Source organism: Sorangium sp. So ce1014, assembly GCF_051521505.1.
Classification (GTDB): Bacteria; Myxococcota_A; Polyangia; order Polyangiales; family Polyangiaceae; genus Sorangium.
The window spans coordinates 9263320-9378662 of the sequence record NZ_CP150356.1 but is presented as its reverse complement, the minus strand read 5'-3'; the positions used below and the strand labels follow the sequence as shown (position 1 = coordinate 9378662).

The window sequence follows — 115343 nt, the reverse complement described above, 5'->3', positions numbered from 1 at the left end:
CTGCACTCCCGGCCCGTAGGCGGCCCCGCGCCTCGCCTTCTGTCCGGCTCTCAGGTTGAGCGCCGCGGCCTCGTTGCGCTGCTGCCTGCCTTCGATGAGCTCGGCGCCCAGGTTGAGGTGCGTCACGATCTCGTGGATCCGCTCGTCGATCGACTCGGGCGAGGTCTCTCGCAGCATCAGCCGCCCGAGATCGAGGTGGATCCTCTTCCGCTCGTCCTCCGGGAGCAGCTTGTAGGCCGCCTGCTGCACGCGGTCGTGCAGGAACCTGAACTCGGCCGAGCTCCCGTCGCCGCTCTCGTCGAGGAAGCGCGCGATCTTGTAATCGCTGTCGACCGGCAAGATCAGCCCTGCCTCGAGCGCCGGCCAGAGGTCCTCGTCGGTCGCCCGCACGTCCTTCTGATGAATGCGGGCGAGGAGCCTCAGATCGAACCGGCTCCCGATGCACGCGGCCAGCATCGCGACCCGCTGCGTCGCCCCGGCCAGGCTGCGGACCCGGAGGATCATCAGATCCACGACGTTCTCCGCGGCGCTCATCGCCGCGATGTCCGCCGTGCTCCACCGCCAGGCGCCCTGCTCCGGATCGAAGGTCAGGTGACCGTCGCGGTGGATGCTCGTCATGTGCTGGATGACGAACAGCGGGTTTCCCTCCGTCCTCGAGAAGAGGATGTTCGACAGGGGGCGGCAGTCGTCGCGGGGCGAGCCCAGCGTGTCGGACACGAGCTCTTCGACGTGCTCCCGGTCGAGCGGCCTCAGCGCGATCGTGCGCACGCGCGCCTGGCCCTTCCGCAGCGCGCTCAGCATCATCATGAGCGGATGGGCGTCCTCCACCTCGCTGTCCCGGTAGGCGCCGATCAGCAGCAGGCGGCGAATATCGGGGTCCTCCATGAGAACGCCGATCAGGTGCAGCGAGCCCGTGTCGGCCCACTGGAGGTCGTCGAGGAAGAGGACGAGCGCGCGCCCCCGCGAGGTGATCGCGCCGATGAAGCTCCGGAACGTGAAATTGAACCGGTTGCGCGTCTCCATCGGGCCCAGCGCAGGGACAGGCGGCTGCTTGCCGAGGAGGAGCGCGATCTCGGGGATCACATCGGCGATCACCTGCCCGTTCGGCGAGATCGCGGCGAAGATCCTCGTCTTCCAGGCGGCGAGCTCTTCCTTGCTCTCCGTGAGGAGCTGCCGCACGAGCTCCCGGAGCGCCGCGATGAGGGAGGCATACGGGATGTTGCGCGAGAGCTGATCGAACTTGCCGGCGGCGAAATAGCCTCCCTCCTCGGCGATGGGCTTGTGGATCTCGCTCACGACCGACGATTTGCCGACGCCCGGGTAGCCAGCCACGAGGAGGAGCTCCGACGCGCCGCCGGCGCCGGACCGGCGGCCGCTGACGTCCTTGAACGCGCTCATCAGCGTGGCGACCTCCGCCTGCCGGCCGTAGAGCTTCTGCGACACCTGGAGCCGGTTCGGCCTGTCCTTCTGCCCGACCACGAAGCCCGAAGCCGGCCTGCCGCCCTCCAGCACCTCGAGGCACGCCAGGAGGTCTGCCCGCAGCCCGAAGGCGCTCTGATACCGCGCCTCGGCCGTCTTCGACAGGAGCTTCATGATCACCGCGGAGAGCGCCTCCGGCACGGAAGGCCGCGCCTGATGCGGGAGGATCGGCGTCCTCGCGATATGGGCGTGAACGAGCTCCATCGGATCCGTCGTCTCGAAGGGGAGGCTCCCGGTCGTGAGCTCGTAGAGCGTGACCCCGAGAGAATAGTAGTCAGAACGGAAGTCGACCGCCCGGTTCATGCGACCGGTCTGCTCGGGAGACATGTAGTGCAGCATGCCTCCGCCGGACGACCACGGGTCGCACACCGCCGCCCGCTCCGCCGGCAGGAGAGAAGCGATGGCGAAGGCCGTGAGCTTGCACGCGCCGAGCCCGGGATCCACGAGGAGGTTGCTCGGCTGGATGTCGTTGTGGATGATGTTCCGGTCGTGGATGGCGCCGAGCGTCTCTGCGAGCTGCAGCGCCACCCTGATCGCCGCCGCCGGTCCGATGTCGCGCCCGTGATCGTCGATGATCGCGCGGAGGGAGCGGCCCTCGAAGTGCTCCAGGACGAGCGCGGCCTGGTCGACCCGGACCTCCAGATCGCGGGCCCTGACGATCCCATCCAGGTCGAGCTTGCTGGTGATCTCGTGCTCGCGCTTGAGCATCGCGATCTCGCGGGGGCCGTGGAGATCTCGTCGCGCCACCTTGAGGGTGCACAGCGCTCCTGTGCTCCTCGTCCGGCCGAGATAGACGCTGTGACGAGGCCCGTGATGCAACGCGTCGATGACCTCGTGACGGATGAGCTCGACCATGTGATTCCCTCTGGATCGGATGCCCGTTCAGCTGCCACGAGGTGCGCCGGCCCCATGACGGTGGCGGTCGCGTGGCAGCACCCTCCGACAGGAGTATCACAAGCGGCAGGAGGCCCCCCGGGCGCCGCGCAGGGTCGAGCCCCGGTCACCCGCGCGACGAACTCCCCTCGTTGTCGTACCCGAGCGGCTCCGGCGGGCGCATCCCGGAGCGCCGCACCGCCTGGCAGCGCTCAGCCTGCGAGAGGACCCCCTCTGCGCTCCCTGGTCCGCAGCGCATAATCGATGCCGCCGCGCAGCGTGGCCTCCGTGACGAGGCCCTGCCAGTCCACACCGAGGTCGACGAGCATCCGTGCGATGGCCGGTTGAATGCCCGTGAGCACGACCCTCGCTCCGAGCAGCCTCACCGCACGAGCGGCTTGCAACAGCACCTCCGCCACCTGGGCGTCGACCGATCTCACCCCCGTGATATCGATGATGGCGATGGTCGCCTGGTGCGCGCTGACCCCCTCGAGCAACGCCTCGATGATCCGGCTCGCCCGCTCGGGATCGAGCGTGCCGATGAGCGGCATGACGAGCACCCCGTCGGCGATCGGCAAGAGCGGCGTCGCGAGCTCCCGGATGGTCGCCTGCTGCGCCGTGATGATCGCCAGCTGGGCCTCCTGGCGCTCGGCCTCCGCCTGCTTGAGGGCCGTGATGTCGATGGCCGCGCCCCCGACCGTCCCCTCCGGGATGCCGGGACCGTGAACGGGAAACTTGACGGAATAGAACATCCTTACCCCTTCTGTAGGGTGAGGGACGATCTCCTCGAATCCCGTCGCGAGCCCGGTATTCCTCACCTGGTCGTCCGCGGCCTTCACCTGCGCGACGATGTCCTCGGACAGGATGTCGTGGTCTCGCTTGCCAGGGACGCTGCGCGGCGCAAGGCCCAGGAACCGCTCGAACTGAGCGTTGGCCACGATGTACCTGCTGTCGCGATCCTTGGCGAACATCATGGCAGGCATGTGCTCGAGGAACGCCTGTAGCAGCGCTTCGTTCTTTTGCAGCTCGACCTCGCGCCGCCCTCGCTCGGTGATGTCCTCGGCCGAGACGAGGACCTGATGCGCCTCACCGTCGTCGCCACGCGCGAGGACCACGCAGCGCACGGCAAAGACGCGCCCGCCTCCTCCAGCGCCTTGCGCGCGCAGCGAGCACCCGATGGGCTCGCCGTCTCGCGCCGCCCTGAGCTGCTCCACGTAGACCGCTGACGCGCCGAGATCCTCGGGGTGGATGCGAGAGAGCAGGGGTTCCCAGCCGAGCTCTTCCGTCGCATCATCGCCGATCCCGAGCGCGCGGACGAACGCGCGATTGCAGGCGACGATTCGCCTGTCCCTGAGATCGAGGACACAGAGGGGGGTCGGCGCCACATCAAATATCCGCTCCACAAGCGCGCCCTCCGGCCCCTTTGCTCGCGCAGCCCTCGAGCTGCTCGAGACAGGCGTATCCTTCATGTGTCCGCTCCCTCCTCGTCCACATCTATCCGATCTTTGCGCTCGTGTGGCACGAGGATTCGGTGCCGCCCTGCGGGATCGGTGGAGCGGCGAGCGAGCTCGTGGCTGGCATCGCGGGCCACACGGCGGGGTGTTCCACCTCACCTGACGGCTCGTTCCGACGCACGCGACGGCCGGTCCGAGGGACATGACGCACGGTTCCGACGGGGGCGACGGTCCGTACGCGGCGCTCGCGGTACCGGACGACGTCCTGGATCTTTCGAGGTCCGGTGCGATTCGAGCGAAGGACGACCGACCTCGCGAGCATTCACCAGGTAACAGCCGAGCCGTGGCGCAGGATCGCGCCGGGCCTCGGGATCCAGACGGCTGGAGTTGTCGGGGAAGCGTCGTTTTCCAGTCCTCAGGGGCCTTCAGGGGCTGCTGGGCCCTACGTCGTGCGACCCGGTAGGCTCCGAGCGCGGCTGTTCATCCTCGAGATGCTTCGTGTCTCGCACGCAGGGAGAGCCGATCCATGAGACAGTCGTATCTTGCTTTGACAAATTTCGCTTGTGTCGCGGCCGTGGCCCTCGCCTCCGCGGCCTGCGGCAGCGGCGACGGCGGCGGCGCCCACCCCGATCCGGATCTCGACATCGACAGCTCCGACAAGGGGGCCCTGCTGCACCACGCGGACGCCGAGGCGAACGGGAGCTGCCAGCTGCCCGACGGTCCACGCACGGTGCATCAGATGAAGGGGCCGCCCGGGAGCTTGCAAGGCGGCTGCGCCCCCACGTGGACCCAGGAGCAGCTGAACGACGGGTTCGCCGAGATCCGCGACCGGCGGATGATCACCTTGCCAGAGGACCCCGATTTCGATCCCTCCGGCATTTCAGGACGGACCGGCTGGAGAGCTTGGTCTTCTCCCCCATCTACGTCATCGGGGACAACTTCGTCGAAGGCGTGACGACCGTGCGCGTCACCGGAAACGGCGTCGACGAGAGCGTCCCTATCGAATCCTACACCCTGCGCAGCCTCTTGCTCGAATACGGGTATGACCCCGGCGAGTATCAGGTGACGGCGGCCAACGGAGCGCACGTCAGCCAGCCCGTGGTCCTGACGATCTCCGAGTTCTGACCCGGCACGTGCACGCGTGGGGTCGAGATCCCGGCGTCGCGGTGCGCAGACAGCAGCATCGTGACGGTCGCGCCAGGGCAGAAGTGACGGCGGCCCTGCGTAGGGAAGGGTGGCTCTGCCGGTGGGCGGAGCTCAATCCTTGTTCCTTCGAAGGGAGGGCGTGAGAATGCGATCGACGTTCTGGGCTTGTGTGGTGGGGATGTGCCTTTCATGCGGTCTCTCGGGGCTGGGCTGCGGCGGCGACGACGAAGGGGCGACGCCGGGCGGCCCGGCGGGGCCGGAGGCGGGCGGGGGAGATGGCGAGGCGTCCTGCTCCGGACTCGACACGTCGGCCCTCGTCAGCGAGCTCTCGCCGGGGGAGGTCGAGCAGGCGTGCAGGGGATATCGCCGCTGCAGCGCCGAGAGGCTGACCCCGGAGCACCTGTGTCGCATGATGGGCGTGCTCGGCGCGATGTACGGGGACGAGCCCGGGGCGGACGACGCCGGGCTGCAGGCGCGCTGTTCCGAGCACTTCGAGGAGTGCATGGCCGATACGGATCAGGTGGAATCGATGATCGAGCAGGTCATCGCGACGGTCGAGGCGGCGCCCTGCGGGGCGCCGACGCAGTGCACGGCCACGATCGCCGAGATCGACGCGTGTGCCGCCGAATTTCGCGCGTACTCGTTCAACGTGCTCCCCGAGTGCAGCGCGCTCACCATGGACTACTACGAGCAGACCGACCGGGGTGCCGACTTGCTCGAGGGGCCCTGCGGCAAGCTCAGCATTGGCTGCTTCCCGCTCTTCACGACGCCGAGGGAGGAGCTCGAGTGACCGGCAGCCCCGCGTCTGACCCCCTCACCCCGTGAGCGCGTCGAGGGCCGAGAGCAGGGGCGCGGCCCTCTCGCGGTCGATCATCTGCACGTACGCGATCCTGCCCCGCACGTGCGCCTCGAAGTCCGGCACGCCGCGCCGGTTCTGGGCGGCGAGGCCGGTCTTCTTCGCCCCGTGGAGGATCGCGCGCAGGCGGCGCACCTCCTCGCGCGGCGCAGAGGGCTTGTCGTTGACCACGACGCCCGTCACCACCTGCCGCCCGCCCGCGCGCTGGATCCGGCCCTTCTCCGGGTGGATGGCGAAGCCCTCCTCCTCGACGATATGACGGACGCGGGCGAGCAGCATCGCGATGTCGCCGCGCTTGCCCGGGGGCGCCGAGAAGGTGAGGTCGTCCGCGTAACGCGTGTAGGTGAAGCCCGCGCGGGCGCACATGCCGGCGAGGCGCCGATCGAGCTTCCGCGCGACCTGGTTCGAGAGGGCCGGGCTCGTGCAGGCGCCCTGCGGCAGCGCGCGATCGCCGACCGCGACCCAGAAGCGCTGGCCGTCGTACTCGACCGGGCGCCGCGGCGGCTCGGTGCAGAACAGGGCGAGGAGCGTGGCCACCGCCGGGGAGTAGCCGAGCCGATGGAAGACGCCGCGCACCCGCGGGAACGTGATGGTCGGGAAGAACTCGGACAGGTCGAGGTTGACGACCACGTCACGACGCGTGTGCGGGCGCGCGTTGGTGACCGTGGAGCGCCCCTTCACGAAGCCGTGCGCGGGCTCCTCGACGGGCAGCTTCTCCAGGATCTCGCGCAGGACCCACGCCTGCGCAGCCGCCAGAGAGGCGTGGGGCGCCGCGAGCTGCCTCGTCCCGCCCGAGCGCTTCGGGACGTCGAAGTACACGTAGTGAGGGCGCTCGACGGCCTCGCCATGAAAGGAGAGCCAGCGCAGGCGGGGGACGGCGACGCCGAGGGCGCGGGCGAGGTCGGCCGGGGTGGACAGCACGGGCAAACCGCGCTCGACGAGCGATTCGACGAGCGAGCGCCGGTCGGCCAGGCCCGCCGAGACGTCGGGGCCGAGATAAATGATGTCCTCGGCCCGGCGTCGCGCCACCGCCTCGGCGCGCTGCCGCTTGCGCTCGGCGCTCTGGCGCCGCTTCTCCTCCCTGCGGGCGAGCTTCTCGCGCTTGAGCCGCTCGATCGCCTCGTCGGCCGAGCGCGCCGCGGCGGCGCCGGCGAGCCGCGCGGCGTCCTGGTGCGTGAGCCACAGATCGCCGACGCGGTGGATCTCGGCGATCTGCGCCTCGGTGAGCAGGCCGCGCAGGATGAGGCCCCGATCGATGAGCGCGGTGCGCTCGTCGCTCTGCGGCGGGATCGTGTCCACGCGGCCGATCCAGGCCGTCCTGTACGGGTTGATCTCGAGCGCGCGCCTGCGCAGCTCGTCTGCGGAGAGGCCGAGGATCCCGCGGGCGTCGTACGGATCCGCGGGGCGCGGCGTCGCGCCCGCCGCCGCGGCGCGAGGCTTCCCGGCGCGGGCGGCCGGCCGCACGGCGGCCGCGGGCCCGGCCGGCGCTTGCTCGCCCGGCTCGGCCCCGCCCAGGCCGAGCATCGTCTTCAGCTTGTCCCAGAAGCCCATTCGACCGTTCCGCTGGCCAGCCCCCGGTCCAGCCCTCCAAGGAAGCCCGCCCGCCCGACTACTTGCTCGTGACCACGCCCGATCACCCAGGCGCCGAGCACCTGTGCGGTTCCAGGACCGTCAGGTCCCTCTGGGTGGAACCGCACAGGTGCTAAAGGCGCCCAAAGAACATCGGGTGTGGGGATGCATGGAAGAACAACCTCCACCACGGCGGAGCGCCGCAGCATGTTGGGCTCGAGCGGACGGACCTCCTTGCAGGACTGGACACGCAGGTCTGGGGTGCACCTCACTTCGTCGCTCGCCTGGCGACGAGCCACGCGAGGCCCACCACCGCGGCGGGGCTCGCCTTGAACTGAGCGGCGACGCGCCGGATCTCGGCCAGCACGGCCGCGTGGACCGCCAGCGTCCTCACGACCGGCGCGTGGAGCTCGCGCGCGCGGAGCGCCCGCTCCGCCTCCGGCCCGCCGAGCGCGAGGGCCTCGGCCCAGGAGCGGCAGCCCTGGATGCGCTCGAACGCGAGGTCCCACGACGCCTCGACGACCTCCGCGAGGCCCGCCTGCCGGGCGGCCGCGGCGCGCTCGATCTCACCGAGGAGCTCCGCGGGGAACGGCACCGCCTCGCCGCGCGGGGCGGCCGTCGTCGCCCGCGGGCCGCCCGGCGCGGCCTCCGCCGGCTCCGGCGAGGGCCCCGCGTCACCGCGGCCGGACAGGTGGAGCTTGACCGCGAGCAGGTGCCGGCACGGGCCGGCGCGCAGCCGGTTCTTGTAGAAGTACGAGCAGCTGCACTTCGCCTTCTTGATCGCGCCGTCGGTGTCGAGGAGCAGCTCGCAGCTCGTCGCCTTGGCCCTCGCCACGACGACGCGGCGGCCGCCGGAGAGGGCCTCGTCCCGCGCGATCTCCACGCCGCCCCGGGCGATGCGGCGGCCCTCCGCGAGCTCCGGGGGCTCGGGGCCGAGGAGCGCGTCGGAGAGGGCGACCGGCATCACCGGGCGGCAGCGATAACACTCCGCGGCGTGGTCGTAAACCACCTGCCCCTGCTTCGCGGCGAGGTGCAGCGCGCCGCGAAGCGCGTCGTCCGGCGCGCCCAGCGACACGGCGAGCTCGCCGTGGGACGCGCGCCGCACGCTCTCCAGGTGGCGCACGACCCGGTCCGCCAGCTGCGCGTCCGGGGTGAAGGCGTCCGCCATGACGTCGAGGTGCGAGCCCGAGGTCCAGTCGTTCGCCGTCCAGCCCGAGAGCGCGAGGGTGAAGCGCATCTCGCCCATGGTGACGATCCACAGGCTCGGCAGCCCGGAGCCGAGCAGCCGCACCTCGATGCGGTCGGCGAGCGGCAGGAGCCGCGCGAGCGCGGAGAGGCGGCGCCTCCCCCACACCTTGATCTCCTCGGTCGCCCCCGCGCCCCTCGGCGCACCGGAGCGGTACGGGCCGGACCCCCCCGCGCCCAGCCGGGGCCCTGCGGCCGCGGGAACGTCGTCGCAGGTGACGCCGCGGCACGGGATGGAGACGCCCCAGGGGTCGAGCACGAGGATCGGCGCCTGGCCCGGCGTGAGCTGGAAGCGCAGGCTGCGCGGGCCCGTGCGCTCGCGGTGCCGATCGAGGTGCGCGAGGAGCGAGTAGGCCGCCTCCACGGGGACGTCGACCTTGCGGCTCGGGAGGCACATCGCCGCCTGGAGCTGGCCGAAGCCGCGCAACCACGAGGGCGGGAGGTCGATCTTCTCCTCGCGGTAGTCGCCGCGGCCGTCGACCGCGATCTCGAAGCCGGTCGGATCGACGAGGAGCCGCGTCGGCCGGTAGCTGCGGAGCGTCTGGAAGTGATCGTAGAGCGCGAGCGAGTAGTCGACGTTCGTCGTGCCGAGGCCGGCGTCCTGCGCGCCCCGGAAGGCGTCGCGATCGACCGAGAGGCAGCCGTAGCTCGACTCGTCCTTGGAGAAACACTCGAAGAAGACGACATCGGGCGCGACGGTCACGACCGGATCGCAGGGGACGAGGTGGCGGAAGAGCTCCGGGTCGTTCCGCGCGAGCTCCGTCGCCCAGCGGACGCGCGCGCCCCAGTAGACCTTGTGCATGGCCCGGAAGTCGGCCTCGAGGTTCGGCGGCAGCGGCACCTTCGCGAGGCGCGCGAGCTCGGCCTTCATGGCCTCGCCGTGGATCTCCTGGCGGAGCCGGGCCTCGCGCTCGGCCTCCTGCTGCTTCCACGCCTCGTGGGCGGAGCGATCCTTCGGCCGGCGCCGCAGATCGCCCACGACGACGTCGTGGAGCGCGCTGATCGCCTCGCGGAAGCGCACCGGCCGCGCGAGCTCGCCGTCGAAGAAGACCCTGGGGCGCGCGAGGTTGGGCGCGAAGCTGAGGGCGGCGCCGCCGCCGAGCTCCTTGACGCCGCTCTTGCCGAGGTAGCGGAGATCGAAGCTCACGCCGCGTCCTCCCCCGCGAACAGCCGGAGCTCGGGGAGCCTGCGTGCGATGGCGTCGCGGAGCGCGGGGGCGCGGAACGCGGCGCGGGCGAGGGCGCCGAGGGCGGCGCGCCGCTCGGGCGGGCGCACGCTGCGGAGCGCGACGCCGAGCAGCGGCAAGAGCGCGTCGGCCTCGCCAGGCCGGGCGACCACGCGGTCCGCGATCTGCCTGACGACCGCGCGCTTGTCGCGCGCGCCGCCGTGGACGGCGAGCAGCGCGGCCGCCCACACGTGCCGCAGCGCCTCGGGCGCGAGGGCCGCCTTGCGCGCGGTGAGGTGCCGGATCAGGAAGGCGCGGGCGTCGGCGTGGGGCGTCTCGGCCAGCGCGGCCCACAGGCCGGTGTCGTCGCGGAAGCGGGGGTCGGCCTCGAGGAGCTCGAGCGCGCGGGCGCGGACGTCCTCGTGGCGGGAGTCCAGGAGATCGCGCACGAGCTCGGCCTGGCCGTGGGGCGAGCGCCCGAGCACCTCGATGAGCCACGCGACCGCTTCCTCCCGGACGCGGGGGGCGCCCGCGGTCGCGAGGCGCGCGATCGTGTCGAGATCGGCGGCGGTCTCGACGGGCTTCGTCCTCGCCCAGCGGAGGCCGAGCTCCGCGACCGGCGCGGCGCGCGCGCGGGCGAGGTCCACGCACTCGGCGAGCGAGAGCCGCGCCGGCGAGACGTGCTCGACCACCGCCTCGCAAATGAAGGCGAGCGCCGCGGCGTTCTCGGTCTGGAGCAGCGAGAGCCAGTCCGCGATTGGCAGGCTCCCGAGGCCCGGGATCTGCCGGAGCAGGCTGGCGGCGAGCGTCTGGACCTCGTCGTGCGGGCTCTCGAGGAGCGCGCGCACGCGAGCGAGGGGCAGGCCGCGGAGCTCGGCGGCGTAGGCGCGGCCGAGGAGCCCGACGGCGAACGCCCGGACCGTGCGGCTCCTCGCGGCCGTGACCAGGCCGAGCACCTCTTCGAAGGCGCCCTGCCACGCCTCGGGGTAGAGCGGCGCGGGCTCGAGATCGGCGAGGGCGGCGCCCTCGGCGAGGCGAACGCCGCGCGGGAGGCGATCGAGGACGGGCGAGCCCCAGTAGAGCGCGTGGAGCAACCCCCAGGCGTCGAGCAGGCGCTCGGGCCTGTCGAGGTGCTCGTCGCGGTAGAGCGCGAGCGCAGCGCGGACCGCGCGGCCGTAGCGGGCGGGGTCGCGCCGGCCGAGCCGCCTGAAGTAGCGGAACGCGCGGCGCCGCAGGTAGTGGCGCGTCCGCACCGAGAAGCGCGGCGACTCGACGTCGCCCGGGGGGAGGCGGCCGGGCGCGAGGGTATCGTTCACGAGGCAGGGCTCGTCGCGGGACGTCCTTGTCTGCCAGTCGTAGCGGGGCACCTTGACCAGCTTGCGGCGAACGAGGCGGTCGAAGGCGACCATGAAGTGGCCGACGACCTCGTCGTCTCCTGCCTGCTCGGCGAGTTTGTAAAGGACCTTGACGAGCGCGCGGTGGTGCGGTCGGTCGCAGCCGTCGTCGATGTAGCGGAGCAGCGTGCGCCGCGCGAACGGGCGCTGGTCCGCGTACCAGCGCGGGGCGAGCGCCTTCAGCTTGCGGCCCGCCTCCGAAACGAGCACCTCGTCGACGAACCGGTCGTCGCCTGCCTCGAAGTGCTCGTCGAGGAGGAGCGTCGACGCTGCCGGAGATCGCGCGGCGCTCATGCGGGGCGGATGCTACGAAACGGGCGCCGGGCCGGTCAAGCGGGGCGCCGCCACAACGCCGGCCGGCTGCGGCTGCGGCTACGCCGGCCTGCTGCGGCTCTCCGTAGGCCGCGCCAGCCCTTCGGCGAACGCCCGCGCGGAGATGCAGGGCACACACACCCGGCCGGCCCAAGAGAGGGTGTCCCAGATGTCACGACCAACGCCGGCGCTCGTGACGAGGTAATGGTCAGTTTTGACCCGAAGTGGTCAAAATAGCCTGATTCGCGTGGCGACTGTGGATCTCGCCGCGTAGGTTCGGCCGTAAGCAAGTGCAGCCCGCGGGTGTCTCACCACCCCGGGCTGCGTGGCCGAACCCCGCGCTAACGAGGTCCGACAGTGCAGCTATACCTGATCCCGCCAGACGGTGGGCAAGGCGAACGTGCGCCCGCGCGCCGTCGCCGCTCCGCCTCCTGTCTCTCCCTTACACCTACCCAGCGCAAGCGGCTGCGTGCCGCATTGCACAACCTCAGGTCCGCATACGGCGACTGGGATTGCTTGGCCTCGGTCATGGGCATGTCCGTCGTGAGCCTCCAGGGCATCGCCCGAGGCCGAGACAACGGCTCCCCTGCGACCGCACAGCGCGCCGCGAAGGCGGCCGGCGTCACCGTTGAGCAGCTGCTCGGCGGGCTCGTCGCGGCTGACCGCTGCCCAAGCTGCGGGAGATCCGGGTGAGGCGCCCGCGGAAGGGGGCGCAGAGCCCGCCTGCCGCACGACATCCCCGGAAGCGCCCGACGATGCAGGCGATCCTTGCAGAGCGCGGCATCGTGCGCGCGACGCTCGCCGGCATCCCGAAGCGCGACCGCGCGGACGTGGAGCAGGCGGCGCTCATGGGCGCTTGGATGGCTGTGAAGGGTGGGCGCTACCGACCGGACCCCCGGGTCGAGCCGCGCGTAGCGATGCGCGCCTGGCTGCACGGAATCGCTTGGCGGCAGGCCGCGAAGTACTTCGCGAGCGCGTGGGTTCGTCACACGGTCCTCCATGCGCAGCCGCTCGGGTTGCTCCGCGAGCCCATGGGACCGAGCTTGGAAGCGCAGCTCCAGGCTCGCGAGGTGCTGGCGGCGCTTGCAGAGCTGCCGTCGTGGCAGGTCGAGGCGTTGCTCATCGTCGACGCGCCCGAGACGCTGGCGGAGTACGCCCGGCAGCACGGGCTCAACCCGCACACGGCGGCCAGCCGCTTGCGCATCGCGCGCGAAGCGCTCGCTCTTCGGATCCGGAGGTGGCGCCGATGAGCGGCCCCGACTTCAAGAAGCGCGTGCTGAGCGACGAGGACCTCTCCCTCATCGCCAGCGAGGTGCCCGCGCTCGCCGATCTTCGCGGCGTGCGTCCCTGGAACCGCGACAAACTCGGGGCCGCCGTGCTCGGCGCCCTCATCGCGGCCAGAACCAAGTCCGAGCGCGCAGCGGCCCAGCAGGCACTCGGTGCCATCCAGGCGCTCGACGCCATCGACCGGCTCTTTGTGCGCCACGACAGGTAGACACCTGCGGCTCGCGCGGGCTCGCCTCGCTCGGAAGCTTAGACGGCGGCGGTGAGCGACGAACGGGGGCCTTCGTCATTCCAGTTGTTTAGGCTCTTCGCCTTTGGGAAGAGCCTTGCTTTTCCAGCGATCGATCGCTCGATCTACAACGTAGATACCCCCGAGGACGGCAACAAGTGCCGCAACGGACGCGCCGGAATTCTCACGCAATGCAACAACACCCAGGCCAGCGATCACGGCGGCGAATACGAAGATGTGTCGGAAGGTCTGGTGCTTCGCTAGCGTCTCCTCGCGCTTTGTTACCTCTGCTTCGCGCTTGGTTTCCTCCGCGGCGCGCTTGGTCTCTTCCGCAGCCTGCTTTGTCCTTTCCTCCGCAGGCACAGCATACTGGAATCGCGCGGATTCAACGAACGCATTGGCGGCCGTCGGCGTCATGTCGGTAACGCTCGTCGTCGTAATGTCCCAGTCATACTGCGCTTTGGTGAAGCGCAGTACCGGGACGACGCCTCCGGTGCCCTGGCGCTGAATGGACTTGACCATTTCCGTGACTGCGGTGGCGGGATTTGTACTATCAGGCATTGCCGGTCACCCGCTCGATGGCGCCCAGCGAGAACTGCATCACGTAGCAGCAGCGTTCGCACATGAAAGTCAGCGCTGGCATCCCAGTGTTCCCGAGGCGGGACGTTGGCGGCCGCTGACCATCCTTGGCCGTGTGGGCCACTACGCGCATTACGGCGTATACTCCCATATATGCCCATCTTTCGTTGGAGCATATTGGGCAGTTCGGAATAGTCACATCCAGGGCCTTCAGATGCTTTTCGAACATCTGGATGCGCTGATCGTCCACACCGTCTTCGGGGTCCGCCATGCGGCCTGGCACGATACTTGATGTGCCTGCAAGGGGCAAGGTTCTCGTCGGAGACGAGACTGTCGGCCGCAGATTTGCGGGTTCGGCATGCCACCGGGTGGCTTTCGAGTCGCTCCTGGGGGCGAAGCGCTAGGTCGCGTAACATCTCCTAGTATGGATCGCTGCCGATCCACAAACAAGCCGCGATTACTCGGGCTCGTCGAACAAACTCAACTGCCTCATCGGCCTAGGCTCCGGAGCGGGCGGAGGCGCCGCAGGCGCAGCCGGCGCACTCCCAACCAGCCGGAGCCACCCCTTCCCGTTCGGCAGCGCCCGTGCTGGCGCCGCAGGCGTCCCAGCGGGCGGCTCCGGCAGCTTCAGCGTCTTCGGCTTCGGGGGCTCCGTGGGCGCCTCGGAGAGCGCCGCCGCGACGAGCTCCTCGATACTCCACACGTGATCGGTCAGCCCGGCCTCCATGGCGGGCGTCACGCGCAGCGCCTCGTGCGGGCGGCAGAAGTTGTAGAACGCCATGTGCAACGCGACGGCCGCCTTGTGGTGCGGCAGGCGCTTGCTGAACCCGTTGCAGAGCCGGGTGAACCGGCGGATGTGCATCCGGATCGTGAGGTTCTGGCGCTCGACGTGGCTCGTGCTGGCGCGCTTCATGTCGGGCACGCCGAACACCGGCGTCTTCGTGATGAACGGCTCGCGCGGCGGCTCGTAGCGGTGATCGTCGTCCCTGCGGGCCTTCCGGTTGTAGCGCTTGATGACCTGGGCGTAGTCGACCGAGCCCGCGAGCGCGAACGCGCCGCCGACGGCAGCGACGTAGGGCGCCCAGCCGTCGCTGTAGAGCTGCGGGATGGTCACCAGCCGGGCCCGCAGATCCTTGATGAACGCAGCAGTGTTCTCCTCGTCCCGCTTCCCGACGCGGTAGCTGATGACCAGCTTCGACGCGCTCGCCATGCCGACGAAGGTGTACGCCTCGCCGACGTCGGGTGAGTCGCCCGGCTGCACGCGCGCCTGCTTCTTCTGCACGTAGCTCCAGATCTCGTCCACCTGGACCGTCAGGCAGTCGACGTCGCGCACGAGCCGGTTGTGCAGCTGCTCGCAGCCTTCGCCGACGCGCAGCAGCAGCGCCAGGATCGCAGGCTTGCTCACATCGGTGAGCCGCGTCGTGGGCCGGATGCCGGCTCCCTCGACAAGATGCGCGACGACCTCGACGCGCTTCGCCATGGGCAGCACGTGTGCCATGCAGGGGCTTGCCTCTCTCCATTGGCCGGCCCATGCTGCGCCTTGCGACGAGCGCTCTGTGGGCCACCACAGGGTGTGTTGCAGCCCTGTCTCCGGGGACCAGCCGGGGACAGGGCGCTTTGCTAAGTACCCTGGAAAGATAGCACCGAGCGCCTATGTTTCTCGGCGTTTCCGTGTGGCTCGGACGCGCGATGTCCTAGCCCGCGTGCGCGATTACAGCCTGTTTGACGGCTCTTTCGCGCTGTCGGTTGCTGGCGCACGCGGGCCTCGATGGGCTCGTGGTAGGGTCGCAGCATGCGCGTGCGGCTCATGCTGGAGAACGGCGGCCACGCCATCACCAAGCGGCCGCACCTCTCGGAGGTGCCCGCCGTGGGCTCTTTCGTCCTTGCGGAGCGCGCGCGGATGGTGGTGAGCGTGGAGCTCCGTGCGGAGCGCGGAGAGGCGGACGTCTACCTGCGCGAGGACGCCGACGACCTCATGATGCAGGTGATCCCGGAGGCGCACCTAGCCCACATCGAGCTCATGAAGCGGTACGGGTGGGACGTGGAGGAGGAGGTCGCGCTGATGACGTGGCTTCGACATCGGATCGAGCGTCACGACGACGAGCCGGTTGGTCAAAATTGAGCCTATGCCACCGCTGCGTCAGATGTTCTCGGTTTAAGCCTGCTCGAAAGGCACCATCGGCTGCGCTCGGAGCCACGACACTACATCATCGAATGATGCAGCATCATCGATGTCGTTTTGCATGCGTCGCACTTCTTCGGGGTCCGGGCTTGCGAACCTCAAGCCATCGATGGAAAGCTGGTAAACCAGAGCCATGCTAGGAAATTGCACGCACGCGTCTCCGAGACTGACCACGTTCTTGCTGAGCGAGTAGAAGATGGCCGCAGCCCCGGATATGGCGCTTGGGTAAGGTCCTGCAAGGTCCTTGGCCTCTCGCCAGCAGAGAAATAGCGCGTGTTCGCTAGGACTCTCATCCCAGCTAGATGAGAGTCCCAGGCTGGTGCATAAATCTATGAGCTCGCGGCACCCGATGAGCATTACCGTCGAGGCTGCCCCTTCGGATCCATGAGCTTCAGGTCAGCGTAAAACTTAGCCAGCGGCGGGGGGAGACTATTCAACCAAGCCGTCATCCTGGCTACCCCATCCCCATTGTGAGCCGCCTGCGGGATAGAGGACGACCTATCGGGCGCCTCTGCCGCGCGAGCTGCCGATCCTGTGTTTCCGTCCATGATCTACCTCTTGCCTAGTGTCTACAGATGCATATACGCCATGGCGTATCAAAATTCCACTTCCACTTGCGCTAGTGCCATCGGGCGAACCCAAGCAGGTGGGCCTCTTGGCACGGGTCGTGCTCAATCTACGCGCTCGCGTACACTACTACTGTACGGTTTGTCGTAAGGCAGTCGGGCGGACCGCGCCGGTCGGACGACGCCACGCGGCACCAGGTATGACATACCTGCCATGGATCAGCGCCTGACCATCCCGTCGGCGCCCAGTCCAGTCGTCAAGGCTGCGGCTGGTCGGTTGGTCAAAATTGACCAGTACCCGTGACGAGGCCGCGGAGAGGTCACGACCCATCACGGAGGATCTTTTCGGGCCGGGAACAGGTCCCGATCAAAAAAAATGGATCATTTCATACAAATGAGTTGGTCTCGACCAGGCCATCGGCTCAAGCGGAGCCTTCGCGCCTGGTCGAGACCACGCGGGAGCATCGAAACGAGCGCCCGGCAGGGCCGAGACCCCTCGGCGGCGTCGCGCCAGCCGCTCTAGCCGTTGCTGCGCCTGTCCGGCGTGCTCGCGCCGCGCTCGTCGTGGCGCGCCGCAGTGGTGTCGCGTGTGCCAGCGGCGAGCGCGACGAGGTCATGGCCGAAACCTCCGAAGAGCAAGCCGACGAAGCCGGGGTCCGGCGCTGCGGTAGCCGTGAGCGTGGAGCGCGACGGCGCGCCGCCCGCGCCGGCCGACGACCGGCAGCAGGTGCTCGTACAGCCGCAGGCCGACCCCTCGTTCGCCCCGCTGGAAGGCGAGCAGGATCTCCTCGTCGCTGGCGGGCGCGCGAGGGGCCTGCTCTCCTCTCGCTCCATTCGCCCCATCCGGGTCGCCCCATCCGGGCGAGCTGGCGCGAGCGACGAACAGCTGTTCGCGCGAAGCGCCTTGAACTCCCCCGGATCCTTGATGGCTGCTGGATTGTTCTCGTCGGCGAAGCGGACGCGATAGCCCCGCGGGCGTCAGGGGGTGTAGATCTCGACGCTCCCGTCGTCATTGCCCACGTTGATCACCCTGCCGTCTGCGAGCAGGAGGATCATGCTGCTATACAGCGTATAGGGCTGGTCCATCGGCCCCGTCGTGGTCCAGGTGTTCGATACCGGGCTGTAGACCTGGGTGCTCCGGAGCATGCCGGTGCCGTTTTGCCCCCCCGCGATGAGCACCCTGCCGTCGTTGAGCGGCGTCGCGCCGTGGCTGGAGCGGGCGATGATCGCAGGACCGGCTGACCAGGCGTTCGACGCCGGATGATATATCTCGGTGGTCGACAGGTGATTCGAGGCATCGCGCCCTCCGACGACCAGCACGTCACCGCTGGCGAGCCGCGTGGCGCTATGTTGTCCGCGAGCGGCAATCATCTCGCCCGCAGCCGTCCACGTGTCGGTCGTCGGATCGTAAATATCGGCGGTCTTGGTATAGATAGCGTTGCTATTGCGCCGGCCTCCGGCGACCAGCACCTTGCCGTTCTGGAGCAGCGTCGCGGTGTGAACCCAACGGGGAACGACCATGGGCGCGGCCGTCGACCAGATGTTGGTCGACGGGTTGAAGAGCGCGGTGACCGCGGTGGGCGTCTGATCGACGACAGCGTTGGGCCGTCCCCCGGCGACCAGCACCTTGCCGTTCTGAAGCAACGTCGCGGTATGGTTGTTCCGGACGAGATCGATGCCCGTGGGTCCCACCGACGACCACGTGTTGGTGGTGGGGGTGTAGAGCGCGGCGGTCTCCTCCCACGCGACGTAATCAAAGGCCCCCACGACCAGCACCTTGCCGTTCCCGAGCAGCGTCATCGTGTGCAATGTTCGGTCCACTGGCATGTCGGGCGCGGACGTCCAGGTGTTGGTCGTCGGGTTGTACAGCTCGGCGGTCAGCTCGGGGTCATCGTCGCCATCGTCGTTCCATCCGCCCGTCACGAGCACCCTGCCGTCCTGGAGCCGCACCGCGGCACCGTGGGGGTGGGCCATGGCCATCGGCGCGACGAGCTTCCATGTCTCGGCGTCAAGGTCGTAGAGCTCGGCGCTCGCCAGGTACCCGGTCGTGAGGCCGTCGTGCCTGAAGCCGCCCGTGATGAGCACCTTACTGAAGCCCAGCAGCGTCGCGGTGTGCTGGGTGCGCTTGCTGCCCATTGGCTTGATGGCGATCCAGGTGTTGGTCGCCGGGTCGTACATCTGCGCGCTGTCGGTCTCCGTGCTAGCCGCGGTGGTTCCGCCCGTGACGAGCACCTTGCCGTTCAGGAATCGAGTCGCCGTGTGGGACATGCGGGGGGTGGCCATCGACGCGGCCGGGGTCCAGACGGGCGGCGTCCCCGGGGTGTAGATCTCGGCGCTCGAGAGCTCGTGAACGTTCGAGTCGGCGCCGCCCACCATCAGCACCCTGCCGTCCGGAAGCAGCGTCGCCGTGTGCTTGTTGCGGGCAACGCCCATCGATCCCGCCGCCGACCATGTGTTGTTGCTCGGGTCGTAGAGCGCCGCGCTCGTCAGGTAGGCGCCATTGCGCCCGCCCGCGACGAGCACCTTGCCGTCGAGGAGCCGCGTCGCCGCGTGCCCGCTGCGGCTCGTGGTCATGGGCGCGGCCGACGACCAGCTATTGGACCCGGGAGTGTAGAGCTCGGTGCTCGCCAAGTAGGTGGAGCTGTCACTCTGGCCGCCGGTCACGAGCACGTTGCCGTTGCCGTTGTCGAGCGTCGTCGCGGTGTGCCCGGAGCGCGCCACGGTCAGGCTCCCGGCCGGCGACCAGCTGTTCGTGTTCGGGTCATAGAGCTCCGCGCTCGCGAGGGACACGTTGGAGGCGTTGCTGCCGCCCGCGATGAGCACCCGGCCGTTGCTCAGCCGCGTCGCCGTGTGGTAGCGGCGGGCGGTGGTCAGCGACCCGGCCGGCGACCAGCTGTTCGTGTTCGGGTCATAGAGCTCCGCGCTCGCAACCACAGCGCCGTTGTAGCCGCCCACGATGAGCACGTTGTGGCTCGAGAGCACCGTCGCGGTATGCCCGCTGCGCGCCGTGCTCATCGCGGGCGCCCACGTCCAGACCGGGTCGACCAGCGCCGGCTCTCCACCCGCGTCGGCCCACAGCTCGATCGTCGCCCCGCGCACCGCGAGGCGCACGGCGATCGGCCGCCCGCCGCGCGCGTACGCCGCCGGCGCCGTCACGCGCAGCCGCGCCGCGCCGGTCTCGTCGACCACCTCGACCGCGTCGCGCTGCTGCCGGAGCGTCGCGCCCTCGACCTGCCACACCGCCGCGGGCGCATCCGCGCGCGCCACGCCCGCGTCGAGCAGCAGCCACTCCTCGTAGCCCGCGTCGATCGCCGACCAGAACGACGTGCCGCCCTTGCGCGGATACGCCACCGCGCGCTCGGCGAGCTCGCCCTCGCCCTCGGCGTCGAGCTCGCGCACGCGCGCCTCGAACCCGCCGGGCAGATGAAACCGGATCTCGCCCTCGCCGCGGGCCGGCAGGACGGCGTGCAGCCCGCCGCGGCGCAGCAACGCTGCCTCGATGTCGAGCTCGCGGCTCGGATCGCTGAGCGAGGCGAGCGAGAAACCGCCGTTGACCGCGACGAACGCCTCGCTGGCCTCGAGGACCTGCGCTGCCTGATCGGGGAACTGCTGCCGCAGCTTGACGCCTGCGGGCGCTTCGGGGCCGCAGCCGGCGCCGCCGGCCAGCAGCGCCCCACCGAACAGCCATGTCGATAAGATGAATAGCCACCGTTGAAATGGTGATTGAAAATGCATCGCGGATCTCCTCTTGAACCACCGGCGCCTAGAGACGGCACGCCCCCATGTGCGCGTACGCGCATGCAGAAGGCGTACCAGCCGATGCACGTGGAGAGGCGCGCCGCTCTCTCGCCATCCCGCTCTACAATGCTCGTCGGCGCGGTCGCGTGGCCCGTTGCAGGCTGCTGCCCGTTGCCGTCACGTGGCTGGCGCGCGCCCGCGCGCAGCGCCGCCCCGTCGGGCCGGCGCTGCCGCCTCCAAGGCCTCCACGTGACATGTCACGCTGCGATCGTGACATGTCACGTGACATGTCACGTGACATGTCACGCTGCCCTAGCGGTCGGTGAAGCATCTCGCTCGCAGGCTGTCGAGCGAACACGGCCCCTTCGAGCCATGGATAAGTCGTTGATGCAGCGAGATTGCTGACGGGCGGAACTAGCGCAGGCGCAGCTGGCGGGCGGCGGAGGCTCGTGGCTGAGCAGCGCCCCGGATGACGCGGGCTGCGATGGCGCGCTTTGCGCCGGCACGACTGGCCGGGCAACGTCCGCGAGCTCCGGAGCGTCATCGAGCTGCTCACGCTCCTGCGAGCGGGCAAGCAGGTCCGGGTGCGCGATCTTCCAAGGCCCATCCGGGAGCTGGCTCCTGCCTTCGAGGCCCCCCCACATCGGAGGGTCACGAGCCGGATGAATCCTCCTCGGGCCCTCGGCGCGCGACCTCGTCGAGGATCTCGTCGGCGAGGAGCGACTCGCACACGGGAAACAAGTCCCGCTCTTCGAAGCGCACGTGCTCGGCGAGCTCTGCTCCGAACGCCCGGGCGGCGCTCGCGTCGCCCGCCGACGCCGACGTGGCCGCGCGTCGCAGGCGGGCGTGGTCGCGTTCAACGCGTTCGCAGAGGTCGAGCCGGCCCGCGGCGCGCAGCGCGGGCAGGAGGACCTGCTCCTCCACGAGAAAGTGAGGCTCGAGCTGCCGATCGAACTGCTCGCGGAGGCGTGCGCCGTCCGACGTCGACCAGGCGTCGATCTGCCGCTCGATGACGCGGGCCAGGACGAGGGCGTGGTGATGCTCGGAGGACAGACCGCGGAGCCGCCGATCGCGCTTCATGACGGCTCCGGTCCCCGCAGCGCGCCGCCGTCCATTCCGGAGCAGGGCCCGTATTCATCGAGGAGGCGCTGGCTCTGCTCGACGACGTCGAGCGGGACCGCGTAGGTCTCCGGGCACGCGGGACACGACACCTCGAACGACAGGTGGTGGGCAAACTGGGTCGAGAGCACAGGCGACTCCTTTCACGGGACGCTTTCACGGGATGCTTTCACGGGACGCTTTCACGAGACGCTTTCACGGGCTGCTGAAGCAGGAGACGCGCCATCAGCTCGCGCTGTACTCGCGCAGCTTGCGCCAGAGCGTGTTGCGCCCGACCCCCAGCACGCGCGCGGCTTCCGCTTGGGAGCCGCCACAAGCATCGAGGACGCGGAGGATGTGCTCTCGCTCGACCTCCGCGAGCGACTGAAGCGCGACGGGCGCGCGAGGTGGGGGCGGCGCCGTGAGCAGCTCCTCCGGGAGGTCCTCGGCGTCGATCGACGCGCCGGTCGCGAGCGCCGCGCCGTGCTTCACGGCGTTCTGCAGCTCGCGCACGTTGCCCGGCCAGGGGTGGCGAAGGAGCACGGCTTTCGCGGCGTCGGTGAAGCCACGCGCCCTTGTGCGCTCCTCGCCCAGCATGCGGCGCGCGAGCGGGAGGATGTCGTCTCGCCGCTCACGGAGGGGCGGAACCTGCACGGAGAGGACCTTGAGGCGGTAGTAGAGATCTTCCCGGAAGGCACCCCCTCGCACGCGCTGCAGGAGATCTCGGTGCGTCGCGCAGACGATGCGGACGTCGCTCTCGAAGGCCTGGTTCTCGCCGACGCGCCGGATCTCGCCGTCCTGCAGAGCGCGCAGCAGCTTCGCCTGCTGCGGCAGAGGCAGCTCGGCCACCTCGTCGAGGAAGAGCGTTCCCTTGCTCGCCGCCTCGAACAGCCCGCGCCGAATTTGCGTGGCGCCGGTGAAGGCTCCCTTGCCGTGCCCGAAGAGCTCGGACTCGAGGAGCTCGGCGGGCAAGGCCGCGACGTTGACCGGAACGAAGGGGCCGGACGCGCGCGGTGAGTTCGCGTGCAGCATCCGCGCGACGACCTCCTTGCCGGTACCCGTCTCGCCCAGGATAGCGACCGGCGCCTCGCTCGTCGCGAAGCGCGCCACCCGTCGAAACACGGTCTGCATCGCGGCGCTACGGGCGACAACGTCGGTCGCGCCGGTCAGGCGCGGTGCGAGCGGGATCAGGCCGCAAACCTCGCAGCTCTGCGGGCACGGGTGTTCCATATGTTCCATTCTGGAACGCACCACGGCAAGAGGCAAGCCAGCCGGCGATTTCGAGCGCGAAATCACGCGGATTCGCGCGCGATGGATCGCCGGCACGCGCCCTGCTTGTACGGACGACAGGAGGTCCACCATGCTGAGCCCCACCCAACCCGTCGCCAACATCGTCCTTGATCACTCCGAGTGCGCCCAGGTCTTCCAGCAGCACCGCATCGACTTCTGCTGCCGTGGAGAGCTCAGCCTCGAGCAAGCCGCCAAGGAGCGCGGAGTCGAGCTCACCGCGCTCCTGGGGCAGCTCGAGCGAGCCATCGCGGAACGGCGAGGCGACGCGCCGGGCCCGATGCGCGACGTCTCGACGCCCGCTCTCATCGATCACATCGTGGGCAAGCACCACGCGTATCTGCGAGAGGCGCTGCCCTTCGTGCGACCGCTCGCGGCGAAGGTCGCGCGGGTTCACGGGGAGCACAACCCGAAGTTGCGCGCCCTCGACGGCGCCGTGGGCGAGCTCTCGGAGACCCTGCTCGCGCACCTCGACGACGAGGAGGCGAACCTGTTTCCGGCGCTCCGTTCGGCGGGCGCCAGCGTCGACCCGGAGACGACACGGGCCCTCGCGGCGATGCGCGACGAGCACCTCGGGGTGGCGACGCTCCTCGGGACCATCCGTGATGCGAGCGACGACTTCGCGCTCCCCGACTGGGCCTGTGGCAGTTATCGCGCGCTGTTCGGCGAGCTCGAGGCGATCGAGCGGGACGTCTTTCAGCACGTTCACCTCGAGAACCACCTCCTCGCGCCGCGCTTCGGTCACGGTCAGGACGCTGTTGACGCTCAGGCTGGCTGAGGGGCCGCCGCGCAGGCCCACGGGTCGAGTGGACGAGGCCCTCCGCCACGAGGCGCGCGGCGGCTGAGCCTCACTCGATGGTTCGGACGAGACGGAAGCCGACGCCTCGGGCCACCGCACCCGCCGCGGGGTAATTCTGGCTGGCCGCTCGCAGCTGAAAACGCGAGCCCGCGGCGTTGCTGCCTCGGGTCACGCGGAGATCTGTCGCGTCGGTCCTCAGGGCGATCTCCGTGGCAGGGTTCGTCACTGGACCCTCGACCTCGCGAAAGACGGGTCGATCGCTGGTCCACTCGACGACGTTGCCGAGCATGTCGAACAAGAGCCAGCGATTGGGCCGCTTCGTCCCCACGGGGTGCGTACGCCCTCCCGAATTCACGTCATACCATGCGATGGGCTCGAGGCTCGGCTCGGCGTCGTAGCGCGCGTCTGGATTCGTTCCGGTGATGTCACCTCCGTAGTAGGCCGTTCTTGTCCCCGCGCGCGCGGCGTACTCCCATTCTGCCTCCGTTGGCAGGCGATAGCCCTCGCACTCGTAGACGCTCGCCGCATCGCCCGCGAGGTCCACGCGGCCGCAAATCACGCCACGGCCCAGCTCGCCTTGACATTCGGAGAGCTCGAAGCAGGGCGCGAGGGGCGGTTCGTGACGTGCGGAGAGCAGGTTCGCGAAGAGGAGGGCTTCGAACCACGTCGCATAGCGGAGCGGACACGCGTCGTCCTCGCAGGTCACCGTACCATCCTGGACCTTCTCCGGCTTCTCCGGCATGATGCTGACGAGCTCCGACCACTGCTTGCGCGTCAGCTCGAACTGCCCGATCTCGAACCCGCGCTCGAGCGTGACCGGCCTTGGAATCTCGGTGTACTCACCACGCCAGAGCTCGCTCTCCGGCGATCCCATGATGAAGCAGCCCGGCGGAATGCGACACAAACCCTTCGCGCACTCGGCCACGACCGCCGGGTGCCGACACACGGATCCATCGGCGGAGGCTACTTCCCAGCCAGCCACCTCCGGACCGACCGGATCCGTGTTGCTGGCCGGCACGACGGAGGGCTCCTGGCGCTCCGCCTCGGGCTGGCAGCCGAGGGGTACGATCAGGAGAGCCCAGAGAGCGACACCGATCGCGCACGTCATCGAACCGCTTGTATTCATGGCTCGTCGCTTACCACGAAGTCCAGCGTCGGGCCGAGCATGCCGAGGGCCACGGTGGTCTTGCGTGTCATATAACTCTATCTAATCGTTTTATACACCCGTCTAATCCGCAGGACCAGCGGCCCGCGATCGCCTGGATTTCGAGTGGCACGCGCCGTGCGATACGCAGCAACGACGGACCGACGGAAACGACGGAGACCGACAGAGACCGACGGACCCCACCGTGAACGAGCGTCGCGGCGCGGGCCGGACGGCTCGACCCCTCACCGGAGATCGTGCCATGGAGCGAAGCTACAACGTCATCCCCACGGACTCGGGCGTGCCCATCAAGGCGTGGACGGTCGGCGTGCCGTTCGAGTCCGCCGCGGAGGCGCAGCTCAAGAACCTCGCGGCGCTGCCGTTCATCCACAAGTGGATCGCCGTGATGCCCGACGCGCACCAGGGCATCGGCGCGACCGTGGGGAGCGTGGTCGCGACGAGCGGCGCGGTCATCCCGGCGGCGGTGGGCGTCGACATCGGCTGCGGGATGATGGCGGCGCGCACGAGCCTCTCCGCGTCGCGGCTGCCGGACGCGCTGCGCGGGCTCCGGACGGCCATCGAGGGCGCCGTGCCGCACGGCCGCACCGACAACGGCGGGAAGAACGACCGCGGCGCGTGGCGCTCGCCGCCCGCCGCCCAGGTCGCGGCGTGGGCCGAGCTCGAGCCGCGGTACCGGCAGATCGTCGAGAAGCACCCGCGCATCGGGCGCGGCTATGCCATCGAGCACCTCGGCACGCTCGGGACCGGCAACCACTTCATCGAGCTCTGCCTCGACGAGGAGGACCGCGTCTGGGTCATGCTGCACAGCGGGTCGCGCGGCGTCGGCAACCGGGTCGGGAGCTACTTCATCGAGCTCGCCAGGCAGGAGATGAGGCGCTTCTTCATCCACCTGCCCGACGACGACCTCGCGTACCTGCCGGACGGGACGAGGCACTTCCACGACTACATGCAGGCCGTGTCGTGGGCGCAGGACTTCGCGGCGGTGAACCGCCAGCTGATGATGGCGCAGGTGATCGAGGCGCTCCGTGGCTCGGGCGAGCTGCCGCCCTTCGACGCGACCGTGGAGGCGGTGAACTGCCACCACAACTACGTGGCGCGCGAGCACCACTACGGGAAGGACGTGCTCGTGACCCGCAAGGGCGCCGTCCGCGCGCAGGCGGGCGATCTCGGGATCATCCCGGGCAGCATGGGCGCGCGCTCGTTCATCGTCCGCGGGCTCGGCAACCCGGAGAGCTTCTGCAGCTCGAGCCACGGCGCGGGCCGCGTCATGTCGCGGGGCGAGGCGCGCCGCCGCTTCTCGGTGGCGGACCACGAGGCCGCGACCGCAGGCGTCGAGTGCCGCAAGGACGAGGACGTGATCGACGAGACGCCGGCGGCTTACAAGCCGATCGACGACGTGATGCGGGCGCAGAAGGATCTCGTCGAGATCGTCCACACCCTGCGGCAGGTCGTCTGCGTGAAGGGGTGAGCCGCGTGCCCCGGCGCCGCGAGTTCGCGGATCCAGGGGAGAGCCATCGGACCGCGCCCTGCGAAGCCGGCGCCCGTCGGGTCCGAGCCGCCGGTACCCGACGCGCTCGTCGACGAACCGCCCGTTCCCGAGGTCACGCCGCCGGTGCTGCCGCCGGTGGTGGTGCCGGACGCGGACGACGCCCATTCCCAGCGGACGGCGGTTCGAACACGCTCATCGCTGGGAATGGCATCGCTGGAGTGGGATCACTACTGCAGCACTGTCTCCATATCCCAGTCAATCCACATGTCTTTCCACTCGCTGACCGGCTGTTGAACGCCATCGTTCAGGATGTTCATCACGTCCGTGTTTGCGCTGGCATTGCCGTCGAATGCTCGCTTGAACATCTCGCCTGCAAGGGCGGTTTGAGTGCCCGATGCGCTGCAGTGGTTTGCGCTGTACATCTGAAAACCCATGCGCTCCGGAACACCGAGCGCTTTCCATACCGGTTTTGCGGCCCATGCGGAGAGCGCCTCACAGGTTCCCCCCAGGTGACACCATGCGTCCTTGCCATTGGCATTCGTGAAGTGCACCAGATGCCGTGGAGCGATAGTCGCCAGGAGCATATGCGTATCAAAGGGGAGGTTGTATACCTTCGAGGGGTCGCTTCGGAGCCAGCGGGCCGCACCGGTCACCCAGGGGCCGCAGATGCCGCTGTCTTCGAGGTTGTCGATGCTCTGAGGTTTGGCATCTCGGCACTCCCAAGTAGAACCACCCTCGCCGTGCCTGAACCACTCTGCCTGACGCAAGTTGGCTACACCACCGCCGCCCGATTCCACGATGACAACCACCGGTACACGACTGAAGACGCCCGCCAGGTAAGCGCCTTTTCCGCACCCGGAGCATCCCGACACCATCATCTTTGTGGGATCATGTCCGCCGCCCGGGTTCTGTTCCAACACGTCCATCACCCGGTCGATCATCCACCCGTTGGCGATGTTGGTGTTGAGCTCGGACAGGCCGAAGAGATTTCTTATCTTGCCTTCAAAGCCGCTTCCAAACGATAGCGTCTTGCTGGCCGATGGATAAATCCCGCCCGACAACTTGAGAGCGATCACCTCGCCGGATCCACTGATGCTCGCCGAGAAGCTCTCTGTCTTTCCACCTACCTTGGCAGTGATCGAAACGGTACCTCCGGATACGGTTCCGGTCACTTCATCCGGTTCGGAGGGAACTGGACCGTAAAGGTACTTGGCCGCCATGGCCAGGATTTCCTTGCGGCGGCACTCCCACTGCTCCTTGGTAGTGACCTTCGTTCCGTCAAAGAACGTGAACGGATCCGGGAGTTTCCGGTTTACCTCGGTCAGACCACTCGGCTCAGGCAAAGTGGGCAGGATACACGTGAAGTCGCCGCCGCCAGTCCCGGTGGTCCCGCCAGTCCCGCCAGTCCCGCCAGTCGGGGAGCCGCCCGTGCCGGAGCCACCCGCCGGAGCACCGCCGCCCGTACTGGCGGCTCCGCTGGTCGCGGAAGCACCGCTGGTCGCGGAGCCTCCACCCGTGGTGACCCCCCCGCTCACGCCCGATGTCCCGCCGCCTGCGCCCGAAGCATCTCCGCCGGTACCGCCGGATCCTATTTCCGAAGCGCAGCCAGGGAAGTTCAAGAGGGCGAGGACGGGAATCGCGAGAGCGGCCAATTGGCGCGAGGCACGAGGACGGACAGGCATGAAGGCCTCCATGTTTCGAGTGCAGTGCTGGAATGCGACACGCGGTGCATGACACGTAGTACGTGACGCGCGGGAAGATCGCAGTACTTATAGCAGACGATGGTGAACTATGTGCGTTTTTCGCGTTGGTGACGCTGTTATATGGTGAAGGGATCGTGCAGCGTGTCATACGCCTTCAGCTCGCTGAAGGCGGGCATGTTGGGCACAAGACAGTCCGCCCCGGGGGGCTCGACCCCGACCAGCGTCGTGTCCCCGCCGCCCGTACCGCTCGTCGAGGGACCGCCCGCTCCCGCGGTCACGCCACTCGTGCTACCGCCGCCGGTGCCGGCCACGGACGACGTGGTGCCAGCCGACGAAGAGCCGCTGGTCGGGCCGCCGGTGCTGGGGGTGTCATCCTCATCCACTGTGATGCCGCCATCGCTGGGGCCGCACGCGACGAACAGGGGGAGGAGGGCCGTTCGGGGGAGAGGTCTGGAGAAGGTTGGCCGGAACGACATCACCAGGCACCCATTCCCAGCGGAGGGCGCTTCGATCACGCTTATCGCTGGGAATCGTACGACCGGAGCGGGCAGCGTTTGGTTAGGATGCAAATGTTCAATAAAGTTGTAGTCGATGTGCTCCATCCGGATCGTCTCCGGGAACACCTCGCGAGAGCTCGCCCCTGCGGGACATCCGAGGAAGCGATACTTTCTAGGAAGATTTTTTTCGTCGCGTCGCGTTCACGTGGAGTCTGGTCGTCTGCTCGTCGTCGGAGGACGAACCGGACTCCGGCGGCGATGTGCCCGCGGAGGCACGGGCTCAGCAGCACCGGGCGGCCCTTCTTCCGCCGCCAGGCCGCCTGCACGCTTGCCACCCCGCGCGAGCTTGCCGTTCCGCCGCCGCGCCCCAAGAGGATCCCGTTATGGCTCGACCGCGACGCCTCATCGAGCCGGGGACGCGCGCGACGCCCGACCTCGAAGGGCGAGTACCACGGATGCAGGCGGCTGCGCGGGCCCCGCTCGGCCGAGGATGACGTCTTCGCGGTGCTGAAGCAGATGCGCGCAGAGCCGGTCATGAGCAACGGAGCGCCCGTCGAGGTCTGTCGAACGCTCACCTCTCGCCTGGGATTCCGGATGAACTGACCATCGCAGGTCGATCCCGGCGTCGAACGCTACGTGGGTTGTGTAGGTGCCAGTGTGACCGTACGAATCCAGGGCAAATGACGCTCTCATGAGCTCACCCACCCCCGGAGGGTCCGCCGTCGGCGTCACCCGGGTTGCACCATGTGTCTTTTGTGGTTTAGTCTCCTCTCTCTTATCGAGCCGCTTGACTGAAGAGCTGCTTAACAATAATCGAAAGGAAACCGACGTTGAACTTGACGAATCTTGGCGCCAGAGCCTGCGCCGTCGGCGCGATCTCGCTGCTTGGATGGGCCGGCTGCGCCTCCCCCGATCCCCAGGGCACGGACCTCGAGGGCGACATCGACGGTGAGGTGGGCGAGGCCGCTCAACCCCTCTCGACTGTAACCTTCCGCTCCAGCTCGACAGCGACGGCGAAGAACGTGACCTCGTTGGCCGTCGCGAGGCCGGCGGGCGTCGTGCAAGGCGATGTCCTGATCGCGCGCGTCGCCAACCGGGACCACGTGGAGGCGGTGATCGCGCCGCCGGCGGGATGGACGCTGCTCCGCTCGGATCAGAGCGCGTCCGCCATCAAGTCATGGGTCCTCTGGAAGGTGGCGACCGGCGCGGAGCCCGCGAGCTACTCCTTCGGCTTCGGCGTCTCTGCCTACGTGGCGGGGAGCATCGTGGCGTTCAGCGGCGCCGATCCCGCGAACCCGATCGACGCGGTGAGCGGCCAGAAGAACGGCAACTCGGCGACCGTGGCCGCGCCCGCGGTCACCACGACGGCGGCGAACGGCGTCGCGGTCTGGTTCGGCACGCAGGTCTGGGCGGGCTCGGCCTGCCCGGCGAGCCCGATCCAGCCGCCCTCGGGCTTCACCGAGCCCTTGGACACGTGCCTCCTCTCGTCGTCCACGGGTCTCCTGTTCGACGCGGCGTACGCGCCGCTCGGCGCTGCGGGCGCGCAGCCGGCGTGGAGCGGCACCTCGCCGTTCCCCAACACGAACACCGCGCAGGTCATCACGCTGAGGCCGGCCGGCGCCCCGAGCTGCTCCGCGGGCGATACGTTCGCGAGCACCTACACCACGCTCGGGAAGCTGGCCTCGACCGACATCGTCGAGATGTCCGGGCTCGCCGCGAGCCGCGTCAACCCGGGCATCCTGTACGCGCACAGCGAGAACAACGCGAACTTCGTGGCGATCAACAAGACAAACGCCGCCCTTGTCGTCGGGAACTACGTCGCCGGCGTGCTCCCCTGGGACTGGGAGGACATCGCGACCGGCCCGTGCCCCGCGGGGAGCTGCATCTTCATGGCAGACATCGGCAAGAAGAGCAGCCATCCGCCGCCCGAGCCGACGACCTTCGCCGTGTACCGCATGCGGGAGCCGAACCTCGCCGCGGGTGAGACGAGCGGCACGGTGTCTGGCGACAGGTTCCCCTTCCAGTATCCGGACACGCCGCAGAACGCGGAGGCGCTCATGGTGCACCCGACGACCGGGGACATCTACGTCGTCACGAAGGTCGGCACCACAGGGCTCAGCAAGGCGTACAAGTTCCCCAAGCCGCTTCCGGCGCCCAACACCATGTCCACGCTGATCCACGTGGCAGACCTCCAGATCCCCCTGGGCGCGGACGAGAACGCCCGGTCGGTCACCGCCGGGACCATCCATCCGTGCGCCAACCGCTTCCTGCTGCGCACCTACCGGGCCGTCTACGAGTACCGAGCGCCTGCCGGAGGGAGCTTCGAGTCCGCCTTTGCGGCGTCGCCCGTCGCGCTCACCGACACGGCGGAGGGGCAGGGCGAGTCCATCGAATACGATGCGGACGGCTCCGGTTATTTCACGATGACCGAGAGGGAAACTGCGCCGTACGCGCTGAAGCGCGTCGCTCGCCAGTAGGACGAGGCGGAGGACCACGCCGCGGACCACTCGGCCGCTCCTCGGCCGAGATCCGCTGGAGATGTCCGAGCCGGCGCGCCCGGGCGCCGTCGCGGCGGGCGTCCTCGGGCTCGAGCTCGCCTGGCAGAGGGCTCAGTCGTAATACTCGTTCCCCAGGTGCGTGATGGGCTCTTCCCCCATCATCCAGCGCAGCGTGTTCTTGAGCTTCATCGACTGGATGAACAGGTCGTGCTCCGGGGTGAGCTCCGGCGCCGTCATCGGGCTCTTGAAGTAGAAGCTCAGCCACTCCTGCGTCCCGCTGAACCCCGCCCTCGCCGCGAGGTCCAGGAACAGCGCCAGATCGAGCACGATCGGCGCCGCGAGGATCGAGTCCCGGCAGAGGAAGTTCACCTTCATCTGCATCGGGTAGCCGAGCCACCCGAACAGATCGATGTTGTCCCACCCCTCCTTCGCGTCCCCCCGCGGCGGATAATGCTCGATCCGCACCTTGTGGTAGAGCTTCGAATACAGCTCCTTGTAGAGCTCCGGCTGGAGGATCTGCTCGAGCACACTGAGCTTCGAGGCCTCCTTCGTCTTGAACGAGTCCGGGTCGTCCAGCACCACGCCGTCGCGGTTGCCGAGGATGTTCGTCGAGAACCACCCCGAGATGCCGAGCATCCGCGCCTTGAGCGCCGGCGCGATCACGGTCTTCATCAGGGTCTGCCCCGTCTTGAAGTCCTTGCCTGCGATCGGCACCCCGTGGCTGCGCGCGAGCTCCCACGCCGCAGGGAAATCCACGGTCAGGTTCGGCGCCCCGTTGGCGAACGGGACCCCCTCCTTGAGGCACGCCCAGGCGTAGATCTGCGAGTTCGAGATGGCCGGGTGATTCGACAGGAGCCCCGCCTCGAACGCGGCCGCCGACCCGTGCACCTCCGACGGCGCGATGAAGATCTCCGTCGAGCCGCACCACACCGCCACAGCCCGGCTCGCCCCGCTCGAGCGCACGAAGCTGCGGATGTCGTCCCGCACCTGCTCCACCATGTCGGCCTTGCCGCGGCCGGTCTTCACGTGCGAGCCGTGCAGCCGGCGCACATAGTCCGGGTAGAACACCGCCTTCATCGGCGCGATGCGCGCGAGCTCCTCGCGGACCGCCTCGAGGTGCGCCGCCTCGAGCACCTTCGCCTCCACCGCCGCCTCGTGAGCGTTGTCGGGGAAGATGTCCCAGCCGCCGAACTCGAGATCATCGAGCGACGCCAGCGGGACGACGTCCTGGATCTTCGGAGAGCGGTTCTCCGTCCGCTTCCCCAGCCGGATCGTCCCGAGCTGGGTCAACGCCCCCACCGGCGCGGCGACGCCGCGCCGCGCGAGCATCACGCCCGCGATCGTCGTCGTCGACACGGCCCCGAGCCCCGGGAGGAGCACGGCCAGCTTCCCCTGCGGCTTCACCAGCTTCTGCGGCTGCTTCATCAGCACCTCTCCTCGCTCGATCCAGCTCAGCCGTTGGCGGCCCGGGGCAGCGGCGTGTCGCTCTCCGGCCCGGCCAGCGCAGGCGCGTGACGGCCCAGCCCGAGCACGCTCCGGAAACCCTCGATCGTCCGGCGCAGACCCACCCGCAGCGGCACCTTCGGCTCGAACCCGAGCACCCGCTTCGCGTGATCGATGACCGGCTGCCGCTGCCGCGGATCGTCCTGCGGCAGCGGGCGGAACGCGATCCGGCTCCGGCTCGCGGTCAGGTGAATCACCTCCTCGGCGAGCTCCAGCACCGTGAACTCCTCGGGATTACCGAGGTTCACGGGGCCCGCCTCGGTGGGGTGCTCCATCAGCCGGACGATCCCCTCGACGAGATCGTCCACGTAACAGAAGCTCCGGGTCTGGGCGCCGGCGCCGTAGACCGTCAGATCCTCGCCCCGGAGCGCCTGGACGATGAAGTTCGACACCACGCGCCCGTCGTCGAGCGCCATCCGCGGACCGTAGGTGTTGAAGATCCGCGCCAGCCGCACCTCGACGCCGTGACGACGGTGGAAGTCCATCACCAGCGACTCGGCGCAGCGCTTCCCCTCGTCGTAACACGAGCGGATCCCGACCGGGTTCACCGAGCCCCTGTAGCTCTCCGGCTGCGGGTGGACCTCGGGATCGCCGTAGACCTCGCTCGTCGACGCCTGGAAGACCCGCGCCCCGCGGCCCTCGGCGAGCTTCAGCGCGTGGAACGTGCCGACCACGTTGACCAGCGTGGTCCGCACCGGATCGCGCTGGTAATGGGGTGGGCTCGCCGGCGAGGCGAGGTTGTAGATGCGGTCGACCTCGACGTCGTACGGTCGGGTGACGTCGTGCTCCACCAGCCGGAAGCGGCGATGGGGAAGGAGGTGGGCGACGTTGACGTGGGATCCGGTCGAGAGATCGTCGAGCGCGACGACCTCGTGGCCGTCGCGGATCAGCCGATCACAAAGGTGGGAGCCGACGAAGCCGGCGCCCCCGGTCACCAGGATGCGCAGCGCAGCGCTCATGTCTCTCTGACCTCCTTTCCCTGCTCCTCGAGGAGCTCCCGGGCGTATCTCTCCAGCGCCTCGGCGCGGTGCGCCGCGGTGTGCCGGGCGAGCACGCGCTCGCGCGCCCGCTGCCCGATCGCGATCCGCTCCCGCTCCGGGAGCTCGCGGAGCAGGCGGAGCGCCTCCTCCGGGGAGCGGGCCACGAGGATCTCCTTGCCCGGCTCGAAGAGCTCGGCGAGCCCCGGCCAGTCGTCGCTGATCACCGGCACGCCGCAGGCCGCCGCCTCGAAGAGGCGCACGCTGGGCGAGTACCCCGCCTCGAGCATGTCCTGCCGCGTGACGTTGAGCGTGAAGCGCTGCGCGCCGTAGAAGCCGCGGTGCTCGCCCGGCGGGATGTGAGCCGTCCTGTCGACGTTCGCCGGCCAGTCGATGTCCGCCGGGTACTGCGGCCCCGCCACCGCGAAGCGGCCCTGCGCCCAGCGGCGCGCCGGCTCGACAAGGAGGCGATCGAGCGTGGGCTGGCGATCGGGGCTGTAGGTGCCGAGATAACCGAGATCCCACCGGGGCGAGATGCGCTCCGGGAAATACTCGTCCGGATCCACGGAGCAGTAGAGCGGGCGCGCCCGCTTCGCCCCGTAGCGGCGCTCGAGCCGCTCGAGCGTGGGGCCGCCGGTGAACGAGAGGTACAGGTCGTAGCGCGGGATCAGCGCCGGAGACAGGTACTCTGTGTCGCCCCGCTCGAGCTTCCTGAGCGTCACCGGCGTGTCGATGTCGTAGAACGCGGTCTTCCCGCGCGCCGCCTCCGTCACCCAGGCGCCGACCTCGACCCCGTCGGGCACGTAGGAGCCGACGACCACCAGGTCCGCGTCGCGCACCGCGTCCCCGAAGCGCGCGCGGAGGTCGTCGAGCCCCTGGTAGAGCTCGGTCCGGCCGTACGGCGGGCGCGGGAGATCGCGGTTCTCCGCGTAGAACCAGAGGTCCCGCTCGAGGAACAGCGCGCGGTGCCCGCGCTGCGCCAGCCGCTTGAGGAGCCCGCGGTAGGTCGTCGCGTGGCCGTTGCCCCACGACGAGGTGATCGACAGGCCCAGGAAAACGAAGGAGATGGGCTTCACGGCGCGACCGCGGTGAGGGTTGCGTCGTCGGGGCGGGCCAGCAGCGCTTCGACCTGCTTCGCCCGCTCCGCGTAGGTGTGCTCGGCCAGCACGCGCTGCTTCGCCGCCTGGCCGATGGCGCGGGCCCGCGCGGGCGTGAGCGCCCGGAGGAGCTCCGCGACCTCGTCGCCGCTCCTGGCGACAAGCACCTCGCGCTCGGGCTCGAGGAAGAGCTCGATCCCCTCCCACGCGTCGGTGATGAGGCACGCGGCCGCGCCCGCGGCCTCGAAGACCCGGGTCGCCGGGGAGAATCCCACCGACGCCATGCTGTCGCGGGCCACGTTCAGCACCGCGCAGGCGCTCGCGTTGAAGGCGTTGTGATCGGCCGTGTAGACGTGCCCGACGTACCGGACGTTCGGGGGCATCGCCTTGTCCTGCCAGCCGCTGCCGCCGAGCAGGAACCGGAGCTCGGGGAGCGCGGCCGCGGGCCGCAGGAAGAACTCCTCCACGCGCCGCTCCCGGTCCGGGAGGCGGTTGGCGAGGAGCGCAAAATCGCAATAAAATCGTGGATTTGGCGCGGTTTCGAAGTGCGTCTCGGGGTCGAGCGCGTTGTAGATCGGCACGCAGCGCCGGGCGCCGAGCGCCTCGTAGCCGCGCACCACGGGGTCGCCGCCGCCGTAGGTGAAGACGAGGCTGTAGCGCGGGATCTGGGCGCGGAACGGGTCCGACGGGCTCGTGCGGACCCGCTCGAGCGTGGCCGGGGCGTCGACGTCCCAGAAGATCGTCGTCAGCCCCGGCCGCTCGAGCGCGGCGACCTCGGCCTCCAGGAGCTCGTCGAAGACGCCGACGCCGCTTGCCTTGACGACCACGTCGGCGCCCCTCGCCTGCTCGACGAGCCGCCTGGGCTCGGCGGCGTCGGTGCCGGAGTAGACAACCACGCGGGCCCACGGCGGATCCTCGATGTCGCGGTGCTTCTGCCGGTCGTAGGCGTCCGGCTCGTGGAAGGTGACCCGGTGCCCTCGCGCGGCGAGGGCGCGGAGGATGCCGCGGTAGTAGGTGGCGGCTCCGTTCCAGTAGGCGGAGACGAGGCTCGATCCGAAGAAGGCGATGTCGAGCTGTCGACTCGAGGTCGGGTGTCGGTTGGGTCGGTTCATGACGTGGCTCGCTGGGTTGTGACGGCGGGCACGGTGCGATCGACCTCGATGCCGAGGTCGGCCGAGATGCAGAGGAGCTCGTTGACGCGGTGAGCGCAGGTGTGGCGGGCGAGGACCGTCCTGCGCCCCCGCTCCGCCAGCTCGGCGGCCATGGCGGGCTCGGCGAGGAGGGCCGCGAGGTGCTTCTTCATCTCCGCGCCGTCCCGCGCGACGAGGTAGTCGAGCCCGGGCGAGAACAGCGCTTCCGCGTCGCTCCACGGGGAGCAGACGAGCGGGATGGCGCAGGCCATGGCCTCGAACGGCCGGATGGTCGGGATGCCCGGGAGCGACGCGACGTAGGGCCGCCTCGGCACGTGGACGGTCACCCTCGCCCGCGCGAACGCGTCGGGCGCGCGGTGGTTGGGGAGCCAGCCGCGGTGCTCGATCCCGGCCGCCTCGAGCGCGGCGCGGGCGTGCTCGGGGTAGCGCACGCCGTGCACGCGGGCGGAGAGGCCGAGGGCGCGCGCCGGGCCGATCAGGAACTCGTCGAGCTCGCGGGTGCGCTCCTCGTCGCCCCAGTTGCCGATCCACACGAGATCACGCTCGGGCTGGAGCTCGCGGCGCGGGCGGAAGACCCGGGTGTCGGCGGCCTCGTGCCAGATGAACGCCCGGCGGACCCAGCGGCGAGCGAGGTAGATGTCGCGGATCACCCGGCCGAAGGCGAGGACGCCGTCGTAGTGGGTGAGGTCGTAGCGGGCCATGGCCCCGGGGTCAGTGACCGACCGGTGGTGCGTGTCGTGGAAGAGCAGCCGGTACGACGCGCCCGTCCGGTGGGCGCCGATGCGGGCGACAAGCTCGGGCTCGCTCCACTCGTGGACGATCACCAGCGCGGCGCCCTCGAGCGCCTCGTCCAGGTCGAGCGAGGCGAGGTCGTAGCGGATCGGGTCGACGTGCGGATAGACCTCCCGCACCTCGCGCAGCGGGGCCTCGCCGTGATCGGCGACGAGGTTCTGGAGGCTCCACGCGTTTCGCGGCTCGAAGACGAGGATCTCGTGCCCGCGCTCGGCGAGCTCGGTGACCACGCCCCGGAGGAAGTGCGCGTTCCCGTGGTTCCAGTCGGACAGCAGCGAGTGGCAGAACAGGGCGATGCGCATGGCTCACTCGTCTCCCGCGGCGGCGGTATTCGGCATCTCGCGCATCTCGCGCATCTCGCGCGCCGGCGAGCGCTTGTTCCTGGAGCTGTCCCGGAGGAGCTCGCCGTAGAGGTGCAGGTAGCTCCGGGCCATCCGCCGCGGCGTGAAGGCGAAGGCGCGGGCGCGGGCGCGCGACGCCATCTCCCGGCGCTTGCCGGGATCGTCGATGAGCGCCTGGAGCGCGCTCCGGAGGGCCTCTGTGTCTCCGGGATCCACGTAGAGGGCCGCGTCTCGCCAGACCTCGCGCAGGCTGGGGATGTCGCCCAGGACCAGGGCGCAGCCGGAGAGCGCCGCCTCCAGGATCGACAGGCCGAAGGGCTCGTAGCGGGCCGGGTGCGCGTAGATCGACGCGCGGGCGAGCGCGGCGGCGACGCCGGACGGCGAGAGCACGCCGAGGGGATGCAGCGACGGGATCGGCCGCGCGCCCCCGCCGGGGTGGACGTCGCTCCCGGCCACCTGGATGGGCCAGGGCAGGTGAGGGGCCACCTCGCCGAGGGCCGCGATGTTCTTGGCCTGGTCCCAGAGCCGCCCGACCGCGAGGAGGAGCTCTTCCTTCGGGCGCAGGGCGAACCGGTCGGGATCGACGGCGTTGGGGATCACCACCGTCCGGGCGCCCCGGAAGGACGCGAGCGCGCCGTGATGGTGCACGAGGGCGTCGAGCATTGCCTGGGTCGGCGCCACGACCGCCGACGCGGCGGCGAGCCCGCGGGCCACCTCGCGGCGGTAGCGATCGTACCGCGGCGGCGCCTCCCCGCCGAGGACGGCGGCCCACCAGGAGAGGACGCACGAGTGGGCCACCACGAGCTTCGGGGCGCGGAAGCCGAGGGCGCCGTGCGCGTAGCCGTTCAGGTGGATCACGTCCGGGCGGGCGCGCTCCTCGATCTCGAGAAGCCAGTCCCCGGCGCGGGCAACGTCGTCCCAGGGATCATCCATCCACTCGAGCCGGAAGGAGCTCTCGACGACGGAGAGCCCGGGCACCCGGCCGGCGGCCTCGCGCTGGGGCGCCGAGAGCGGCCCACCCATCGTGGCGAGCGACGTCCGGACCCCGCGCTGCGCGAGCGCGCGCGCGAGCTCGATCGCGTAGGAGAAGACGCCGCCGACCGTGTCGGCGGTCATCAGGACGGAGCCGGGGGCGCGCAGGGCGTCAATCATGGCCGGGCGCGGCGAGCTCCAGCTCCGAGAGCGGGAGAGGGCGGCTCTCCTGGAGGTCGCTGAAGTGGTCGAACTGATCGAGGTAGTGCGTGACCGAGCGCTCCCACGCCTGATCGTCGGGGCTGCCCCAGCGCATCGTGTAATCGGGCGAGCCCGGGTAGGGGAACATCGGCACCGGCTCGTTCGCCCACACCCCGTGCCGCCGGAGCCGCTCCCGGAAGGCGGTGACGTCCGCCGGGTCGTCGGTCCGCGACTGGATCAGGTTCGCCTGGACGAACGGGACGCTCTTCTTGGCGTGGATCAGGAGCTCGCTGAGCTGCTCGGTCGAGAGCTTGCAGTGCTTCGCAAGGAGGCTCCTCCCCTGCTTCGTGATGCTCTCCACCCCCGCCTCGATCGAGACGCACCCCGCTTTCCCGAGCAGATCGAGCGACTCTCGGTTCCAGTTGTCGATGCGCATCTGGACGCCGAACGACACCGGGCGATCCACGAGCGCCTCGAGCAGCGGGCGGTCGGGGAGGAAGATCTCGTCGATGAAATAGACGTAACGGACGCCCTGCGCGATGAGCCCATCGAGCTCGTCGAGGAGCGCGGGGAGAGGGCGCTTGCGGTGGCGATCGCGGAAGTTGTCCTTCGCGCAGAAGGTGCAGTGGTACGGGCACCCTCGGGACGCCTCGACCTCGGCGCCCGGCCCGACCGGCGTCGTGTCGAAGCGGTGGTGGTGGTGGGCGTGGCGCGCGACCGTCGCCTCGTCCCAGCGGAGGGCCGGGAGCCGGCCCATGTCGGACGCGCGCGGCCCGCCCTGGACGCGCGTCTCCTCGCCTTCCACGTACGCGATCGAGGCGATCTCGCCCCACCGCGCGCGGGGGGGGAGCTCGGCGAGCTGCACGAGCACCTCCTCGCACTCGCCCATCACCACCGCGTCGACAGCGAGCTTGCGCAGGGTGGCGCGGGGGGTGGTGGAGGCGTGGGGGCCGACGGCGAACCGGAGGCCCGGCAGGTCGCGCAGCGCGTGGAGCGTCTGCTGGGGGACGCGCAGCTCGGGCGGGGCGCAGCGCCAGAAGAGGTAGCTCGGCGCGGTGGTCACCACGATGGCGTCGGGGCGGAGCGCGGCCACCTCGTCGCGGACGGCGTCCTGCGACAGATTCCGGGCCTGGGCGTCGACGATCGTCGCCTCGTGTCCAGCGGCCTCGAGCAGCGCCCTGGCGTAGCCGTACTCGAGGGGCAGGTGGGGCTCGCGGCAGCCGAAGTAGATGCTCCCCTCGAAGCTCCAGGGCGGGTTGATGAGCGCGAGTCTCACCCGGCGCCCTCCATGCAGAGCTCCTCGGTCGCCTGGCCGGCGGCGGCCTTGCCGGCGCCGTGCATCTCCCGCAGCCAGCCGTACAGCTTGCGCACGCCCTCGCGGGACGGGACGCGCGGCCACCACCCCGTCACGGCGTTGAACCGGCGGCAGTCGGAGACGTAATAGCGCTGATCCCCGGGCCGCCACGCCTCGAAGCCGGTCGCGGGGCGCTTGCCGTCGAGCTCCTCGATGAGATCGAGCAGCTCGAGCAGGCTGAGCGTGTTCTCCGGGCCCCCGCCGATGTTGAACGCCGACGCGGAGAGCTGCCGGATGTTCTTGCGGGCGAGGAGGAAGGCGTCGACGAGATCGTCGATGAACAGCACGTCCCGGACCTGCATCCCGTCGCCGTAGAGGGCGATCGGCTCGCGCCGGAGCGCCTGGAGGAGGAAATGAGCGACCCACCCCTGGTCCTCGGTCCCGAACTGGCGAGGTCCGTAGATGCAGCTCATCCGGAACACCGCCGCGGGGAGCCCGAAGGTGCGGGCGTAATCGATCACGTACTGGTCCGCCGTGCCCTTCGAGCACCCGTACGGGCTGTGGAAGTCGAGCGGGCGGGCCTCCGAGATCCCGGAGGCGCGGAGCTCCGGGTCCTCGGGCTCATGGTGCCGATCCCTGCACCGGAGCGGGACGTCGGGGAGGCCGCCGTACACCTTGTTGGTGGACGTGAAGAGGAGCGGCGGTGGGGCGCTCTCTGCGCGGAGCGCCTCGAGGACGTTGAGCGTCCCCCGGGCGTTGATCTCGAAGTCCTCCACCGGCTGGACCAGGCTTGTGGTCACCGCGACCTGGGCGGCGAAATGGAAGACGCTGGAGGCGCGCCGGACGGCACCGGCGACGGCGCCGGCGTCGCGCACGTCGCCGGTGATCAGCGTGACGCGGTCGCCGTGGACCCGCTTCAGCCAGTCCACGTTGCGCGCCACGGAGGGCCGCGAGAGGTTGTCGAAGAGGATCACCGACTCTCCCGCCAGGAGCAGGCGGTGGGCCACGTTCGACCCGATGAAGCCGGCGCCGCCGGTGATCAGCGCCGGGCGCGCCGGCTCCCCGGCCGCGGCGCTGGAGTCGCGAGCCCCGGCGCTCATACCGTGAGCCCCCGGGACTCCAGCTCGGCGCGGGCCTGGGCGACAGCGTCCTTCGCCACCTGCCCCTCGAGCCAGCCGGCGAGATCGCGCAGCCCGTCCTCGAGGGTGACCTGGGGCTCATACCCGATCTTGCGCCGCGCCGCGCTGATGTCCGCGAAGCAGTGCCGGACGTCGCCGAGCCGCGATTTCCCGGTGATCTCCGGGTCGATCCGGTCCTTCCCCATCAGCTTGCGGACGAGCTCGGCGACCTCGCGCACGGGGGTCGACCGCCCGCTGCCGATGTTGAGCACCTGGCCCACCGCGGCGTCGGCGCCGAGGACCCGGACGCAGGCGCGCGCGATGTCGGTGACGCTCACGAAATCGCGCCGCTGCAGCCCGTCCTCGAAGATGAGGGGCGGACGATCGTTGAGCAGCCGGGAGGCGAAGATGGCGAGGACGCCGGTGTACGGGTTGGAGAGGGCCTGGTGGCGGCCGTAGACGTTGAAGAAGCGGAGGGCGACGGTCGGGATGCCGTAGGCGCGCCCGATCGTGAGGCAGAGCCGCTCCTGGTCGTACTTGGAGAGCGCATAGACCGACTCGAGCGCCGGCGTCTTGGACTCGGGGGTCGGGACGGGCACGAGCGCCTCCCCCGCCTCGCTCCGGACCTCCCAGTCGCCGCGCTTCAGCTGATCGAGCGGGCGGCTCGTGCCGGGGAGGACCGCGCCCGAGGCGGTCCGGTAGAGCCCCTCGCCGTACACGCTCATGCTGGAAGCGACGATGAGCCGGGAGACCGGCCTCTCGGCGACCTCTTCCAGGAGCATGGCGGTGCCGACGTTGTTGACCGAGGTGTACTCCTCGATCTTGTACATGCTCTGTCCGACCCCGACCCTGGCCGCGAAGTGATACACGACGTCCACGCCGTGCAGCGCCGACTTCACCGCGCTCCGGTCGCGGACGTCGCCCACGATGAGCTCGACTTCCGGGTTCAGGTAAGCCGGGCGCCGGCGCTCGGGGCCGTGCACCTGGGGGTTGAGGTTGTCGAGCGCCCGGACGCGATACCCCTGGCGCAGGAGCTCGTCGGCGACGTGCGAGCCGATGAACCCCGCTCCACCGGTGATGAGGACGTGACTGGCCATATTCCTCTGGGTCGATCGTCAATGCGTGGCAAAACGCCACGAACCTGAGTGAAAGAGGCTAGGCTAGGCTGGATAACGAGGTGCCCTCACAGCGGCACCGCGCCCGGGCGGCTCGCTGCGCCCGTGTCCAATTCTGTCCAGTGCGGACATCGTATAATCGACGCCCCGGACGCCATCCGATTAACATTTAACTCACGTGCTTGCAAGAGTGGTTTGTGAAAGATGCAAAAAGATCCCGCGCAGTACGAGCTTGCAATCACGCTGGCGAGCGTCCGAATCCCGACAAGGCCTTCGGGGATTTCACGGACAGTCTTCAGGGGTATCGGTACTCAATCTGTACCAGACAAGCGAGGTGCGCGGGGGCTGCGGGCGGTGGAGGTCTCGTCATCTCACCTTACGGCGATGTCAGGCGCGACCGGCGCTTTCTAGGGAGAGCCCGTATTGACTACTCCTTCACGTCCCGCTGCGCGCGCTCGATCTCCTCCAGCACCACCTCGGGGTGGACATCCTTCTTGAGCTCCTCGAGGTGCGGGTCGCTGTGCCGGGGCACCTTGAGGTGCCTGGAGATGCCGTCGACGAGCTCGATGAGACGGGTGACCTCGTGCTCTGCCAGGAGGTTGATCTGGAGGTCGAGATCGGCGCGCTTGTCGGCGAGCGCCTGCATGCGGTTCTGGCTGATGAGCACGAACGTCGAGAGGAAGATCGCCTCGACCGACGCGATCATCGCCAGCATCACGAACGGGAACGGATCGAACGGCTTGACGCCCGGGACGACGCCCGTGTTCACCACGAGCCAGCCCCCGAAGAGGACGGCGTGGAGGAAGACGAACGTCATGCTCCCCGTGAACCCGGTGATCGCGTCGGCGAGGGCCTCCTGGAAGCCCTTGTTCCGCTCGAGCTCCTTCCGTACCTGCAAGAGCGCCTGGATGTTCCGGCGCACGACGCCCTCGACCTCGGAGCGGTCGAGCCCCTCTCCTGTCGGGACGTCGCGAGCCGTCTCGGAATCGTTCATGACGGGACCTCCCGAGATGAGGGCTCCGAAAGGCCGATCTGTCAATCCAATTTCGGCAGAGCGCCACACCGGACGTGGCCGGTTGCATGCCGCAGACTGCATTGCGATGAGCTCCGAGAAATTCCAAGATAATTTGCAGCGAGCGGGGGCAACGTGCGAGGCGGGGACCCCGTAGAGGGGGGAGCGCTGCTAAGCTCGCCGTCGCCCGCGCCGGCGCGGGCCCCGGGTACCCGCAAGGAGCAGCCATGATCGTCGTCACCAACCGCATCCCCGTCGCCGAGGGCCATGAGGCCGATTTCGAGGACCGCTTCAAGAACCGGGTCCACCTGGTCGACCGCGCGCCCGGCTTCATCCGGAACGAGGTGCACCGGCCGAAGCCGATGAAGCTGGACCACGCGACCGGCGCGTGGAGCCCGGACCCGGACGCGCAGGGGTTCTACGAGGTCAAGACCTGGTGGCAGTCCATGGACGACTTCATCGCCTGGACGAGGAGCCCCGCGTTCGCGGAGGCGCACCGGAACCGCGCGCCGAAGGAGATGTTCGCGGGGCCGAGCAAGATCGATATCCACGAGGTGTTCCTCAGCACCGATCTGCAGGGCTAGCGACCCGAGGTCCGCCAGGGGGCGCCTGCGCGGCTGCGCGCGCTCCCGCCTGCGCGGCTGCGCGCGCTCCCGGCTTGAAGGCGCGTCGCCTCGTGTACTACGAGGCCGGGCGAGCGGGCTCGTCGGGCCGCGGGTCGAGATCCGCGCGGCGCCGGTGCCCGGCCGACCTCGCCATCATGTCAGATTTCAATCCAGGAAGACGGGACGCCGGCGTCGAGCGCTTGTGCCCCGCGAGCTCACGACCGGGCCAAGGCGCGGGTCTCGGGCGACCGCGCGGCGAGACGGCGCGGCCGAGGCCGCCGGGCACCCCCGGGAAGACGCTGTTTCTCCTCCCCAACCTGATCACGCTGTCATCCATCTTCTGCGGCTTCGACGCGGTACGGCGCTCGGCCTCCGCGCGGTCCGACGACGACTTCCAGCGCGCCGCGCTCCTCATCCTGTTCGCGATGCTCTTCGACGCGCTCGACGGCCGTGTCGCGCGGATGACCAGGACCGAGAGCGCGTTCGGGCGGGAGCTCGACTCGCTGGCCGATCTCGTCTCGTTCGGCGTGGCCCCGGCCGTCCTCGTGTACCAGTGGGCGCTGCACCGCCTCGGCCTCGCCGGCGTGCTCGGCGGCTTCGTGTTCGCGGCGTGCGGCGCGATCCGGCTCGCCCGCTTCAACGTCCTCTCCATCCGGCAGGCGGGCCGATCGCCGACGCCGCCGCGGTACATCGTCGGCCTCCCCGTCACCGGCGCGGCCGGGATCCTTGTCGCGATCGTCATGACGCATCGCGTTATGCGCGGGCAGCTCGGGGACGCAGGCGGTGCGCCGGCGGTCCTCGCGACGACGCTGCTCCTCTCGCTCCTGATGGTGTCGACCCTCCGGTTCCGCTCGTTCAAGGATCTCCGCCTCGACGCCCGCACCGCGCTGTCGGTCGCGCTCGTGGTCGGATCGAGCGCGGTCATCTCGGCCCGCTGGGCGCCGGCGTTCGTCGTTGTCTGGCTGCTCAGCGCCTATGTCCTGCTCGGCGTGGCCGAGTCGCTCTGGCGCCTCCCGGCGCGGCGGCGCGGCGCGCCGGGCGAGCCCGCCGCCGCGCTGGATGCGTGTCCCCAGGGCGGAGAGCAGCAACCCTGAGACCGCGTCGCCCAGGGGCGAAGTTGCGGTGGCGAGCCGCTGGGGCGCGGCGAGCGGGGATGTGAGAGAGCAGTTCAAGGGCAAAACACGATGTCGTAGTCTTCCCCGGCGCAGGCGGCCATCGACTCCTGGTCGTCCCCGGACCAGGAATACGCGTCCTTGCATTGCTCTTCGAAGTACGCGGCCACGGGGTTCGTGGGATCGTCCCGGTCGGGGCTCACGCAGGAGATCGTCGCGCCGCTAGGGTCCTTGTGGTGACCCACCTCCGGACACCGCGCGAGCAGGCTCTCCGGGCAGGACAGCGTCCGGCAGTCCGGCAGGGCGACGGGCACGATCGCCATGGGGAGGTTGTGCGCGTCCACGTGGCTGATGTTGTACCAGTCGAAGTCGTTGAAATCGGTGTTGAGGGTCATCTCGGCCAGCGTGTGTCGGCCCCCGCCGGGGTCCGACCCGGCATACGCCCAGTAGCGCAGCGACGACAGCGGCTCCTCGCTTGTGCCCACGTCGCGGCACGCGAACTGCCCCGGGTCGAGCTCCCCGCCGTCGATGAGGCTCCCCAGGAACTGGAGCGGCCGGTCGCACTTGTTGACGAAGGCCAGAGTGGACCTCCCGTCCCCGGGAGTGCGGCAGTCGACCTCGACCGGATTGCTGGGCGACTGGCCTGTCGACGAGCTGCTGGCTTCGCTCGACGAGGCTCCGCCGGTCGAGCTGGACGCAGAGCTCACCGAGGTGGATCCGCCGCTCGCCGCGCCGGAGGAGGCGTCCTGCTCGGCATCCGCGCAGCCGGCATCCAGCAGCGCAAAGGCGAGCAGCGCGGCCGCAATTTTCCAATGTTGCGACATGACGGGTCTCCTTGCGCCTCGGTGGTGGGAGGAGGATACAGAAAGCTCGGTCCGCCGAGAAGCGGTGAATCGGCTGAGGTGGGGGAGCCGCGGAGCGAGGATGGAGACGGCTCAACGCGGGGCCTCGAAGCGCAGGCCGGGTTCAACCCATTCTCGCCCGAGCGCCACGCCGGCTAGAACGCCGCGCCGTTCACGCGCTTGCCCGGCGAAGAGCTCCCGCCGAGGGTGTTGTGGAGGACGAACGACGCGCCCCCGTCGAGATCGGTGCTGCGGTTCATCGAGACGCCGTCCTGGCCCGCGAGCGTGGAACCGTACGTGACGCTGCTCACGGTCGCCCCCGAGGCGTTCCGCAGCGTGACCGTGTCGCCGCCGCTGTTGCTGAGGCTCAGGGTGCCCGTGGACGCGCCGACGGCTCCGCTCAGGGTGCCGGGCACCGCCGAGGCGTTGCCGTACACCACGGCGGCCGTGGAGGGCGCGAGCGACGCTCCGGCGGGGAAGGTGTGCCGCGTCGAGCTGCTGTCGGAGATCGTCCAGCCGGCGAGGGACGCTGTCCCCGAGCCGACATTGACGATCTCCACGAACTCGCCGGCCACGTTGCTCCCCGGCTCGTTCGCGAGGACCTCGTTGATGATCACGACGGCCGTGCCGCCGCCTCCGCCGCCGGTGCCGCCTCCGCCGCCTCCGGCGCCGCCTCCGCCGCCGGTACCTCCGCCGCCGTCGGGGATCAGGAAGTCGCGCACGACGCCCATGTGCTGCATGTTCGATGCGCCGCTGTCCGCCGAGAGCGCGGGGCTAATCGCCGAGAGCGGAGAATAGACGCGCGTGTCCACCACGAGGCCGCTCGCGAAGCTGCTCCCGCCGATGACAACGGCGGTCTCGAGCGGCTCCAGATCGCCGTCGACGAGCACCCAGTCGTACGGCTTGGTCCTGCCGGCATTTGTGTTCCCGTTCCCGTTCCCGTCGGCAGGATAGGGCGCGGACGTGACGACGACCTCCGAGAGGGTCCCGATGCACGCCTCGGTCCGGCTCCCGGTGTTGAAGTCGCCGCCGATCACCAGGTAATCGTCCTCATCGACGTGCGCCTCGATGAACGAGACGAGGTGATCCGCCTCCGTGTTGCGCGCCCCCGAGCTCGACGTCAGGAAGTGGACGCTGATGGCCCAGAGGTCGGTCGGGCCGGGAACATCGATGCGCGCCCAGGCAAAATCCCGGTTGCTGACCGACGTGTCATCCCACTCGCCGGACGCGACGATCGGCCACCGGCTCACGATCCCGTTCGGGATCTGCGCCCCGCCCTCGCGGTAGTAGCTGAACCCGGCGCCGAACGTGACGTCCACGAAGGAGCGAATGTCGGACGTGGTGTTGCCGCCGTAGTTGAATTCTTGCAGCAGGGCGATATCGGGTTGGACCCCCTGCATGATGCGCCTGCCGTGCCCCGGATCGTAGCTCTGGTTGTTGCCGCTCGTGAGGTTGGCCGCCATGAGCCGGACGCGCGTCGAGAGCGCGCCGGCGTGCTCGCCCAGGATGGCCGCCTCCGGGCCTATTTCCCCGTCCAGCGGCGACTCGGCCACGCATGCGGCCGCGGCCAGGGCCGAAACAAGCAAAGGCAGCCGAACCCATACGAGCCGCTCCAGCATCGAAGACATCGATCGCATATCGTTGCACCGGACCTTTCTCGGGATCATTGCATCACAACACGAAACAGAGGCACAGCGGGAGCCATGTTCGCCCGTGTCCCATGCAGCGATGATGCGGTTCGTGTCGAGAACGAACGACATCGGGCCCGGGCCGCGGCGACCTCCGGGCGCCGGGGGGGCGCTCGCCCTCCCGGCGCCACGACAGCGGCGCCGCCTTGCGGTAAGACACGCCGGACGTCGGGACCTGGCGCGCCGGTTCACCCCAGCGTGCTCTTCTGGAACAGCGAGGCGTTCATGAAGACCCTGAAATTGTCTCAGCGCTGCGCGGTGTGGCCGTGGATCTGTGTGATCAGCGGAATCGGGTCGATCGGATGCGGCGATGACGGCGGCGGCGCGGGGCAGCCGGAGCCGTCGGGGCGGTATCCGCGGCTTCCGGAGGCCGCGGGATCGTTCGGGGCGGCCGTGCTCGACGACTTCGTCTATGTGGCCGGCGGTCACGTCACCCCGGCGCACGTGCAGGGGAGCGGCTTCTCGAGGGACGACCTGACACCGGCGTTCCGCCGGCTCGATCTCGAGTCAGGGCAAGCATGGGAGGAGCTCGACGAGGTCCCGCCGCTCGAGGGGCTCACGCTGGTCAGCCACGGAGGGTACGTGATCCGGGTGGGCGGGCTGCAGATCGAGAACGCCCCGGGCGAGACGGAAGCGCTCCGCTCCGTGCCCACGGTCGAACGCTACGATCCGGACCAGGCGGCGTGGTCGCCGCTGCCGGAGCTGCCCGAAGGGCGCTCGGGCCACGGCGCGGTGGTGATCGGAGACATTCTCTACGTGGTGGCGGGGTGGAAGGTCGAGGGCACGTCGAGCTCCGGGACGTTCACGACAGGCGGCTATCAGCTCGATCTGTCCACCGCCGGCGCGACCTGGGAGCCCATCCCCGAGCCCCCGTTCAAGAGCCGCTCCCTGGCCGTCTCGGCGCTCGGCGACAAGATCTACGCCATGGGCGGCGTGGACGAGGCGCAGGCCTTCACCGCGGCTGTCCATGTGCTGGATACGAAGGAGGGGACATGGACCGAGGGGCCGCCGCTGCCCGAGGCGCCGTTCCTCAACGCGTTCGGCGCGGCCTCGTGCTCTGTCGCCGGGAAGCTCTACGTCAACTACGCCGCAGGCCTGTTCCGGCTCAACGAGGCCGGCGACGGGTGGGAGACGGCCGGCACGCTCAAGATCCCTCGCATCTTCAGCGGCCTCCTCTGCAGGAGCGAGCGCGAGCTCGTCGCCCTCGGCGGCTTCAACCTCGCCCAGAGCGCCGACCCGCTCGACGACGTGGAGGTCGTCTCGATCCAGTGATCCGCCGCGCGGCGCGCGGCGATCGGGGTACGGGCCGCGGCCGCCGTCGCGATCGCGCGACGACCCGCGTCGCCGGCGCCGCGGCGTCATGCCGAGTCCGCGCCCGAGGCCGGGGCTCAGCGGCCCCTCATGGCGAACGCGATCCCGCTCTGCAAAGAGCTCTTCACGTCGAGCCGACCGAGGTCCACGCCGCTCGCGGCGAGGCGGTGGGCGACCTCGGGGCGGATCCCCGTGAGGACCGCCCGCGCGCCGAGCAGGCCCACGACCCGCACCACCTCGAGCAGCGCGTCGGTCGCCGTGGCTTCGAGCGCGTCCACGCCGGTCAGGTCGAGGATGGCGATCCGCGTGCGGCGCTTCGCGATGCCGCGCGACAGCGCCTCGGTCACGCGACGCAGGCGCCCGGCCTCGAGCGGGCCGATGAGCGGCAGGACCAGCACGTCGTCGCGGATGGGGATGAGCGGCATGGAGAGCTTCGCCAGCACCGCGTCCTGGGCCTGGATCACCTCCTCCCGCAGCTGCGCGCGCTCCTCCTCGGCGCGCTTGCGCTCCGTCAGGTCGATGCCGGTCATGATGACGAACCGGAACCCCTCGTCCTTGTCGCGCAGGACGGCGCCCGACCAGGCCGTCACCCGGCGAGCGCCGTCCGTCGTCGTCCACGGGACCTCCACCTGCTTCCGCGACGCGCCCGTGCCGAGCTCCTCGAAGAGGCCTTCGAGCTGCGCCGACGCCTCCGGATCGGGCGTGAGATCCCACAGGTACCGCGGCTCGCGGGACCCGCGCGCGCTGCCCAGCGCCCGCTCGGCGGCGCTGTTCATGCGCACGATGCGCCCGCGCGCGTCGAGCACCACGATGAGGCCGTCGACGAGGTCCATGACGCCCGCCATGAAGTCCCGCTCGCGGCCCAGCATCTCCTGCGCGTGCTTGCGCTCGAACAGGCGGCCGAGCTGCCGCGCGATGCGGCCGATGGTCACGGTGAACTTCCCGTCGTCCGCGTGCTCGGCGTCGGAGAAGAACTCCAGCACCGCCACCACCTCGGCGCCGACCACCACGGGGAACGCGAACCCCGCCTTGACCCCGAGGTTCTTCGCGAGCCTGGCTCGCGGAAAGTTCGCGTCCTCCGTGACGTTGCGCACCCAGACCGGCTGCTTGGTGGCGAGCACCCGCCCGGGCAGCCCGACCCCCGGGGTGAACGGCGTCGCCTCCGTGACCGCCTTGAAGGCCGCGTACTTCACCTCGTCGTGCAGGTACCAGAGCGCCGTGGGGAGGAGCAGCGCGGGATCGTCCGCCGCCGGCACGTACGCGTGTCCAACCGGCCAGCTCAGATGGTCGCAGATGTGCGCGATGGTGCGATGCAGCGCCTCCTCGACGCTCGCCGCCTCGTGCACGTCGACGGTGACCACCCGGAGCAGCTCCACGAGCGACCGCTCATCCGTCAGCACGTTATCGAGCCTCCATCGCGCTCTCGTCGACACTTCCTCCGAGCGTTTGATGAGACCGGTCATCGAGGAGGCGTAACACGCTCAATGTATCCGATCGGTTTCCGCGGCGAGGCGATCTCGGCGGGGGTCCGCCGAGCCGCCGGGCGCGATCTGCGCGCCGGTTCTGGTCACGGTGTCACGGCGCGGCGACGCCGCGGTGACCGTGTTGGGCCGAGCGACCGAGATGTCCAGGATCGGAGGAGATCGCGCCCCGGACCGTCCGTGACGCCCCTGGACGGTGGCGCACGATCCCCCTTAATGTGTCGACCGCCCTGGCGAGCTTGCCTGTGCGGGCGCGCAAGGCCGTGCAGCAGACAACAGGCGCGGCGCTCTCTTCTGCTTCGGATGGATTCTGATTCTGATGGAAAGGATGATGATGCTCTCGAACTGTCTTCGCCGGTGCGCGTTCGCGGTGACGTTGCTGGCCGCGGCGCCGGCGCTCGCGGCGAAGCCGCCGGACGGCGCCTCGGCCGAGGCGCAGCAGCTCGCCCGGACCCGGGCGCACGAGGGGCTCAAGCTCTACGGCGCGGACCGCTGGCAGGAGGCGTTCGAGGTCTTCAAGGAGGCGGACGGGCTCTATCACGCGCCGACGCTCGTGCTCTACATGGCGCGGTGCCAGCGCAAGCTCGGCCAGCTGGGGGCCGCGCGCGACCTGTACGAGCAGGTCCTCGCCGAGCCGCTCCCGGAGGACCCGCCGCCGGCGTTCCTCGGCGCGCGGAAGGACGCCGAGACCGAGCTCGCGGCGGTGCGCGCGACGCTGGAGGCGCCCGCCGCGCCTCAGCCCCAGGTCCCGCCCCGCGACGCGCCCGCCCCGGGCGGCGCGGAGGGCGGCGGCTCGCTGCTGCCGGCTGGGCTCGCGTTCGGGCTCGGGGCGGTGGGCCTCGGCGTCGGGGCCGCGACAGGCCTCGTGTCGCTCTCCAAGGTGTCCGACATCAAGGAGCGCTGCGACGGCCGGCGCTGCCCGCCCGAGCTGAAGGGCGATGCCGACGCGGCGACCACGCTGGGCCACGTGTCCACCGTGAGCTTCATCGTGGGCGCCGCCTCGGCCGCGGCGGGCGTCGTGCTGCTCGTGGTCCGGCCCGGCGGCGACGCCGCGCCCGACGCCGCGGGCACCTCGCCGCGAGCGCAGCGCGGCGTGGTCTGGAGCGCCGGAGTGGGCCTCGGGCGCATCGAGATCCAGGGGAAGTTCTGATGCGATCGTCGGGGGGGCGTGAGCGGCGGGCGGGAGCCGCCCCGCGGCGCCGCTCCTGGTCAGGTCAGTCGCACGTGGCGGCCTCGCAGGCCTCCATCTCCGCGGCGCACGCCGTGGTGATGCACGTCCCGCAGGCCTCGGGGTCCTCGCTGCAGTCCTCGTCGCACGCGCCGTAACCCCCGCTGATCTGGCAGGTGATCACCTTCGAGAGCTGGGGCCCGACGCTCTCGCAGCTGTTCACCACGCAGCCGTAGAACGCGGCCTCGTCCTGGTCGGGCGTGCTCATGCACGAGACCGCCTCGGTGCACGTGGACGTCCCGGAGCCGAACCACGTCGAGGCGCGGAAGCCCCCCTCCTCGCTCGCGCAATTCTCGTACGCCCGGGAGCGCGGGAAGTACGGCCCGATCAGCATGCACATCTCGTCCTTCGTGGTCAGGCCCTGCGCGATGTTGCGATCCTCGCTGTTCTTGAAATCGCAGCGGTAGTCCAGGGCCTCTCCCGCCTTGAGCTCGAGGAACGGCTCGAATTTTTCCGACGGGACCCCCTCCCATTTGTTGTGGGCGTACAGGTCCGTCGTCTTGCCGTCGAGGTCGACCTTCTGGGCGAGGTAGCCGACGCCGCGGCGGTGCATGTGCGACTGGATCCTCACGACCGAGATGTCCTTCTCGGTGGTGCAGCGCATCCGCGCCGAGGACTCGTCGCGCGCCGGCACGCTGATGAACGGGTTGTAGTGGAAGAGCATGCCCGCCTCGACCTTCACCTCGCTGTCCGCGATCGTGTAGAGGTTGATGCGCGCGTCGGTCTCGAGGGGCTCGCTCGAGGCGTTCAGGTAATGGGTGTTCATCAGGAGCACCGTGCCCGGGGGGACCTTGACCGCCACGCCCTCCGGGAGCTCGCCGAGGAAGGAGTTGCCGTCGGGGGACTGGGAGCCCGCGACCACGCCGGTGACGTCCCATTCGGCCTGGGGGCCGTTGCTGCAGTCGTGGACCTCGGTCGCATCGAGGGTAGCACCGCTGAGCGTCTTGGGCGGGATCTCGGTGTACGGCGTCGTGTAGAGGAGGACGTGGTGGCTCCCGCTCGAGAACCGCACCGTTTCCCGGTTGACGTTGAGCCCCTCCGGCGGCGCCACGAAGAGCTGGCAGCGCTCGACCTCCTCCCCCGGCTGGATCGTGGAGATCATTCGATACTGCACGCCGGTGCCTTCGGCCGGCGGCTCCAGCATCTGGTCCTCCGGTGTCTCCCCGGGGCCGGTGTCCGAGGAAGAACATCCGAAGAGCGCAACGGCGCCGAGGAGAGCGATAAGCGAGGTAGTTGTGCGCATGCGTTGATTCCTGCTGTGTGTTGGTGTCACATCGTGCGCGCGCCCGTGATCGTGCGCGCGCATTGTTCCCGAGGTCCTGCGGCGGCGTCGCGCTCGCCCAGGGAAATTGGTCGTCGCCGGCTGGCCCGCGCCGGACTGGCCGTGGTTGCCCTCATCCTCTGGCGGGCCGGAGGCGGACGGGTAACGAGGTCATCTTCCGGATCGAGGGGTGCGGCGCGAACACCGCCGGCCCCGCGAGCTCCATCTCGGGGAAGTGGCTGAGGAGCGAGTCGATGGCGATCCACCCCTCGAGGCGAGCCAGCGTCGCCCCGATGCAATAGTGGGTGTCGCCGCCGAAAGCAATGCCCGCACGGCGCCTCGCCGCCGATCGAACGCGGCGATCGGGTCGTCCTTGCTCAGCAGGTCGCCCTGCACCTCGGCCTGGATCCGCGGCGTCAGAACGTCGTTGTCCAGCGGCAGCTTCCGACGCTCCTCGACGGGTTCGATCACGGCGTCGATCCTTACGCTCCGTGCCGCATCGAGCTTCCCGATGTCGCCATCCTTAGCAAGGATACGACGTCCTCGCGCGGGAAGACGAGCCACGGGCTGCGACCCGAGCGCGACGAGATCTGTGACCACCGCTTCGCGCCTGGGTTCCCCGGAAAGCAGATCGCCAGGCCGCGCCCGGCCGTCCGTGGGCCAGAGGACGTCGAACACCTGGTCCGACAATGCGCACATCCTTTCGCTGTAGGTCGTGGCCAGGGCGCGCTCGACCGCGTCGACGCCGCGCTGCCCGCGCTCTCGATGTGTCGAGTTAAGAATTGCAAAGATATCTAGACTAACGTGATGCCGTCGACGCCGCGCGAAGAGGTCAGTCGACAGGGGCGGAATGTTTGCTGCGGCGCTCGCTGGCTCGCGAGCGGGCCTGAGCCTTCGCGCTCGTTCGAATGGAGAGGGCGATACGGAGGCATGACGCGCGTCCGGCAAGGGCGCAAGAGCGCAGCGAGTGTTGCCTGCCGCGCGGCCGGCGCGCCCGGCTCTCCGGCGGGGGGCGGCGGGGGAGGGCTTGGGGCCAGGGCGACCGCTTCGTTCGGGCCCCTGCGCCGCTGCGGCTGCGTCGAGCTCGCACAGGTCGCGCGCGCTGTCTGGTAGCCTGAGCCGGTGCAGCTCCGCTCCTGCTCCCCCGACCTCCCTCCTGCCTTCGTCCTTGCGGCGGCCGTCGCGTTCCTCGCCCCGGCAGCCGCGCAGGCGGCGGATCCGGCGCCCGCCCTCGCGATCGACCTCGGGGGGGCGCAGCTCGACCTGGTGCTCGTGAAGGCCGGCCGCTTTCGCCAGGGCTCGCCGCCGGCGGAGGCGGGCCGCGGCGAGGACGAGGCGATCCGTGAGGTGACCCTGAGCCGCGCCTTCTACCTGGGGAGGTTCCCGGTCACGGTCGGGCAGTTCAAGCGCTTCGTCGAGCAGACCGGCTACCGCACCGAGGCCGAGGTCGGCGTCTCCGGCGGGTTCGGCTTCGACGGCAAGGGCCTCTCGCAGCGCAAGGAGTTCACCTGGAGGGCGCCCGGCTTCCCGCAGACCGACCAGCACCCGGTGACGCTTGTGACCTTCAAGGACGCGGGCGAGTTCTCCCGCTGGCTGACGCACAGGACCGGCCGCGCCTTCGATCTGCCGACCGAGGCGCAGTGGGAGCACGCCCACCGCGCGGGGACCCAGACGCGGTTCTATGCGGGGAACGACGACGGGGCCGCCGCCGCCCTCGGGTGGTTCAAGGGCAACGCCGGGAGCGGCACGAAGCCAGTCGGGCAGAAGCAGCCGAACGCCTTTGGCTTGCACGACATGAGCGGCAATGTCTACGAGTGGTGTCGCGACCTGTACGGTCCCTATGCCCCCGGCCCGGCGGTCGACCCCGTGCAGACCTCGGCGCCGGGCGGCGACAAGCCCCGGCGCGTGCTGCGCGGCGGGTCGTGGCTCAAGGACGCGAAGCACCTGCGCGCCGCGGCGCGGTACCGCAACGACCCCGGCAGCCGCAACGCGGACAACGGCTTCCGCGTGGTCGCCGCGCTGGAGGCGAGCGCCCCCGCGGCCGCCGCGTCGCCGACGGGGCCGGCGGCGCCGCTCTCGGCGGGGTCGACGCGCGCGCCGCGCTCGAGCTCCTGGTCGACCGCGGCGACGGTGGCGTTCGTCGGCGGAGGCCTCGTCCTGGCGAGCGCCGTCGTCGGCCTCGTCGGCGTGCTCGTGCACCGCGCGTCCCGCCGCAAGCCGATGGCCGGGGCGCCGCCCGGCGTGACGTTCCGGCCGCAGGGCGACGGCTTCTGGCTGAACGCGCCCCCGCACCTGCACGGGTCGGTGCTCCACTACCGCTGCTTCGTGAAGGGCGTGATCCGGCGCGCGTCGGTCCCGATCGAGCCGAGCCCGCGCGGGCAGTTCGTCTACACGGGCGGCGCGCCGTCTGCGGTGGAGGTGGAGCAGCTCGGCGCGGCCGCGTGGGCGGCGGCGCCCTCTCCCGCGCCGCGCGCCGCCTGGGGCGGCCATCGCTCGCGGGAGCGCATCTCGAGCGCGCCGGACGTGGCCGTCGCCGCGCCCTTCCGCGGCTATCCCTCGGCCTACTGAGCCGCGCCGCCCGGTCCCGCATGCGCCCTCCGATCTGCGCCGTCTTCGCCGAAGCACCCGCGCACCGCGCCCGCGCCGGCCGCACGCTGCGCGCGCTCCGGCTCGCCGGGCTCGCGCCGGTCGACCTCACGCCGGCGCCGCTCGCGGCCGCGGCGGAGGCGCTCGCGACGGGGCCGGTGTGGCTCGTGCGCGGGGGCGCCTGGCCCGCGCCGTCCGCGGCGCTCGATCTGGATCCGTTCCCGCCGCCGAGCGACACCGGGCTGCCGCTCTGCGCGTTCGGCGCCGTGCTGGCGCCGCTCGACCTCGCCGCGGCCTCGGCGCGCACAGCGACGGAATCCGACGCCGCGGCGTGGGCCGAGCTGCTGCGGGCGACGGGCGGTGAGCTGAGCCGCGCCGCGCGCGCGCGCCGCCCACCGGGGTTGCCCCGCGCGGCGAGCGTGTACCTCGACGCCCCGCTCGCCGCGGGCGTCGCGGCGCGCCTGCGCGCGGGCGATCCGCTCGACGCCGCCCTCCAGGGCGAGCTCGCGGCGCGGCGCGCGCGCGTGGTGCGGCACGCGCCGCTCGACGTGTGCGACGACGCGGCGCTGCGGGTCGCGCAGGTCGTGACCAGCCTCCAGCAGGGCGGCGCCGAGCGGATCGCGATCGACCTCGCGACCGAGCTGCCGCGCCGCGGCATCCGCTCGCGCGTCTACGCGGTGTACCGGCCGACCCGCCCCACGTTCGGCGCGCCCCCGGGGACGCTCGACCTCTCCGGGGCGCGCGGCGATCGCGAGGCGCGCTTCGATGCGCTCGCCCGCGGGCTCGCCGCGTGGGGCGCGGATCTCGCGCACGCGCACCTGCTCGACGCCGACGACCTCGCGCGCCTCTCCGCGCGCGGGTACCGGCCGCTCGTCACGGTGCACAACGTGGCCGCGGGGTGGCCGGCGGGGCTCGATCGTCTCGGTCCGGACGACGCGGCGCTGCTCGTGGCGTGCGCGCGCGCGGTCGAGGTGGAGCTCGCCGCGTGCGCGCTGCCGGTGCCGCGGCGCACGGTCTGGAACGGGATCGACCTCGGGCCGGCGGAGGCGGCGCGCCGATCGGCGGGGCCGGCGGCGGCTCGCGAGGCGGCGCCGGAGGCCCGCGAGGCGGCGCCGGAGGCCCGCGGGGTCGGCTCGGCCGTGGCCGCGGCGTGGCGGCGGCGCCTCGAGATCGCGCCGGACGATCTCGTCCTGCTCGCCGTGGCGAACCCGCGGCCGCAGAAGCGGCTGCACCTCCTGCCCGCGATCCTCGCGGCCACGCGGGCCGCGCTCGCGGCGGCCGGCGATCCGCGGGCGGCGCGGCTCGTGATCGCCGGGAGCGCCTCGCCCGGCAGCGAGCCGGCGCTCGCCGCGGAGGCGGAGCTCCGCCGCGAGATCGACCGGCTCGGCCTGCGCGCCGACGTGCGCTTCGCGGGGGCGGTCGCCGACGTGGCCGGCCTGCTCGCGGCGGCCGACGTGCTCGTATCGCCGAGCGCCCACGAGGGGCTGAGCCTCGCGCACCTCGAGGCGCTCGCGGCGGGCCTGCCGGTCGTCGCGACAGGCGCCGGTGGCACGGCGGAGATCGCGGCCGAGACCCCGGCGCTGGTCCACCTGCCGCTCGACGCCGCGCCGGAGCGGTTCGCCGGGGCGATCGCGGCGGCGGCGCGCGATCGCCCCGCGCAGCCGGGCGGCCGGGAGGTCGTGGCGCGGCACTTCAGCGTCGCGCGGATGGCCGAGGGCTATGCGCGGCTCTACCCGCGGGCGATCGCGCGCAACTGCGGCCTGCGCCGGGGGGACGGGCTGCTCCTCGTCACGAACAACTTCTCGACCGGCGGTGCCCAGTCGAGCGCGCGGCGGCTGCTGCTCGGCCTGGCGGCGGCGGGCGTGCGCGGCCGGGCGGCCGTGATCGAGGAGCAGCCGGAGTACCCGACGCCGGGTCGGCGGGCGCTCGCGGCCGCCGGCATCCCGGTGCTGGCGGTGCCGCCGCCGGCCGACGTCGAGCCGGCCGAGGCGGTGGAGCGCCTCCTGCGCGCGATCGAGGAGGACCCGCCCGAGGCCGTGCTGATGTGGAATGTGATCGCCGAGCACAAGGTGCTCCTGGCCGACGGGCTGCTCGACGTTCCGCTCTTCGACATCAGCCCGGGGGAGATGTATTTCGCCTCGCTGCGCCGCTATTTCGCGTCGCCGCGCCGCGGGCTGCCGTACCGCGCCCCGCGCGACTACGGCGCCCGCCTGGCCGGGGTGATCGTCAAGTACGGGGCCGAGGCGGCGCTCGCCGCCGAGGTGCTCGGGGCGCCGGCGCACGTGGTGCCGAACGGCGTCGTTCTCGGAGCGCGCGCGCTCGTCGCTGGAGGCGTGTCGCCGCGGCCGCGCGCGTCCGGCGGCGAGGGCGCGCGGCTCGCGATCGGGACGGCGGCGCGCGTCCACCCGCACAAGAAGCTCGACGAGCTCCTCGCCGCGCTGCGCCTCGCCGCGCCGCGGCTGCCGCCGCACGTGCTGCGCATCGCGGGCGGCGTCGAGCGCGGCGCCGAGGCGCACGCCGAGGCGCTGCGGCGGATGGCGGCGGGGCTCTCGGTCGAGTGGGTCGGCGAGGTCGCCGACACGCGCGCTTTCCTGAGCGATCTCGATATGTTCGCGCTGATCGCCGAGCCCGCGGGGTGCCCGAACGCGTCGCTGGAGGCGATGGCCGAGGGGCTGCCGGTCGTGGCCACGGCGGTCGGCGGCATGTCCGAGCAGGTGGACGACGGCGTGACGGGGCGGCTGGTGCCGCCGGGCGACGCGGAGGCGCTCGCCGGGGCGCTCGTGGAGCTGGCGGAAGACCCGGCGCGGCGGGCGCGCATGGGGGCGGCGGGGTGGGAGCGCGCGCGGGAGCGGTTCTCGCTGGAGAGGATGGTCGCCGACTACGTGCGCGTGTGCCTGGGTGGGCGGGAGGGGCGGGGGAGGGGAGGGGAGCGGGGAGGAGCCGCGTGAGGGCGGCCGTGGCCAGATGTCTGGCTGTCCGCTTTCCTGGCTGGGACGCCTCACAGCGGCCCCGCCCTACCATGGTCAGGGCCAGCGTCGTTCGTGCTTGAGCTGCTCGCGCAGGGCAGAGAGCTCCGGTCCCGCCATGGCCTCGAGGGCTGTCTCGCGGTCCGGTGGCAGGGCGATGCCGAGCACCTCGCACAGGTCCCGCACCGCGGTTCGCAGTCCCCGCGTATGCCCTTCCTCCCGGACCGCCTCGATGTCTGCGTAGCCCCTGCGCTGGAGCAGGTTGCGCAGGGTCGCCTCGTGCGCGGCCTCGCGATCGTAGAGCGCCTCGACCAGCACCGGGTTCTTCAGCACGCCCGGCGCGACCAGCGCCTCGCCCGGGAAGGCCACGCGCGCCGGCAGACGCCGGGTCCGCTGCGCGCCGGCGCTCGCCTGCGGCCTGCGCTCCGGCGCCTTCTGCCCGGACGAGGTCGAGGCCTCGTAGACCTCGACGCGCCGCGCGCCCTGAAGGCGCACCACCCAGATCCAGCGCGTGCCGGCCGCCAGCAGCTCGTCGATCTTGCTTTGCAGCTCCGCCTCGTCTTGGCCTGTGTCCGCGTACTCCACGGCCAGCGGCGGCGCTTCGGTGGCCCAGCCGGGCTCGTCCGGGATGGGGCCGACCGCGATGTCGGGCGCGCGCAGCATCTCCGGCCGCGGAGAGACGCCGAGATCGACCGCGGCGGCCTCGGCGAGCGGATCGCTGTCGAGCACCTCAAAGCCGGTGCCGTTGCTCCGGCCGCCGCGGCGACCGCTGGGCAGGCACTCGACCAGGCGGCCTTCCGACAGCTCGTAGGGATCTCCCGGGCGAAGCTGGTCGGCGGTCACGGGATGGCGGGGAGGCGCGGTCATCGAGTTTCTCATGTAGATCTATTCCGGGCAGGGCGTGGCGGCCATCTGGAGACGCGTGAGAGCTGGCGTGGCCAGACGTCTGGCTGTGCTCTTCCGTAGCTCGGACGCCGCACAGCGGCCGCGCGCTTACAGGGTCATGGCCAGCGTCGTTCGTGCTTGAGCTGCTCGCGCACGGTTGAGAGCTCCGGGGTAGAGCGACGCGCTGTAGGGTCACGGCGGGCCTCATCCATTGGCGCGGACCGCCCGGGGCGACCGGTCACAGGAGCGCGCGAGGAGACGGAGCGAAGCGCTTGCTCCTGGCGCGGGCAGGGGGGTAGCTTGCGGGTGAAACCATGCGCTTCCGTGTCGAGAACCTGGGACCGCTGCGCGAGGCGGAGGTGGACCTGTCCAAGGACATGATCGTCCTCACAGGGCCGAACAACACGGGAAAGACGTACTTCGCGTGGAGCGTGTACGGTCTCCTGCGCACGCCTCCGAAGGGGCTGGAGGGCATCGGCAAGAAGCTCCTGGCGGCCGCGGGGGCCGAGGTCGACCTCACGCCGCTGTGGGACGAATGTCTGTCGGACGTCGCCCGGGCTTTTCAGGGCAACCTGCGTAGCTGCTTCGCGGCGCCGGCTCATTCTTTCGATCGGACGAAGATCGATCTCCGCGTCGACGATCCCGCGTGGCTCTCCGAGCGGCTGTCGCCACTGGAGATGGCGCGCCATCTCGGGGCGATTTCTTCCGGCCCGACCGTCCGTTTGACCGATGATTTGAGTGTTTCATTGGACGTTCGACCGCCCGCCCAAGCGGCTATCCGCCTCCTTGGGCGCGCTGCCGACGGATCCAATTCGAACGACATTGGATGGGACAGCGTTCCCGCCGAGCTTCAGGAATTTTTGCCGACCGTGGCGGGCCGTCTTCTCGGGTCGGTGATGACCTGGTTCACGATGGGATGCGATGTTTTTCCTGCGGAGCGAATCGCGGTCAACATCTTCGCTAAAGAGCTTGCCTTGAAGAGGATGGAGCTCGTCAACGAGGTACTCGAGGAGAGCGACGAGCGGGGAGCCGCCGACGCGTTCGGCGCCGTCTTGCGACGGGCCGGTCGTTACCCGTGGCCCATTCAGCACAGCCTGCTCGTCGCGAACGACATGGCCAACCTCGCAAAGAAGGAAAGCAAGCACGCGGATCTCGCGAGCGAGATCGAATCGGCCATCCTCGGCGGTGTGGTGCGCGTTTCGGAGCACGGTGAGCTCACCTTTGCGCCCCACCAGGCCAGCGGTGAACACCTCGCCATTCATCTCACCGCCTCCGTCGTCAAATCACTGGCGAGCCTCGTCTTCTACTTTCGCCACCTCGCGCGAGGCCGCGAGCTCCTGATCCTCGATGAGCCCGAGCTCAACCTCCACCCTGACAACCAGCGCAAGATCGCGCGCATCTTGGCGAAGGCAGTCAACCGAGGCTTCAAGGTCATGATGAGCACCCACAGCGATTATATCATCCGGGAGCTCAATCATCTGATCATGCTGGGGACCCCCTCGGAGAAGACGCATCGCTTGGCCGAGGAGCTCGGCTACGACCCAGCCTGTCTCATCCACCCCGAGCGAATCGGTGTTTACCTTTTTCAGGACGGTACCGCGCGCCCGATCGAGGTCAACGAGACGGGCTTTGACGTCAAGACTATCGAGGACGAGATCGTCAAGGTGAACAGCGTCACCCAGCGCCTGTTCGCCGAGCTCTTCGAGTGACGCATGTCCACGCTCCTTCAGGCCGTCAATGCCATCCTACGCGATGAGTTCAAGGTTCATGGCACCATCCGGATCGAGGAGCGTCATGCCCTGAGCAGCTGCGAGCCGGTAGTCCTCCAGAAGCGCGGTCTGGCGGTAGTGCTCAAGCTTGACGCGCAACCTCCGGCCGCGTGTGAGCGAACCGACTGCCCGCGCACATTCTCGGTAGGTGACCGCATCTTCCCGCTCTTCGTGGCGCGGCCCGGGGTTCACTCGATCTGCGACTACATCATCTTTTACCAGCACCGCGAAGAGACGGGAAACCCTGTGTATGTATTCCTGTGCGAGCTGAAATCCGGCAGGATTGACGGCTCCAGGCAGCAGATCGAGAACGGAAGGATCCTCGCCGAGCACATCCTGCGGATGGCTGCTCATCACCAGATCGACGAGGTTGTCCGGGAAGGTCCGGAGATCCGCTATCGGGGCATCATCTTCGCGCCGAGATTGCCCGAGCCAAAGAGCAGCTCCCGGCGACCCAAGTGCCCGTACGAGCCCTATCCCGACGGCATGCAGGATCTGCTGGTCGTCCGTTGCCGCGCCGGAGGAACGCGCGAGCTACACTATTTCTGTGCTTGAGGGCTTTCACGGGGAAGGCTCGACCGCGCGCACTGCCGCGGTCGAGCCCGCCGCACCTGGGCAGCCGGCGCTGCGCTGGCGTAGATGGCCACGTAGGACGCGCCCGGAGCGGCCTTGCCGATGCCGACCGTATCCGCCCCTTCTATGCCCTGGATCTTGTTGAAGGTCGCCCTCTCGTCCCAGCGCGTGATGTGCTCGGTCCCGTAGATCGTGGCGCCGGTCCCGTACAAACGGCCCCATGGCGCGGCTCGGCGCTGCGGGTTTGCGCAGCGCTGCATTGTGGCAACGGATCGCGCGCACCGGCTCCGCGTCACGAGATCTCGCGCCGAGATCAGCGGGCCGAGAACGGCCAGATCGTCTGTTCCAGCTCGGGGAGCGAGGAGACCTGGGACTCCCATCCTTCGATCCTGAGCTGGTATCGGAGGTTGCTGTACCGGTGCAGGAGCGCGAGCGCCATCAGCTTGCGGCTCAGCGCCGGGCTCAGGTCGGTGATCCGGTATCCACAGGCGCCCAGAAAGGCGCGCTGGAGGTCCGCGCTGCCAGCGGCCAGGAAGAGGCACGGGCCGAGCAGGTCGACCTCGGGCGGCCCGAGGCACGCGTCCGCGAAGTCGATCATGCCGGTGACGCGCCACGTCCCGTCCATCGGGGTCACGAGGAGGTTCTCCGGCGTGTATTCCCCCGTCAGGAGGACCGGGACCACGGAGGTCGGCAGGAGAGGGCGGGCGGACGCCAGGTACGCCGGGATCTGGGAGACCAGGTGCTCGGGCAGGCGCATTCGCCGGTGGCGGCCCTCGCATCCGGCGATCTGGCGCTCGACGAACGCGTCCCAGCCGAGGTCGATGCTCTCCAGTCCGCCGGTGGGCAGCGCGTGAGCGGCCCTCATGATCTCGCCGATGCGGGCGAGCGCCTCGACCCGCTCCGCGCCGCTCAGCGCGGGCCAGACCTCTTCCAGCGTGCGCCCCGGGAGGCGCGACATCACGAGATAGGGCCACCCGTCGAGCTCCGCTTCCCGGAGGATCTCCGGCGTGGCCACCGGGACCTTCCCGTGGAAGCGCGCGAGCGCGAGGCGCTCGGCCTCGAACTGGTGCCGCAGGAAGGGCGGAAACAGCTTGATGATCTGGCCCGCGTCGTTCGAGACAACGACGTTGGTCCCGCGCTCGAACGCGGAGAGGCCGCTCGTCGTCAGGCCGTGGCGCTCGCACACCGCGCGGACCGCCGGGAGAAAGGCGCCCAGATCGGCGCGGATCCGGTCGAATTCGCCGGGGCCGTCGAACGGCGGGAACAGGGCTCGAATACTCGGGAATGCGCTGGGATCGGGCGGCATGAAGGAGCGGGCATCGTAACCCGCGCGCCTGGGAGTCGCCATGGCGGCATCGACCCGTGCGGCTTCCGGCGAGCGTGGCCGGCGCGCGCAGATCCCCGGCGCGGGGCGGCGCGAGCTGTCCGGGGTCCTCGTGCGAGGCGCGGCCGAGCACCCGTTAAAAGGGCACGTCTGGGATGGGAGCGCGATCCAGCTCCGGTGCTGCTGGCTCTGGAGCCGGAGGCCGCTTGGCGGGCTCGGGCGCAGCCGTATGCGGTGCTCTGGGCCTGGCCGCCGGCGGCGGTCGTGCTGCCTTGGTCGGCAGCGGCGGGGCCGGTCGCACCAGCGTGTCTCCGGGGACGTTCGCCGCCGCCGCCTCCGCCGAGGAGGGCTCGTCAGGGGTCGTCTGCGGCTCGTACGAGGAGGGCTCTCCGGGGGTCACGCTCGGCGGCGGCTCCTGCGAGGTCTGTTGTTCTGCCAGCGTCCCGGCGGCGCCTCGCTCCGGCTCCGGCGCGGTCGCCGAGGAGACCTCCGCGCCCGCCTCGCCCCGGCCGTGTGTGCCGCCCTCTCCCACGGCGACCGTGACGCCGGCGCCGAAGATCAACGCCGTCGCGACGCCGAACACCAGCATCGCGCGCGTGGGCGCCTGCGGCCTCGCCTCCTGCGCCGTCGCTCCGGCGCCGGTCAGGGTGCCGGGCGTCGCCGACCGGGGCGCGGCCGGCGGAGCGCTGAGCTGCACGGCGCGCAGCGGTATCGTCCCGCTCATCCTCGGCTGAGCGGAGCTCGGTGTGCCGGAACAGGGATATTGCAGATCCGGGATCGACGGCGACGCCATGCCGGCGAGCCGGCGGAGATCGCCGATCATCTCGCCGATCGACTGGAAGCGCTGGGCCCGGTCGCGGGCCAGCGCCCGCGCGAAGAAGGCGTCGATCGCCGGCGGCAGGTCGGGCGCGAGCTGGGAGGCGCTCGGCACGGGCGTGACAAGGATGTTGGCGATCACCGCGCCGAGCTGCTCCCCCTGAAACGGCAGCTCACCCGTGACAGCGCAAAAGAGGATGACCCCGAGCGACCAGAGGTCGCTGCGCGGGTCCACGTCCTTTTCGCCCCGGACTTGCTCCGGGCTCATGTAGTGAGGGGAGCCGAGCAGCTCGCCGGTGCGCGTCACCTCGTCCGTGAGATGAGCGCGGGTCTCCTTGACGATGCCGAAGTCGAGGACCTTGACGACCTCTTCCTGCTCCTCCTCCACGCGCACGAGAAAGAGGTTGGCCGGCTTGAGATCGCGGTGGACGAGGCCGGCCTCGTGCGCGCGACGGATGGCCTTGCCGGCCTGCACGAGGATGAGCGTGGCGTCCACGAGGGAGAGCCGCCCGACGCGCTGGAGCCGCGTGCCCAGGTCCTCGCCCTGGAGCAGCTCCATCACGAGGAACGGGGTGTCGTCGTCGATGCCGTAGTCCTGGACGTAGACGACGTGCGGGCTCTGGAGGCTCGCCGCGATCCTCGCCTCGCGCTCGAAGCGGGCGAGGAACGTGGACGACGTCGCGTACGTCGGCGCCATGAACTTGACCGCGACGCGAGAGCCCAAGTTGACGTGCCGCGCCACCCACACCGAGCCCATCCCGCCGGCCGAGAGCGGTCGCTCAAGACGGTACTTCCCACCTACGACGGAGTCCGGGGCATAATGCATGGTGATGGCCTCCTCCTGGCTGCCGAGGGAGGTGAGATGAGCCTACAGGATAGGAATGGTTCCGGCCACGATGAGCCGGGAGATGACAGATAGATTGTTCTTCCGTGCGCCACGTTCCGGGCGACTCCAGGCTTCACACGGCCACAAGGCGACCGGCGATCGCCAACACCCCCTCAGGGCCGCCCGAGGCGGCCGGCACGCCGGCACGCACTCTCGAGCAAGACCGAGATCGAGCGCTGGCGCGCGTCTGTCCCTGGCTGTCCACCCTCGCTGATAAAATTCAGTAATATCTGGCGCGGCAAACGTGCTCTGTCGAGCGCCGGAGCGCGAAGGACGCGCGAAGGCGGGCTCCGCTCGCCTACAGTGCGTGGATGAGAATCTTGACCTGGTTGACTCTGGGGCTCCTGTGCGCGGCGTGTGGTGACGGCGGCGATCCGTCCGGCCTGGGAGGAGGCGGAGCCGGGGGGGCCACCGCGGCGCCCGCGGGCAGCGGCGGCGGTACGGGGGGCGGCGGCGGCGACGCCGGCAGTACCGTCGGCACCGGCGGCGCCGTCGGTACCGGCGGCGCCGGCGCGGGAGCCGGGGGCGACGCGACGGGCGGATCGTCGGGCGTGGGCGTCGATCCCGCCGCGCCTGACGCCATCTTCCTTCACCCGGCGGGGGCGATGGGCAACATGGTGTGGAACATCGCGATCGCCGGAGCGGAGGACGGGGGCGCCTACGTGAGCGGCGAGGGGTTCGGCGAGATCACGCTGGGCGACCGGACGATCACCCAGCTGGGTGCGTTCCTCGTCCGCCTCGATCCCGAGGGCCATCTCCTCTGGTCGGCGCCCATCGTCACGGCGCAGCAATCCGGGGCGACGGCCGTGACCGTCGATCGAGCGGGCAATGTGCTCTTCGCGGGCGAGCTCTATGGCGATGTCACGATCGGGGACGCGAAGCTGTCCGGCGCGACGGACGACTCCGACGCCATGGTGGCCAAGCTCGACGCCGACGGCGCCCTGCTCTGGGCGAGACGCTTCGCCTCGGCGGCCACGGATCGCTGCTTTGCCATCGCGACCGACGCCACGGGCCATGTCTACGTGGGTGGTTATGTCGACGACGACATCGACTTCGGCGACGGGCTCGTGGCGGTGGATGGCGAGTCCCCGTTCCTCCTGAAGCTCACGCCGGACGGCGACGTCGCCTGGGCCAAGGTGTTCAACAACCCCGGCGGCGCGGGCAGCGCCGTGGCCGGCATCGCCGTTCACGAGGGGGGCGACGTGTCGATCACGGGCTACGCCGACGGGCCGCTGACCATCGAGGGCGAGGCGCTGTCGCTGCCTGCCGGCTCGACCATGATGGGCTTCATCGCCCGCTTCTCGAGCGCGGGGGAGGGCCGGCTCGCGCGGCGCTTCGGCGGGCCCGAGTTCGACATGGGCAACGAGATCGCCGTCGGTGACGGCACGTTCCTCGCCGGCACGGTGAGCGGCGAGAGCGATGTGCTCGGGACGACGGTGGACGCGGACCTCGAGGGGACGCCGTTCGTCGCGAAGCTCACCGAGAGCGGGACCGCCGAGTGGGTGATCACGCCGGAGCCGAGCGGCACGATGTACGGCCTCGCGCCCGACATGGCGGGCGGCGTCCACGCGGCGGGTCGCTACGACGATAACGTCACCTTCCACTACACCCCGTTCGCGCTGCACGCGAGCGCGTCCTCGGAGGTCACGGCGCTCCAGCGCTACGCGTCGAGCGCCGGCTCCTCCGAGGGCATGGCGCTCACCTCCGGCGGCACGCTCTGGGTCGCGGGCCTCTTCCACGGTTCCATCGACGTCGGATCGGGCCCCGTGGAGTCGCCGAGCACGAGCGGATTCGTCCTCCGCATCCCGCGTCGCTGAGCTCCCGTCACGGCGACAGCACGCTGCGTCCGCGCTCGGCGTGCTGCGCTGCGCAAGCGCGGCCCCTGCGCGCCAGCACGATAACGCCTGCGAGACCTGTTGCGCTCTCCTTGCCGGCGTCTAGAATCCACAATGCCATGATAAAATTCTTGCACAATTCAAGTCTCATCGTCGTTGGGCTCACCCTTGCTCTCGGCGTCGTGGCCTGTGGAGGCGACGACCCGGCGGGCGACCGCACCGCGGGCGACAGCGGCACGGGCGGGGCGAGCACGGGGTCGGGCGGCGGGGCGAGCACGGCGTCGGGGGGCGGGGCGAGCACGGCGTCGGGGGGCGGGGCGAGCACGGCGTCGGGAGGCGATCCCGATCCCGATCCCGCGGACGCGCGGACCTTCGACCACCGGCACGCGACGCTCGACGGCATCCCGGCGAGCTGCATCGATGCGCTCAAGTCGGCTGACTTCGTCTTCCATTATGCCCATCGCTCGCACGGCTACCAGATCATCGTGGGCGCCGAGAGCCTCGAGGCAAACTCTCCCGCCTACGGCTTCGAGACGGAGTATTGCGGCGTCCCGGCGGAGACCGGCGTCTTTCGGATGTGGGACGGGATGATCGACAACAACCTCGTCGTGGGCGACCAGTACTGGGCGACCGATGCCGGGGTCGGCGAGCTGCGCACCATTCTCAGCGAGCACCCGGAGATCCGGTACACGATGTGGGCGTGGTCGTCCGAGATCTCCGAGCAGACCGAGGAGGACGTGCAGCGCTACCTCGACGTGCTCGACGCGCTCGGGCAGGAGTTCCCGGAGGTGACCTTCATCTACATGACCGGGCCAGGGGACGAGGAGTACAACGGCGTGAACCGCGCGCAGCGCAACCAGCAGATCCGCGACTTCTCCCGGGAGCACGGGAAAATCCTCTATGACTTCGAGGATCTCGACGTTCACTGGGACGGCGAGCGGCACACCGCGGAGGTCGAAGGCGTCGAGATACCGATGCAGCACCCGCGCTTCGACGTGGAGACGTCCGGCAACGCGGAGTACGAGCACACCCACACGACGCAGGGCAGCTGCGAGAGCAAGGCCATGGCCTTCTGGCGCATGATGGCCGAGCTCGAGGGGTGCGCGCAGTAGCCCCGGGCCTCGCTTGCGGGCGCGCGCGGCCGCCGGGATCACCCCACGAGCCTCTGTCTTTCCTGTCGGTTAAGTCCCGGTTTCGGGCGGACGACTCTGCTGGATCGCGTCGCTCGCGCCTTGCGGGCCGCCTCGCGCGCATGCTACTCGCATCTCGCACGGGCACGGATCCCCGCGCTTCCGGCGCGGGGCGCCGCCTGGCAGCCGATCGGAGGCGGGCCATGGACAGCGCGATACCGCTCGGGAAGAAGCAGATCATCGACGGCCAGCTGCGGGTCTACTATTACGGCTACTGGATCAAGGCGTACGAGGCGCCGGCCGACACGCTGCGCGCGAAGAAGCGCCTCATCGAGGCGCTGACGCGGCGCCTGTTCAACCATGTCGAGCACGGCATCAACGTGCCGGGGAGACGGCTGGACGAGGCGCGGCGCGCCTTCGAGTCCGAGACCGACCCGCAGCGCAAGCGCGTCAAGGGCGCCATGCTCGCCGGCGCGATCTTCAATCGCGCGGCGGATATCTTCACCAAGCTCGTCGAGATCCAGGAGCTCGGCGTCGCGATCGAGCCCGACAACGCCCTCATGCGCGAGTGCGGAGAGCACCTCCTCGAGGCGCTGACCCTCGGGAAGATGGTGCTCCACCGCAGCGGGGAGGAGGGGCTCGACGAGCTCTGGGGAGAGCCGTTCAAGGCCTTCTCCTTCCCGATCGAGGCGTTCTACAACAGCCGGTACGTGAAGATCGCACAGAGCATGAGGGCGATCGACGGCATTCGCGACGAGATGCTCGCCACCTTCGCGGGCCTGCCGATGTTCGCCGGGCTGGACCGCCTGGCCTGCGAGCTCGCGCACGCGGCCAAGGTGAAGTGCGAGACGCTGCGCACCGACGCCGAGATCTTCGAGGTCTGGACGTCGTTCGTCGTGTCGGCGGAGAAGCTCGCCGCCTTCCAGCCGCTGCTCGGCCCGGACGCCTCGCCCGCCGAGCGGGAGCAGGCGGCCCGGGGCGTCGAGCTGATCGTCCGCGGCAAGAACGTGATCTCGTACATCACGCGCGCGCGTGTGCCCATGCCCAAGACCACGAGCGAGCTCATGGATCGGTACGCGCGGTACCGCGCCGCGTACGGCGCCGCGCCCGCGTCCGGGACCGCGCGCAGCGTCGCCTGAGCCCGGCCGGGCGCCCGGGCCCTGCGACCGGCTACCCCGCCCCGCGCGCCGGGACGAGCTGGATCGCCTTCTCCGGGCAGGCGACGACGCAGAGGCCGCATGCCTGACATCGCGCCGCGTCCGGCGTCATCGCCGTCTTCCGGCCGTGGACGAGCGATTTGAGCTTGCCGCGCAGCGAGAGGGCCTCGAAATCGGCGCTCGCGATGCGGGCGACCTCGAAGACTTGATAGGGGCACACCTCGACGCAATCGCCCTTCGCCTCGCACCGGTTCCGGTCCACCACGGGACGGAAGGCGCCCGGCTCGGCCCGGCACTGCTCTCCCGGCCTGTCCCGGCGCGAGGCCGCGCGCCGCGCCTTGTCCTTGTTCAACGATTCTGCCATCTGCGTGCCTCCCACCGCCGCCCGCGCGGGGCGCTCAAAAACAGCTCACGCCGCTCGCCTGCGAACCCGTGTCGCCGTGGGTCCCGTCGGCGGCTTCGGCTTGGTGCCGCCGGGCACCCTTGCGTGGGCCGCGGGACCACCCGGGTGACGCTCTTGCGTGTTCTCGACAGTTGCAGCCCGGCGCTCTGCAGCCTCGGCGGCGAACTGCGCGGCACGTTGGGCCTGGTCCTTGTCGAGGCAGCACTTCTTGTACTTCTGGCCCGAGCCACAGTGGCACGGGTCGTTTCTTCCCAGCTTCATAACGATCTCCCGACGCGCGCGACGCTGCGCGGAAGGCCTCGGCGGCCTCACCGAAGGGGCTCGCGTGGGCGTGCCAGCGTCGCGCGCGCAACGTCACGCCCGTCGCGAGCGCAACGCTACGGTGGCGTCAGGCCCACGAGGGGAGCGCCCGAGCGTGCCGGCGGATGCGACGAATCTGCCGGCGCGCGGTGCGCGCTCCCTTGCTGCAGGCTGATTCCCGTCGCCATCGCCGCCGAGTGTACGGCATGGCTGGACAGTGATCAAGAACCACTGGACGTAGGGTCCTGTGCTCGGGACCTCTTCTCGGGGCCTGCCACCGCCTCGCGGATCGTTCGCCGGGGTACGCGCGAGGCACTCCGTGGCGAGTGGTCGAAGGCAACGGCAGAGTCGCTCACTCCGGTGAGCGCCGACCCATGACGGCGACGAGGAGCGCGCTGCCCAGCAGCTCTCCCGCCACCTGTCGGAGCCAGGCGGGGCCGCGCATGCGCTACGCCAGCGCCGTGGGGTCGAGGTTCTCCGGCTTCCCGGCGAGCTCGTCCGGCGTGAGCCGGGCGTAGATCTCGACGAGGTTGCCGTCAGGGTCCTCGAGCCAGTGGCCCCTCGGGGAGGTCGAGCAGGGCGTCGAGCACCTCGAGCCTCGCCAGGATCTGGTCCCGTGCGGTCCGGAACCGTGTCAGCATCTCCTCGCGCGGGATCGACGGATCCTTGCTCGCCGGATCCTGAATGGGCCAGTGCAGCCGGCGCGCCTTGCCGAGGAAGACCGGGCAGACCTCCTCGGCGCAGAGGGTGATGACCGTGCCCACGGTGGCGGCGTCGATCGTCTGCACGGACTTCGCATCGTGGTCAGGCCTTGCTCTCGGGAGTGCTCGGGCCGGCGCATGCGGGCGGCGCGACCTCGAGCGGGGTGTCGGGGAAGAAGCGCCGCTGCGCCCACAGGGCGACGTTCACGAGGCCGATGAGGACGGGCACCTCGACGAGAGGACCGATGACCGCCGCGAACGCCGCGCCGCTGTGAATGCCGAAGCTCGCGATCGCGACAGCGATGGCCAGCTCGAAGTTGTTCGACGCAGCCGTGAACGAGAGCGTCGCCGACTGCTTGTAGTCCGCGCCGACGCGCTTGCTCATGAAGAACGACACCGCGAACATCAGCACGAAGTAGATGAGCAGCGGCGCCGCGATGCGAAGGACGTCGAGCGGCAGCTGCACGATGGTCTCGCCCTTCAGCGAGAACATCACCACGATGGTGAACAGCAGGGAGACGAGCGTGATGGGGCCGATGCGAGGCACGAACGCCTCCTCGTACCAGTCACGCCCCTTCGCGCGCACGAGCGCCCGTCGCGTGAGGAACCCGGCGGCGAAGGGCACACCGAGGTAGATGGCCACGCTCGTCGCGATCTCGCCGATGCTGATGTTCACGACGGCTCCCTCGAGTCCGAGCCAGGTCGGCAGGAGCGTGGCGAAGAAGTACGCGTAGATCGAGAAGAACAGGACCTGGAAGATCGAGTTGAAGGCCACGAGCCCGGCGCAGTACTCGGTGTCGCCCCTGGCGAGATCGTTCCAGACGATGACCATCGCGATGCAGCGCGCGAGCCCGATGAGGATGAGGCCGAGCATGTACTCGGGCTCGTCGCGCAGGAACACCACCGCGAGCCCGAACATCAGCAGCGGGCCAATGATCCAGTTCTGGACCAGCGACAGGGTGAGCACCCGCGTGTTGCGGAAGACCTTGCCGAGCTCCTCGTAGCGGACCTTGGCGAGCGGCGGGTACATCATCAGGATCAGCCCGGCCGCGATGGGAATCGACGTCGTGCCGACGCTCATGTTGTTGAGCGCAGTCGTGAAGCCGGGCGCGAGGAAGCCGAGGGCGACGCCCAGGCCCATCGCGAGGAAGATCCAGAGCGTCAGGTAGCGGTCGAGGAAGGAGAGCTTGCCGAGCAGGCCGGCGTTCGCGTGGGTCATGCGAGTTCAGTTTCTTGTGGTCTGCGAGGCGTCCGTACCCGACTGCGCTGTCATGGCGCTGCCTCCGCTCTCACCTGGCCAGGCTCAGCGAAGAGAGCGAGCCGGGCTTGTGACGCCGGTGGAACAGCACATGGCGGGGTCGAGCACGCGGAGGGTCACGGACATGGGGACTTCATTTCGTTCATCGTCGATAAACGATAATGTGGACGTGCGACGGCCATCAGAGCCCCCCGACGAGGGCCTTCAGACGCCGGAGCGCCCGGGGCTCGATGCAGTAACAGACGCGGGGGCCGTCGACGTCGCCGCGGATGAGGCCGGCCTCCTTGAGCACCTTCAGGTGCTGCGAGACCGTCGACTGCGCGAGCGGCAGCTCGTCCACGATGTCGCCGCAGACGCACGCGTTCTTCCGGATCAGGATACGCACGATCTTCACGCGCGCCGGGTGTCCGAGCGCCTTCGACAGGCTGGCCAGCTCCTCGTCGGCCTCGTCGCCCTCGATCGGCCGGAGGTCTACCTGCTCGTTCGCAGGCGGACAGCAGCGGTCGGCCGCCTCTGGCGTCGTTCTCATCGTAAGGTGACGATAGGAGATGATGCGCCCTCTGTCAATCGGCGGATTTCACCCCTGGTCGTCGCCGTGAGGCGCTCGGGCGTCGCGTCGAGGAGGGGACGGCCCGGCGCGCGGTGGCCTCAGGCGAGGCCAGGCCGCGCGAAGTGTGAAGAGGACCGCAAGGACCGCAAGGGGCGCAAGGGGCGCAAGGGGGGAGAAGAATATAATTCTATCTCTGTTCCCTTGCGCCTCTCGCGCCCTTGCGGTCTCTCGTCTGACTGGGTGGGCGGTCCCGCGCCCGCGGTGCCGGAGGCGGGCTTGACGGGCAACGAGGGCTCCCTTGCCGCCGCGCCCCCCGGGCACGCGCTGGCCCGGAGCGACGCTACCGACCCCCCCGCGGTGGACACTGGCGCCCCCGAAGGCGGCCGGTTGGGCCCGCGTTGGGCCGCACCTCGCTTCACGGTCTGCCGGGGAGCTCGCATCGCCCATCGATCCGACGGGAGGCCCGTTCACCGGCGCGCCGTGTCCCACTCGGGGCTGCTCAGGAAGTACGTATCGTAGAGCTCCTGCACGTCGCGCAAGGTCTCGGGCGGCTCCTCGCCTTGCGCGATGCGCGTGAGCTTGCGGAAGTACTCGAAGCGCTCGACCCCTGGCGTGATGACGATCAAGAGCTCCGCGCTCTTGCCGCGCGCGGCCGCGAAGGCGTGGGCGACCCGGGGCGGGACCACGAGGAGATCGCCCCTCTCGGCCGTCACGATGTCGCGCCCCGAGAGGACCTGCACGGCGCCGTCGAGCACGTAGAACATCTCGGCCGAGCCGTCGTGGCGGTGTGGCCGCGCGCCGTCCGCGTCCTTCGCGAGCGTCACACGTACGGTGGAGAGGGCTCCGCCCGTCGCGCTGCTGTCCGCGAGGAGCTGGATCCTCGCGGTGGGGGAGCCGACGACCTCCGCGTCGGAGCCCCGAGCCACGACCGACCGATCGAAGCCAAGCTGGATGATCGACATGCCGCCCAGTGAAGCACCCGAGGGAGGGTGCGCTCACCTGGAAAAAAGTGCGTAGCGCGCCCGCGGGTCGCGGCGCGGAGGTGGCCCTTCGATGGCGGGTAAGCTATTGAGTCGAGGTCGCTTCTTCAGGAGGGGGGATCGCGCAGGGACCCACCGTCACCCGAGGCGGGATACAGCGCCGGAGCCTGCGGCCATGCACGCCTTGAGGCCCTCCTGGAGGTTGCGCAGCGTCACGATCCGCTCGAGGTCCATGCCGAGCGACACGACGGTCTGCGCCACCGCGGGTCGGATGCCGGTCACCACCACGCGGGCGCCGAGGAGCTCCACCGCGCGCACGATGCGGATCAGATGATCGGCCGTGCCCGTATCCACCGCATCGACCGCGGTCAGATCCAGGATGACGTGGCGCGTCTGGCTGTCGACGATCGCGCCGAGCAGCCGCTCCATCATCGCGGACGCGCGCTGGCTGTCGAGCCCCCCCATGACAGGCACGGTGAGCACGCCGTCCCACACCTGGATGATCGGCGCCACCATCGCGCAGAGCGCCGACTCCTGCTGCTCGATGAGCTGGAGCTTCTCGCGCAGCGCGAGCTCGGTCCGCTCCCGCTCGGCGACCTCCTTCTTGAGCGTGGCCAGCGCGACCGCGAGATCCGTGCTCGTGGCCTGATCCGTCTCGAGGAACGCTGCCAGCCGCGCCTCGACGGTCTCGTCGGTCGGGCGGACCAGGAACTCGTCGTACTCCGCGCCCTTCGCCGCGAACGCGGTCTGCTCGGCCCAGCAGGGGACCCCGAACAGGCGCTCGGTGATGCCGGCCAGCTTGCCGGCCGTCATCGCGCTCCCCCAGTTGACCCCCAGCGCGCGCTGGTAGAGCGCCTCCCAGTTGTTGAAGGTGCGATACCGGGCCTCACGGCGCTCGCGGTCCAGCGCGACGAACTCCCATCGTCCCCAGCCGGACGTCCTGCAGATCTCGCTGAGCCGAGGGAAGCCCTCCTCGAAGGTCGGCTGCGTGCTGATGATCGACCAGTCGCCGTCGACGCTCCGCCGTCCCCCGAGCTGGAGACACAGATTGAAGCGGTCGACCCCCACCATCGCCACCATGCCCGACATCAGGCCGGCCACCGAGCTCGGGATCCACATGCTCAGGGTGGGCATTCCGGCCCACTGATTGATGCCGTTTTCCAGGTCCCATTCGATGTCGAAGCCAGCGATTGTTATTCGGGGATTTGTCATGGGCTCACGGGGCGGGCTGATCTGGCTCGGAGACGAGGCGCCGCTTGCGTTGCGATCCGTCGCCGCAGGTGCTCCTTGCCTCAGGCGCGCCGGAGCGGCAAGCACGAGCGTAACCGCGCATCGCGTACCCTCCCCGAGCGCGCTCCGAGCGCGCGGTGTGCCCGCGCGGGCAGATCTGCGCCGGCGGCTCCTGCGTGGACGAGCCGAGCACGACAGCGGGGAGCAGGGCCGGCGGCTCGACGGGCGCGGGCCTGGACGTCGGCGCGGGCGGCGGCGCCACGGGGCCGGCCGGCAGCGGCGGCGCGCCTCCGCGAAGGGAAGGGCGGCACGGTCGGCGATCGGGCGGGATCTGTCGTGACACTACGTTCGATAGCAGAAAGCCCGGTGACCTGGACTACCGATCTGGCTTCCATAACAGCGTGCATTCCGGTTCTCGTCTTTCGTGTTCATTTCATGTCCTATTGACAGATCGGTCCTCGATGAGGTGTTGTCGCGCGACGGATGACGGCCGCTCATTGCAGATGGCGCGTGCGCTGTGGGGTGACAGCGTTGCTCGTGGGACTCGCGTCCTTGCTCTCGGCGTCCTGCTCGCCGGCGGCGCCCGTTCTCCCCGAGGACGCCGTGGTCATCGGGGCGATCCTCCCCTTCTCCGGCGGCGAGTCGGCCGTCGGTCGCAACCTCGAGCAAGCCATGCTGCTCGCGCTCGAGGACCTGAACGCGGCGGGCGGCCTCGACGGGAGGCCGTTTGCGATCCTGACCCGGGACAGCCACTCGAGCTGGGAGCGCGGGCTCGATGCGCTGGTCGACCTGCTCTACGCGGAGGAGGTCGCTTACCTGGTGGGGCCCGAGGAGAACGATCTCGCCCGCGAGATAGCGCAGGACGTGAAGACGCTCGACCGGTTCCACATGCTCCCGGGTTATGCCGCTCCCTCGGTCGAACACAGCGAGGCGAGCGGAGGCTGGATGCGACTCGCCCCCTCACCGTTCGACGTCGGCTGCGCGCTGGCGCTCGTCGCCGATGGCGAGCGGCTCGGCAGCGTGAACAGCCTCGCCGCGCGGGACGACTACAACGCCAGCGTCAGCAGCGAATTCATGTCCCTCTTCGCGGCGTTCGGGGGCAGGATCCTCCCCTCGGTGACGTTCACGTCGGGCCAGCCGACGTACACGACAAAGATCGAGGACGCCTTCGAGGCGCACGCCGGCCACACGCTCCTGGCCGCCTACCCCGCCACCGGCTCGACCATCGTGACCGAATGGACCGTCGCCGGACGCCCGGGCACCTGGCTCCTCGGTCCTGCGCTGCGGACCGAGGTGCTCCTCGCGAACATCCCCACAGGCACCCTCGACGGATACGTCGGGGTCTCGCCTTCGCTCAGCCTGCGGAGCGAGTGCCATGTCATGGACGACGCCCCGGAGACGGTCGCGTGCGCGACCGGGAACGCCGCCGCCTTCATCGAGCGCTTCTCTCGCCGGTGGAGCGGCGAGGTGCCGTTCCCTGCGGCGCATTTCTATTACGACGGCGTCGTCCTCATCGCCATGGGGCTCGTCTACGCCCAGGCGACGACCGGCGAAATCCCGACGTCCGGCGCTGCGCTGAAGAACATCCTTCGCGAGCTCAACAGCCCCGATCACGGAGCGGCGTCGTGGCGGGATCTGAAGGACGCGATGCCCAGGCTGCGGGCCGGGGTTCCTTTGCGGTACGTGGGGGCGGCCGCCGAATACGACTTCGATTCTTACGGGACCAACAGGCACCACTTCATGCAGAAGTGGACGATCGACGGGAACGCCTTCGTCGATCTCGCCCACGTCCCCGTCACATGCAAAGCCTTGAGGTAATTTCACCCGAGGCTCCATTTCTCCGGGCGCAGGGGTGCCGTGCGCGGCCAGACGCAGCACGGACGAGGAGGGATCTCATGACGATCATTGGACGATGCTGGATGGCGGCCTTCGGGCTCGCGCTGATGACGACGGGATGCGGAGCAGGCGATACGACCGAGGGGGGTAAGAGCGCCACAACCATCAAGCGAACGCAGCTCCCCGAGAACGAGTTCACCCCGGCGGAGCTCGAGGCGACGATCGATGCCCTCGTCGCCGAGATCAACGAGCACCCCATCGAGCCGATGCAGATGACGGTCCTGCTGAAGAGCGTATCCCGGTTCTTCGCGCCGGTCGCGACCGGCGCCAACCGCGCCCTGGGTGAGCTCGGGGTCAAGGGCAACGTGGTCGGGCCGCTCGAGCAGACGGGCGAGCCCGGGAAGGGGTTGGAGTTCCAGAACGAGCAGATCGCCCAGGCGGTGGCGGAGGGCGCCGAGGGGATCGGCATCTCACCGTTCGGCGACGGCAACCTGGCCGCCATCGACGAGGCGGTCGCGAAGAAGGTCCACGTGGTGACGCTCGACGCCGACGTCTTGAGCTCGAAGCGCGCGATCTATGTCGGGACCCTCAACGAGGCCGCCGGCAACACGGCGGGGAAAACCCTGCTCCCGATGCTGCCCGAGGGGCCGGGCACGGTGGTGATCCACGGCAGCCTCGACGCGGACTGGGTCGACGGGCTGGATCGAACGCGGGGCGCCCGGGCGGTGCTCGAGGCAGCCGGTTACGAGGTCCTTGTGCGTCAAGTCCTCTGGACCGACGAGGGTGAACCCGAGGACATCGCGTGGATGAAAGACCAGATCGAGACCGCAGATCCGCCCGTCGTGGGCATGATCGGCCTGTTCGCCGTCGCGTTCCGGTGCGGTATGGCCGCGGAAGCCGCGCAGAGGCCGGACCTGCCCATCGTCGGCTTCGACTTCGATCCGAGGACCGTCGACTACATGCGCAAGGGGTTCATCAGGGCCACGCACGCCCAGCGGCAGTACTACGAGGGGTACCTCGTGCCCTACATCCTCTACGGCATAAAGAGCATCGGGCTGGACGCGACCCGGGCGATCCTCGCTCCGCAGATGGTCGACGACCACCGGTTCAACCTCGGCCTCGACGTGGTCTCGGGGGAGAAGGTCGACGTTTACAGCGACTTCCTCCGCGAGATCGGCGCGGAACAGTAGACTACCGCCCCGTCACGGATTGAAGTACGGATCGTTCGCCATTCTCACGAAGGCGTCGAGCGACTCGGTCGACGAGCGGATGCGCCAGTCCGTCTCCTTGTTGACGTCGAACCAGATGACGCCCTTGATCAAGGGGTAGTCGGAGCGCAGCGTCGGAATCATGCTGTCGATCCACTGCGCCTTGTTGCCGCCGGACTGGGCAGATGCCATCTCGCCGATCATGATCGGCTTGCCCTTCGCCGCGAGCTTCGGATAGATGTTCTTGAACACATCGCGGAAGCTCTGCCAGCCGCCTCCGCCGGAGGAGCCCCAGTTGTACCCGTCGACGCACGTCCAGTCCACGTAGTCGTCGCCCGGGTAGTAGCCCATCGCCTGGTTCCACGCCTGGCGCGGCTCATCCGTCACGTTCGGGCACCAGACCCACACGATGTTGTCCGCAGACCGGAGCGCGTCATGCACGTGCCGGTAGGCCGCGATGTACTTGTCGGGGCTCCTTCCGTTCTGCGCACCACCCCAGGGCGACCAGTCGCCGTTCATCTCGGCGCCGAAGTCCACGAAGAACTTCTTGCCGAGCGCCTTCGCGTCGCGCGCTCGCTGCGCCAGCATCGCGTCGTGAGAGCCGTTGATGATCTCGTCGAGGGGGGTGTCGAAGACCTCCCAGTTGACGAACGGGGTGCGACCTGCGTTCAGATCGGCCTTCGTCTCGCTGCCCACCCAGTTGTGGGTGAAATCGTAGTACGTCAGATGCAGCTTCAGCGTCCGCCCGAGCCTGGCGCTCGTCTGGGCGATGCTCCCGTCGCCGTAATACTGCCCGAGCCACGCGCCCGACGCCGGAACGAGGATCTCGTCCCCGCCCGGGGTCGGAGGCGGAGGCGGGTCCGGGTCGGTGGTACCCCCGTCCACCTTGTCGAAGGTCCATCGCTGGTTGGTACCGCCGCGCCACGGCCACTGGATGATCGCCGTCCCGTTCGCGGTGCTGCCCCGGTAGAGATCCAGCGCCATGTCGGTGTGCGCCGCATGGACGCTGATGTCGTTGCCGCCCCGGTTCACGAAGGTGAACTGCTGGTGCCCTCCCTCGACATAGTCCCATTGGCGGAGCGCGGCGCCTGCGTCGAGGCTACCGTCCGTGACGTCGAGGACCTTCCCGCTGCCGACGTTCGCGATCTTGAAGAGGCCGCCTCCAACGCTGGAGACCCGGAACTTCTGCGTATCCGCTCCGTTGCAGGACCGCACCTCCACCCTGGCGCCGTTCTCCTTGCTGCCGCCGGCGATGTCGAGGCACTTGCGGCTCCTGACCGACTTGATCACATACGTGCCATCCGAGACGTTCGACACGACAACCGGGTTGCTGTCGTCCTGCACATCGTCAGGGAGCCCCTCGTCCCCAGCGACCCCGCATGCGCCCAGCAGCAGAAAAAGAGAGCCGTGTCCAAGTTTTTGCAATGTTGTCATAAGCTTCTCCAAGCTAGCGACCAGGAGATGCGCCCTATCGCATCGATTCGAATCGTCGTCGATGTCCGTCCTGAGCTACCTGCGACCAGCGCGGGCCTGCTGCTTCCCGTCAAGCTCGAGGTACGACATCAGGCGACCCCACGTGACGCGACCCCACGCGACCGCCGGTGGAAATTGTCAACTCCGGACGATCACGACAGTTTCATGGTTGTACCAGTCACGTGTTGATTGGCAATCATAAAATCGATGTTCGACTCTCACATTGAAATTGCTGATTACAATGTTGACGCCAAATGCCTTCGTCGCCATCCCGCAAAGCATCGCGTCTCGCAGCTCGAAATTTACAGAATCCACGCTCGTTCTTGCAGGAATCTGCAGGAAGGAGACCCGGCGGGAACGGCTCGGGCGCGCGAGAAGGACCGGAGGGCGCTGGCCGGCGAGCCGCTCGTTGGGCCGTTGGCCGTCCGTGAAGCGGCCAGACGACGTGGTGCACTACATTTCACGACCTGTCACCGCTTCCGCCGTGGCGCGGCGGCCGCGAGGAGCCGGGGGGGTGCCATGTTCGCACGCGACACGCAGCGAATCGTGAGTCGTCCCCAGGCGAGCCGCTCCGCGAAGCCAGCAGCGCCGCACGCGACGCCGGGCCCGCTCTCCTTGCACGATGCGCTCTCGGGCCTCACCGCACCGTCCACGGCGCGGCATCCTCAGGTGGAGCTCCTCTCCGGCAACCGGTCATGGCATAGTGCGCGCATGAATCGTCGACTGCTTGGCTCAGCGCTCTTCGGACTCCTCCTCGCTGCATGCGGCGACGACACCGAGACGCTGCCCGGGAGCGGCGGCGAGGGCGGGGGCGGCGCGGGCGGCGCGGGCGCAAGCTCGACCGGGGGCGGCGGGGGCGGAGCGCCGGTGGTCTGCGGGGGGAGCGCGGGAGCGACCTGCGGCGAGACGGAGTACTGCGACACCCGCGAGACGGCTGACGACGCGTGCCCCGGAGAGGCGCAGGGCGTGTGCGTCCCCCGGCCGAGCCTCGGGGACTGTCCCGAGGACTGCCCGGGGGTCTGCGGGTGCGATCAGCGTGTCTATTGCAATGCGTGCCTGGCGCACGCGGCCGGGATGAACGCGTCGGAGGATACGTCCTGCGCCAGCGCGGACTACGTGATCGGCGCGCATGATAGTGTTTACGTGCACCACGCCGATCTGGAGGCGAACCGGTGCCTGACGCTCTACCTCGCCTGGCCGACCGAGAGCCCTCCACACTTTGCCGACGTAGAGCTCCCGGAGTTCTGGGCCTTGCTCAGCGTGTCGCTCACCGGGGAGATGCGCGACTGCACGCAGCCGCGCACGCCGGACGCCGACGGGCTCCACGACGTGACCGGCGCCGCCGGCACCATGTCGTGGGAGCCCGAGCCGGTCACCGGCATCCCGTGCATCATCGACATGGACATCACCGCCACGCTCGACGGGGGGCCCGAGACCGAGCGCTTCGAGGCGACCGGCGTGGTCGTCGACAACACGTGCCTGTAGCGTGCGCCGGCCGGGCCGCCGAGCCGTTCGGGCGGGGGGGGACGCTCGACCTTCAGGTGGAGCTGCGTCGTCGACGTGCCGCGGTCGACATCGCCGCGGGGGGCTCGGCGCCCGCGCCGGCCGCGGCCGCGGCCACGCCGGCGGCGATGCCCTCCCAGTGGCTGCCCTTCCACAGGACCTTGTCGCAGCGCTCGCAGCGCCAGAACTCGTCGTAGCGATCCGCCACCATTCCGGGCACCGCGCCGCGCACCGTGTCCTTCGGCGCGGCCGCGAGCGCGCCGCCGCACGCCATGCACCGCGGATCCCGCACGCGCAGCCCGAGCTCCCGCAGCACGAAGCCCGCCTGCTCCATCGGCCGCAGCCCGCGGGGCACGTACAGCCCGCGCACGGCCGCCGTGCGCAGGGGGCGCCGCTCGAAGACCCCTGCGTCGGAGCTCAGCAGCACCCGGCCGGTCTGCTGCGCGAGCCGCACGAGATCGCCGTCGTCGATCCCGTGCTCGAACGTCGCGTCGTACCCGGCGCCGCGCAGCCAGCGCGCCAGGCCGCCGAGCATCGCGTCGCACAGGAAGCTCGGCGCCGCCGCCCCGTCCCGGGCCGGATCCTCCCCGTCCCGGGCCGGATCCTCCCTGTCCCGGGCCGGATCCTCCCTGTCCCGGACCGGATCCTCCCTGTCCCGGACCGGATCCTCCCCGCCGCCCGCCTCACCCACGAGCCCGCCCCATGGGCTCAGGATGGCGCCGGGCCCGCGGGCGGCAAGGGCGCCCGGCCGCGAAATCCCCACGCCCCCGCCGCGGGCTGGTACCGTCGCCGTACGGTCAAGCGATCGTGGAGGAGTCGATGTCGACGAAGAGTGCGAGGTGCCTTTGCGCGGCTGCCGCGTTCGCCGCGCTGGCGAGCGCGCAGCAGGCCTCGGCCTACTGCCGCTCGAACACCTGCAAGGTCTCGGAGCTCTGCGTGCAGGACGACCTGCCGGTCGGCTATTGCAAGCCGCTCCGCTGGACGGGCAGCTGCATCGGCTTCAGCGTCCAGGAGGACGCGTCGAGCGAGATCTCCTACCAGGAGATCTCCGACGTGCTCGATGCCGCGTTCAGGACATGGCAGGAGGCGCCCTGCGACGGGGGAACCCCCGGCTTCCGCGTGCAGAACCTCGGGCCCGTGAGCTGCGGCGCGGTGGAGCTGAACGCGAGGGACGGCAAGACCCGGGTCGTCGACGGGCTCGTGCCGGGCAACGCCAACGTGGTCGCCTTCCGCGACCTGGACTGGCTCGCGGCCGCGGGGCACAGGAGCGAGATGCTCGCGCTCACGACGGTGCAGTTCGACAAGAACACAGGTGATCTCTGGGGCGCCGACATGGAGATCAACACCGATCTCTACGACTTCACCGTCGGTGACGACTCCGCGGCGCCGAGGGAGGACCTCCTCGCCATCGTCACGCACGAGGCCGGGCATTTCCTGGGCCTCGACCACTCCCTGGCCGGCCCGGAGGCGACCATGCACGACCGCTACGACCGGTCGGATCCGATGAACTTCCGGACGCTGCACGCGGACGACATCGCGGGCATCTGCCAGATCTACCCCCCGCGCGATCTCTCCACGTCGGAGTGCAACCCCATCCCTCCCCACGGGTTCTCGCCGGAGTGCGCGGCGGACCAGCAGATCACCTGCGGCATGGCGCCGCCCGCCGCCGGCCGCCCGGGCTCAGGCTCGGGGTGGCGCGCCGCGCTCGCCGCCGTCGCGATCGGCGCCGCCGCCTGGCTCCGCGCCGGCGCGCGCGGCCGCCGCAAGGAGCCCCGGCGGGGGGCGCTCCGCCGGCGGCCATAGCGCCGCGCCGCCGGGGCCCGCTCGCTGCTCTACGCTGCCCTGGGGCGCTCCACGCGGAGCTCGGTCCAGGGCGAGGTCTGCTCGGCCAGGGTGCGGTAGGCGAGCGCGGCGGCGCCGACGAAGAGCACCGCGAGCGCCGCCGGGCCGACGCCGATGCCGCCGGCCGGGCCGACAGCGCCGAGGACGCTCGCGTGGAACGCCCGGAAGAGGCCGAGGTGCAGCGCCGTGAGCGCCGCGCCGAGCGCGAGCGCCCAGGCGCGGTGAAAGCGCGCGCGCCGGGCGTGGTGCGCGATGACCGTCTCCGAGGAGACGCAGAGGCTGCCGTACGTGGGCGCCCGGAGCACCCAGGCCCGCGCGGCGTCGCGGTACCCCTTGCCGGCGGCGCTCGCGTCGAGATCGCGGCGCACCGAGCCCGCGATGTAGATCGCGTCGCCCGGGCGGACCTCGGAGACGTAGACGGGCACGCCGCCGCGGCGCGCCGGGACGAAGGTCGTGTCGAGGTTCAGCCGGCTGCACACCGGCTCGACGCGCACGGCGGCGCCCGAGGGGAGCCGGAGCGAGAACGCGCGCGCCCGGGTGTGCCACGCGCCCGGCGCGGCGCCGGCCCGGCCGCTGCACGGGATCTCGACCGCGATCACCGCGTCGTCCGGCGCGGCGTCCTCCGCGACGACCTCGCCGCGGAGGAGGGCGAACCCCTCGCGCATCGCGCCGGGCGAGGCCGAAGGGCTCCGCGCGTACGCGGCGATCTGCGAGCGCCGCTGGTGGTGGAGGCAGCGCCCGATCGCGATCGCGACGGCGGCGCCCAGCACCACCCCGGCGACGCCATACACGATGAGGAGACTCGCGACGAACCCCATCGCGGCAGACTAGACGTGCGACCCCGGGGCGTCGAGATGGGCTGTTCGGTGCGCTGGACGGGCGCCCAGCGCGCCGGCCGCTGGTTGGCATGCGCACGATTCCGACGGGCGCGGCGCGGGGGCCTCACCCTTCGCCAATACCGTCCGCAGCGAACTGGTCGAGGAGCTATCGCTCGACTCGTTCGCGGTTCAAGTCGTCTTCATGGCCAGCTTCGTTGCATCTTCCGCGATCCGGACCCTCGCGATCCGCTTCAGGTGGTGTGTTGCGACAACAGACCTCAGATCCGGATCGAGCTCGTTCATGGCGTGGAGCGTGCCATGGATACATGGATAATTTGTTGACATAGCGTTGTTTTCCAGGCGGGCCGGATCGCATGGGAGAATGCTCTGTCAACCCAGGGCAGGTCCCGCAGTTGGGCCTTGACGCCTCCGGAATGTTTGGATTTCCTTCTCCCTCGGCATGTCCGGCGGCGCGGAGGACTTCGTCGGCGGCGGCGCCGTAGCGCCGCAGATCCACGACCCCGGTGAGTTCGAAGCGTTGACGGCAACCTGACGAGTGGGAAGGTCATGAGACGACCGATGAACCGCAGAATTTTCCTTCGAGGTCTGGGCGGCGCGTGCGTCGCGGCGCCGTTTCTCGGCTCTCTCGCGGGCCGGTCCGTCCAGGCGCAAGCGGCGACGCCGCCGCGCCGGCTGATCGCGATGTTCACGCACTACGGCTGCATCACGACCCGGTTCTTCCCGGTGAAGTCCCACGGCGCCCTCACCGCCGACGATCTCGCGCCCACGACGCTGCGGCACCTCGCGCCGTTCGTCGACAAGCTGCTCATGCCCCGTGGCATTCGCGGGATGAACGAGTGGACGGGCGACCTGTCGCGGGGGCAGGGAAACGATCCACACACGCAGGTGTGTGGGTCGTACTTCACCTGTCACCCCGTCACGCCCAACAGCGACGATCCGTTCAGCTTCGCCGCCGAGACGAAGTTCGACGCCATGCCCATCGGCCGTTCGCTGGATCACGTGATCGCCGAGCAGCTGAGCCCGGGTCGCACGCCCTTGGTTGTTCGGGTGGGCAACGCGACCGAGAGCCCGATGTCTCAGGTCTCGTACTCGGCGGCGGGTGTGCCGTACGCGGGGCTCGGGTCCCCCTCGGAGATCTACAGCACCCTCACCGGCCTCTTCGACGGCGGCGAGCTCACGCCCGACAGCTATCAGGCCATGCGGGGCAAGAGCGTCATCGACCTCGTGCGGGCCGATCTCGAGACCCTCGAGCGCCACGACATGAGCCGGGCCGATCGAGACAAGCTCGAAGCGTGGAAGGCGCTGCTCCACGACACAGGGCGCGTCATCGGCTCGGCGCAGTGCACGGAGGAGCTCGCGTCGCTGCTCGGCGTCACGCAGCAGACCGTGGACGCGGCCTCGGCGCTCACCCCGGGCGAGGACGAGGATCTCCTCACGATGAAGATCACCGCGTCCCTGGACGTGGCCGACCTCTATTCGAACCTCGCGGCGCTGTCCGCCATCTGCAACGCCAACCCGGTCATCGTCCTCAAGTATCCTCCGAAATACATGTTCAAGGGGCTCGGGCTCACCCACGATTCGCTCATCCTCTCCCATCGCAACCCCACCATGATTGGACAGTGCATGCCGGGGGTCATCGACCTGCTCTCGACGATCGACGACTACTACGCCCGAAAGTTCGCCTACCTCGTCGGGGTCTTGAACGAGATCGTGGAGGGCGACGGACGGCTGCTCGACAACACCGCGGCCGTCTGGTTCCCCGAGATGTCGGACGGCAACGTGCACAACCTGAACAACCTGCCGATCGTCCAGGTCGGCAGCGCTGGCGGCTACTTCAAGACGGGCTGCGCCGTGAACGTGGAGGACGGCTCAGCGACCCTCACGCGAGGGGGAAGCGAGAACATCTGCACGACCACGGCCGCGATCAATCCGGTTGTGGGCACCGGAACGGATCCCGCGCTCGCGAATGCGCCGATCAACAAGTACTACTGCAACTTGATGAACGCCCTCGGGGTGAAGGCGGGCGAGGATGGCTTCCCGAAGCTCGGCGGTTCGGGGGAGGTGACGCACTACGGCATGTACGACCGCACCGAGGACTTCATCGGCGGTGGCACCCATCCCCCCACGATCCACAGCCCGGGTGAGTTCACCGCCCTCAAGGCGTGAGCGGCCGCCGAGCGGCAGGGCCCGCGAGTGGGCCGCTCAAGTCCCCGCCACGGGCTCCCTGGCCTCGCAGCCCGTCGCCGAGCCGTCGCAGAGTCTCCATACATCGCAGGCGCCGCGTTCACGCCACGGCCTGCGGGCCCTACGGCCGCCCAGCACAGGATTCGTCGCTGTTCCATCGGGGGCGCACCAGCCGCTCGCCGGTCGCGACCGTGCCTCGCGCGTCGGTCACGACCCCCCTGAGCTGGAGCGGTTGGCCGATGGCACAAGCGGGCTCGCGGAGGACGGCCGGCCATCCGATGAACTCGCACTGGCCGTCCTCGCGCTCCGTGAGCGCGATCCTTCCCCGGCTTGTCGTCGCCGAGGAAGGGTCGCCGATCACGGTGGTCGTGACCTCGAGCTCGACGCCGTCGGGCTCCAGGCCGAGCGTCCGGACGCTGGTCCACAGGTGCCAGCCGCCCTGCGCGCCGTGGGCGAGCTCGACCTCCTGGCCGTCGGCCAGCGGCTCGAACTGCCACTCACCGGTGCCAAGCTCGGCGATGCCCTGCGCCGCCGGCTCGTCCCCGCCGGCGCAGCCAGGAGCGAGCGCCAGGAGCACGACGAGACCGGCGGCGGAGGTCGAGCAGGTCACGGCGTGGCGCTCCTAGGAGCGCCGGCGGCGGCGCACAGCAAGCAGCAGCCCGAGCAGCGCGCCGCCGAGGCCACCGGCACGGCCAGCATGGCCGCCGGCGTTGCAGCCTCCAGAAGCCGTGGCCTCGACGGCGGGCGGCGGCACATCGACCGGTCGGCCACCCGGCAGCGAATCGGGCAGGTGCGGGACGCGCCGGTTGTAGAAGGACGCGGGGACGGGCTCGTCGGGAAGCACGCAGGTCGTCTCCCGGCTGCCGTCGCCGGCGATGGCGCCCACCGCCACATAGCCCGTCGAACAGCGGCAGGTCGGCGTCATGTTCATGGGCACGCACTCGCCGTGCGGGCCGCAATCGAACGTCGCACAGGGATCCGCCAGCGGCGGCGCGTCAGGCAGCGCCCGGTCACCCGGGTTGAGGAACGACATGCGGAGGTCCTGGCAGGTCACCGTCGGCCGACCCGACGGATCGAACGTGGTGCGCGCGGTCGTCCCGGGCACGCACGCGCAGGCGGCCACAGGCTGGGTGCCGCCTGCGACCTCGACGACGCGGCACAGGCCGCCTGCGCCGCACGCCGCAAAGTCGCACGCCGACGCGGCGGCAGACTCGGGGCCCGGAGCGCTCACGCACATGTCGCGGCCGTCGACGTGGCGCGCGAGCATGCGGACGTTCGATACCTCGGGACCGTCGGTGCGCCGAAAGATCGGATCGACGGTCATCTCCTCGGGTGACAGGCGGGTATAGAGCCGGGTGATGGTCGTGTTGCCCTCCAGAAGCGGCAGCAGCGCGTCGCGCGCGGCCATCTGCGCCTCGTCCGAGCTCATCGTGTTGCGGACCTGCTCGGCGATGCTGGCCGTCGGTCCGCTCATCTCCGTGACGAAGCCGCGGCCGCCGGCCTCGTCGACGCTGCGCGCGACGAGCGCCGTCCAGTTCGTCTGCGTCGGCCAATCGTACGGATTCCAGACGATCTGGTTGTCGTCGATCTCGATGTCCGGCCAGTTGGCCGGCCCATAGCGCCGGTCGCCGAGGACCATCACGGTGATGCCCATCTCCGGCTCGGCCGCGATCGCCGTCAGCCGGATCGGGATCGACGGCGACCCGGACGGAAGCGTGAAGCGGAACGGCTGGATGTCGCTGATCTCGGCGTCCGGCTGGAGCCGCAGCGCGAGGAACTTCATCCCCTCGCTCGTATAGATGCCGATGTACGGCGCCATCGCGTCGTTGACGCGGAAGTCGTTGCTGCGAAGCCATTCGATGAGCGCCGTGGGATCGGTCGACTCGATCACGGCCACGTCGTACGGCCCGACCTCTTCCCGGATGTGCACCGTGACGCCGCCGTCGTCGGTGCTGCCCGAGGTGGGCCCGTCATCCGCGAACACGGGGGGGGAGCAGCTCGGGTCGTCGGGCCACTGGAACTGCGGGCCCGTCGCTGTATCGAGGGCGGTGAGCGCAAGCTGCGGGAACACATCAAGGCTCTCCACCGCCGGCACCTCGGCGAGCGGAACCACCCAGGCGAAGTCCGGCGCCGCGCCCGCATACTGGATCTGCGTCACCATCGTGACCGAACCGTCCTGGTTCGTCGCGAACACGATCCGCTCCGCGGTCTGGTCCACCGGCTGTCGTCCGCAGAAGAATCCGCCGCACGCCTCAACAGGTCGTGGCGCTGTCGTCAGCGCCGCCGCCGCCATCACCGTAGCCGCCCACACCTTGCGCATGGTCCAATGCCTCCTCGCCCTACCGAGCGGGCGAACGCCTCCAAGCAGACCCGGTGCCACGCTCGAAAGCAAGGCGATTCCTGGGTACAGCGCCTGGGGGCGACCGACGGTTCGTTCTTGGACGACACGGTGCCCGGTCGTGCGCCGAGGAGGCAAGAGAGGCCATCAGGCCTCGTCGTCCCGAGGCAGGCTCAGGGGAGCTCCTCGATGTCCGAGGGGACACGCGGGGTCACCTCGTAGTGATCGAGGAACTGGCCGCTGAACCCGGTGATCTCCACGTCGTCCCCCAGGGCGATGCCGCTCACGTCGATGCCGGTCCCGGTATAGACGAACACAGTGACCTCGCCCGAGCCGTCGTCGACGTGGAACCGGTAGCCATACTCCCCGTCGTCGAAGACCTCGTCCACCACCGTGCCTCCGATGCGGACGAGGGTCCCCTCGGAATCCTCACCCACGTCGCCCGTGTCGATTGGCTTCGCCGGGTGGACTGGATGGGAGCCGGAGACGGCGATGTCCGTGGGCTGGACGCCGAGGACCTGGCCGTAGCTGTTCGCCACCGTGCCGGTCACCACGACCTCCTGGCCGAGCGCATAGGTCCCGCCCAGCGCGTCGTGGATATAGATCCCCGAGCGCCCGCGCTGGATGGCGAACCCCTGGTCGTTGGGCGCGAACGCGCCCGAGGGGACAGACACGACGCCCTTGACGGTGACGACCGTCCCCTCGGGCTGCGCCCGCGCGAACCGGATCGAGTTGCCCGCCGCGGACAGGGGCGCAGCGGTGATCAAGACAGCGATGAAAGCGGCGGCGCCGCGGAACAATGTACGCATGAAGATCTCCTTGACGTGCGGCCGGCCGGGTGGGCAATCGTCGAGGTCCACCCGGCTGGGACTTGATTCTGAATTCAAGAGCGCGGCGAGCATCAGTATGGCAGCGGAGATGCCGCGTGCCCGCCGCGAGCTGCACCCTACGTCAGCACGTCCGAGGTTGCGACCTGGATCGTGATCCAGCTTTCGGAGGTGCAGGCTCTCGTGGTAACCTGAGAGCGCCGATCGTCCAGGCGTGAGCCCACCGGGCTCGCTCGCGATCAGCCGCCGCAGCCGAGGGGGATGGTCAATCTCCACATGTCGTTGAGCAGCACCGGCGCGAACTCCGCTGTCGCTCCCCCGAAGAGGTAGAGCTCGTAGGCCGTGGCGGTCCTGCGAGTGAAGTAGAACTGGCCGAACCTCGGCGCCGGCGCCGGCCCCGTCATTGCGGTGTCCACGCGCGTCCAGGTCCCTGTGTGGAGATCGAAGTACCAGAGATCGGACAGGGTGGACCCGTCGAACTGGCTGCCCCCGAAGAGCCAGATGCCGTCGCTGTGCTCATCGGCGATCAGCTTCGCGTTGTCGCGGTGGCCCGGTCCGGCGGCCTCGTCGAAGACGAGCTGATCCCAGGTCTCCGTGTCGACGTCGAACATCCAGAGGTCGCCGAGGTAGTTCTCCGGCGTGAAAACGCCGGTCCCGTTCACCGCGTCGTTCGTGTATCCCCCGTAGACGAGCAGGGCGTTCCAGCCCTCGGCGTAGACGAGCGGATGGTGGGCTCGAGCGCGCGGGGCGGGCGAGCCGGTCGCGACCTGCTTCCAGCCGTTCTTGTAGCGGACCATGTCGTGCTGGAGGCCGTCAGGGCGGTTGATGAAGGCCGGCAGCGTCGACGAAGAGCCCGAGAAGGCGTACGCGACGGTCTTGTGCTTCCCCTTCTTGCGCACGGCGACCGCCTCCGTGGAGCGGTTGGCGCGCCCGATCTCGGCCGCGCTCTGCGCGATCTGCGTCCACCCGTGCACCGGATCGAACCGGAACGTGTCCTGGTGCGTGAGGTCGAGCCCGCGCCGGAAAGGACCTCTCCCGCCGGAGACGATCAGCGCGTCCTCCTCGGCGACGCACCACATCATCGACTCGGCCCTGGCGGACGGCCCGCCCGGGTACTGGCCGAGGTCGTACCAGGTCAGCGTGTCGACGTCGAAGGCGCTGAAAGCGGCCACGGCCTCGTCATCCGGGTAGGTCCCGTTCAACCCGCCGAAGATGTAGAAGAGGCCGTCGTGATAGGCGCTCGCGCCGTCCCAGATGGCGTCGGGGGTGGCGCCGCCCTGCGGAAGCTCGGTCCAGTAGGGCAAGCTCGACTGGGCGGCGCCCGGGCGGATCCCGGCGAACGAGAGCAAGAGAGAGAAAGAAGCGATGAGAAAGATCCGAAGCTGAACGCTGCGTGTCATCCGAGCGACCTCCTTGTTTCAGGCAACGGCGGGCTCGCTGGAGCAGGTCGCCGGCAGACCTTTACGTTACCACGAGAGCCTGTGCTTCCGAAAGCTGGTCACGATCCAGGTCGCGACCTCGGACGTGCCGGCGCAAGGTGCCGCTACCGGCCATTCCGGGTGTAGGTCTCTAGGTTGAGACCACGAATCCACCTACGGAGATGAGGATGAGAAAGCTTGCAGCCACCGGCGCAGCGCTGTTGTGCCTCGGTCACGGGGGCAAGCAGCATCCCTACCCCCCGCCTCCCCCCGTGCCCCGCTCGAGCCTCGCGAAAAGGCTCGCCAGCTCGGCAGCCGACGCCACCCCGAGCTTCTCCATCCCCTCCGACCGGTAGAGCCGCACGGCCGACATGGAGATCCCGAGCTCCGTCGCGATTTGCTTGTTCAACATCCCCCGCGCCACCCGCTCGCACACCTCGCGCTGGCGCGGCGAGAGCGCCGCGAGCCGGGCGGCGAGCGCCTCCACCTCGGCGCGCGCCGCCCGCGCCTCCGCGTCGCGGGCCAGGGCGCGCGCCACGGCGGCGAGCAGGGCCTCCGCGTCGAGGGGCTCGGCGAGGAAGTCCACGGCGCCCGCCTTCATCGCCTCCACCGCCACCGTCACGTCCCCGTCGTCGCTCGTGAAGACCACGGGGAGCGCGCACCCTTCCTCGCGCAGGAGGGCCCTCACCTCCAGGCCGTTCAAATCGGGGAGCTGGACGTCGAGCACCACGCAGCCCGCTCCCACCCCGCGCGCGGCCTCCAGGAAGGCGAGCGACGACGCGAACGCCTGCACTGCGTGCCCCGCCTCCTGGAGCAGCCCGGCCGCGGCCCCGCGCCAGGAGGGATCCCGGTGCACAAGGAAGACGGTCGCCGCCTCCGCTCCTCGCGGGGACGGGCTCGTCGCTCGGGGCCGCGGGCTCGGCGGCGCCTCGGCCGCGAGGAGCCCGCGCCGCCTCGTCTCGGCCGGGGTCTCGCCGAACTCCGCGGCATAGGCGGCGCCGAAGCGCTCCACGCGCAGGTAGCCGGCAGCGTGGGCCACGCTCGCCGCCGTCTCGCCCGGCTCGGCCAGGAGCAGGCGCTCCCGCGCCAGGAGGAGGCGCCTCTTGCGGAGGAAGTCCCACGGGGTGGCGCCCCGATGGGCAAAGAAGGCTTCGTCGATCGAGGCCATGCTCGCGCCCGCGAGCCTGGTCAGATCGGCGGTGCCGATCGGGCCCTCCGCGTGGGCGTCGAGGTACTCCTCGACGAGCCGCACCACGCTCCGGCTCGACGGCGGCGCTGCCTTCTCCAGGAGGTGGGCGTGATCGTGGGGCTGCCCGAAGAGCAGCGCGCGCGCCACCGCCTCGCCGAGGCTGGCCATCACCACGGGGTGGCCGAGGGCTCGCCCGGCCTGCTCGGTCTCCGTGGAGAGGAAGCGGCAGAGCCGCGCCAGGAAGGTCCCGGGGCCGTCCGTGGTGGGCATCGACAGCGAGAAAGCAAGGGGCCCGCGGATGGCCACGCCGGTGAGCGCCTCGAGCTGCGCCTCGAGATAGCGGGCGTCGACGCGGAGGTTCATGGGGCGGGCCGGGCCCTCCGTGCTCCATTCCGACCGGGCCCCCGGCGAGAACACGGCGGCGCTCCGACCCGGGGCGATCTCCGCCGCGTTCTCCGACGAGGTCGCCCGTACCGAGCCGCCGGTCGCCATGCTGACGGTGTAGCCCGAGGTCACGCCGCGCAGGCACATGCCGGAGGCGACGACGCCCGAGAAGAGGGCGACAGGCCCCATGTCGACGGGGGTGACACGCCACTCGAAACGGTGACCGCGGCCGACGACGTCGGCGGTGAGGTCGCCGTAGACCGTCGCGAGGAGCACGCGGGCCGCCTCCAGATCGCGCGTATGGATGAGCGGAGGGCGTTCGAGCCTCTGGCGAGCGGATCGGTCAGGCATGGAGGTTTCGGGCAGGAAGGAGGGGAAAAACGGAGGCAGCATAGCGGAGCGAGAGTCCGCACCGCACACGCGACAAGGGCCATCCCGACCGCGACCGGCAATTTAGCCGCTGGCGACGGACCCTATCCGCTCCACCCCCTCGATCTTCCGCAGCATGAACTGCGCCGCCGTGGAGGGCTGCTCTCTCCGCACCGGCGAGAGCGCCGTCGAAGGACGCGAGGCAGGACGACGAGCTCCTCGCCGAGGCCGAGCGGATCTCGGCAATCCTCGCCGAGAACGCGGCCCGATACGACCGCGACGGCACCTTCCCCGCCGAGGGGCTGACCGCCGCGCGCCGCTCGCCGATCCACACGGCGCTGCTCGGCGCCGCGGCCGCGCGCGCGTCCTGCTCGTGGCTCACCTTCGGCCGCATCGTCGCCATCCTGGCCCGGGGCGACGCGTCGCGACCCTGCTCCGGTTCTTCCTTTACATAGGTGGTATCGCGATCGCCATCGGCGCCTCGATCAACCTCTCCCGGGAGGTGATCCTGGCCCTGACCGGGACGGTTGCGGTCACCATCGGCTTCGCGCTGAAGGATCTCGCCGCGTCGGTCCTCGCCGGCGTGACGCTCATCGTCGATCGCCCCTTCCAGGTCGGCGATCGAGTCAAGTTCGATGCGTTCTATGGCGAGGTCACGTCGATGGGTCTGCGCTCCGTGCGCATCATCACCCTCGACAACCACGTCGTCACGATACCGAATAACAAGTTCCTGACCGAGGCGGTCGCGTCGGCCAACCACGGGCGGCTCGACATGCTGATCCCGGTGGAGTTCTTCATCAGCTCCGCGCAGGACATCGCGATCGCCAGGCGCATCGTCGAGGAGTGCATCACCAGCAACCGCTACGTGTTCCTCGGCAGGCCGTGGTGCGTGGTCACGAGCCAGATCCTGAGCGAGGTCGCCACGGTGCGCCTGGTCGCCAAGGCCTATGTGCTCGACGTGAAGTACGAGGCGGAGTACGCGACCACCCTGACAGAGCGGGTGCTCGCGGCGTTTCGCGAGAAGCACATCGCCCTCCCCGGCGAGCCCGGGTGAGGAGGGGCCGGTCCGCTCGATCGCCCCGCGTCGTCATCTCCCCCGGGGTTGCGGGGGTCGCCAGCGAGCTTTAGGGCGGCGGAGCGCACGCGAGCCCGTCAAGCGACGCTTGACCTCCCGGAGCCGCTGAGACCACATGGCGAGCCATGACCAAAGCCCCGGTCCGGCCCGGCGACCTCCTGGCGGGCAAGTACCGCGTGGAGCGTCTGCTCGGCGCGGGGGCCATGGGGGTCGTCATCGCGGCGGTCCACGTCGAGCTCGGCCAGCGCGTCGCCGTCAAGTTCATGCGCTCGGCTCACCACGTCACCGCCGACGCGCGCGAGCGCTTCTTGCGCGAGGCGCGCGCGGCGGTGCGGCTGCGCAGCCAGCACGTCGCCCGCGTGTTCGACGTCGGTGCCCTCGAAGGCGGGGCGCCGTACATCGTCATGGAATTCCTCGAAGGGCGTGATCTCGCCGCATTGCTTGTGGAGAGCGGGTCGCTCTCGCTCGACGACGCCGTGGAGTACGTCCTACAAACGTGTGAAGCCGTCGGCGAGGCGCACGCCGCCGGGATCGTGCACCGCGACCTGAAGCCGGCGAACCTCTTCGTCACGCAGGACGTCAGCGGCTCGCCGTGCATCAAGGTCCTCGACTTCGGCATCTCGAAGATCAGCGGCGCGGACCTCGCCCTCACCGACGACGACCAGCAGCTCGGCTCCCCCTACTACATGTCACCCGAGCAGATGAGCTCGCCGAAGGACGTCGACGCGCGCACCGACCTCTGGGCTCTCGGCGTCCTCTTGTATGAGCTCATCGCCGGGCAGACGCCGTTTCACGCGGAGACCATGGCTGAGTTCTACGGGCGCATGCTCGCGGCGCAGCCTACGCCGCTCCGCGAGCGCCGGAGCGACGTGCCCCCGGAGCTCGACGCGGTGATCCTGCGGTGTTTGGCGCACGATCGCGAGCAGCGCTGGAACGACGTGGCAGCATTCGCCGGCGCCCTCGCGCCTCACGCGCCCGCGCGAGCGCGGGGCTATCCGGAGCGGGTTTCGCGGGTGCTCGACATGCCGCGGTCGCCTTCGTCGGGAGCCAAGGACGCGCCGAGGGCGCGCCGCGTGGAGGTCTCCCCGCCGCCGGTGAGCGCCGAGCCAGCAGGGCCGATCGCGCTGCGCCCGCCGAATTCCGTGGCGGAGACAGCGCTCACCTCGTCCTCGCCCAGCAGCGCCAACTCGCCCTTCGGGGTGCCGCTGGCGAAGCCGCGCTATCGGGTTCCCCTTCTCCTCGCCGGCGCGTTCGTCGCCGGCGCCGCGCTCGCGGTGATCGCCGGGCGGGGGCAGGAGGGGGCGCGATCCCCGGCACCGATAGGCCCGCCGGCGGCCTCCTTCGGGGCGCCGAACGCGGCCCCAGCCGCGCCCGTTGAACCCCAAGCTCCCCCCTCCGCGGTCGCCTCTCACGTCGCGAGCGCGAAAGCGCAGGCGGAGCCCACCTCGCCTTCGCCGGCGGCGACCGCCACGCTGAAGGCGACGAGGCCCCCCCTGCGGGCGAAGCCCCCGGCCAAGACCCCTCCCACCCCGAAGCCTGAGCCAGCGTTCTCGTACGACGAACGGCGCTAACCGCTGGGACAACGACGAGGGGTGCCGATATAGTCGGATCGGTGCATGGCCCAGGCCCGATGCGTATGAAGCCCAGTGTCATCGCTGCGAGCGCGCTGATCCTATCGCTGTCGTTCGCGCCGCGCGCCCTCGCGGACCCGACCGCCGAGGACCGGGCGGCCGCCGATGTGCTCTTCCGCGAGGGGCGCGTGCTCATCAAGCAGGGCAGACACGCCCTGGGGTGCTCGAAGCTCGCCGCCAGCCAGAGGATGGATCCGATGGCCGGGACGCTGCTCGCCCTGGCGGATTGCTACGAGCTCAATGGTGAGACGGCGAGCGCCTGGGCGACCTTCAACGACGCCGAGGCGATGGCGCGCAAAGCGGGCGATCGGCGGCGCGCGCAGGAAGCGGGGCGGCGGGCGGGCCTCCTCGAGCCGCAGCTCTCGCGGCTCGTCATCGAGGTGGCGCCGGAGGCCTGGGTCGAGGGGCTCGAGGTGCGGCGCAACACGAAGCCGCTCGACGCGGCGATGTTCGGCTCGGCGATCCCGGTCGATCCGGGCGAGCATACGATCGAGGTGGTGGCGCCTGGCAAGACGCCATGGAGCACGAAGGTGCTCGTCGAGCCGGAGCCAGGGCAGAGAACGGTACACGTCCCTCTGCTCGAGGACGCGCCCACGCCAGCAGCGCCCGCCGCGCCCACGCCAGAGCGGGTAGCGCGCGCGTCTGCGGCCACGAGCACCGCGCCCGCGGCGAGCTCGTGGAGCGCGCAGCGGACCGTGGGGCTCGTGCTGGGCGGGGTGAGCTTGGCCGGGATCGCGGTGGGCGCTGTGTTCGGTGTCGAGACGCTCTTGAAAATGAGCGAGGCGCGTAACCGGCACGGGTGTACAAACGACGACCCTCCCCGTTGTGACGCCGAGGGGGTCAAGCTCCATCAGGACGCCAACACGACCGCCAACATCTCCAACGTGGCGTTCGCGGCGGGAGGCGCGGTGCTCATCACAGGCCTTGTCGTGTTCCTGACCGCGCCGTCGAGCGAGGCAGTGCCGCCGACGGTGCTGGAGGTGCGCCTGGGGCCTCCGGCCCGGGTGGGAACAGCGGGGCTGTCGTTGCGAGGTAGTTTTTGACATGCGCCAGATGCGACCCTCGGGGCTCGTCATTGCCGGGGGCGCTTTGCTCGTCGCCGGCTGCCAGATCCTCGCGGGCGTGCGCACCGACGCGGAGCTGAACCAAGAAGGCAACGGCGGCGAAGGGTGCACCGTCTCTTCCGAGTGCCCGAGCGGCCTCTGTCAGGACGGCGTCTGCAAGCCGGCCGAGGCGAAGTGCGCGCTCGACCTCGAGCCGTTCGACATCCTCACGTCCGAAGACCTCGGCGGCCATGAGGTCGACACCTCCTCGCTCGTGCTGGCGAGCGGACCCGATCGCGTATTTGTCTCGGTCATCGACAAGACCGCGAGCCGGCTCGTGATCGGGACGGTGCACGAGATCGGGGAGCCAGCCGGGTCCAGGACGGAGTTCCCCTTCACCAACGGCGCGGCTTTCGTCACCGGCCGCGAGTCGGAAGGGCAAGTGATCCTTCAGGGCCGGGTGGGGTACGAGATCGGGCAGCTCGTCTTCCCCACGACCGCCGACGGCGTCTCATCCAAGGGGACGTTCCAGCGGTTTCCCGCGCTCGCACCGGCGTGCTCGAGCCCCAACGTGGCAGCGTCGATGGCGTTCGTCCAGGCGGGCGACGAGACCCTTTACGCCGCGACCTGCGCGGCGCCGGGCGGCTCGACGCGAGCGCTCGTCGTCGGTGGATCGGCCGAGCCTGCGCCGATCCTGGTGGCCCAGGGCCCACGTACCGATGCCTCGCTCAACGTCCACTACTACACGGTCACGAACGGCCAGCACCTCCTCCTGTTGGATGACAACGCGACCGGAGAAGCGTTCTTCAGGACGGGCGCCTCGACGGCCGATCTCGGCGTGGCGCACCAGATCCAGTTCAGCCCATCTCCTGACGAGGTGGAGTCCTTCTTTGGGGCGTTCCCGCTGCCCGAGGGCGATGGGGTCACGCTCTTGATCGCGCACCTTGTTCCGCCGCCGAGGCTCGCGCTCTCGGCGGAGATAGGCGTCGTGAAGGACTTCTCGTCGCTCGTCCAGGTCCCACCGCCCGGCTTCACCCCTGTCTTCAAGCTCCAGAATGTAAACCAGTATAACCCCCCGGGCCCCGTGGAGAGCGACGGCGAAAACGTGTATTTAACGTTGGTGCCGCCCCCTGGGAAAATCGTGAATCTGGGCTGGTTTACGCGAACGGGTGAGAGCGTGCTCCCCAACCAGCTCATCTTCTCCCTTCCGGACGGCAGCAGCGCGCAGATCCTCGGCTCGACCGTCGCGCAGCTCGGCGTCAAGCTGCTCGTCGCCTGGATCGAGCAACGCGACGGTGCCTACTCCGTGCGCGGTCGGCGGCTTATCTGCACGCTGCAATGAAGCGCCAACCGGCGCGGTCAGCTGGCCAGGTAGCGGATGTACGCGTCCTGCACCACGTCCTCGGCGTCGGCCCCGCTGCCGAGCATGCGGTAGGCGCCGAGGGCAACCCGCTGCCGCCGAGCTACGAGCCCCAGGCTGGCCTGGGCGACGGACGTGATTGGCAAGTTGCAGGCGGGCTGGCCGCGCGCTCGGCTCGACGAGGAGCTCCTGACCCTGCTCGACGCGAGGAGCCGCTGGAGAATCGCTCCCAGGGACTGGGGGCGTGCCGTGGTGATTGAATCCGCGAAATGACGATCGGGCGATGATGACGGAGCGAGGTCGCGGCGAAGCGCCTTCCGGCCCGACGTGCCGCCGCGTCACGGAGCAGCGGCCAAGGCCTGACGGCTCTCCGCGCGGCGCACCTTCCTCGTGAAGGCGTACAGCAGGAAGTAACAGAACCCGAGCATCGCCACGGTGAGCAGCGTGTACCTGTCGTCGTTCCAGGAGGTCCACCTCCAGATCCCCTGGCTGAGCGCCGCGAGGCAGAGGAGGGGGATCTCGAGCTGCCGCCTCCGCCGGGTGAGCGGGGCGCTCAAGAGCATGAACGTGTAGTAATAGCAGGTGATCTGGGACAGCAGAATGATGAATATCTGCCCCAGGCACCCGGCCACCCAGAGCGAGCGGACGCTCCTGCACACATAGACGAAGAACCCCGAGCTCACGGCGATGACCGCGTAGCCGAAGGACCGGTACCTCGCGTAGCGTTCGCTGCGCATCTCCTTCCATGTCTCGAATGGATCGAGCAGCGAAGTGTCCATCGTGTACTTCATCCTGCCGGACTCGACCCCCGTCCCGAACTTGTGGGCCACGAGGACGCGAAGGCCCATGTGGTTCGTCACAGGGGTCCGGTCGTGCACGCGGAGCGTGTGCTCGTAGAACCGGCGATAGGAGTCGCTGCCCGAAACGCCGACGCTCACGGTGAGCAGCGCGGCCGCGGCGAGGACGCCGCCGATGAGCACCTGCACGTGCGATCGAGCCATGCGCCTGTGCCGGAAGATATAGATCCCCGCGACGACGAGCCACCCGATGACGACGAGGCCCGGGAAGATACGCAGCAGGCCCGCGTAGACCATGCTCGCGCCGGCGAGCCTGGGGTACCTCTTCCGCACCAGGCAGGCCGAAAGGACGACGAAGAAGAGCCAGTCATGCCGCAGAAATGCGCCGCCCGTCCAGAAGAAAGGCGCCGGCGACTGGCACCCCCAGAAGATCGCCGCCAGCGCGCACACGCGCCACCCGAAGGCCCAGTAGAGGGCAGCGAAGACGCCGATCAGATAGGCACTATCGAAGCAGGTCAGGAGCTGCATGTACCCCTTCGTCGCCGGGTGAAGCTCGGCGAGGATCCGCCCCATGACGGTCCAGACCGGCGGCGGGTTGTACCCGTGGTCCCTCTCCATGGCCTCCCAGTAGTCCTTCTCCGAGGCCGTGCGGAAGAACTGCACGTCAGCCTTGAAAGCACTCCAGCGCGTGGAGGAGAAATGCGCCTTGCATTCCTCCGGAGAGGCCAGGACCCCGGCCACGAGGATGAGGAGGTTGTCTACTCCAAGGTTCCTGATCTTCCTGTCCGGGTGGCGCACCTCAGCGCTCATGTCGAGCGTGACCAGCTGACCAGTGACGTCGTCCGTATAGGTGACGACCCCGATCTCGTCCTGAGCGATGACCGTGCACTTGTACAGGTTATCGTAGGCCATCTCGGGGAAGTACTTGGCCCCCAGGTAGTAGTGATAGAACTCCCAGCGGTGATAGAACGAGGGGTAAGCGAAGCGAAAGCCGTCGAAGTACACGACGACGGCCATGATCGACAGCCCGGCGGCGACACGCTTCTTCCACCGTTCTGCGATCGGTCGGCGCTGACGCGCGCGGCGAGCCTCGTAGAGGAGGCACAGGACAGCCGAGATAGCGATCGTGCCTTTCGTGATGTCGATGGCGAGGGAGTAGTCCGAAGCGCCCCAGGTGAGCAGGGAGCAGAACGCCACGGCAACGATGATGCTCGTGAGGCACCAGGCTATGGACCCGCGGCGCTCCTGCGCCCGCGCGGCTGCTCGTCCTGGGTCCGGAGCCGTGGCGCTCACGGGAGACCCGCTCGAGGCTGCGCAAGTTGACGATTCCGCGGGAGCTGCTCAGCGCGCGCTGATCGGGACGAGGTCGGCGCCGTGGAGCGCGGCTCGGGGCGCGCCGGCATGGCCGCCTCGGCCGTCAAGCGGGTCGGCCCGCCCGCCGCGCCCGCCCACGGTCCGTCGCCCATTTCTGTGCTGCATGCGGAAAACAACAGCACCATCACAATCGACGATGTTCGGCGGATGTTGGTCTGGACCCGGGAGTTCATGAGCGCCTCTGAACCAGGTCTACCAACTTTATCGAATTTGTGCGATCGGCGACGAGCGAGCCGACCCTCTCGGGCCGATCTCGGACCGAGCGTCGTTGTCCTGCTCCTCCTCTTCCGGGGCAGGGGACTCCCCGCTCGAGCTGCAGGCCGGTTTGCCTCCAGAAGCGCGTCGACCCGCCCGGCGACCCCTTCATCGTCGAGGGTGGCCAGCTCGTGCTGCTGGTCCGCGGCGGGTGGGCCTCCTTCGCCTATCTGGATTCGACCCGCCCGAGCGGGTTGGCTACGCCGGTCAGCGCGTGTTGCGCTTCCTGCCAGGCCGTGTCTCCGGGGTAGAGCTCGGTGCGGAGGTAGGCCCAGGTGAGGAGCTGGACGGCAGCGACTCGCTCGGGGTTCTCGTCCGTGGTCTCGGCGACGTCATATCCCGAGACCCCGCCCAGCCCGTGCCCTGCGTCGAACAGGGTGACCAGGGACTTGGGGCTTGGGGAAAGGAAGTATGGATCGGCGTGCCAGTCGGCGCCTGCGACCGTCAGGTGGGCAGAGTCGTCCTTGTCGCCGGCGACCACGAGCGCTGGTGTCGTCATCCTGGAGAAGTCGATGCTCGAGAAGAAGGGATAGTTCTCGGCTGCGAACTTGCTGAGGGCGTCGCCTCTGCCGGGCGCGGCGAGCAGCACGCCCGCCTTGATCCGGGGCTCGGCGAGGTTCACCTCCGTTCCGTCGTGGGGATCCCTGTGCCGCGCGCCAAGCAGCAGGCTCGCGGTGTGCCCGCCCATCGAGTGCCCGACGACGGCCACCTTGCTCCGGTCCAGGCGCCCGGCGAGCGCGGCGACGGCGCCCTCGATCGCGTCGAGCTGGTCGAGGATGCGCTTCATGTCCTCGGCCCGCGCTCGCCAGTACAGAGGCGCATCGGGGTCATCGGAGTCGAGGGTGAGCGTCTTTGAGTCGAGGTGGGTGGGCTGGATCACGACGAAGCCGTGTGCCGCCCAGTAGTTGGCGAGCGGGGCGTAGCCGTTCAATGAGGAGAGGTGGTTGGAGCGGCCGTGGCCGTGCGAGAGCAAGAGGATGGGCAGCTCGCTCCCGGTCACGGGCGCGGAGACTCGCACCTGCAGATCGACGGCGCGGCCGGGGGCTGGCAGCACGATTGGGCTGACCGAGAGGACCGGCGTGGGTGCGCTGGGGGCGTGGGCTGCGGGAGTCGGTTCGCTCATGATGTTGATCTCCGTGAAAAGCGTACCTCCCGCCGCCGCCCTCCGATTGGAAGAACCGGACATTTTCATCGTTCCTTCCGCGCCGGCTTGAACGGCCGCAGTGGACGTGCGAGAAGTTGAGGGTGCCGCGCACGATGGACGCTGCCGCCTTGACGTTCTCGTTTTCCCGCTTCGTGGAGGACGTTCGCGCTGTCGTGCCAGTCGCAGGAAGCGCACTTCACGTTGAGCGGCTGCCCGACGGAAGAACGACCCTTGTCTTTCGCGTGCTCGAGGGGGGGCGGCAAGGGGATGTGTGCGTCGCGGGCCCGCGGACGCGGGCGCTGTTCAAGAACGCATCCGGCGTCACGCGGGCGGTGATGGTTCGGTTCAAGCCAGGCTGGTCGGCGCCGCTGCTGGGCGTGGCAGCGAGCGCGCTGACGGACCGGATCGTCCCGCTGGAAGACCTCTGGGGCCGTTCGGGCGGCGACCTCTGCCTCGAGCTCCTTGCGGCGCGAAGCCTGCCGGAGGTGCTTGACCGACTCTCCCACGCGATCGCCCTTCGTGCCCAGCAGACCTTCGAACCGGCATCGGCACGGCTCGCTCGCCGCGCGGTTCGCTTGCTCGAAGGAGACGAGGTTCGGGTGGAGAGCGTGGCGGAGCGGCTTGGCGTCACGGCGCGGCATCTTCGCCGCGCCTTCACGGAGAGCGTCGGCATCGGGCCGAAGGATTTCGCGCGGACCGTTCGTCTGCAGCGTGCCGTGCGGAGGGCGGCGACCTCGAAGGACTGGGTACGCATCGCCGCCGACGCGGGCTATTACGACCAGGCGCACCTCATCGCCGACTTCCGGGAGCTCGTCGGGCTCACACCGGGCGCCTTCCTGAAGCGTGCGGGTGATCGGGGCGTTCTGTTCGGCTCCTGCGAGGCGGAGGCCGATCTCCACGACTCCACGGAGCGACTCGGGATCGACTTCCAGCGCCCGGCGTGAGCTCTCCAGCCGTCCGTCGGACGGCGCGCTCCACCTCGGCGCGCACGCTTTCGAGATCAATCGGCGCACATGAGCTGATCGATGATCTTGAAGCTATCGATGATCGTGGCGTACGCGGCCTCGGGGTCGTCGCTCGACGTCGACAGCGACATCACGATGACGCGGGAGCCGTCGTCGCTCGCGGCGTTCCGGGTCGAGTACCCGAGCGTGCCTCCGGCGTGGCTCCAGTACCCTCCACCGCAGCTGGTCGGGATCCACATGATGCCGAGGCCATAATCGGTGCCGGGCGCGATCGGGTCGAAGGCAGGCGCCGGGACCGTCTCGTGGAGCTCCGCCATCTGCTCCGGCTCGAGCAGCGATCCTTCGGTCAGCGCCCGCCAGAACTTCGCGAGGTCCGCGGTGGTCGTGACGAGGGATCCGGCGGCGCCGGCCATGGTATGGTTCGCGATCGTGACGTCGATGAGCGGCCCGTCGACCTCGTACTGCTGGTATGCCACGGCGTGCGGGGCAGGCAGATCAGGCTCATCGCCGGGCTCGAACGTGTTGTCGAGGCCGAGCGGATCGAGGATGCGCGCCTTGACCTCCTCGCTCCAGTGGTTTCCGGTGGCACGCTCGATGATCATGCCGGCGAGCACGTAGTTCGTGTTGGAGTAGGCCCACTGCGTCCCCGGATCGAAGGTCGGCTTGTGTGCCATGGCGAGCGCCACGAGTTCTTCCGCGTCCATGTGGTCGAGCCGATGCTGCATGTACTCGTCGGCGGAGCGCAGCACGGCAAGGGCCGACTGCGGATCCGGGCCGTCCGGCTCGGCCGGACCGGTGTAGTTGTAGAGGCCGCTCGTGTGCTGGAGCAGCTGGCGGATCGTGATCCGTGAGCCGTCATTGCCGTTGCCCGACACGACGCCGGGCAGCCATTGCTCGACCGTGTCGTCCAGCGACAGCGCTCCCTCACCGGCGAGCTGCAGCACGACGACGGCGACGAACGTCTTTGTGTTGCTGCCCATCCGGAAGTAGCTGTCGAAGTCGACCGGCGTCTCGCTGTCGAGCTGCGCCACGCCGCTGCGGGCACGGATCCGTCGGTCGCCTTCGAGCATTTCCGCATGCACGGCGACAATGCCGCTCGCTTGGATCCTGTCCACCCCCTCGTGGAGCAGCGTGTCGTACGTCGCGTCGCCCTCCTCGGAAGAGTTGTTCGGGCAACCCGCGACGAGAGATGCCATGCAGAAGAGCGGGATCGAGAGCTTGCTGAGCGCCATGTCCGTGTGTTCCCTCTCGGCTTGGCTCCGTTCAACGGTTTTTACGATTTCGTCGATGTCGCACGATCGCGCGGGTGCATGGCGCGCCGCGGACCGCTGCAGGTGCCTGCGGCGACTTGCAATGCAAGCCGGCCCACCTGCGGGGCTCCCGCTGCACACCGGCCGCCCCGGAGGCGTCGCCCATCGCTCGCGGCGTGGCTCTCGCGGCGAGTCATGAACGAACCTCGCGAGTCCGGGAACAGAGATACGAACAGGAGCGGCGCCCTCCAATCGACGCAAAAATGCTCGTCGGCGCGAGCCGGCGGCCCGCGCCGGTGAGCCCAGGGCGCCCGCACACGACCAGGAGCCGATCATGAGATCTCTGCACCACTGTGTCACTTCTCGGAGAACGCGCGTTGCCGGCGCAGCCACGACGCGCTCGCGAAGCGCCCTTTCGACGGTTCTTGTCTCGGCGCTGCTCGGATCCTCGGTCCTGCTCGCGGGCTGCCCCGACAACGACGAGGCGCCGGCGAACACCGAGGCCAGCAGCGGCGGCGATGGCGGCGGCGGCGGCGAGCCTGGCAGCGGCGGCGGTGGAGCCTCGGGCGGCAGCTCGGCGGTCGAATGGGGAGGCTGCCCAGGCGACTTCATCTCCGAGTGCGCCACGGTCGCCCTGCCGCTCGATCCATCGAAGCCTGGCGGCGAGACGCTGCCCGTCTTCGTGTCGCGCCACCTCGCGCCGGGCGGCGCGGCGAAGGCGCAGGTCTGGCTCCTGCAAGGTGGCCCCGGCGACTCCGGCAACATGTTCACGGGCTTCATCGAGCAGCTATGGGAGCGCGTGATGCCCGATGTGGACTGGTACGTGCTCGAGCACCGCGGCGTCGGGCTCTCGAGCCGCCTCGAATGCCCGGTCCAGGAGGACCCGAGCTCGGAGGACGGGGCGGAGATCAGCGCGAGCGAGTGGCCCGCCTGCATCCAGGCGTTGAAGGCGCAGTGGGGCGACGATCTCGCGCACTTCACGACGTCAGCCGACGCCGACGATCTCGCGCGCCTCATCGATCGGACGCGCGAGCACGGCAAGAAGGTGATCCTTTACGGCGCCTCGTACGGGACGGCGCGCGCGCTGCGTTTCTTGCAGAAATACCCCGAGGCGGTCGACGCCGTGGTCCTCGACTCGGTCGTATCGCCGGGCGCGCAGTACCTGTCCTTGTACGATACGCAGTTCGATCCCGTGATAAAGGACATGTCCGCGATCTGCGCCGCCGATCCGGTCTGCGGGGCGAAGCTCGGGCCCGATCCCTGGGCGAAGCTCGACGCGCTCTTCGGCAAGCTCACGAAGGGGCACTGCTCGGAGCTCGGCACCGACGTCGCGCTGTTCGCGTCGATCGCCCCGGCCTTCGCGCAGATGCGCAGCCTGCGGGCGCACCTCTTCCCGCTCGCTTACCGCATCGACCGCTGCGAGGCGGGCGACGTGCAGGTGGTCGGCCAGTACATGCAGGCGCTGGGCGGTTCCTCCTCGCAGGCCGACGGCGGCGAGCCGCGGGCCTCGGACGTCCTGGGGAGGCACGTGGCCCTCTCCGAGCTATGGGAGGAACCGGCCCCGACCTCGGCCGAGCTCCAGGCGCGCTGCGATGCGCAGCACTTCTGCCCGGGGGCAGCGCTGGAGATCGGCCACCTCCACGATGCCTGGCCGCGGTATCCGCACGACAAGTTCTGGAACGAATGGCCGCGCTCCTCCGTGCCCATCCTGGCGATGAACGGCCTGCTCGACCCGCAGACGCCCATCGGCCTGGCGGAGCTGGCGGCCGGCAGGCTGACCGCGCCCCACCAGACGTTCGTGGCGGTGCCCTGGAGCCCGCACGTGGTCACGTTCGAGTCCCCCGTGAAGACCGCCGATGCGGCGCCCTGCGGCACGCAGATGATGGCAAAGTTCATCGCGGATCCCGAGGCCCCTGTCGATACGACGTGCCTCGACGACCTCGTGCCCGTCACGTGGGACGAGGATCCGGCGGTCGTCGAGAGGCTCTTCGGCACGAAGGACATGTGGGAGAACATGGCCTCGATCCCTCCCGCGCCGAGGAGGGTGGCGCCGATCGACTGGGCGGCCCTCGCGCGCCTCGCGCGTGAAAGGAGCCTCCGCGTCGAGCGCTCACCCGTACATCCCGTGAACAACCGCTAAGCTTTCTGGCGATCGCTCCTCTCCGACCGGGAATTCCTGGCGGGACTCTTCCGCGGGGGTGAACCGTCGCGATCCGTCGCATCCCCAGGGATTTGGGAGGGGCGTGACGACGGATCGCACCCCCTCGGCAGGCATGGACCCAACCCGGGTCCAATCGCCGAGCCCTGGGTTCCCTCGCCGCTTCCTGCACACGAACCGATGTCCGCAGCGCGGTCGGCATCGAAGCGCTGCGCGACCAACGACGACAGGCCATCGAAGCGCTTCCTCAGGTCAGCCGGCTCGGCCGCGACGCAGACGCGCATCGACGGTGGCAGCGTCAGCACGACGTCTCCGACGCGGCGCTCGAGCGTGGCGAGATCGAAGCCCGGCCGAACGCGAACCACCCGCCCCTTGGACAGCGCGATCTCGAGCGGCTCCGCCACGACCGGCGAGGCGTTGGCCACCACTGCACCGGCAGGAAGCGCGGCGCCTCGGTCGAGGACCACGGCAGGGGCTGCGAAGGTCCGTAGGCCCGCAGCTCCCAGCGGCACCAGTACAGCTGGCAAAGCTTGTACCCCTCGTGCCGCGCGAGCTTCTCGGCAACCAGCCCGCTGCGCTTCCATCGCTCGACCCCCTCCACCCTCGTTGCCATCGCTTCCTCCTTCGTCGCGAAGGGGGACAGGTAACCGGCGCTGCGCCGACGATCACGCTGGCGTTGGTCGGGCGCTTGCGCTACGGACGGTCATGTTTCCAATTATCTGCCAGCATCGTAACGAAGATGTGGGTTGGCTCGTTGCTGTGGGATTGCGAGTCGCTGGGAGAGACCCTGGCCTTGCACAGGCCTGGAGAGTGATGCAGGAGTAAAGCGTCGATTTGGGCCTTGCGCTATATGAAGGTGATATATGCGTTTTCGGCGACATGGAACAGATGTTACGGCTGTGACTATTCACATATCGAGCATCGAAGGGAACTCTTCGGCCGGCATCGAGCTCGCCGATGTTCCACGCTCGGATGTCGTTCCCAGAATAACGAGCAGTGATCCTGATGTGGTTAGCGTCGATGGCATACCTCGTATACGCGCCGTTGGCAATTTTTCGTTTTGCCTCAGCGCGCTTGCTACAACATCAGGTAGTGGCGCTGTAACGGTGACTGCGGCGACACGGTCCGGAATCCAGGCGACACTAAGGGTCGTGGTTGACGTTGCGATAGAGTTGCCGGATCCTGCTACTGAAGCTGGAGCTGTCGCCAGACTGTTGATGTCGGAGGCCCGCGGTCCTTCCCACGCAGACTACCTGGCAGCAGACACATTGGAGAGTATGGGGTGGATGCAACGGGTTCTGGAGAATCGATTGGCGACCGATCCTTCTCAATTCGGGGCACGCGGGGCGAGAAATTTGATCGACATCATTCGCGCCGTCGATCAGTTTGATGGGTTTTCCGATTATCCGAACTACGATCAGGGGGTTCGTCGTCGGCTGCAGCAGATGGTTAATGTCGCGAATAATGACAATGATCGAATGCAGTCGGATTTTCGAAATTTTATACAGAATGCTATCGATGTGGCTCGGTTGCGGGTCGCCATCCGGAACCCAAGTTCAACAGGCTTGTTCGGGTGGAGAGCCGCAGGGACTGGAAGTCCAGGGCCCAGATTCGCGAGATTTCGTACGTTGGCTGGAAACACGTTCTTTACGTTGCGGTCATGATTGGAACCTTGACATGACCTGAGATTTTTGCCTGCATGCATGGACGCACGCGCAGTGCGGGCGACGGCGGCGCCGGCAACGAGGGCGGCGGCAACCGTGGCAGCGGCGGCGGCAACGACGGCGGCGGCCCGCGCGCGCCCCCGCGAGCGTGTACGTGGCGCCCGGGGAGCCGGCGGTCGCTCGGAACAGCGGTGTTCGGGGGATGCTTGTATCGACGGTGATGAACCTGTTCTTCATCCCGGTCCTCGACGTTCTGCTGGAGCTGGGGCGCGAGCGGCTGCGCGGGAGGGGGACTACCGTGGTTCCGCTCCCGGAACCGCAGGTACGATCCGCTCCAGAAGAACGCGCCGCTCTCCGATCTTCAGCTCGACGACTGCGTCCGAGGAGATGCCCAGCTGGTCCATCCTCGCGTGAAGCTCGTTCAAGCAGTCGCCCCTGACGTCGTCGGAGTTGATGAAGGTGTCGAAGTGGATCGGCATCATCCACCTGGCGCCAAGGATCCGGTAGGCGCGAAGCGCTTCGCCCGGATCCATGTGCGTCTTGCGCATGAAGTCGCGAGGAGCGATGGGGCAGATGGGGAGGATCGCGAGGTCGATTTGAGGGAACCTCTGGCGTGTCTCCTCGAAGTGGGTCGGGGCGTAAGCAGTATCGCCGCCGAAGTAGATCGTCCATCCGTTGTGTTCGAGCACGAATCCCGTCGCGCAGTCGTCGCACGAGGATTCGTCAAGACCGTATCGCCCGCCCGGATGCAGCACGGGTGCCGCCGTAATCTTCACTGCATCGAGGACGATGGATGACCAGGCGCCGAGGCCACGCTCCTGAAAAGGAAACCTGGGCAGGTAGTCCAGGATCCCAGGAGGCACAAGGAGGGTGCCCGTCCGCTCACCGAGCGCATCGAGCGACGAAAGCGAGAGGTGGTCGAAGTGCGGGTGCGAAACAAGGGTCGCCGTTAGCTTCGGGACTTCATTCACTGGCATGCCCGGCTCGACGAGGCGCGGAGAGAGCATCCCGACGGTGTGTGAAAATACAGGATCGGTGAGAACATAGCGCTCGCCCATTCGTATGAGGACGGTCGCATGGCCCACCCAGAGCACCGAAACGCCCGCCGCCGATGTTTCGGGCAACGAGCGCACGGGCGCTGGCGATGAGGTGGCCGTCAACGCCGAGAGGTTTCGGGCTGTCGACGTAAAAGGGAAGCCGCAACCAAGCAGGAAGACGGCCGGCAGGGCGCGCAGCGACTTCAAAAGAACCTCAGCGCGAGGGTCACGATCACCTGGCGTCCCGCCAGCTCCGGCGAGAATGTGGCGCGGACTCCGCACGTTCCGAACAACGTCAACAAGGCCACGTCGAACGACGGGCGTATGTGGCCATCGTTCAGAAATGCCGCGGTGCCCACGGACAAGGCCAGCGCCTCGCCTCGATCGACAAGCGGCACGTTGACGCGCACGCCCAGTCGGCCGACCCAGTCGCTGGTCTCAGGCGGCCCGGGTGCGTATTCGGCCGATCCCACGAGCTCGAATGAGCCCGTGAACCGAGCCGAAGGCGGGACGAAGAATGCGCGAACGCGCGTCCTCGGCTCGCGAAGCCCGAAGGAGTAGAGAAATGGACTGAGCTCCCACCGAAGGCCTCCGGACACTTTCCCGTCGCCGAAAGTGATCTCAGGACTGGGCACCAATTGCAGCAGCGGCCACAGAATCTCGGAAGCTGGAAGGACGCGCGGGGAAGACTGCTGCGCCGATGGCGTCTCGACCGCGCCGGCCGCTTGAGGATCCAAGGTCGAGGTGATCACAAATGCCGCTGCGATCGCGATCGTGGGCTGGCGGACTCGAACCCGAGCGGTGAACACTAGCCCTTTGCCGCCCCGTCGACGATCTCCCCGTATTGCTTGCCGAGCCGTCTGAGCGCCGCGGCGAGCAGTCCGGCCTTCGTGCTCGCGTCTCACGGTGTAGCTCCGGGGCGCAACCGTTCGATGCGCCCACGAGGGGTGCCGTCCTCTACGTAGAGCCCAACGACGCCATTGGGCCTGCCGGTCTTGTCGTCATGGAGCTGCGACAGTCCCGTGGGATCGGTCGGCGGTGCGGCGAAAGCACGGACCGTCGTCATCAGGGCCGTCGCCGTGAGCGCGAGGATGACCAGCGTTTGCGCAGCAACGGATGCGTGCGTCGAGCCGTGTCGGACGAGCTTGCTCGACGCCGTTGCTCGCAATCGCGAGACGCCGACCTCGCGCGAAACCTCGGGCACGTAGCCCAGCTCGCGCTTCGCGAGCGCGTTCGAGAGCTCGAGGCGCTTGCCGATCAGCCGAACGGTCTCGAGGCTGAGAGGCGGTTGCTTGCCGGGTCTGAACAGCGTGAAGACGAGGCCCATCATCCGCGCCAGCAGGGCTCCGAACCAGTACGGGACGGCCCGCGCTTTGGCCGGTTGGCCCGTCGCCTCGATCACGTCGGTGAAGAACTGACGCATGCTCGTCACGTCGTCGTCGGTCACGAAGTAGGCCTTTCCGCCCAGGCCATGGTCCACGGCGCGGGCGACGGCGCTTGCGAGGTTGTCGACGTGGCAAACGCTGTAGGCATACTCGCCGCCACCGATCCACATGAAGCGTCCTTCGTGGAACGCGTGGGCGATGTGCCCGATCGACGGTGCGCCCTCGCCCCAGATGAACGGAGGGCGGACGGCGATGGTCGACATTTCGCTGCCGTTCGCCTCCAGCACGATGCTTTCCGCGAGGCCCTTGGTCGCGCTGTACGGCATCGACCGGTGATGCACGACGGGGAGCGTCTCGTCGCCGTGGGTAGGGCGGCCCGGCTCGACGACGATGGACGCCGCGCTGACGTAGATGAACCGCCGAGCCTTGGCCTGGCGCGCGCAGGTCAGTACCCTTCGCGTGCCTTCCACGTTCGTCCGTTCGTGGTCGCGATAGCGTACGCCGCTGGTCAGCGATGCGGCGGCGTGCACGACGACGGTCGAACCGCGCATCCCCGCCGCGAGCGACCGCTCGTCGTCGAGATCGCCTCGGACCGGCTCGGCGCCGAGCGATGAAACGGTTCGGGCGCTCTCCTCGCTGCGCGCGAGCGCACGCACGCGGTGACCCGCGGAGACCATTGCCCGAATGATGGCGGCGCCTACGAAGCCGCTACCTCCAGTGACGAAAATGAGCTCGGCCATTTCTGCACTCCTCCTGCCGGTGTCGGCCGGCGAGAGTGTATATAGCACAGCTATACGCGGTGTCTATAGCGACGCTATACTATTTGCTGAGGGCGCCTCGGGAGCGCCGCGAAGAGGCTGTCGAGCGCGCGTTTCCCACGTGGACGGAATGGAGGGGCACGCCATCGTGCGGCGCCCTTGCCCGACCATGCGATCGAAGACAGGACATCCGATCCGCGATCGCCTGCTCGGACGCGACGGCGCCATGTCGGAGCTGAAAGCCGATGGGGCGCTAGGGTAGCTGTGCTACCCTCCATCGATGGCCGATGTGAAGGATACGCTGCTGGACGTCGCGTACCGCGTGCTCGAAGAGGAGGGAGCGTCCGCGCTCACGACACGGCGGGTCTGCAAGGAAGCGGGCGTCACGATGCCGACCCTCTACCATCACTTCGGCAACCGTGACGGGCTCCTGTCGGCGGTCCACGCCGTCGCGCTCGAGAAGTTCATGGCGAAGAAGCGTGCGCTCGCGCAGACGTCCGATCCCGTCGCGGACCTCCGCGCGAGCTGCGAGCAGGTGCTCGAATTTGCCGTTGCGCATCCAGCAGTCACGGCGGCCGTCATGGCGCGTGCGGTCGAGCTCCCTTCGATGTTCTCGCAGGCGTACGCGCTGATGCGGCACCGCATCGAGCGCTGCGCGAAGAGCGATGCGCTGCGTGTGCCGGTCGAACAGGCTGCGGAGCACGTCTGGGCCGTCATCCAGGGGCTCGCGCTCTCGATCGTCGCGAGCCCGACGGGCACGTCGCCAAGTCGGCAGACAACCCGGGCGGCGCTCGACGCGCTCTTCCGCGGGCTCTTTGGAAAGGCCTAGCAACGACATAGACAGCTAAATTAGCGCTGCCCTGTTGCCTCAACCGACCCATGGCATTGTTTCCAGCCAAATACCTCGCGAAGCTCGGCTGTCGGACGCTTTCCCGTCGAAGCTGCGCGAGCAGGAGGCGCTGCTCGGTAAAGGAGCCGTCGTGAAGAAGAAAGCCGCAGAGAAGGTCCGAAGGCAAGAGGTTCCGAGCGCGGCGTCGTTCGCGCTGCAACAGCTCATGCTCCCGATGATGCTAGCGTCCGACGCCATCAAGAAGGGGCTGCTCGCGTTCGTGCAGCAGATAGGCATGCTGGCGTTCAGGGAGCTGATCGAGGCGGAGGCCGCCGCGGCCGCGGGTCCGAAGGGGAAGCACGCGACGGCACGGGCGTACAACCATTGGGGCACCGCGAGCACGCCGCCGCGAGCCGGGGGAGGACCGCTCGAGGCTGGGCGGATGAAGCTCGTCGCCATGGTGACCGAGCCAAGGAACATCGCCCGCTTCCTCTCCGCGCTCGGCGAGCCGACCGACGTCCCAGCTCGCTCTCCCAACCGAGGGCCGCCGTTACCTACGCGCCGATGGCTCGAACGAAGGGGTAAAAGCTTAACGAGGCGAAGGCGCAGGCTTCGCCCGGCGAAGAGCTCGTTGACGAGCGCCCCACATCGGGCACGAAGCGAGGCGAGCTCGCTCCGCGGCTGCAGTCATGGGTCGCAACAGAGAGGCAGTCCACCTGGGCACCGAGCAGCTGGACCGCGCGCCTCGCCTCCGGGGTGGACAAAGCCGCGCGGCGACGGCGAGGGGGACATCCGCAAGGCCGGCAGCCGGCAGACAGACCTCCCCGACTGCCCAGTCTTGGGACCATCGGGAACGTGTTGACAGTTGATGCACAAGTTGTCACAATGTCTTCATGCAAGCGACGACGACAGACGACGAGGCGGCCGCCCGCCGCGCGAGGATCCTGACCGCCGCGCGCTGGTGCTTCCTCAACTTCGGCTTCGCGAAGACGGCCTTCGAGGACATCGCCAAGCGCGCCGGCCTCTCGCGCACGCTGCTCTACCGGATCTTCAAGGACAAAGAAGACATCTACCGGGCCGTATTCGTGGACTGGCTGGTCTCTCGGCACCCCGCCGCGAAGGAGGCGGCGAACGGCCCGGGGAGCGCCTATGAGCGCTTGCTCAGCGTCTGCCGTCTGCTGGCGCTCGAGCCCTGGGCTGAGATGGTCGGGGCGCCGATGGGGAGCGATTTCATCGAGGCGTGCGAGCGCATCGATCCCGAGAGCGAGGCACTTTATCGCAAGATCACGCTCGAGTGCGTGGGCGCCATCTTGGGCGATGAGGCGAGCGCCGAGGTCTTCCTCCTCGCGCTCGACGGGTTGCTCTCGGACCGACCGTCGATGGAGGTGCTGGAGCAGCGGACGCAGCTCCTCGCAGCGCGCTTCGCTCCTCGTTCGTCGAAGAAAGGAGCGCGGTCATGACAGCGTCACCTGAAATCCAAGAGATCGTCATTATAACCGGTGCGTCTACCGGCATCGGCGCGGCCACGGCACGCGAGCTGGCTCGGCGGGGGTTCCACGTCCTCGCGGGTGTCCGGCGCGACCGGGACGCCGACGCAATCCGGGGGCCAGGTATAGAGCCGCTGATCCTCGACATCACCAACCCGGACCACATCCGGGCGCTGGCGACTCGGGTGCACGGGGACCCGCAGGGCCGGGCAGTGCGGGCCCTGGTAAACAACGCCGCCATGGCGGTCAACGCACCGGTCGAGGTCTTCGCGATCGACGAGTGGCGACGCCTGTTCGAGGTCAACCTCTTCGGTCACATCGCCGTTACCCAGACACTCCTGCCGGCCCTGATCCGCAGCAAGGGTCGCGTGGTCAACATCAGCTCCGTGGGCGGCAAGGTCGCCATGGCCACCTATGGTCCGTACGCAGGCACGAAGTTCGCGCTCGAAGCGGTCAGTGACTCCTTGCGACGCGAAATCGCCCCGCTGGGCGTCCAGGTGGTCGTGGTCGAACCGGGCGCCGTGCGAACGGAGATGCCCGGCCGGGCGATCGCCAGCGCCCATGAGGTGGCGTCGACCATGACGCCCGAGCAAAGCCAGCGCTACGGCGGGCTGGTGCAAGCCATCATCGCGCAGACCGCCTACCACACCAAGTCGGGCCTGCCCGCTGACGCTGCGGCCAAGGTGATCGCGAAGGCAGTGACGGCGCGCAAGCCGCGCACTCGCTACACCGTCGGCCGCGAGGCCGCACTCCTCACCTTGGTGCGCATCCTGCCCGACCGGATACTCGACCTCCTCTTTGCCGCTGCTCTGCGTCCCCACTTTCCCAAGGAGAGCAAGTGAGCACCCGAACCTCGACATCCTTCTCTGCGACCTGTCGCGGATGGCCGATGTGAAGCGCGCCGCCGAGGAGTTCAAGGCCAAGCACGATCGGCTCGACGTCCTCGTGAACAACGCGGGCGCCACCTTCAAGAAGCCGACGATAGGGCCCGACGGGTTCGAGCTGACGTTCGCGCTAGACCACCTCGCGTACTTCCTGTTCACGACGTCGCTGCTTGCCCTCATCCGCAAGACCCCCGGCGCGCGCGTCGTGTCGACCTCAAGCTCCATGCAGGCGCGCGGAAAACTCGACCTCGCGAAGACGCCGACCTCGCCGGAGGCGGCGTCGCTCAAGGGCGAGTACATCTCGAAGCGACGGCCGGTGACCCCGCAGAAGCAGGCGATGGATCCGAAGCTCGCGGCCGACCTGTGGACGTCGAGCGAGAAGCTCGGCGCCGAGGCGGCGGCTCGGGCGGCGAGAGGCAACGCATGAGGTTTCATGGTCTTCGTCTGGAACGAGTTCGTTCGTCGAGGCAGTTCGACGGCGACGTCTTTCGTAACCCGCTGGGTCCGTGGAGGGCGTCGACGACCGGAGTCCTTCCGATGCTCCCCGAGCTCCTCTTCGGGGGGGCTCGACGTAGACCGAAAGCTCCCTTGCCGACGACGCGCCCCCACGAAGCATGGGGGCGTCCGGTCAGCTCCGGGCTCCGCACGACGTGGCTCGGCCACAGCACCGTGCTCATCGAGATCGACGGCCATCGAGTCCTGACCGATCCCGTCTTCGGCGAGCGGGCATCCCCGGTCTCCTTCGCGGGCCCGAAGCGCTTTCACCCCGTGCCGGCAGGGCTCGGAGAGCTACCTCCGCTCGATGCCGTGGTGCTCTCCCATGACCACTACGACCACCTGTGTGCGACCACGATCGCCGGTCTCGCTCGCATGCCGGAGATCCCGATCGTCACGTCGCTTGGGGTGGGGTCGCACCTCGAGCGGCTGGGAATTGCGCCAGAGCGCATTCACGAGCTCGACTGGGGTGAATCATGCGACGTTCGCGGGTTGCGCTTCATCGCGACCCCAAGCCAGCACTACTCAGGTCGCAGCCTGAGCGACCGGGACGCGACCCTCTGGTCGTCATGGGTCATCCAGTCAGATCGGCACAAGGTCTTCTTCTCGGGCGACACGGGGCTGACCGAACAGTTCCGCGAGACGGGCCAGATGTACGGGCCGTTCGACCTCGTCATGCTCGAGATCGGCGCGTTCCACCCAGGCTTTGAGGCCATTCACCTGGGGCCCGAGAACGCGCTCAACGTGTTGCAGATGCTGGGCGGCGGGACCTTGCTGCCGGTGCACTGGGGTACCTTCGATCTTGCGCTCCACGCGTGGGATGAGCCTGCGGAGACGCTCGTGCGACTCGCGGCCGAACAGGGCCTACGGGTTGTCACACCGAGCCTCGGCCAGGTCGTCGAACCCTCGCAGCTCGATGCCCCAACGCCGTGGTGGCGAGACCTCAAGTCGAGGGAGGCGCCTTTCCGCCCCTTGGCCGAGCAGCTTCAACCGCACCCGTAACAGCTACGGGTGACCCGATGTCCAACTCAACGCGTGTCGGGAGCTCGGAGTCACTCCAGTCGGGTTCATGCCTCTGGCGATGGGCCTCCTCTCTGGAAAGTACCGCCCGGGAGATGTCCCACGGGACTGGGTCCGCCGCCGGCTCACCGGGGTGTTTCGGCCAGCGGAGATCGCCGCGGCCGGGGCGATCACGGCGCGCCTGGAGGCGATCGGCGCCAAGTACGGGAAGACGCCCGCGCGGGTCGCGCTGCGGTGGGTGATCGAGCGGGGCGTGATTCCGATTCCAGGAGCGAAGGACGCGAGGCAGGCGAGACAAGACGCGGGCGCCCTGACGTTCTCGCTCACTCGAGACGAGGTGCTCGAGCTTGTACGCGGACGTGCTCGCGTCGGCGAGTCGCCCACGTTGGAGCGCAAGCGCATCGGACCGCGCCCTGCGAAGCCACAAGAGCCTACGAAGGCGGACGAAGACGCCGCTTCGAAACGCAAGCGTGGCGGCGATCGGGCGGTCGACAAACCGCGCCGAGCTCTTGCGCCGCACATGTGCGATCGACGTCCTCGAGTGCCCAGCTTGCAAGGGGCGGATGAAGCTCGTCGCCATGGTGACCGAGCCAAGGAACATCGCCCGGCTTCCTCTCCGCGCTCGGCGAGCCGACCGACGTCCCAGCTCGCTCTCCCAGCGTCCACGCGGCGGCCGCCGTACTGGAAGAGCACCGTTCTGCGCCGCAAGGCGCCCGGTGACGCCGCATAGCGTCTCGCGACGCGCCTCCCGGGCCAGACCAACGCCCGGACGGACACGTGTGCCCACGGCACGCCGATGCGCCCCGTAGCGCGCTCGGCGCCGCCCGGACCACGCTCCGCTCTTTCGACCCAGGACCGAGCCATCACGACGCTCGCGGTCCCACCCTTTCGGTTTGCTGCGCTGCACTTCTTCGCGCTGCGATCAGGCTTGATTTGCCTACGCGCTCTTCTTCGTCGATGAGATCAACAAGATGCCTTCCCCCCGCGATGCCGGGCCGGGGGCGCGCCCGGCCCTCCGCCCACGCCACACGAGCCCATGGTGCGGCCAAAGCGTGCGGCCCCGCAATAGGCTGTAGATGGCGCCGGCGTAGGTGCGGCGCAGACGCCCTGGCGGCGCGGGCGGGGGTCGCGATGTCGTTGGCTGGCGGAGTTGCGGGCGACGGACGGCACCCGCCGTGGTCATCCCCAGCGCGAGAGGCCCACACCCAGGATCAGCCCCGCGGATAGGGCCAGGACCGCCCCCAAGATCAGCGCTGCGGCCGCGCAGAACAACACAGATCGCCGCGGGCGGACATCGAGATCGCGCGGAAGGTGGGTATCAGTGCTCGAGCCCGCCCGAACGGCAGGGGGCGCGAGCGCGTGAGCCCCGGCCGAGCGCCGCCCGGCCGGCGAGCTCGGCAGCTCGAGCGATCCCTCCCATTCCGCCGACGCCTCGCGCGCTCTATCCGGCGCATCCTCCGTGCCGACGCTTCCCGCCGCCGACCACGCGCGCCGGAGCGCGTCAGAGAACGCGGCCGCATCGCCGAAGCGCCCCGCCGCTCTCCACGCGACCGCCCGCTTGAGCACGTCCTTGAGGGCCGTGGAGCACGAGAGCTGCTCGATCTGCTCCTCCGCATTGCGCAGCACGTCGAGCGGCAGCTCTTCCCCGCGAAGTGCGAACACCGCCGTCATCCCCAGGCCGTACACGTCCGCGCGCGCGTCCGCTTCCTGCGGCCGGTGCAGCAGCTCAGGAGCCGCATAGATGATGGTACCCATGGCCCCGGTCCGCGTTCCGCCCGTCGTATCCGCGCCGCTCACCAGATCGAAATCGGTGAGCCGCGGCGACCCCGAATCGTCCAGCAGGATGTTCGCGGGCTTGACGTCGCGGTGCACGTACCCCTTCGCGTGCGCCTTCGCCAGCGTGTCTCCAACCTTCAGGATGATCGGCAGCACCGCCTCCCCGACGACTCGCTTCTCCAGCACTGCCCGCCGGAGGTCACCGCCGGCAACGAAATCCATCACGAAGTAATGGTAACCGCCGTCGTTGCCGTGCGCCTCGATGACGCGCACCACCGCCTCGTGCGCGAGCTCCGCCATGATCCGCGCCCCGCGGAAGAACCTCTCGAGCCGGATCGCGTCTCCGCCCAGCCAGGCGTGGAGCACCTTGATCGCAACCTGCTCGTTCCTGTCGCGATCGAAGGCTCGCCACACGACCCCGAACCCGCCGCTGCCGATGGGCTCGAGCAGCAGGTAGCGCCCGTCCCCGAGCGAATCGCCGGCCCGCAG

General features: G+C 69.6%; 91 protein-coding genes and 1 pseudogene (2 of these 92 only partly in view). 37 read left to right on the top strand and 55 right to left on the bottom strand.

Going from position 1 to position 115343, the window contains the following annotated elements:
- Together WME75_RS35550 and WME75_RS35545 are read right to left on the bottom strand one after the other, a co-directional pair.
- Nucleotides 1-2334 carry the 5' end (the start) of a trifunctional serine/threonine-protein kinase/ATP-binding protein/sensor histidine kinase gene (locus WME75_RS35550; RefSeq protein ID WP_437480332.1) on the bottom strand. It extends 3051 nt beyond the left edge of the window, so the window shows 2334 of its 5385 coding nt (coding positions 1-2334); it begins with the start codon at nucleotides 2332-2334; the stop codon falls past the left edge of the window.
- Between the two features lie 230 nt (nucleotides 2335-2564).
- On the bottom strand, nucleotides 2565-3821 hold the full coding sequence (locus WME75_RS35545) for a PAS domain-containing protein (RefSeq protein WP_437480330.1): 1257 nt from the start codon (nucleotides 3819-3821) through the stop codon (nucleotides 2565-2567).
- A 559-nt stretch (nucleotides 3822-4380) separates the two neighbouring features.
- Here WME75_RS35545 and WME75_RS35540 point away from each other — a divergent pair.
- From WME75_RS35540 to WME75_RS35530, 3 genes are all read left to right on the top strand, one after another.
- Entirely contained in the window at nucleotides 4381-4761 is a 381-nt protein-coding gene (locus WME75_RS35540) for a hypothetical protein (RefSeq protein WP_437480327.1), read from the top strand.
- Nucleotides 4758-4931, top strand: coding sequence for a hypothetical protein (locus tag WME75_RS35535; protein ID WP_437480326.1), 174 nt, complete (start codon nucleotides 4758-4760; stop codon nucleotides 4929-4931). Before WME75_RS35540 ends, WME75_RS35535 begins: the two co-directional genes overlap by 4 nt.
- A gap of 166 nt (nucleotides 4932-5097) precedes the next feature.
- Nucleotides 5098-5742: a hypothetical protein gene (locus WME75_RS35530; RefSeq protein WP_437480323.1), complete on the top strand. Its 645-nt coding sequence runs from the start codon at nucleotides 5098-5100 to the stop codon at nucleotides 5740-5742.
- Between the two features lie 24 nt (nucleotides 5743-5766).
- Here WME75_RS35530 and WME75_RS35525 read toward each other — a convergent pair whose 3' ends face one another.
- The 3 genes from WME75_RS35525 to WME75_RS35515 all read right to left on the bottom strand — a co-directional run bounded on the left by WME75_RS35525 (nucleotide 5767) and on the right by WME75_RS35515 (nucleotide 11475).
- On the bottom strand, nucleotides 5767-7359 hold the full coding sequence (locus tag WME75_RS35525) for a reverse transcriptase family protein (protein WP_437480321.1): 1593 nt from the start codon (nucleotides 7357-7359) through the stop codon (nucleotides 5767-5769).
- Between the two features lie 286 nt (nucleotides 7360-7645).
- A complete protein-coding gene (locus tag WME75_RS35520) occupies nucleotides 7646-9769 on the bottom strand; it encodes an SWIM zinc finger family protein (protein ID WP_437480318.1) in 2124 nt (707 codons plus the stop codon).
- Nucleotides 9766-11475: a hypothetical protein gene (locus WME75_RS35515; protein ID WP_437480317.1), complete on the bottom strand. Its 1710-nt coding sequence runs from the start codon at nucleotides 11473-11475 to the stop codon at nucleotides 9766-9768. The genes WME75_RS35520 and WME75_RS35515 overlap by 4 nt, the downstream gene beginning before the upstream one ends.
- Nucleotides 11476-12182: 707 nt before the next feature.
- Here WME75_RS35515 and WME75_RS35510 point away from each other — a divergent pair.
- Nucleotides 12183-12743, top strand: a complete 561-nt coding sequence (locus WME75_RS35510) for an RNA polymerase sigma factor (RefSeq protein ID WP_437480314.1) — start codon at nucleotides 12183-12185, stop codon at nucleotides 12741-12743.
- Nucleotides 12740-12988, top strand: a complete 249-nt coding sequence (locus tag WME75_RS35505; protein ID WP_437480312.1) for a hypothetical protein — start codon at nucleotides 12740-12742, stop codon at nucleotides 12986-12988. Before WME75_RS35510 ends, WME75_RS35505 begins: the two co-directional genes overlap by 4 nt.
- 75 nt (nucleotides 12989-13063) lie before the next feature.
- On the opposite strand, the gene WME75_RS35500 is transcribed toward WME75_RS35505, so the two are convergent.
- Both WME75_RS35500 and WME75_RS35495 read right to left on the bottom strand, forming a co-directional pair.
- Nucleotides 13064-13528 carry a hypothetical protein gene (locus WME75_RS35500; protein WP_437480309.1) on the bottom strand — a complete coding sequence of 155 codons (465 nt, stop codon included), beginning with the start codon at nucleotides 13526-13528 and terminating at the stop codon, nucleotides 13064-13066.
- A 514-nt stretch (nucleotides 13529-14042) separates the two neighbouring features.
- Entirely contained in the window at nucleotides 14043-15083 is a 1041-nt protein-coding gene (locus WME75_RS35495) for an IS1 family transposase (RefSeq protein WP_437480306.1), read from the bottom strand.
- Between the two features lie 294 nt (nucleotides 15084-15377).
- On the opposite strand from WME75_RS35495, the gene WME75_RS35490 reads away from it, so the two are divergent.
- Nucleotides 15378-15707 (top strand): hypothetical protein, encoded by a 330-nt coding sequence (locus WME75_RS35490; RefSeq protein WP_437477846.1) that lies wholly within the window; start codon nucleotides 15378-15380, stop codon nucleotides 15705-15707.
- A gap of 1604 nt (nucleotides 15708-17311) precedes the next feature.
- Here the strand turns inward: WME75_RS35490 and WME75_RS35485 are convergent.
- From WME75_RS35485 to WME75_RS35470, 4 genes are all read right to left on the bottom strand, one after another.
- A complete protein-coding gene (locus tag WME75_RS35485) occupies nucleotides 17312-20068 on the bottom strand; it encodes a kelch repeat-containing protein (RefSeq protein ID WP_437480304.1) in 2757 nt (918 codons plus the stop codon).
- Nucleotides 20069-20722: 654 nt separating this feature from the next.
- Nucleotides 20723-21151: a hemerythrin domain-containing protein gene (locus WME75_RS35480; protein ID WP_437480301.1), complete on the bottom strand. Its 429-nt coding sequence runs from the start codon at nucleotides 21149-21151 to the stop codon at nucleotides 20723-20725.
- On the bottom strand, nucleotides 21148-21321 hold the full coding sequence (locus tag WME75_RS35475) for a hypothetical protein (RefSeq protein ID WP_437480298.1): 174 nt from the start codon (nucleotides 21319-21321) through the stop codon (nucleotides 21148-21150). Before WME75_RS35475 ends, WME75_RS35480 begins: the two co-directional genes overlap by 4 nt.
- Nucleotides 21322-21415: 94 nt before the next feature.
- Nucleotides 21416-22531: a sigma-54 interaction domain-containing protein gene (locus WME75_RS35470; protein ID WP_437480296.1), complete on the bottom strand. Its 1116-nt coding sequence runs from the start codon at nucleotides 22529-22531 to the stop codon at nucleotides 21416-21418.
- Between WME75_RS35470 and WME75_RS35465 the strand changes: the two genes are divergently transcribed.
- Nucleotides 22530-23234 carry a DUF542 domain-containing protein gene (locus tag WME75_RS35465; RefSeq protein WP_437480293.1) on the top strand — a complete coding sequence of 235 codons (705 nt, stop codon included), beginning with the start codon at nucleotides 22530-22532 and terminating at the stop codon, nucleotides 23232-23234. The two genes, WME75_RS35470 and WME75_RS35465, sit on opposite strands and share 2 nt — an antisense overlap.
- A 70-nt stretch (nucleotides 23235-23304) precedes the next feature.
- Here the strand turns inward: WME75_RS35465 and WME75_RS35460 are convergent, their stop codons facing one another.
- Nucleotides 23305-24381, bottom strand: coding sequence for a formylglycine-generating enzyme family protein (locus WME75_RS35460; RefSeq protein WP_437480291.1), 1077 nt, complete (start codon nucleotides 24379-24381; stop codon nucleotides 23305-23307).
- Between the two features lie 280 nt (nucleotides 24382-24661).
- Here WME75_RS35460 and WME75_RS35455 point away from each other — a divergent pair, with 280 nt between their 5' ends.
- A complete protein-coding gene (locus tag WME75_RS35455; RefSeq protein WP_437480288.1) occupies nucleotides 24662-25888 on the top strand; it encodes an RtcB family protein in 1227 nt (408 codons plus the stop codon).
- Between the two features lie 248 nt (nucleotides 25889-26136).
- On the opposite strand, the gene WME75_RS35450 is transcribed toward WME75_RS35455, so the two are convergent.
- Nucleotides 26137-27252: a glucuronyl esterase domain-containing protein gene (locus tag WME75_RS35450; RefSeq protein ID WP_437480286.1), complete on the bottom strand. Its 1116-nt coding sequence runs from the start codon at nucleotides 27250-27252 to the stop codon at nucleotides 26137-26139.
- Nucleotides 27253-27728: 476 nt separating this feature from the next.
- Complete coding sequence (locus WME75_RS35445; protein ID WP_437480283.1) at nucleotides 27729-27890, bottom strand: hypothetical protein; 162 nt, start codon at nucleotides 27888-27890, stop codon at nucleotides 27729-27731.
- Between the two features lie 1049 nt (nucleotides 27891-28939).
- Here WME75_RS35445 and WME75_RS35440 point away from each other — a divergent pair.
- Complete coding sequence (locus tag WME75_RS35440; RefSeq protein ID WP_437480281.1) at nucleotides 28940-30586, top strand: cell wall anchor protein; 1647 nt, start codon at nucleotides 28940-28942, stop codon at nucleotides 30584-30586.
- A 132-nt stretch (nucleotides 30587-30718) separates the two neighbouring features.
- On the opposite strand, the gene WME75_RS35435 is transcribed toward WME75_RS35440, so the two are convergent.
- The 10 genes from WME75_RS35435 to WME75_RS35390 form a co-directional block, all read right to left on the bottom strand.
- Complete coding sequence (locus WME75_RS35435; protein ID WP_437480278.1) at nucleotides 30719-32032, bottom strand: inositol-3-phosphate synthase; 1314 nt, start codon at nucleotides 32030-32032, stop codon at nucleotides 30719-30721.
- A gap of 26 nt (nucleotides 32033-32058) precedes the next feature.
- On the bottom strand, nucleotides 32059-33069 hold the full coding sequence (locus WME75_RS35430) for a UDP-glucuronic acid decarboxylase family protein (protein WP_437480275.1): 1011 nt from the start codon (nucleotides 33067-33069) through the stop codon (nucleotides 32059-32061).
- The gene (locus WME75_RS35425; RefSeq protein ID WP_437480272.1) at nucleotides 33066-34163 is read right to left on the bottom strand and encodes a CgeB family protein; all 1098 of its coding nucleotides are present in this window, start codon (nucleotides 34161-34163) and stop codon (nucleotides 33066-33068) included. Before WME75_RS35425 ends, WME75_RS35430 begins: the two co-directional genes overlap by 4 nt.
- Nucleotides 34160-35296, bottom strand: coding sequence for a CgeB family protein (locus WME75_RS35420; RefSeq protein WP_437480270.1), 1137 nt, complete (start codon nucleotides 35294-35296; stop codon nucleotides 34160-34162). The genes WME75_RS35425 and WME75_RS35420 overlap by 4 nt, the downstream gene beginning before the upstream one ends.
- Nucleotides 35293-36429, bottom strand: coding sequence for a CgeB family protein (locus tag WME75_RS35415; RefSeq protein WP_437480267.1), 1137 nt, complete (start codon nucleotides 36427-36429; stop codon nucleotides 35293-35295). Before WME75_RS35415 ends, WME75_RS35420 begins: the two co-directional genes overlap by 4 nt.
- Nucleotides 36430-36432: 3 nt before the next feature.
- The gene (locus WME75_RS35410; RefSeq protein WP_437480266.1) at nucleotides 36433-37620 is read right to left on the bottom strand and encodes a glycosyltransferase family 4 protein; all 1188 of its coding nucleotides are present in this window, start codon (nucleotides 37618-37620) and stop codon (nucleotides 36433-36435) included.
- The gene (locus WME75_RS35405) at nucleotides 37613-38917 is read right to left on the bottom strand and encodes a TIGR04295 family B12-binding domain-containing radical SAM protein (RefSeq protein WP_437480263.1); all 1305 of its coding nucleotides are present in this window, start codon (nucleotides 38915-38917) and stop codon (nucleotides 37613-37615) included. Before WME75_RS35405 ends, WME75_RS35410 begins: the two co-directional genes overlap by 8 nt.
- Nucleotides 38914-40035 (bottom strand): NAD-dependent epimerase/dehydratase family protein, encoded by a 1122-nt coding sequence (locus tag WME75_RS35400; protein ID WP_437480260.1) that lies wholly within the window; start codon nucleotides 40033-40035, stop codon nucleotides 38914-38916. Before WME75_RS35400 ends, WME75_RS35405 begins: the two co-directional genes overlap by 4 nt.
- On the bottom strand, nucleotides 40032-41150 hold the full coding sequence (locus tag WME75_RS35395; RefSeq protein ID WP_437480257.1) for an NAD-dependent epimerase/dehydratase family protein: 1119 nt from the start codon (nucleotides 41148-41150) through the stop codon (nucleotides 40032-40034). Before WME75_RS35395 ends, WME75_RS35400 begins: the two co-directional genes overlap by 4 nt.
- Nucleotides 41151-41595: 445 nt before the next feature.
- Entirely contained in the window at nucleotides 41596-42162 is a 567-nt protein-coding gene (locus WME75_RS35390) for a DUF1003 domain-containing protein (RefSeq protein ID WP_437480254.1), read from the bottom strand.
- 245 nt (nucleotides 42163-42407) lie between these two features.
- Here WME75_RS35390 and WME75_RS35385 point away from each other — a divergent pair, with 245 nt between their 5' ends.
- Together WME75_RS35385 and pssA are read left to right on the top strand one after the other, a co-directional pair.
- On the top strand, nucleotides 42408-42764 hold the full coding sequence (locus tag WME75_RS35385) for an antibiotic biosynthesis monooxygenase family protein (protein ID WP_437480252.1): 357 nt from the start codon (nucleotides 42408-42410) through the stop codon (nucleotides 42762-42764).
- A 176-nt stretch (nucleotides 42765-42940) separates the two neighbouring features.
- Nucleotides 42941-43879, top strand: a complete 939-nt coding sequence (pssA, locus tag WME75_RS35380) for a CDP-diacylglycerol--serine O-phosphatidyltransferase (RefSeq protein WP_437480250.1) — start codon at nucleotides 42941-42943, stop codon at nucleotides 43877-43879.
- 74 nt (nucleotides 43880-43953) lie between these two features.
- Here pssA and WME75_RS35375 read toward each other — a convergent pair whose 3' ends face one another.
- Nucleotides 43954-44721: a thaumatin family protein gene (locus WME75_RS35375; RefSeq protein WP_437480247.1), complete on the bottom strand. Its 768-nt coding sequence runs from the start codon at nucleotides 44719-44721 to the stop codon at nucleotides 43954-43956.
- Between the two features lie 173 nt (nucleotides 44722-44894).
- The gene (locus tag WME75_RS35370) at nucleotides 44895-46376 is read right to left on the bottom strand and encodes a lamin tail domain-containing protein (protein ID WP_437480245.1); all 1482 of its coding nucleotides are present in this window, start codon (nucleotides 46374-46376) and stop codon (nucleotides 44895-44897) included.
- Between the two features lie 276 nt (nucleotides 46377-46652).
- Here WME75_RS35370 and WME75_RS35365 point away from each other — a divergent pair, with 276 nt between their 5' ends.
- Entirely contained in the window at nucleotides 46653-47699 is a 1047-nt protein-coding gene (locus WME75_RS35365) for a Kelch repeat-containing protein (RefSeq protein ID WP_437480242.1), read from the top strand.
- 116 nt (nucleotides 47700-47815) lie between these two features.
- On the opposite strand, the gene WME75_RS35360 is transcribed toward WME75_RS35365, so the two are convergent.
- Complete coding sequence (locus WME75_RS35360) at nucleotides 47816-49138, bottom strand: STAS domain-containing protein (protein ID WP_437480240.1); 1323 nt, start codon at nucleotides 49136-49138, stop codon at nucleotides 47816-47818.
- A 400-nt stretch (nucleotides 49139-49538) separates the two neighbouring features.
- Here WME75_RS35360 and WME75_RS35355 point away from each other — a divergent pair, with 400 nt between their 5' ends.
- A complete protein-coding gene (locus WME75_RS35355) occupies nucleotides 49539-50369 on the top strand; it encodes a tetratricopeptide repeat protein (RefSeq protein ID WP_437480237.1) in 831 nt (276 codons plus the stop codon).
- Nucleotides 50370-50433: 64 nt separating this feature from the next.
- Here the strand turns inward: WME75_RS35355 and WME75_RS35350 are convergent, their stop codons facing one another.
- On the bottom strand, nucleotides 50434-51690 hold the full coding sequence (locus tag WME75_RS35350; RefSeq protein ID WP_437480234.1) for a hypothetical protein: 1257 nt from the start codon (nucleotides 51688-51690) through the stop codon (nucleotides 50434-50436).
- 1140 nt (nucleotides 51691-52830) lie between these two features.
- On the opposite strand from WME75_RS35350, the gene WME75_RS35345 reads away from it, so the two are divergent.
- Together WME75_RS35345 and WME75_RS35340 are read left to right on the top strand one after the other, a co-directional pair.
- Entirely contained in the window at nucleotides 52831-54276 is a 1446-nt protein-coding gene (locus WME75_RS35345; protein ID WP_437480230.1) for a formylglycine-generating enzyme family protein, read from the top strand.
- A 20-nt stretch (nucleotides 54277-54296) separates the two neighbouring features.
- On the top strand, nucleotides 54297-57242 hold the full coding sequence (locus WME75_RS35340; RefSeq protein WP_437480227.1) for a glycosyltransferase: 2946 nt from the start codon (nucleotides 54297-54299) through the stop codon (nucleotides 57240-57242).
- A gap of 75 nt (nucleotides 57243-57317) precedes the next feature.
- Here WME75_RS35340 and WME75_RS35335 read toward each other — a convergent pair whose 3' ends face one another.
- Nucleotides 57318-58127 (bottom strand): Uma2 family endonuclease, encoded by an 810-nt coding sequence (locus tag WME75_RS35335; RefSeq protein WP_437480224.1) that lies wholly within the window; start codon nucleotides 58125-58127, stop codon nucleotides 57318-57320.
- 332 nt (nucleotides 58128-58459) lie between these two features.
- Between WME75_RS35335 and WME75_RS35330 the strand changes: the two genes are divergently transcribed.
- Both WME75_RS35330 and WME75_RS35325 read left to right on the top strand, forming a co-directional pair.
- Entirely contained in the window at nucleotides 58460-59854 is a 1395-nt protein-coding gene (locus WME75_RS35330) for an AAA family ATPase (protein WP_437480221.1), read from the top strand.
- Between the two features lie 3 nt (nucleotides 59855-59857).
- Entirely contained in the window at nucleotides 59858-60469 is a 612-nt protein-coding gene (locus WME75_RS35325; protein WP_437480218.1) for a hypothetical protein, read from the top strand.
- A gap of 331 nt (nucleotides 60470-60800) precedes the next feature.
- Here WME75_RS35325 and WME75_RS35320 read toward each other — a convergent pair whose 3' ends face one another.
- Together WME75_RS35320 and WME75_RS35315 are read right to left on the bottom strand one after the other, a co-directional pair.
- Nucleotides 60801-61835 (bottom strand): phosphotransferase family protein, encoded by a 1035-nt coding sequence (locus WME75_RS35320; RefSeq protein WP_437480215.1) that lies wholly within the window; start codon nucleotides 61833-61835, stop codon nucleotides 60801-60803.
- Between the two features lie 112 nt (nucleotides 61836-61947).
- The gene (locus tag WME75_RS35315) at nucleotides 61948-63453 is read right to left on the bottom strand and encodes a protein kinase domain-containing protein (RefSeq protein ID WP_437480213.1); all 1506 of its coding nucleotides are present in this window, start codon (nucleotides 63451-63453) and stop codon (nucleotides 61948-61950) included.
- Between the two features lie 371 nt (nucleotides 63454-63824).
- Between WME75_RS35315 and WME75_RS35310 the strand changes: the two genes are divergently transcribed.
- The 3 genes from WME75_RS35310 (at nucleotide 63825) to WME75_RS35300 (ending at nucleotide 67617) form a co-directional block, all read left to right on the top strand.
- Nucleotides 63825-65330, top strand: a complete 1506-nt coding sequence (locus tag WME75_RS35310; RefSeq protein WP_437480211.1) for a hypothetical protein — start codon at nucleotides 63825-63827, stop codon at nucleotides 65328-65330.
- Between the two features lie 149 nt (nucleotides 65331-65479).
- Nucleotides 65480-66460, top strand: coding sequence for a hypothetical protein (locus WME75_RS35305; RefSeq protein ID WP_437480208.1), 981 nt, complete (start codon nucleotides 65480-65482; stop codon nucleotides 66458-66460).
- Between the two features lie 221 nt (nucleotides 66461-66681).
- Nucleotides 66682-67617: a hypothetical protein gene (locus WME75_RS35300; RefSeq protein WP_437480205.1), complete on the top strand. Its 936-nt coding sequence runs from the start codon at nucleotides 66682-66684 to the stop codon at nucleotides 67615-67617.
- Nucleotides 67618-67648: 31 nt separating this feature from the next.
- Here WME75_RS35300 and WME75_RS35295 read toward each other — a convergent pair whose 3' ends face one another.
- The 7 genes from WME75_RS35295 to WME75_RS35265 all read right to left on the bottom strand — a co-directional run bounded on the left by WME75_RS35295 (nucleotide 67649) and on the right by WME75_RS35265 (nucleotide 73039).
- Entirely contained in the window at nucleotides 67649-67999 is a 351-nt protein-coding gene (locus WME75_RS35295) for a 4Fe-4S binding protein (protein ID WP_437480203.1), read from the bottom strand.
- Between the two features lie 45 nt (nucleotides 68000-68044).
- Nucleotides 68045-68299, bottom strand: coding sequence for an SEC-C metal-binding domain-containing protein (locus WME75_RS35290; protein ID WP_437480200.1), 255 nt, complete (start codon nucleotides 68297-68299; stop codon nucleotides 68045-68047).
- Nucleotides 68300-68874: 575 nt separating this feature from the next.
- Complete coding sequence (locus WME75_RS35285) at nucleotides 68875-69126, bottom strand: hypothetical protein (protein WP_437480198.1); 252 nt, start codon at nucleotides 69124-69126, stop codon at nucleotides 68875-68877.
- A 16-nt stretch (nucleotides 69127-69142) separates the two neighbouring features.
- Nucleotides 69143-70258 (bottom strand): ACR3 family arsenite efflux transporter, encoded by a 1116-nt coding sequence (arsB, locus tag WME75_RS35280; RefSeq protein ID WP_437480195.1) that lies wholly within the window; start codon nucleotides 70256-70258, stop codon nucleotides 69143-69145.
- 220 nt (nucleotides 70259-70478) lie between these two features.
- Nucleotides 70479-70826 (bottom strand): ArsR/SmtB family transcription factor, encoded by a 348-nt coding sequence (locus WME75_RS35275; protein ID WP_437480193.1) that lies wholly within the window; start codon nucleotides 70824-70826, stop codon nucleotides 70479-70481.
- Nucleotides 70827-71314: 488 nt separating this feature from the next.
- Entirely contained in the window at nucleotides 71315-71809 is a 495-nt protein-coding gene (locus tag WME75_RS35270) for a cupin domain-containing protein (RefSeq protein ID WP_437480190.1), read from the bottom strand.
- Nucleotides 71810-71965: 156 nt separating this feature from the next.
- On the bottom strand, nucleotides 71966-73039 hold the full coding sequence (locus WME75_RS35265; RefSeq protein WP_437480187.1) for an STAS domain-containing protein: 1074 nt from the start codon (nucleotides 73037-73039) through the stop codon (nucleotides 71966-71968).
- Nucleotides 73040-73594: 555 nt separating this feature from the next.
- Here WME75_RS35265 and WME75_RS35260 point away from each other — a divergent pair.
- Complete coding sequence (locus tag WME75_RS35260) at nucleotides 73595-74875, top strand: ABC transporter substrate-binding protein (protein ID WP_437480185.1); 1281 nt, start codon at nucleotides 73595-73597, stop codon at nucleotides 74873-74875.
- A gap of 77 nt (nucleotides 74876-74952) precedes the next feature.
- Nucleotides 74953-76083: a substrate-binding domain-containing protein gene (locus WME75_RS35255; RefSeq protein ID WP_437480182.1), complete on the top strand. Its 1131-nt coding sequence runs from the start codon at nucleotides 74953-74955 to the stop codon at nucleotides 76081-76083.
- A 12-nt stretch (nucleotides 76084-76095) separates the two neighbouring features.
- On the opposite strand, the gene WME75_RS35250 is transcribed toward WME75_RS35255, so the two are convergent.
- A complete protein-coding gene (locus WME75_RS35250; protein WP_437480179.1) occupies nucleotides 76096-77535 on the bottom strand; it encodes an RICIN domain-containing protein in 1440 nt (479 codons plus the stop codon).
- A 750-nt stretch (nucleotides 77536-78285) separates the two neighbouring features.
- On the opposite strand from WME75_RS35250, the gene WME75_RS35245 reads away from it, so the two are divergent.
- Nucleotides 78286-79059 carry a hypothetical protein gene (locus WME75_RS35245; protein ID WP_437480177.1) on the top strand — a complete coding sequence of 258 codons (774 nt, stop codon included), beginning with the start codon at nucleotides 78286-78288 and terminating at the stop codon, nucleotides 79057-79059.
- 52 nt (nucleotides 79060-79111) lie between these two features.
- Here the strand turns inward: WME75_RS35245 and WME75_RS35240 are convergent, their stop codons facing one another.
- Complete coding sequence (locus tag WME75_RS35240; RefSeq protein ID WP_437480175.1) at nucleotides 79112-79768, bottom strand: Mut7-C RNAse domain-containing protein; 657 nt, start codon at nucleotides 79766-79768, stop codon at nucleotides 79112-79114.
- A gap of 128 nt (nucleotides 79769-79896) precedes the next feature.
- Here WME75_RS35240 and WME75_RS35235 point away from each other — a divergent pair, with 128 nt between their 5' ends.
- On the top strand, nucleotides 79897-80880 hold the full coding sequence (locus tag WME75_RS35235) for a matrixin family metalloprotease (RefSeq protein ID WP_437480173.1): 984 nt from the start codon (nucleotides 79897-79899) through the stop codon (nucleotides 80878-80880).
- A gap of 29 nt (nucleotides 80881-80909) precedes the next feature.
- On the opposite strand, the gene WME75_RS35230 is transcribed toward WME75_RS35235, so the two are convergent.
- Entirely contained in the window at nucleotides 80910-81737 is an 828-nt protein-coding gene (locus tag WME75_RS35230; protein ID WP_437480171.1) for a hypothetical protein, read from the bottom strand.
- A gap of 579 nt (nucleotides 81738-82316) precedes the next feature.
- Here WME75_RS35230 and WME75_RS35225 point away from each other — a divergent pair.
- Entirely contained in the window at nucleotides 82317-83924 is a 1608-nt protein-coding gene (locus WME75_RS35225; RefSeq protein WP_437480168.1) for a DUF1552 domain-containing protein, read from the top strand.
- A 139-nt stretch (nucleotides 83925-84063) separates the two neighbouring features.
- Here WME75_RS35225 and WME75_RS35220 read toward each other — a convergent pair whose 3' ends face one another.
- The 5 genes from WME75_RS35220 to WME75_RS35200 form a co-directional block, all read right to left on the bottom strand.
- Complete coding sequence (locus WME75_RS35220) at nucleotides 84064-84552, bottom strand: hypothetical protein (RefSeq protein WP_437480165.1); 489 nt, start codon at nucleotides 84550-84552, stop codon at nucleotides 84064-84066.
- 12 nt (nucleotides 84553-84564) lie between these two features.
- Complete coding sequence (locus WME75_RS35215) at nucleotides 84565-86235, bottom strand: DUF2330 domain-containing protein (protein WP_437494988.1); 1671 nt, start codon at nucleotides 86233-86235, stop codon at nucleotides 84565-84567.
- A gap of 218 nt (nucleotides 86236-86453) precedes the next feature.
- On the bottom strand, nucleotides 86454-87089 hold the full coding sequence (locus WME75_RS35210; protein WP_437480162.1) for a hypothetical protein: 636 nt from the start codon (nucleotides 87087-87089) through the stop codon (nucleotides 86454-86456).
- Nucleotides 87090-87346: 257 nt separating this feature from the next.
- Complete coding sequence (locus WME75_RS35205) at nucleotides 87347-88507, bottom strand: Kelch repeat-containing protein (protein WP_437480159.1); 1161 nt, start codon at nucleotides 88505-88507, stop codon at nucleotides 87347-87349.
- A 271-nt stretch (nucleotides 88508-88778) separates the two neighbouring features.
- The gene (locus WME75_RS35200; protein WP_437480156.1) at nucleotides 88779-90449 is read right to left on the bottom strand and encodes a response regulator; all 1671 of its coding nucleotides are present in this window, start codon (nucleotides 90447-90449) and stop codon (nucleotides 88779-88781) included.
- Between the two features lie 391 nt (nucleotides 90450-90840).
- Between WME75_RS35200 and WME75_RS35195 the strand changes: the two genes are divergently transcribed.
- The 4 genes from WME75_RS35195 (at nucleotide 90841) to WME75_RS35180 (ending at nucleotide 95558) form a co-directional block, all read left to right on the top strand.
- Complete coding sequence (locus WME75_RS35195) at nucleotides 90841-91521, top strand: mechanosensitive ion channel family protein (RefSeq protein ID WP_437480153.1); 681 nt, start codon at nucleotides 90841-90843, stop codon at nucleotides 91519-91521.
- Between the two features lie 146 nt (nucleotides 91522-91667).
- Nucleotides 91668-93113, top strand: coding sequence for a protein kinase domain-containing protein (locus WME75_RS35190; protein ID WP_437480150.1), 1446 nt, complete (start codon nucleotides 91668-91670; stop codon nucleotides 93111-93113).
- 65 nt (nucleotides 93114-93178) lie between these two features.
- Nucleotides 93179-94216: a hypothetical protein gene (locus WME75_RS35185; RefSeq protein ID WP_437480148.1), complete on the top strand. Its 1038-nt coding sequence runs from the start codon at nucleotides 93179-93181 to the stop codon at nucleotides 94214-94216.
- Between the two features lies 1 nt (nucleotide 94217).
- A complete protein-coding gene (locus tag WME75_RS35180) occupies nucleotides 94218-95558 on the top strand; it encodes a hypothetical protein (protein WP_437480146.1) in 1341 nt (446 codons plus the stop codon).
- A gap of 17 nt (nucleotides 95559-95575) precedes the next feature.
- On the opposite strand, the gene WME75_RS35175 is transcribed toward WME75_RS35180, so the two are convergent.
- The 3 genes from WME75_RS35175 to WME75_RS35165 form a co-directional block, all read right to left on the bottom strand.
- Nucleotides 95576-95644, bottom strand: coding sequence for a hypothetical protein (locus WME75_RS35175; protein WP_437494986.1), 69 nt, complete (start codon nucleotides 95642-95644; stop codon nucleotides 95576-95578).
- A 270-nt stretch (nucleotides 95645-95914) separates the two neighbouring features.
- Nucleotides 95915-97570, bottom strand: coding sequence for a hypothetical protein (locus WME75_RS35170; protein ID WP_437480144.1), 1656 nt, complete (start codon nucleotides 97568-97570; stop codon nucleotides 95915-95917).
- A gap of 598 nt (nucleotides 97571-98168) precedes the next feature.
- Entirely contained in the window at nucleotides 98169-99125 is a 957-nt protein-coding gene (locus tag WME75_RS35165) for an alpha/beta hydrolase family protein (protein WP_437480141.1), read from the bottom strand.
- 122 nt (nucleotides 99126-99247) lie between these two features.
- On the opposite strand from WME75_RS35165, the gene WME75_RS35160 reads away from it, so the two are divergent.
- Nucleotides 99248-100090 (top strand): helix-turn-helix domain-containing protein, encoded by an 843-nt coding sequence (locus WME75_RS35160; protein WP_437480138.1) that lies wholly within the window; start codon nucleotides 99248-99250, stop codon nucleotides 100088-100090.
- A gap of 56 nt (nucleotides 100091-100146) precedes the next feature.
- Here WME75_RS35160 and WME75_RS35155 read toward each other — a convergent pair whose 3' ends face one another.
- A complete protein-coding gene (locus WME75_RS35155) occupies nucleotides 100147-101343 on the bottom strand; it encodes a serine hydrolase domain-containing protein (RefSeq protein WP_437480136.1) in 1197 nt (398 codons plus the stop codon).
- Between the two features lie 352 nt (nucleotides 101344-101695).
- On the opposite strand from WME75_RS35155, the gene WME75_RS35150 reads away from it, so the two are divergent.
- Nucleotides 101696-103501 (top strand): alpha/beta hydrolase, encoded by a 1806-nt coding sequence (locus WME75_RS35150; protein WP_437480133.1) that lies wholly within the window; start codon nucleotides 101696-101698, stop codon nucleotides 103499-103501.
- Between the two features lie 316 nt (nucleotides 103502-103817).
- On the opposite strand, the gene WME75_RS35145 is transcribed toward WME75_RS35150, so the two are convergent.
- The 4 genes from WME75_RS35145 to WME75_RS35130 all read right to left on the bottom strand — a co-directional run bounded on the left by WME75_RS35145 (nucleotide 103818) and on the right by WME75_RS35130 (nucleotide 108345).
- Nucleotides 103818-104132: a hypothetical protein gene (locus WME75_RS35145; protein WP_437480130.1), complete on the bottom strand. Its 315-nt coding sequence runs from the start codon at nucleotides 104130-104132 to the stop codon at nucleotides 103818-103820.
- A gap of 1344 nt (nucleotides 104133-105476) precedes the next feature.
- Nucleotides 105477-106427, bottom strand: coding sequence for an MBL fold metallo-hydrolase (locus WME75_RS35140; RefSeq protein WP_437480128.1), 951 nt, complete (start codon nucleotides 106425-106427; stop codon nucleotides 105477-105479).
- Nucleotides 106424-106972 (bottom strand): hypothetical protein, encoded by a 549-nt coding sequence (locus WME75_RS35135; RefSeq protein ID WP_437480125.1) that lies wholly within the window; start codon nucleotides 106970-106972, stop codon nucleotides 106424-106426. The genes WME75_RS35140 and WME75_RS35135 overlap by 4 nt, the downstream gene beginning before the upstream one ends.
- Nucleotides 106973-107121: 149 nt before the next feature.
- Nucleotides 107122-108345 (bottom strand): NAD-dependent epimerase/dehydratase family protein, encoded by a 1224-nt coding sequence (locus WME75_RS35130; protein ID WP_437480123.1) that lies wholly within the window; start codon nucleotides 108343-108345, stop codon nucleotides 107122-107124.
- A 298-nt stretch (nucleotides 108346-108643) separates the two neighbouring features.
- Here WME75_RS35130 and WME75_RS35125 point away from each other — a divergent pair, with 298 nt between their 5' ends.
- The 6 genes and pseudogenes from WME75_RS35125 to WME75_RS35100 form a co-directional block, all read left to right on the top strand.
- Complete coding sequence (locus WME75_RS35125) at nucleotides 108644-109192, top strand: TetR/AcrR family transcriptional regulator (RefSeq protein ID WP_437480120.1); 549 nt, start codon at nucleotides 108644-108646, stop codon at nucleotides 109190-109192.
- A gap of 893 nt (nucleotides 109193-110085) precedes the next feature.
- Nucleotides 110086-110652: a TetR/AcrR family transcriptional regulator gene (locus WME75_RS35120; protein WP_437480117.1), complete on the top strand. Its 567-nt coding sequence runs from the start codon at nucleotides 110086-110088 to the stop codon at nucleotides 110650-110652.
- Nucleotides 110649-111521, top strand: coding sequence for an SDR family NAD(P)-dependent oxidoreductase (locus WME75_RS35115; protein WP_437480114.1), 873 nt, complete (start codon nucleotides 110649-110651; stop codon nucleotides 111519-111521). Before WME75_RS35120 ends, WME75_RS35115 begins: the two co-directional genes overlap by 4 nt.
- Entirely contained in the window at nucleotides 111478-111990 is a 513-nt protein-coding gene (locus tag WME75_RS35110) for an SDR family NAD(P)-dependent oxidoreductase (protein ID WP_437480111.1), read from the top strand. The genes WME75_RS35115 and WME75_RS35110 overlap by 44 nt, the downstream gene beginning before the upstream one ends.
- Nucleotides 111987-113060 (top strand): MBL fold metallo-hydrolase, encoded by a 1074-nt coding sequence (locus WME75_RS35105; protein ID WP_437494984.1) that lies wholly within the window; start codon nucleotides 111987-111989, stop codon nucleotides 113058-113060. The genes WME75_RS35110 and WME75_RS35105 overlap by 4 nt, the downstream gene beginning before the upstream one ends.
- Nucleotides 113061-113100: 40 nt before the next feature.
- Nucleotides 113101-113808: pseudogene (locus WME75_RS35100) on the top strand (aldo/keto reductase); the annotation flags it as partial.
- A gap of 449 nt (nucleotides 113809-114257) precedes the next feature.
- Here the strand turns inward: WME75_RS35100 and WME75_RS35095 are convergent.
- On the bottom strand, nucleotides 114258-115343 hold the 3' portion of the coding sequence (locus tag WME75_RS35095) for a protein kinase domain-containing protein (RefSeq protein WP_437480109.1). The gene runs 1320 nt beyond the window's last position; only the last 1086 of its 2406 coding nucleotides appear in the window; its start codon lies beyond the right edge, outside the window — the gene reads right to left on this strand; its stop codon occupies nucleotides 114258-114260.

What these genes read in the sequence shown, in the direction of transcription:
- WME75_RS35545 (WP_437480330.1), bottom strand. Translation starts at nt 3,821, where the DNA reads ATGAAGGATACGCCTGTCTCGAGCAGCTCGAGGGCTGCGCGAGCAAAG.
- WME75_RS35530 (WP_437480323.1), top strand. Translation starts at nt 5,098, where the DNA reads ATGCGATCGACGTTCTGGGCTTGTGTGGTGGGGATGTGCCTTTCATGC.
- WME75_RS35525 (WP_437480321.1), bottom strand. Translation starts at nt 7,359, where the DNA reads ATGGGCTTCTGGGACAAGCTGAAGACGATGCTCGGCCTGGGCGGGGCC.
- WME75_RS35515 (WP_437480317.1), bottom strand. Translation starts at nt 11,475, where the DNA reads ATGAGCGCCGCGCGATCTCCGGCAGCGTCGACGCTCCTCCTCGACGAG.
- WME75_RS35505 (WP_437480312.1), top strand. Translation starts at nt 12,740, where the DNA reads ATGAGCGGCCCCGACTTCAAGAAGCGCGTGCTGAGCGACGAGGACCTC.
- WME75_RS35500 (WP_437480309.1), bottom strand. Translation starts at nt 13,528, where the DNA reads ATGGTCAAGTCCATTCAGCGCCAGGGCACCGGAGGCGTCGTCCCGGTA.
- WME75_RS35495 (WP_437480306.1), bottom strand. Translation starts at nt 15,083, where the DNA reads ATGGCACACGTGCTGCCCATGGCGAAGCGCGTCGAGGTCGTCGCGCAT.
- WME75_RS35490 (WP_437477846.1), top strand. Translation starts at nt 15,378, where the DNA reads ATGCGCGTGCGGCTCATGCTGGAGAACGGCGGCCACGCCATCACCAAG.
- WME75_RS35485 (WP_437480304.1), bottom strand. Translation starts at nt 20,068, where the DNA reads ATGCATTTTCAATCACCATTTCAACGGTGGCTATTCATCTTATCGACA.
- WME75_RS35480 (WP_437480301.1), bottom strand. Translation starts at nt 21,151, where the DNA reads ATGAAGCGCGATCGGCGGCTCCGCGGTCTGTCCTCCGAGCATCACCAC.
- WME75_RS35465 (WP_437480293.1), top strand. Translation starts at nt 22,530, where the DNA reads ATGCTGAGCCCCACCCAACCCGTCGCCAACATCGTCCTTGATCACTCC.
- WME75_RS35470 (WP_437480296.1), bottom strand. Translation starts at nt 22,531, where the DNA reads ATGGTGGACCTCCTGTCGTCCGTACAAGCAGGGCGCGTGCCGGCGATC.
- WME75_RS35460 (WP_437480291.1), bottom strand. Translation starts at nt 24,381, where the DNA reads ATGAATACAAGCGGTTCGATGACGTGCGCGATCGGTGTCGCTCTCTGG.
- WME75_RS35455 (WP_437480288.1), top strand. Translation starts at nt 24,662, where the DNA reads ATGGAGCGAAGCTACAACGTCATCCCCACGGACTCGGGCGTGCCCATC.
- WME75_RS35435 (WP_437480278.1), bottom strand. Translation starts at nt 32,032, where the DNA reads ATGAAGCAGCCGCAGAAGCTGGTGAAGCCGCAGGGGAAGCTGGCCGTG.
- WME75_RS35430 (WP_437480275.1), bottom strand. Translation starts at nt 33,069, where the DNA reads ATGAGCGCTGCGCTGCGCATCCTGGTGACCGGGGGCGCCGGCTTCGTC.
- WME75_RS35420 (WP_437480270.1), bottom strand. Translation starts at nt 35,296, where the DNA reads ATGAACCGACCCAACCGACACCCGACCTCGAGTCGACAGCTCGACATC.
- WME75_RS35415 (WP_437480267.1), bottom strand. Translation starts at nt 36,429, where the DNA reads ATGCGCATCGCCCTGTTCTGCCACTCGCTGCTGTCCGACTGGAACCAC.
- WME75_RS35410 (WP_437480266.1), bottom strand. Translation starts at nt 37,620, where the DNA reads ATGATTGACGCCCTGCGCGCCCCCGGCTCCGTCCTGATGACCGCCGAC.
- WME75_RS35400 (WP_437480260.1), bottom strand. Translation starts at nt 40,035, where the DNA reads ATGAGCGCCGGGGCTCGCGACTCCAGCGCCGCGGCCGGGGAGCCGGCG.
- WME75_RS35395 (WP_437480257.1), bottom strand. Translation starts at nt 41,150, where the DNA reads ATGGCCAGTCACGTCCTCATCACCGGTGGAGCGGGGTTCATCGGCTCG.
- WME75_RS35390 (WP_437480254.1), bottom strand. Translation starts at nt 42,162, where the DNA reads ATGAACGATTCCGAGACGGCTCGCGACGTCCCGACAGGAGAGGGGCTC.
- WME75_RS35385 (WP_437480252.1), top strand. Translation starts at nt 42,408, where the DNA reads ATGATCGTCGTCACCAACCGCATCCCCGTCGCCGAGGGCCATGAGGCC.
- pssA (WP_437480250.1), top strand. Translation starts at nt 42,941, where the DNA reads ATGTCAGATTTCAATCCAGGAAGACGGGACGCCGGCGTCGAGCGCTTG.
- WME75_RS35375 (WP_437480247.1), bottom strand. Translation starts at nt 44,721, where the DNA reads ATGTCGCAACATTGGAAAATTGCGGCCGCGCTGCTCGCCTTTGCGCTG.
- WME75_RS35370 (WP_437480245.1), bottom strand. Translation starts at nt 46,376, where the DNA reads ATGCGATCGATGTCTTCGATGCTGGAGCGGCTCGTATGGGTTCGGCTG.
- WME75_RS35365 (WP_437480242.1), top strand. Translation starts at nt 46,653, where the DNA reads ATGAAGACCCTGAAATTGTCTCAGCGCTGCGCGGTGTGGCCGTGGATC.
- WME75_RS35355 (WP_437480237.1), top strand. Translation starts at nt 49,539, where the DNA reads ATGGAAAGGATGATGATGCTCTCGAACTGTCTTCGCCGGTGCGCGTTC.
- WME75_RS35350 (WP_437480234.1), bottom strand. Translation starts at nt 51,690, where the DNA reads ATGCGCACAACTACCTCGCTTATCGCTCTCCTCGGCGCCGTTGCGCTC.
- WME75_RS35340 (WP_437480227.1), top strand. Translation starts at nt 54,297, where the DNA reads ATGCGCCCTCCGATCTGCGCCGTCTTCGCCGAAGCACCCGCGCACCGC.
- WME75_RS35335 (WP_437480224.1), bottom strand. Translation starts at nt 58,127, where the DNA reads ATGACCGCGCCTCCCCGCCATCCCGTGACCGCCGACCAGCTTCGCCCG.
- WME75_RS35330 (WP_437480221.1), top strand. Translation starts at nt 58,460, where the DNA reads ATGCGCTTCCGTGTCGAGAACCTGGGACCGCTGCGCGAGGCGGAGGTG.
- WME75_RS35325 (WP_437480218.1), top strand. Translation starts at nt 59,858, where the DNA reads ATGTCCACGCTCCTTCAGGCCGTCAATGCCATCCTACGCGATGAGTTC.
- WME75_RS35320 (WP_437480215.1), bottom strand. Translation starts at nt 61,835, where the DNA reads ATGGCGACTCCCAGGCGCGCGGGTTACGATGCCCGCTCCTTCATGCCG.
- WME75_RS35315 (WP_437480213.1), bottom strand. Translation starts at nt 63,453, where the DNA reads ATGCATTATGCCCCGGACTCCGTCGTAGGTGGGAAGTACCGTCTTGAG.
- WME75_RS35310 (WP_437480211.1), top strand. Translation starts at nt 63,825, where the DNA reads ATGAGAATCTTGACCTGGTTGACTCTGGGGCTCCTGTGCGCGGCGTGT.
- WME75_RS35300 (WP_437480205.1), top strand. Translation starts at nt 66,682, where the DNA reads ATGGACAGCGCGATACCGCTCGGGAAGAAGCAGATCATCGACGGCCAG.
- WME75_RS35295 (WP_437480203.1), bottom strand. Translation starts at nt 67,999, where the DNA reads ATGGCAGAATCGTTGAACAAGGACAAGGCGCGGCGCGCGGCCTCGCGC.
- WME75_RS35290 (WP_437480200.1), bottom strand. Translation starts at nt 68,299, where the DNA reads ATGAAGCTGGGAAGAAACGACCCGTGCCACTGTGGCTCGGGCCAGAAG.
- arsB (WP_437480195.1), bottom strand. Translation starts at nt 70,258, where the DNA reads ATGACCCACGCGAACGCCGGCCTGCTCGGCAAGCTCTCCTTCCTCGAC.
- WME75_RS35275 (WP_437480193.1), bottom strand. Translation starts at nt 70,826, where the DNA reads ATGAGAACGACGCCAGAGGCGGCCGACCGCTGCTGTCCGCCTGCGAAC.
- WME75_RS35270 (WP_437480190.1), bottom strand. Translation starts at nt 71,809, where the DNA reads ATGTCGATCATCCAGCTTGGCTTCGATCGGTCGGTCGTGGCTCGGGGC.
- WME75_RS35265 (WP_437480187.1), bottom strand. Translation starts at nt 73,039, where the DNA reads ATGACAAATCCCCGAATAACAATCGCTGGCTTCGACATCGAATGGGAC.
- WME75_RS35255 (WP_437480182.1), top strand. Translation starts at nt 74,953, where the DNA reads ATGACGATCATTGGACGATGCTGGATGGCGGCCTTCGGGCTCGCGCTG.
- WME75_RS35250 (WP_437480179.1), bottom strand. Translation starts at nt 77,535, where the DNA reads ATGACAACATTGCAAAAACTTGGACACGGCTCTCTTTTTCTGCTGCTG.
- WME75_RS35245 (WP_437480177.1), top strand. Translation starts at nt 78,286, where the DNA reads ATGAATCGTCGACTGCTTGGCTCAGCGCTCTTCGGACTCCTCCTCGCT.
- WME75_RS35235 (WP_437480173.1), top strand. Translation starts at nt 79,897, where the DNA reads ATGTCGACGAAGAGTGCGAGGTGCCTTTGCGCGGCTGCCGCGTTCGCC.
- WME75_RS35230 (WP_437480171.1), bottom strand. Translation starts at nt 81,737, where the DNA reads ATGGGGTTCGTCGCGAGTCTCCTCATCGTGTATGGCGTCGCCGGGGTG.
- WME75_RS35225 (WP_437480168.1), top strand. Translation starts at nt 82,317, where the DNA reads ATGAACCGCAGAATTTTCCTTCGAGGTCTGGGCGGCGCGTGCGTCGCG.
- WME75_RS35215 (WP_437494988.1), bottom strand. Translation starts at nt 86,235, where the DNA reads ATGGCGGCGGCGGCGCTGACGACAGCGCCACGACCTGTTGAGGCGTGC.
- WME75_RS35210 (WP_437480162.1), bottom strand. Translation starts at nt 87,089, where the DNA reads ATGCGTACATTGTTCCGCGGCGCCGCCGCTTTCATCGCTGTCTTGATC.
- WME75_RS35205 (WP_437480159.1), bottom strand. Translation starts at nt 88,507, where the DNA reads ATGACACGCAGCGTTCAGCTTCGGATCTTTCTCATCGCTTCTTTCTCT.
- WME75_RS35200 (WP_437480156.1), bottom strand. Translation starts at nt 90,449, where the DNA reads ATGCCTGACCGATCCGCTCGCCAGAGGCTCGAACGCCCTCCGCTCATC.
- WME75_RS35190 (WP_437480150.1), top strand. Translation starts at nt 91,668, where the DNA reads ATGACCAAAGCCCCGGTCCGGCCCGGCGACCTCCTGGCGGGCAAGTAC.
- WME75_RS35185 (WP_437480148.1), top strand. Translation starts at nt 93,179, where the DNA reads ATGAAGCCCAGTGTCATCGCTGCGAGCGCGCTGATCCTATCGCTGTCG.
- WME75_RS35180 (WP_437480146.1), top strand. Translation starts at nt 94,218, where the DNA reads ATGCGCCAGATGCGACCCTCGGGGCTCGTCATTGCCGGGGGCGCTTTG.
- WME75_RS35165 (WP_437480141.1), bottom strand. Translation starts at nt 99,125, where the DNA reads ATGAGCGAACCGACTCCCGCAGCCCACGCCCCCAGCGCACCCACGCCG.
- WME75_RS35155 (WP_437480136.1), bottom strand. Translation starts at nt 101,343, where the DNA reads ATGGCGCTCAGCAAGCTCTCGATCCCGCTCTTCTGCATGGCATCTCTC.
- WME75_RS35150 (WP_437480133.1), top strand. Translation starts at nt 101,696, where the DNA reads ATGAGATCTCTGCACCACTGTGTCACTTCTCGGAGAACGCGCGTTGCC.
- WME75_RS35145 (WP_437480130.1), bottom strand. Translation starts at nt 104,132, where the DNA reads ATGGCAACGAGGGTGGAGGGGGTCGAGCGATGGAAGCGCAGCGGGCTG.
- WME75_RS35130 (WP_437480123.1), bottom strand. Translation starts at nt 108,345, where the DNA reads ATGGCCGAGCTCATTTTCGTCACTGGAGGTAGCGGCTTCGTAGGCGCC.
- WME75_RS35125 (WP_437480120.1), top strand. Translation starts at nt 108,644, where the DNA reads ATGGCCGATGTGAAGGATACGCTGCTGGACGTCGCGTACCGCGTGCTC.
- WME75_RS35120 (WP_437480117.1), top strand. Translation starts at nt 110,086, where the DNA reads ATGCAAGCGACGACGACAGACGACGAGGCGGCCGCCCGCCGCGCGAGG.
- WME75_RS35115 (WP_437480114.1), top strand. Translation starts at nt 110,649, where the DNA reads ATGACAGCGTCACCTGAAATCCAAGAGATCGTCATTATAACCGGTGCG.
- WME75_RS35105 (WP_437494984.1), top strand. Translation starts at nt 111,987, where the DNA reads ATGAGGTTTCATGGTCTTCGTCTGGAACGAGTTCGTTCGTCGAGGCAG.